Consider the following 114696-nt stretch of genomic DNA (forward strand, 5'->3'; position numbering starts at 1 on the left):
CCGGACCCGCCAGCCGTGCCGCGCGACGGCAGCCTCGTCTTCGCCGGTGTCCGCCTGCGCTACGCCGCCGACGCGCCGCCGGCGCTCGACGGCTTCGACCTCGCGATCGCGAGCGGCCGCCGCGTCGCGCTGCTGGGCCCGAGCGGCGCCGGCAAGAGCTCGATCGCCCGCCTGCTGGTGCGCTTCCGCGAGTACGAGGGCACGATCCGCCTGGGCGGCCACGACCTCAGGCGCTACGAGCCCGACGCGCTGCGCCGGCTGGTCGGCGTCGCGCCGCAGGAGGCGCATCTCTTCAACGCCACCCTGCGCGAGAACCTCCTGATCGCCGCGCCGGAGGCCGACGAGCCGGCGCTGCACCGCGCCCTCGACGTCGCCCGGCTCGGCCAATTCGTGCGCGACCTGCCCGACGGCCTCGACACCTGGGTGGGCGAGGGCGGCGCCCGGCTGTCGGCCGGCCAGGCCCCGCCGCCTGGTGATCGCCCGCACGCTGCTGCGCCAGCCGCTGGTCCTCGTCCTCGACGAGCCGACCGAGAACCTCGACGCCACCACCGCCCGCGCCCTGATGGCGGCGCTGGCGGAGGAGCGGGCGGGGCAGACGACGGTGCTGATCACCCACGATCCCGCGGCGGCGGCGGCGTTCGCGGACGAGGTCGTGCGGATGGAGGCGGGGCGGGTGGTGAGCGCTGATGCGCGATGACGGGTGAGGGTGCGTTGCGTTCGCGGCGGTGCCCGGGTCAAGAGACCGCCACGCTCTGACATACCTCGCCGAAGTCACAGGCTTGGTCATTCAAATCCAAGGTTAGTCGCGGTCCTTTCCGCTAGTATTGGTTGTGGCTCGAGCTCCCCCACGCGGCAAACGACCGCCACACCGCACGCCGAGAGATGTGCCAGCGACCCCGCTGCCGTTCCCTCGCCGGGGCCTGCTGGCCGTGCTGGCAGCCGACGTGGCGGGCTATACGCGACTGATGGAGAGCGCCGAGGAGGAGACCCACAAGCGCCCTGATGCAGATCAATCAGGAGATCGTTGTTGGCGACGCTCGCGCGGCATGAAGGGACGCTGGTCAAGCATACCGGCGATGGCTTCCTTGCCACCTTCCGGAGCGCGATCAGCGCTGCGAACTGCGGCCTGGCGATCCAGGAGCAGACGGCTGACGCCAACCGCAACCGGCCGGCCAGCGAGGCGATCCTGTTCCGGATGGGGCTCAACCTCGCCGACGTCATCATCGAGGAGCACGACGTTTTCGGCGACGGCGTGAATGTCGCGGCGCGGCTTCAGCAGTACGCCGAACCCGGAGGCATCGTGATTTCGGGGATGGTCGCCGAGGCGATCTCGGGCGAAGTCCCGGCGACGGTTGTCAGCGTCGGCGATTTCTATCCCAAGAATCTCAGCCGGCCCATCCAGGCATTCGTGATGCATCGGCAAGGCACGCTGCCGGCACCGACCGCGATGTCCACACCCGGCCGGGAGCGGCCATCGATTGCGGTTCTGCCGTTCTCCGTCGCCGCCGCCTGCAACGACAACGACAGTACGTATCTCGCGGGCGGCGTGATCGAGGGGATCATCCATACGCTGTCCGGGCTCGACGAGTTGCTGGTGATCTCCCAGGGCTCGACGGTCGCCTATGCCGGCCAGCGGCCCGACGTGCGGATCGTCGGTCGCGAGCTCGGGGTGCGCTATGTGTTGTCCGGCAGCGTACGGCGCTCGGGGAACCGGCTGCGGATCCATACGGAGTTGAGCGAGACCGAAAACGGCACGGTCACCCGCACCGACCGCTATGACGGCGAGCTTGCCGACCTCTTCGACATCCAGGATCGGATCTCGGCCCAGGCGGTCACCAGCATCGCCCCGAACATCCGCGAATGGGAGCTCCAGCGCGCGCGCCGCAAGCCGGCGGACAGTCTCACCGCCTACGACCTGCTCCTGCGCGGCAACGACCTCATGCTGCGGCTGAACGAAGGCGACTTCAACCGTGCGCGGGGCCTGCTCCAGCAGGCGATCGCCGAGGATCCCGGCTACGCGCCGGCCTGGGCCTATGCGGCCTACTGGCATATCCTGCGCATCGGGCAAGGCTGGTCCCCCGACATGGGGCGCGGACCACGCCGCCGCGGTGCGCTGCTCGGAAGCGGCGCTGGCGCGCGACGAGGGTCTGGCGCTTGCGCTGGCGATCCGCGGCCACATGAAGTCCTTCCTGGACCACGACTTCGAGGGCGCTTCGGCCCTGCTGGAGCGTGCGCTCGCCTCCGGTCCGAACTTGCCGCTCGCCTGGTCCTTCGCCAGCTGCACCAGCGGGTACAGGGGCGACGGGCCGGTGGCGGTGCTGCGGGCGGAGCGCGCGCTGCGCCTGTCGCCGCGCGATCCCTTTGCCTTCCGGCACGAGAGCATGCTGGCGCAGGCCCACTACATCAACGGCCATCACGAGCTCGCCGTCGAATGGGGCGAGCGGGCCCTGGCGAGCAACCCGCGCTTCTCGTCGAACCTGCGCGTGCTGATCGCGGCCTTGGTCGCGCTCGGCCGCAACGAGCGGGCCGCCGCGCATGCGAAGGCGCTGCTCGCGGCCGAACCCGGATTTCGGATCCTGTCGTGGGCGCGTCGAACGCCGTTTCGCGGCGCGCTGCTCGACGGGGTCGTCGCCCGCCTGCGGGAGGCCGGGCTGCCGGATTGAGAGTTGTGGTGGCGTACGCGTTCTCCGGAACCGAGGGGAGATCGACATGGCACCGAGCAACGAAGGCAACGAGGGCAACGAAGGCAACGAAGGGAATGTGGGCGCCATCGGGCGCGCCGGGGGCGGCGGCTTCGGCCTCTTGCCCGACCGCGTCGACCTGCCGTTCATCACCGAGCGCGGGGTCGCCCGGCAGCGCCTCTTTCCTCCGGTGCAGACCTGGAACGACAGGTTCTGGGCCGGCGACTGGTCGGCGTGGCGGATGCTGATCGATTTCGCGCAGGTGGCGACGCTGCCCTATGCGCGGCCGCCGCTGCGCCGGGTCGCTGCCCCGGTCGCCCAAAACGCCCCCGCCGGGTCGAGCTGCACGCTGGACGCTGCGACGCCGGCGCTGCCAGCCGCGTGTGTCGGGACCTACGAAGTGCGATGCGTGAAGGCGCCGACGGCAACGACCGACGGCGTGATGCGGCTCAGAGCGCCCAGCGGCCGGATAGTCGTGGACAGGAGCTTTCCGTCGGGTGCGGGCCACATCGACTTCGCGGACGAACTGCAATTCAAGGTCACCCAGGCCGGAACGGACTTTTCGGACCGCGGGGGCTTCGACATCAAGGTGACGGCATGGGGCGTCACGGTGCAGTCCATCGGCAATACCGGGAATGGCACTTGCGTCGTCGATCCCATACCGTTGCTGGCCGGCGCGCAGCTCGGCAGGTATCGGGTGCGTTGTACCGCCGTTGGGGCGAACACCACCTTCCAGCTGAGGCGACCCAACGGCAATCTGCTGCAAACCGCGACCATAGGCGGCGGCGGGTTCGCCCAGTTCAACACGCAGCTGCAGTTCAAGGTGAATCAGGGCGGCACCGCCTTCGTCGTGGGCGACAGCTTCGACCTCACTGTCGAGCGCCTGGTCTGGCTGGACGAGCCGGACAAGCTGCGGGCCGGTCCGGCGCTGACGGTCGACGTCGCAACGCAGGTTCTTGCAGCCAAGGGGCGGATCGTCATGGATCCGATCTCGCCCACCCGATCCGATACGGAGCCCGGTGTTTATTTGCTGGCCTGGAAGGACGCGACTGGCAATGGAAGGTTCGACTTCACGGGCCCGAATGGCTTCAACACCGTCGTTGCATTGAACGCCGGCCCGACCGTGGTGGCGCAGAAGCTCTATCTGACGATCGACACGGGCACCGGCTTCGGCCCCGGCGACAGCTTCACGATCACCGTCGAAGACGTGATGGCGACTTTCCCCGAGCGCGAATTGAAGGCTCTGATCCGCCTCGCGGAGGATGAGCGCCCCGATGCGCTGGGCGAGATCCTCGCGCAGGCCGACGGAATCTCCAGCTACTTCATGGCGGCCCTCAACATCTCGCCGCGCACCCATCCCAACACCTGCCAGTTGCTGCAGATCGGCAGCCTGATCGGCTGCTATGGCTCGATGCACTTCAAGAACCTGTACCAGCGCCGCCGGCCGTCGCAGCTTGCGCCCGGCCTGATGCCGCCGATCCCCGTCCCGGGCCATCCTGCCTATCCGAGCGGCCATTCGACCCAGGCCCATCTCATGGCGCTTTGCGTCAAGGAGGCGCTGCCGGCCGGCGCGCCGCCGCCCGACGTCGACATTCGCGAGGAGCTCGGTCTGGTGATCGACGAGTTGGCCGACCGGATCGCGCGGAACCGCGAAATCGCCGGCCTGCATTTTCAAAGCGATTCCAAGGGGGGCGCGAACCTGGCGCAGAGCCTGTTCGAGGTCCTGAAGTCGAACGCGCTGCCCGACACTGTGCCGCAACCGATTCCGCCGGCGGCTACTCCGGCGTCAATCGCCCGACGTTTCCAGGCCATTGTCGAGGCCGCGCAGATGGAGTGGCCGTGATGGCACAGGAAAAGGACCCCAAGGGCAGCGTGTCGGGGGACAAGCCGACACACAACGCGCTGTTCGATTCGCTTCGCATCGAGCTCGATGCGCGCATCGTCCGCCAGGCGCCGCTCCCCCTGCCGGCGGATCTCGACCTCCTCGACCCCAGCCTCACGGTCGGTGACTTCGTGCGGCTTGGGCTGCCGCCGCGGCCGACCGATCCGCAGGCGTTGCGGCTGTGGCAGGAGATGCTTCCGCCCAGGTTGAAGATCGTGCCGCCCTTCGACGACAGCAACGTCGGCACCTACGCGTTCCGCGCCGACATGGCGTTTGGCCTGTCGGCCCTGCCCGCCGACCAGGGGGACGATGACGTGACGCAGGCTCGGGTGGCGAAAATTCCGCGCGGTCGACTCGCCTCGAGCCGGAACTGGTCGGGAGCGGCGATCTTCGCCAACCGCGGCGACCGCTTCAACCAGGTGATCGCCAGCTGGACCGTTCCCGCGGTCAGCGCGGGCAGTGGCGATGGCCCCTGGGTCTGCTCGACCTGGATCGGCATCGACGGGCTCAGGCGGTGGATGAGGTCGATGCCCCAGATGGGCACGACCCAGGTCGCGGGCGACACCGGCGAACGGGATAGCGACGGCAACCCGATGGAGTACTTCGCGTGGTGGCAATGGTGGCTGCGCGGCCGCACCCTCCAGGTCCCGGTCGTCTTGGGGCCCACGCTGAAGCCGGACGACAAGGTCTACTGCTGCATGACGCTGCTGCCGCCGGGCCAGCCCGATCCGGGCGACCGGAATCACGTGCAGTTCTTCCTGCGTGTCAACGACAGCGGCCACTCGCTGCGACTCGGTCCGCCGCCGAGCAACGACCCATCGGACGACGACACGCCGCGGCCCGTGCCGGCCACCGGCGCCAGCGCCGAATGGATCCTGGAACGGCCCACTGCCCTGCGCGACAGTCCCAACGGCAACGTCAAGGAGGGCGATCTGTATCCGTTGCCGAGGTTCGATACGGCCGGCGCCGACGATTTCCAGGCGAGCCTGGCGACCGATCCCGATCCGCTGGTCGTGGCGACGATCGCCGCCGCGCCGATCACCCCGGCGGTGAACTTCCGGACGCCCTTGAAGCTGCGCATGATGGAGCACCGATGGGACCCCTCGCGGATGGCGGTGATCGCGAGGCCAGTCGAAGCCAGGGATGGCAGGGTGAGGATCGTTTACCGGGAGTGAGCACCGTCGTCGCTGACATCTGACGCCATCGTCACCCGTGCCCCCGCGCGTGGCCGACGCTCGATCCGGGCGTTCCTGTCCGCGCCGCCGCGATCGCTATTGGCTTCCCCGCCATTGTCCCGTATCGCTGACCAGAGCCCGCGACCCCTCCCGAGGAAAAGCCGTCCCATGCCAATGACCGTGCCAGTGACCCGCCGTGTCATGATCGCCCTCACCACCCTCGGCGCCGCCCGGGCGGCCGCCGCGCAAACGCAAGGAAAAGCCATGACGACCCCGACCGGCCTCAAGATCATCGACACGACCGTCGGCACGGGCCCGAGCCCCAAGACCGGCCAGACCTGCGTCATGCACTACACCGGCTGGCTCTCCGAAGGGGGCGAGAAGGGCAAGAAGTTCGATTCGTCCGTCGATCGCGGGTCGCCCTTCGAGTTCCCCATCGGCCAGAAGCGCGTCATCGCGGGCTGGGACGAGGGCGTCGCGACCATGAAGGTCGGCGGCAAGCGCACCCTGATCATTCCGCCCGAGCTCGGCTACGGCGCGCGCGGGGCGGGCGGCGTCATCCCGCCCAACGCCACGCTGATCTTCGACGTCGAGCTGCTGGCGATCAAGTAGCGTCCGGAGCGCGATGACTTCAGCTCCGTCGTCCCGACCGGAGCGCGAAGCGCGCAGCGGAGGGACCTTCTCTCCACCTTAAGCGGCTTGTCGTGGAGAGAAGGTCCCTCCGCTCCGCCTCGCTGCGCTCGGCTCCGGTCGGGACGACGGGACCGACTTGAACTCATCACGCTTCCAGGGCTGCGGCGGCGCTCACGTCTTCGGGTAGGCGATGCTCATCGTCTCGGCGACGCAGGCCGGCCGGTCCTTGCCCTCGATCTCGACGGTCCACTGGTAGGTCATGCGGATGCCGCCGTTCGGCATGTCGTCGGCGGCGAGCAGCTTCTGGCGGCCGCGGATGCGCGCGCCGACCTGCACGGGGCTGGTGTAGCGCACCTTGTTCGAGCCGTAGTTGATGCCGTTGCGCACATTGTCGATGCGGAGGATGTCGCGGCCGAAGGTGGAGATCACCGCGAAGGTGAGATTGCCGTGGGCGATGGTCTTGCCGTCCGGCATGTCGGTCTTGCAGCGCTCGACATCGACATGGATCCATTGATGGTCGCCGCTCGCCTCGGCGAACGTGTTGATGCGCTCCTGGGTCATGACCAGCCAGTCGCTGACCCCCAGCTCCTGCCCGACCAGCGCCTTCATCGCCTCCGGGCTTTCCACGATCCGTTTGGCCATCCCGTCCTCCCTTATCCGACCTGCATCTTCGCCCAGGTGTCGCGCAGCTCGATCGTGCGGTTGAACACCAGCGCGTCCGGGCGGCTCTCCGGGTCCGCGCAGAAATAGCCCTGCCGCTCGAACTGCACGGCCTCGCCCGCCGGCATCTCCGCCAGCGAGGGCTCCGCCAGCGCGCCCGTCAGGACCTCGAGCGAGCCGGGATTCAGATCCTTGTCCAGGTCGCCGTCGGCGCCCGGGTCGGGGCGGTTGAACAGCGGGCTGTACAGGCGGACCTCGGCGGGGCGGGCGTCGCGGCCCGACACCCAGTGCAGGGTCGCCTTCACCTTCCGCCCGTCCGGCGCATTGCCGCCGCGGCTGGCCGGATCGTAGGTGCAGCGCAGCTCCACCACGGTGCCGTCGGCGTCCTTCACGACCTCCCGGCAGGTGACGAGGAAGGCGTAGCGCAGCCGCACCTCCCGGCCGACGGCCAGCCGGAAGAACTTGTTCGGCGGGTTCTCCATGAAGTCGTCGCGCTCGATGTAGACCTCCCGGCCGAACCGAAGCGTGCGCGTGCCGGCGGCCGGGTCGGCCGGATGGTTGACGGCCTCCAGCTCCTCGACATGGTCCTCGGGAAAGTTCTCGATCACCAGCTTGAGCGGCCGCAGCACCGCCATGCGCCGCTCGGCCACCTGGTTGAGGCGGTCGCGGATCGCGTGATCGAACATGGCGATGTCGACGACGCTGTTGGCCTTGGACATGCCGATGCGCCGGACGAACTCGCGGATCGCCTCCGGCGGCACGCCGCGGCGGCGCAGGCCGGCCAGGGTCGGCATGCGCGGATCGTCCCAGCCGCTCACGATGCCGCGCCGCACCAGGTCCGTCAGGTAGCGCTTGGACAGGACCGTGTAGCCGATGTTGAGGCGGGCGAACTCGGTCTGGCGCGGCCGCGACGGCACCGGCAGGTGGTCGAGGAACCAGTCGTAGAGCGGACGGTGGTCCTCGAACTCGAGCGTGCAGAGCGAGTGGGTGACGTGCTCGATGGCGTCGGACTGGCCATGGGCGAAGTCGTAGGTCGGGTAGATGCACCACTGCGTGCCGGTGCGCGGGTGGGTCGCGTGCAGGATGCGGTACAGGACGGGGTCCCGCAGGTTCATGTTGCCGGACGCGAGGTCGATCTTCGCGCGCAGCACGCAGGCGCCGTTCGGGAACTTGCCCGCGCGCATGTCGCGGAACAGGCCGAGGTTGGTCTCCACCGACCGGTCGCGATCGGCCGAGGCCCGGCCCGGCTCGGTCAGCGTGCCGCGCATCGCCCGCATCTCGTCGGGCGGCGTGTCGTCGACATAGGCGAGGCCGGCGCGGATGAGGTGCTCGGCCCAGTCGTACAGCGTCTGGAAATAGTCCGACGCATGGTGCAGATGCTCGCCCCAGTCGAAGCCCAGCCAGCGGACGTCGCGCTGGATGGCGTCGATGTACTCCTGCTCCTCCTTCACGGGATTGGTGTCGTCGAAGCGCAGGTGGCAGCGCCCGCCGGTCTCGACGGCCAGCCCGAAGTTCAGGCAGATCGACTTGGCGTGGCCGAGATGCAGATAGCCGTTCGGCTCCGGCGGAAAGCGCGTGACGATGCCCGCCACCCGGCCGCTGGCGAGGTCGGCCTGGACCATGTCGCGAATGAAATCCCGGGGCTCTTCGCTGGCCGTGGCCTCGGGCGCCGGCTTCCTGTCGTTCATCTACCTGTCAAACCTCCACACGGGCCGTGCGCGGGTACTCTGCGGCCAAGCCGATTGTAGCACTGCCGGCGTGCCGAGCTATGTCTCGGCCATTCGCCGGTCCATCATCTTGCCGGCACTATATAGACTGATCGAGGAACGGCGCAGCCCTCAGGGGATAAGGCGCTCGCCAGCCGGGCCAACACCGGCGGGCCACGACCATCCGGGAGCGCAACGACGTCCAACGCCGGCCCCAATGCGCTCTACAGCGGGCCTCCGGCCGATGTACGAATACCGCGACGCCCGCGCGATCTTCGCGGAACGTGGCCCGTGTTGAGGTGGTGCCGGCGTGCTTGAAGGGCAACGGGTTGCGAGGCTAATCTTCCGGATCCGCCTATTGGACCGACGGGCTGAGAACACCAAATGGCAGACTTGGTCATTACGGACGCTGAAGTCCGGGGGGAGTATGAGCGATGGCTCGCCCTCTTGCCTAAAGAGGATGCCTACGCGACGAAGGATACTCTTGGTCTGAGAGACGTTATTGATGCGCATTTCGCGATCGCGGATTTCTTCTACGCGGAGGGAACAGGGATGGGTGGTATCGGGCCAAAGAGCCTGGCCCTTCTCCACTCGGCGATGTTTCGGCAACATGTAAGCTTTGGTGGTCGGCGCAAATGGACGGATCCACTCGACATTTGCGCAACTCTTATGTTTGGCCTGATCATGGATCACCCTTTCCATGATGCCAACAAGCGCACGGCATTCCTTTCGTCTCTCTATTACCTGAAGCGCAAGTCCCGCATTCCGGATGTTGATCAGCGTGTCTACGAAGACTTTACCGTGTCAATTGCCGATCATGCTCTGGCGCCATTGATGGACCAGTACGGCATTCCTCCAAGTGAGGATCGGGAAGTCGCTTGTATCTCGGAGTTTCTCAGGCGCAACACACGTCGAACCGATAAGAGATTCTACGTTATTACCTTTCGTGAGTTGGATCGTCTCCTGCGCAAGTATAACTGCCATCTCCAGGACCCGTATCGGAACTACATTGACCTTTACCAAACTGATCGATCAGGCCACTCGAGGCGCATTATGAATGTCGGCTTTCCCGGATGGACACGTCCGGTGGATGAAGCGGCAATCCGAGAAATACGCCGTCGCCTGAAACTGACCGACGAGTACGGAGTTGACTCGCAGTCGTTCTTCAAGGGCGTGGAAGACCTTGAGACGCTAATTGCCAGCTACCAAGAGCCTTTGCGACGCTTGGCGAACCGCTAGCCGATAAGGAGAAATAGGAGAGCAGTTGCATCGCGGTTCGCAAGCGGCGCAATCAGCCACCGCGGCACGGGCTTGAGCAGACATTTCGCTAAGCGCATTTCTTGTGGTTTTTCCGAGCCTTGAATTACCGGATGAGCTTTCGGGCCAACCTCACTGAGGGAGAACGGGCCACATCTTGGTTCGCTATGTCGGGAGCTGCGAGTTGTATCAATCGAACCGGCAGGCACGGCGAAGGTGCCCGAGTTCACTCGCATCATTGCAAAGATCGGCCATGCCTGCGTGGCTCGACTTGGCTTCAATTCGTTCTCACCATTCTTGCGTCGACCACCCTCGGTATGGACTTGTCGAATGTCCTCCAAAGCATGATCCAAATGGCCACCATCTGCACGAACTGAAGCACGGTCTGCTCCCCTAAAATCCAAGTCTTGTGGCCGTTAGCATCCGACTGCTTGTCGTACTAGGAACTCCAAAATACTTCGTGGCGGTGGGCAAAGGTGATGAAAGGAGGGATCGTGCCGGTGCCAAATGTTGACGCCAGCAGGTGCACATAATGAGCTGTGCAACCTGGAGGCGAACTCGGTTGACGATTCGGTGGGCGCCCGGCGAAGGAATACTGCCTGACGCGAGGCAACCCCATAGGGTCACGTCTTTGGCTTCTCCGACACAAGCCTGAGAAGCTCTGAAATCTCCACGGCCAGTTGTCTGTTCTGGTCGTACCCGCCACGTTGCGCCACGCCAACTACTTCATAGCGATTGTTTACAATTGGACCGCCGCTTATGCCGTCCGGGAGCGTGGCCGAGACTTCTATTAGCTTGACGCCATGTTTGGTCGGTCGAGCAACGATCTTGCCGTGGCGCTTGCTGAGCTCATCGCCGGGGCCATAGTCGGGAAACCCAAGCGCTACAATGTCATCATGTATGTTGTTGGGCGACGCCGAGGCGGGGAGATTGTGATACGCGTCTGCAGGTACATGGTGCGTTAGCACCACTAAGTCACGATGCTCACATTGTTGACCAGAGGCTGTCACCGAATACCTCGTAGATGTCTTCGGCTTGAAGAGTTCGGCACTTTTGCCAACCGGCAAGTCCTTTAGAACGTGATTGGCCGTAACTAAGCCTACGCCCTCAAGGAAGAAGGCCGTGCCTTGCCGACAAGTTGTGCCCTCTGCAAACTCTACGATCCAAACTGCACGATCAACAATGTCTTCATTTGTTGGTTCGATTGGCAGAGGAGGCGAATGCGGGAACAGCCTATTGAAGCGTTTCGCTAGGGTTCGATAGGCGCTGAACCTTCTCCCTCGAACCTGCCCAATCCATTCCAGCCGGCCACGAACTATCCACTCTAAAGCGGCACTTGTTTTATATCGGCTCTGATAGTCTTTCTCCGCAGCAGTAACGCCCACTTTTTCTAGCTTGTAGAGAGCTGCCCGTACGTCGCGCACAAACGTCCGCTTCACATTCGTAAACTCGTTTACGACGAGGCCTGTGACCTCTTTTCGCGCTCTTGGCCCCGCGAACCAAACCTTTCCAGGATTGATCTCGAACCCGTTAGAATGGATTGCTGCCCGCAGTGGTTCGGAAAGCTTCTCGATTTGCACTTTGCCAGAGGCCGGCAGCCCGCCCTCGAACAGCGCCAATGGCTGCGTGTAGCTTGAAAGAGAGATATCATCTGCATAGCGTGTGTACCTCAAGTGATGCTGCTTGGCGAAGCGCATAAGAACGCCGTCGAGGCGATAACTGATCATGTTAGCCAAAAGAGGCGAAGTAGGCGCACCCTGCGGAAGCTGGTTCCTCGTAACACAGACTACGGCAACAGCCTTCGCTGTCTCAGTATCAAGGCCAACCGCCTCCAACATTCCGATCAATCGCCGCCGTGAGATTGCGCCGAAATAGTCCTTCAGGTCTATATTTAGAAGATATGGCCGTCTCTGATGTTCATTTGCGTTCGAAACCGCACCTCGGCCCGTCACAAAGCCGTGGACAGGCGAACGCACCGAATACAGCTTCTCAAGCAAATGAAGCGTGCGGCGCTGCAGGAATTTCAGCCGCGGTTCTGGGACCAGCAACATCCTTGTCCCGCCGCTTCGCTTCGGAATCAATGCGGCGCTGTACCTATGGACTGAGTGCTTCTCAAGAAAGGCACGCTCTCCGCACTTCACTCCGAGGAATTCGTAGAACTTGGTCGCCGACTGCAACTCGTCCGGCAGTTCAGTCATGGAATTGAGCGCCCCTTCCTTCTCCCCCGAGCGTGGCGCACGGGGCGACCATCATTTCCAGTAACATTCGGTCAAACGTCGCAGTTACGACAACGCGGTATGCGAAGGGGCGCTTAACAATGATGAGGCCGAAAACTTGGACAGTCGTCAACTTGTAAAACCGTGAATGGAAGTTCGTACACGCGTCTGCGACCGCCATCCGGCCCGATCAGGCTGAACACGGTCCGGGGCGTGCCATCCCGGATCGCCGGACTCGCTCACGCCGCGACGGCCTGATCCGTTGCCCCCAGCATCATCCGCGCCGCCTTCTCGCCGATCATGATCGACGGCGCATTGGTGTTGCCCGAGGTCAGCGTCGGCATGATCGAGGCGTCGGCGACGCGCAGCCCGGCCAGGCCGCGGACGCGGAGCTGGTCGTCGACCACGGCCATCGGGTCGTGTCCCATCTTGCAGGTGCCGACCGGGTGGTAGGTGGTCTCGGCGGTGTTCCGGACCCAGTCGAGCAGCTCGTCGTCGGCGTCGATGTTGACGCCCGGCGCGATCTCGTCGGTGGCGATGGCCGCCATGGCCGGCGCCGTCATGATGCGCCGGGTGATACGCATCGCTCCCAGCGTCACCTCGCGGTCGAGCGCCGCGCTCAGGAAGTTGAAGCGGATCGCCGGCGGCGCGTCCGGCCGGCTCGACGTGACATGGATGCTGCCGGTGCTCTCCGAGCGCAGGATGTTGGTGATCGCGGTGATGCCGGAGGTGCTGGCGAGCTTGAAGTTCTCGCTCATCAGGAAGGGGACCCAGGAGATCGCGGCATCAGGCGCCTCCAGCCCGGCGCGGGTGCGGATATAGGCGCGGATCGGCGCCGCCGGCAGGCCGAGCAGCCCCTTGCGGGTGAGCGCATAGCGCAGCGCCTGCACGACGGTGCCGAGGCCGCGCATCTTGTCGTTGTAGGTGAGGCCGAGCGCCGGCGGCACCGTCCACTTCATCCGCGGCGAGTAGTGGTCGCGCAGGTTCTCGCCGACGCCCTTCAGCTCGTGGCGCACCTCGATGCCGGCCGCCCGGAGCCGCTCCGGCTGGCCGATGCCGGAGAGCTCGAGGAGCTGCGGAGAGTTGATCGAGCCCGCGCTCACCACCACCTCGCGGGTGGCGCGCGCCTCGCGCACCTGGCCGGCCACGGTGTAGCGCACGCCGACGCAGCGCTTGCCGTCGAACAGCAGGCCGCCGGTCAGCGCGTTGGCGACGATGGTGAGGTTCGGCCGGCGGCGCGCCGGATCGAGGTAGCAGACCGCGGTGCTCATCCGGCGGCCCCCGCGGATGGTCGCCTGGGTCATGCCGATCCCGTCCTGGCTGGCGCCGTTGTAATCCCGCGTGTAGGGGATGCCGACCTCGCCGGCGGCCTTGATCAGCGCGTCGTAGATCGCGCCGCTCTCGTTGCTCTCGCTCACCTTCAGCGGCCCGCCGCGGCCGCGATACTCCTCGTCGGCCTCGCCCTGGAAGCTCTCCATGTCGCGGAAGATCGGCAGCACCTCGCGATAGCTCCAGCCGCGATTGCCGAGCTGCGCCCAGGTGTCGTAGTCCTGGGCTTGCCCGCGCACGAACACCATGCCGTTGATCGACGACGAGCCGCCCAGCAGCTTGCCGCGCGGGATGGGGATGCGGCGCTGGCCGGTCGAGGCCTCGGGCTCCGAGGCGTAGAGCCAGTTGGCCGCGGGGTTGTCGATCAGCTTCGCGAAGCCGACCGGGATCCACGACCAGGGATGGCTCTCGCGTCCGGCCTCCAGCACCAGCACCCGGTTGCGCGGATCGGTGCTCAGTCGATTGGCCAGCACCGACCCGGCCGAGCCGGCGCCCACGACGATGAAGTCGAAGCTCGCCTGGTCCATCGTTCCCTCCGAGAGTCTTTTCGTTCGTCCGTTCGCACGGATCGTAAAGGGTGATGGCCGGGGTGTCTGCGCGTCAATGGCCGGTTGCCGCCGGGCGGGGAGGGGCACTTGCCAGAAACACCGGCCGGCCGCCCGCCGTTTGAGGACGGGCACCGCCCTTGCTATTGCCTTCCATCACCTCGCCACTTCCCGTCCGTGACGGCGGAACTTCCATGGCCCGCGTTTCTCGAATCGATCTGCCGCAAGGTTCGGTGCTCCGGCCGCTCTACGCCGGGGCGGGCTTCGCCGACGCCTTCGCGATCGATCTGCCGGGCCACGCGACGGACGACGCCGGGCGCCTCGCCACCCACATGCTGTCGGGCCAGGCGCGATGGGTGCGCTGGCTGCTGGCTCTCAGGGACACGCTCGTGGCGGGGTTCGGCCTCAAGACGTCGGCCGGGCTGCGGGACGACGGGGCGACCGACAGGATCGATTTCTTCCGGGTCTACGACCGGCGCCGGCACGAGATCGTCCTCGGCGAGGACGACCGCCATCTCGATTTCCGCCTGTCCGTCCTGGTCGAAGGCTCCACCCCGCGCCGCCGGCTGGTCGCCACGACGGTCGTGACCTTCAATCACTGGGGCGGGCGCGCCTACATCGCGGCCATCGCGCCCTTCCATCGCCTGATCGTGAAGTCGTCCCTGCGCCGGGCCGCGCGATCGGGCTGGCCCGCCGAGCGGTGAGGCCGCGCGCCGCCGATATCTCCGTCATCCCGAGCGAAGCCGCCCGAAGGGCGGCGAAGTCGAGGGACCTTTTTTCCGACTGCGGGATGACGGGGTTTGCGGTCATATGCGATAGCCCTGCCCTGGCACGGGGAGAGGTCGACAGTTCAATCCTCTCCGGCAGCACCGGCCGATCCTTCGAGATCGGCGGTTTTCTTGCTCACCGCCGCGGGTTGAGCACCTCGTCGCGTTCGAACAGGAAGAGGGCGGGGCAGGCGGCCGGCGCCGTCTCGAAGGGCTTGGTGAGGCCTGCCGGCGACACCAGCACGACGTCGTACCGGGCCGGGTCGCTGCGCGTGAAGCTGACATGGCATTCCATCGGCACGCCACCGACGCTGTAGCCCGTCACCTCGTAGTTGGCGCTCATCACCTCGGGCAGGGGCACACCCGCGCTCCGCAATCCCGCATAGACCGCGTCGACCAGCGCTTCGTCGCGCGACGCCAGCACGGCGGCCAGCTGGCTGGCCAGCGGACCCTTTGCCGAGCCCGCCTGGGCCGTGTCGTGCACCCGCGCGAGCAGATGACGGCGAGCGTCGCGTATCGGCAGCGAGCGGGCCTGCAGCGGCGAGGCGCGGCCCAGCCCGCCGGTCGCGTGGTTGCATATGCTGGCGGCGATCGCCGCCGGGTTCGACGGCAGGCGGCGCAGTCCGATCGGACAGACGCGCAAGGTGACGAACATCTCGTCCGTGTCGACATATTCCCAGCCGTCCGGCGGCAACCCCATCACGCGTCCGACGAAGCCTGGATCGATGCCCATCTGTGCGGCGTAGCGGACCATTGCCGCCGCGCCGCCGCGCGCCGCGTTGAAGCCGACGACGACGCCCTCGCGGCCATCCCTGGCGTTCGCAGACAGGTCGCTGGGCGAGGTCAGGTAGAAGTTGTGGAATCCGACCTGGCCGCCGATCTCGAGGCTGCGGCTGGGAATGGCCTTGGCGGCCTCGTGGCTTTGCGTGCCGCCGAGGAAGGCCAGCGCGCACGCCGACAGGCAGAGGTCATGGGCGCGGACCATGGTTGCCACGTCGAACTCGCGGATCAGATAGCCGAGCTTCAATCCCTCGTAGAGATCTCCGCCCTTGCTGCTGAGCTCGAGGGTTGCCAGCGGACTGCCGGGCGCCGGTTTCGTTGGGGAAGCACGCAGTTTTTCCAGGACCGTGCGCAACCGGCTGGCGTCGCCCCCCTCGATGAGACCGGTCAGGCGGATCGTGTGGGACGCCATCGCGGACTGCGGCGTGAGCCCCGGGATGGTCCTGGTCTCGACGGTCAGCGTCGCTCCCTGCCCGCTTGCCGCCAGCCAGGCGAACGAGCCGGCGGCGATGAGATGTACCAGTGGGCGCGGCATGGCGACTCCAGTGCGCCCTGCGGGAGCTCTGACCTGGCGACCGTGTGCAACTTTACTGTGAATTGGACTGGAAGGAAACCCTCGTGGAACTTAGTGTCGAGCGAGTTCACGTGTTTTCGTTGAACGCGGTCGGCACGCGTCTTTGGCCCTGTATCCAAGTGACATGAGATCGTTGCGGGACTGACGACAATGGATGAAACGAAGGCGACAGGGACCGGCAGGCTGCTCGACAGGAGCCGCTGGCTGTTCGCCGCGTTCGCCTTCGGCACCATCGTCTACACCCTTGTCGGTGCCTGGCTGGTTACCCGGGGACCAGCCGACCCGGTCGCGCATACCGCGGCCTTTCTCGCCCATCTCGTGTCGCCCTGGATGCTGGCGACCTACGTCGTGGCTGCCGCCTTCATGGCCTACGTTGCATGGTATCTGGGTCGCCCCCCGCGGCACGCCGTGAAGGAGCGCCCGATCGCCGCGACGATGCGCCGGACGGCGCTTCAGTTCGCGATGGTGCTGGCGCTGGCGGCTGTCACCCTCGCCGGCATCGCCTGGCTCTACGTCAGGGACCTCGACGCCACGTCGCAGTCCGAGCGCGCGACCCGGCAGGACGTGGTGGCCCGTCTCAAGGCCCAGCAGATCGACAAGTGGCTGGTCGAGGGCACTGTCGACACCGGGCTCCTGGCGCGTTCGCTGGCGCATATGCCGCTCGATCGGCTGCCCGGCGACCTCGATGTCCGGCGCGTGGTCGAGCTCGTGTTCGCCGACGCCCTGGCCGCCAACCCGGACCGCGTCGCCGCCACGCTGTTCGCGCCGGACGGCGCGGTTCTGGTCCATGTCGGCGCCGGCGCTGCGCCTGACCGGCCGATGGCCGAGGCGGCGCGCGGGCTGGCCGGCGCGCCGGCGACGGCGCCGCGCATCGTCGACGTCTACAAGGATGACGGAACGCCGTCCCGGGTGCACATGGGCTTCCTGGCGCCGGTCGCCGGAAGCGACGCCGCCAGGCCGCTCGCGGCCGTGCTGGCCATCACCGTCGATCCCTTCCGGGGCTTGCTCGAGCAGGTACAGGCCTGGCCAACACCGAGCCCCTCGTCCGAGGTCATGGTGGTGCGCCGCGACGGCGACCACCTGGTCTTCATCACACCGCCGCGCCTGACGCCGGTGCCGCCGCCCGACACGTACCGCGTGCCGCTGGCGACGAGCGAACGGTCCACGGCGCAAGCCATGCGCCAGGGGGGCGGCGTGCACAGCGGCCGCGATTATCGTGGCGTCGAGGTGCTGACGGCAAGCGTGCCCGTCAAGGGCCTGCCGTGGCTCGTCGTCGCCAAGACCGAAGAAGACGAGTTCTCCGCCCCCCTCAGGCGCCGAACGCTGACGCTCGCGCTGGTGATCGGCGGGGCCGTCCTGCTCGCCACGGTGATGCTGGTGGTGATGTGGGGCGAGGGACGCGCGGCCTTGCTGGCTTACCAGCAGCACGCCGAGGCCGAGCACGCGGCCCTGTCGGAACACTTCGCCCAGCTGACGCAGGTCGCCCGAAACATCGTTCTCATGATCGACAGCCAAGGCCATGTCATCGCAGCCGACCAGGCGGCGTTTGACGCCGGCGGCCGGGTCGCCGGCAAGCCCAATGGGCAAGTCTTCACCCACGACATCGGTGACCGCACGGCGCTGGAACGGGAGATCGCCCGTATGTCGCAGGTGCGCGCGGCACTCCAGGCCGCGACGAGGGTCGTGCTGCGGGCCGGCTCGGAGGAGGCGATTCTGAGGGGTGTCTGCGAGGCCCTTGTGCGTCTTGGCGGCTATGGCGGCGCCTTTGTCGGCGTCCCGAACGAGGATGCCGCGCGCTCGGTGCGGCTGGTCGCGAGGGTCGGCGTCGACGAAGGCTTCGCCGCAAGGGCGGGCCTGACCGGGAACGACGGTCCGCGCGGCGAAGGGACGACGGCAAGGGCGCTGCGCACCGGCGAGGTCCAGGTCGACCAGGACGCTGCTTCCAACCCGCGCATGAAACCCTGGCGCCAGGAAGCCCTGGAGCGTGGTTTCCTGTCCGCCATCGGCCTGCCCCTGAAGGTCGACGGCCGCGTCTTCGGCGCGCTGACCCTCTTCGCCGGAGCGCCCGATGCCTTCGAGCGAGACGAGACGATCCTGCTGTCGGTCCTGGCCGACGACATCGGCTTTGCCGTGGCCAGGCTGCGACCGCAATCCGTGCACCGCTCCGGTAGCGAGTAGGTCCGATCGATCCAGGGCAACGGCCACGGCTCTCGACGACATGTTGTGCATCCGAGAGGGCCGTTGACGATGCTCATGCAGCTTCCAGCGCTCCCTCATGAGGCGAAGGAATCGGGGCTAGCCGACCATGGCCGTCGGAGGCTGAGTGTCCGAGGCGTAGGGCCAGCTGGCGGCAGGGTTGTCGATCAGCTTGGCGAAGCCGACCGAGATTCACGACCGGGGATGGCTCTCTCGCCCGGCCTCCAGCAAGGCTCGCCGGGTCCATCGTTCCGTCCCCCCGCGGCCCGTATCGGCCCTGGTGCGGTCCTGGTTCGTCACAAAGGGGAGCGCGGCGCCGCTGCCGTCCTCACGCCGGCAGCAGATCGCCGACCTGCAGTTCGCGCACCGCGGCGTCGACGCGGCGGGCCACGGCGCGCGCCATCTCCAGGCCGCGCTGGTTGCCGAGGTCCATGCCGCCAGTCGTGAAGACCACGACGAACAGGCCGCACAGGACGGCGAGGCGGTAGGACTGCCAGCACTCGGCGAAGCTGAAGCCGTCGACGCCCATCCGGACCAGCGTGTCGTGATAGCGCTGCAGCAGGGCCTTCTCGGCCTGCTGCCGGTAGGCCGTCGGCAGGCTGTTGCAGATGAGATAGGCGACGTCGTAGAGCGGCCCGCCGCGCCCCGAGATCTGCCAGTCGACGGCGGCGACGCCGTCCTCGCCGAGCGCCGGCCCGAACATCAGGTTGTCGGCGCGATAGTCGCCGTGCACGAAGCTCCGGACGCCCGACGACAGGTCCTTGATGACGCGGGCGGCGACCGGGGCGAGGCCTTCGGCCGTCTTCTTCGTATAGTCGCTGTAGCAGTCGGCGAAGTTGCCGAGCGCCGGCGCCAGGAAGCCCTGGTAGCCGGCCTGGACGGCCATGCCGTACGGGTCGCTGGCGAAATCGAACAGCGCGGTCATGTCGCCGGCATCGACCTTGCCCCAGAAGCCGCCGTGCAGGCGCGCCAGGGCCGTGATCGCCGCCTCGGCCTGGGCCGGCGTCAGCCCGGCAATCTGGTCGCCCGGGGTGGCATCGCGCAAATCCTCGAGCAGCAGGGCGAAGCTGTGGTCGGCCAAGTCCAACTCGGCATGGAGCAACCGCGGCGTGCGGATCGGCGCGTGGGTGGCGAGCCTGGTGTAGAAGGCGATCTCGCGCGGGTAGAGGAAAAGCGCGCGAGCGACGCCGAGATTGACCGGATCGGCGGTCGGGAACTTGGCGATCACGCTCGCCGGCGCGCCGGGCTCGGGTCGGTCATAGTCGATCGTGAGGCGGGAGACCTCGCCCATGATGCCGATGCCCAGGCCGAGATTGGCGGCTGTGACTTTGCGGACCCTGGCCGTCGACAGCACGCCGCTGCGGTGCAGGACGGCGTCCATCCATGCCGCGTCGACGGCAGCCGCGTTTCCCGGCCAGTCGCCCATCTCGTTCCCCGTTCGTGTTGGCCGTAGTATGATTGTCCGCAGCCAGATTAGAAAGCCCGTCCCGGCGAGCGCGTCGTTCGCAAAACGCTCGCGATGGTGGCATGCTTGAGCAGCGTGTGCGTGCAACCGTCCTTCCACACCGTTCGCCGGGGACTGAAGGGGCATGGGCAACTCGTCGCCGATCTACGACGCTTCGACCCTGGCGGTTGTCTGTCAGGGCCTCGGCTTCTCCGAAGGGCCGATCGCGCTGCCCGACGGTTCGGTCCTGCTGGTCGACATCAGGAAGCAATGCCTCACCCGGGTGCTGCCCGACGGCTCGCAGGTGGTGGTGGCGAAGATCCCCGGCGGGCCCAATGGCGCCGCCTTCGGACCCGACGGCAGGCTCTACATCTGCAACAACGGCGGCTTCGAGTGGCAGCAGTTTCCGCTGCCCGGCGGCCAGGTGATCTCGCTGGGCGAGCGCCAGGCGAAGGACTATGCCGGCGGCTCGGTGCAGGTCCTCGACCTCTCCACCGGCAGGCTCGAGACGCTCTACACCGACTGTGCCATCGGCACCGAGATGGGCGGTCTCCGCGCGCGCGTGCCGAGGGAGGTGCCGTCGCCGTCGCGGCTGCGCGGCCCGGACGACCTGGTGTTCGACTCCTCGGGCGGCTTCTGGTTCGCTGATTTCGGCAAGTCCCGCGGGCGCGACAAGGACATCACCGGCATCTACTACGCCCACACCGACGGCTCCTACATCCGCGAGAAGATCTTCCCGCTCGACGGGCCGAACGGCATCGCGCTCTCGCCCGCCGGCGACCGCCTCTACGTGTCGCTCACCTTCCGGCGGCAGCTCCTCTACTGGGAGCTCGACAGGCCCGGCAGCATCCGTCCCAACCCGGCCACCGTCGACGGCGCGTACGTGCTGAACGCCGCCATGCCGGGCGACCTCGATTCCATCAAGGTCGACTCCGAGGGCAACGTGCACGCCGTGACCATCCTTCCGTCCAACACGCCCCTGTGCAACGGCGGGATCACCGTGGTGTCGCCGTCGGGCGAAATCGTCGAACGCTTCGAGCTCGCCGTGCCGGGCAAGGCCATGCCCATGCCGTCGAACCTGTGCTGGGGCGGCCCCGACGGCCGGACCGCCTGGATCACCGGCGGCGGCTCGGACGTGCTCCTGAGGGTGCGCACGTCGGTGGCGGGGCTGCCGCCGGCATACCCCGCCGTCGTGCCGCAGGCGACGGGCGGTGCCGGGAGCGAAGCGGTGCCGCAGGCCGGGCAGCCAGTCATGGAATCGCGGACCGATCCGCCGACCGCGCGCGCCGGCTTCAAGATCTGGCAGATCGTCCTCCTGCAGTTCGTGGCGATGGCGAAGTCGGGGCTCTCCCGCCGCGGCCAGCATCCCAAGCAGCATGGCGTCGTGCGGGCGACCTTCGAGGTGCGGGACGACATCCCGCCGGCGTACAAGGTCGGGCTGTTCGCGAGGCCCGGCCGCTACGACGCGCTGATCCGCTTCTCGAACGGTCCGCAGGTCGAGGACCGTGCGGAGGGCCCGCAGGGCATGGCGATCAAGCTGCTCGGCGTGACGGGCGAGAAGATCCTGCCCAACGAGAGGGATGCCCAGACGCACGACTTCATCCTGATCGACAGCACGGTCTTCTTCGTGCGCAACATCGAGTCGTACCTCCGCCTGTTCAGGGAGCTGGTGCTCAAGTTCGGCGGCAAGCCGACCGAATGGCTGGCGTGGCTCGGGGCGAAGCATCCCGAGGATCTCTCGGTCGTCTCGAACTATCACAACCATATCTCCGACAGCCCGCTGACCCGGGTGTTCTGGAGCCAGGTGCCGTATGCCTTCGGCGGCGGCCGCACGATCTGCCGCTACAGCGCCGTGCCCGGTCCCGGCAACGGCGGCCCGCCGATCCCGACGCAGGGCCGCGACGGCAACTACCTGCGGCGGGCCATGGTCGAGCAGCTCACCGTCGAGGCGCGGCCGGCGACCTTCGAGTTCCGCGTGCAACTGCTGCCCGACGCCACGCCGGACGACATCGACACGCCGACCGTCGAATGGAACACGCCCGAGCAGATCGTCGCCGACATCACCATCCCCGCACAGGTCTTCGACACGCGCGACCAGGATGCCTTCGGCGAAGGCCTGTCCTACACGCCATGGCATGCCCTGCCGGAGCACAAGCCGGTCGGCGAGATCAATCTCGTCCGCCGCTCGGTCTATGCCGCGACCTCGCGGCTCCGCCACATTGTGAGGCTGGCGCGGCGCCGCGAGCCGATGAGCGTGCTGCCGCCCCCCGCACCGTGGCGGCCGGTGTGGCGCTGGGCGACGCTGGTCGTCATCGCCGGCCTGCTGTCCTGGGGCACGGTCGCGGCCGTCAAGCTCTCGACGGGCCTGGCCATCCCGCTGCCGACCTATCCGTCGGTCGCGAAGTCGGTATGGATGGAGCAGAACTGGAAGCCGGGCGACCGCGAGTGGTACCACCACGCCAACCAGGGCGGGCAGTTCCCGCCGATGATGAACGTGCCGTACGAGTGGTTCGTCGCGCTGGAGCAGCCGAGGCCTTCGCTCGGCGATGCCGGCGCGTTCTCCGATCCGGCGTATCTCGACCGGTTCGGGCTCATTCCCTCCAGCACCGAGGCCGGTGCCTACGACTGGCGGCACTGCCGCGAACCCGATTCGACGGCCGGCTACCAGACCGGCCAGCAGCTGCTGACCTGGCGGCATCGCCTGCCGGTGGGACTGGCGTGCAGCGACCCGGCCGCCCAACCGATGCTGCTGCCGGACGGACGGCCGTGGCGCAATCCGGGGACGGGCGGAACCATGGGCATGCTCGGCCTGACGTGCGCCGCCTGCCACACCGGCCGGTTGACCTACCGCGGCACCGAACTGCTGATCGACGGCGGCTCGGCGATGATCGACCTCAAGAGCCTGAACGAGGCGATCGCCGTGTCGCTGTTCCTGACCGATATCGATCCATGGCGCTTCAGGCGCTTTGCCCTGCGGCTGCTGGGGGCGGATGCGAACGACGAGTCGCGCGCCGCGCTGCGCGACCAGCTGGCTGCCGCGGTCGTGCGGGCCAAGGCGCTGAAGGCGCTCGACGACGCCGTCGAGCCGCTCGGCACCAGGGAAGGCTTCGGACGGCTCGATGCCCTCTCCCGCATCGGCAACCAGGTCTTCGCGATCGATCTCGAGCGGCCCGGGAACTACGCCGCCACCGCCGCACCGGTGCACTTCCCCCGCATCTGGGACACGCATTGGTTCCCGTGGGCCCAGTACAGCGCCTCGATCGGCCAGCCCATGGTGCGCAATGCCGGCGAAGCGCTCGGCACCGGGGGATCCGTCGCGCTCGCCGGCACGCTCGTGCCCGGCGGCAGCCTGACGGCGCCGCTCTACGCGTCGACCGTGCAGATCGGCAAGCTCGGCGACATGGAGACGATGCTTGCCGGAGGACAGCCGACCGAGGAGCGCGGCTTCACCGGCCTGCATCCGCCGAAGTGGCCGGAGGAAACGCTGGGACCGATCGACGTCGAGCTCGCCCGGCGCGGCGCCGGGCTCTATGTCGAGATCTGCCAGCATTGCCACCTGCCGTCGAAGCGCAATCCCGCGTTCTGGGAGTCCGAGCACTGGACCGCGCCGAACAAGGCCGGGCAGCGCTATCTCAAGCTGGTCGAGGTTCCGGTGGAGGAGGTCGGCACGGACGCGACGTACCTCGAGACCGTCGCCAGCCGCCGGGTCAAGGTGCCGCCGGAGCTGGGCCTCACGGACGACAGGTTCCTGTTCGCGCTTCGCGACGTCGTCGGCAGGACGACGAAGGCCTGGTACGACAGCCGGAAGATGGATCAGGACGAGCGCGACAGGATGGACGGCAACCGCGACAACGATGTCCGGCTGGAGGCGATCTACAAGGCCCGTCCGCTGGACGGCGTGTGGGCGACGCCGCCCTACCTGCACAACGGTTCCGTGCCGACGATCGCCGACCTGCTGTCGCCGGTGAAGGATCGACCGGCCAGGTTCTGGCTCGGCCATCGCGAGTACGATCCGGCGAAACTGGGATATCGTCACGACGAGCTGGCGGGCGGGTTCCTGCTCGACACCTCGCGGGCCGGCAATCGCAACACCGGCCACGCCTTCGACGATTCCTATGGCAAGCCCGGGCAGGGCAGGGGCGTCGTCGGCCGCGGGCTCGCGCCCGACGAGCGGCTGGCCCTGATCGAGTTCCTCAAGTCCATGGGAAGCGACAGGGAGCCGATGCCCTGATCAGCCCTCCGGCACGCCCGCCTTGCGCAGTCCCTCGACGACGCGCTGGCGCTGCGCGAGGAAGGTCGGGTTGTCGCTCGACGCACCGGCGCGGTAGCGGCGCATGGTGAACGCCGGATGGAGGGCGAGGCCGGCGCGCACGGCCTCGTGTGCCTCGTCGAGCCGGCCGAGATGCGCCAGCGCCGCCGCGAGCAGGAAGTTGGTGTAGGGGTTGTTGCGGTTGAGCGAGAGGGCGCTGCGCAGCAGCTCGACCGCCTCCTCGTCGTTGCCGAGGAAGAGCTTGGCGTCGCCTGCGATGCTGAGCCATGCCGCAACGAACGGATCGCGCGGGCTGAGGCGCAGGGCCTCCTTGATGTGGGCCTCGGTCTCCTCGCTGCGGCCGATGCGGTACTTCGCGAGCCCGATCATCGCGTGGGCGGGGGCGAGGTTGCAGTCCAGCTCCAGCGCCTGCGTGCAGGCCGCGATGCCCTGGACCGCGCGGTTGGTCTGGATCAGCGTCAGCCCGAGGAACAGGTGGGCCGCCGCATGCTCCGGGGCGAGCAGCAGGGCCTTGGTGAGCGCCGCCTCGGCCGCCGCCAGCCGGGCGCTGCGGTCGTCGCCGGCGTAGAGCGACACGCTGAGCGTGTCGACATAGGCTGCCCAGACCATCGCATCGATATTGTCGGGGTCGAGCGCCAGGGCGCGCTCGAAATGGTCGCGCGCCTGGGCCAGGCTGTCGGGCGTGTTGCCCCGGTTCAGGATGGCCATGCCCTGGAAGTAGAGGTCGAGCGAATCGGGCGTGGGCGTCCGTTCGGCGCGTCGTGCCTCGGCGCCGATCAGCTGTATCCCGAGCTGCCGCGCAAGGCGGGCCACGATCTCGTCCTGCATGTCGAACAGGTCGCCCGTGGGCTTGTCGAAGCGCTCCGCCCACAGGTGGTTGCCGGTGGCCGTCTCGATCAGCTGGACGTTGAGCCGCAGGCGTCGGGCGCCTTTCTGCACCGAGCCTTCCAGGGCATAGCGCGTGTTCAGCTCGCGGCCGACCTGCTGCACGTCGACCGACTTTCCCTTGTAGGTGAACGCCGTGTTGCGCGCGATGACCAGCATGCCGCTCATCCGCGACAGGTCGGTGGTGAGGCTCTCGGTGATGCCGTCGACGAAGTATTCGTCGTCGGGGGCGCCGCCGATGTTGCCGAACGGCAGGACCACGATGGAAAGCCGCGGCGCTTCCCGGTTGGCCGCCGGGCCGGGCCGCGATGCCGGCGCGACGTTCGTACGGGCCGGCACGGCCGCCGGGGCCGGCCAGTCCTCCGCCTTCCAGTCGACGCGGTAGGCCAGGATCGGCCGCTCGATATTGTGCAGCGAAAGCTCGCCCATCGCGTGCAGCGTGGCCTTGAGCCGGCCGGTGACGGCGTCGTGGATGGAGCGCGAGACGACGATCCCGCCCGGCGGCGCCTCGGCCTCGAGCCGCGCTGCCACGTTCACGTCGTCGCCGTAGATATCGTCGCCGTGGACGATGACGTCGCCCAGGTTCAGACCGACCCGGAACGGGATGGCCTCGTCGCCGACCAACCCGCGATTGACCTCGGCCATGGACTGCTGGAACTCGATGGCCGCGGCCAGCGCGTCGACGGCGCTGGCGAACTCGACCAGGGCGCCGTCGCCCTTCAGCCGGATGATCCGCCCGCCGTGCCGCGTGACGACCGTGCCCAGCCGGCTGTCCATGTGGTGCAGGAGCCGCGCGACGGTGCCGCTCTCGTCGCGGCCCATGAGGCGCGACGAGCCCACGGCGTCGGCAAACAGAATCGCTGCCAGTCTCCGCTGCTCGCCAGCCAATTGACCCGCGCTCCCCTGCTTCCCGCGGCAATGGTAGGAGGGCGCGCCGGTGCCGGCAATCGGCTCGGCGACCGGGCGGCACCGCGCATCGGCAACATTTGAATTCGGCCACGCCTTTCGCGCGCCCCGGCGGAATGTTAACCTTTGACGACCTTTCGCGACGTGCCGCGGAGCATTCGGCGGAACGTCGGACCATAACTTTCAGGACCCATTCATGCCCGATGGCGCGGCTCTCCCGGTTCTCGACCACGACCTGGCCGACGACGAGCTTCAGTGGATGAAGTCCGCCTACGCGGATTTCAGCAAGGCGCGCGACGCGGCCGGTCCCGGCTTCGACCCGAAGGAAGCGCTGCGCGCCATCCTGGCCCGTCCCGAGTATCGCCTGTCGGCCGACGCGCCGGATCTCAGCGGGCCCGGCCCGTGGCGTCTCGGCCAGAACCGGCACGGCCGCGGCGTCGCGGCGGTGTTCCTGCCCAGGGTCGAGCTGCACACGCACATCGCGAGCCGCACCGACCAGTTCCCGATGTACGTCGTGGGCGAGGCCGAAGGCTTCTCGCTCGACGCAAACGGCAAGCCGGTGCTGGAGCCGGTGGTCGGCGGCAGCCATTTCCACAACGCGCCCGGCGCGCCGCATGCCTTCGTGCCGAAGGTCGGGGTCGCGAAGCCCGACAACTGGGAGATCGCCTTCATCGCGATCACGCCGCGCAACCTCAAGGAGGATACCCACCGCGTGTCCGACGAGGTGCGCGCGCTCTACAAGCAGGCCGTCGGCCAGGACGCCCCGCTGGGCGTCTGACGCCGGGCTCCTGCAGACAGTGCAGGCACGCGCGGCCATCGACACAAGGAATGGCGTGATCGCCTGCCAGGGCGGCCAGAGGTGGGGCGCCCCGGAGCCCAAAAAGTCGCAAGAAAAGAACCCGCCGAGGCAAGCACGACAGTCATTGACGGATAAATACGTAAGTTATAGTCTGGCGCCGTCGCGCTGCTTACTCGCGTCCCGCTCTATACATCGTCCACGGAGACCTGCGGCTGCGGCCGGCGAGCCCGCAAGGGTATCGCATGTGGTCAATCTCTTCGTCATCCCGAAGCCGCCTGAAAGGCGGCGCAGCGAAAGCCCAACGGCCCCGCGCCTCCATCATCTTAACTATCTAAACCATCCGAATTCCGGCGCCGGACTGCCCGTGCCTACTGCACCGTCGAGCGCGGCGTCGGCACGATCCGCTGGATGTGCATCTTCTCGCGGTCGAGGTAATCCGGCACGCGCGGCGCGATCTTCGTCTTCCAGTGATCGGTCTCGTACACCGCCTTGTACAGCGCCTCGCGTTCGGCCTCGCTGTCGAAGCGGCGGATCCAGACATAGGCGGACTCGTCCGTCTCGCCGCGGAAGCTGCCGCAGATCACCATGCCCTTGGACACCTGGAAGGGGATGATCTCCTCCTCCATGAACTTCACCCAGGCGTCCATCTTGCCGGGCCGCACGAAGTACTGGCGAAGTTCATAGAAGGCCATGCTGTCGTCTCCCCCTCGGGTATTGCCGTCGCCGCCTGCAAGGCGGCCCGCGGCGCATCATGGCCGCCGGCCGGGGCAGGGGGTAGCGGAAAGGACAGGTCGCTCACGCCTTCGCGCCGACCTTCGCCTCGACGTTGGCCTTGATGTTGGCGAGGCCCTGCCTCGCTTCCTCGTCCAGGCGCCGGACCTGGTCGTCGGTCGGCGCCTTCGGCCGCTGCGGGTTGCGCAGGATGCGCGTGAAGCGCGTGCCGCCCGGGGCCGGCTCGAACGTGTACTGCGCCACGATCGGGCCGATGAAGCTCGTGTCGGTGAGCCCGATCCACAGCGTCGGCGCCTCGCAGGCGATCACCACCCAGTCGAGGTCGACGCGGCCCGAACGCGTGCTCCAGTGCTCGTGGAACGTGTCGCCGAACCCCATCGGCCGGTCCTCGCAGTCGATCTGGTGCGAGGAGGGCAGCCATTCCGGCCACGATTTCGGGTTGGTCACATAGTCGAAGATCGCCTGCGCCGGCGCGGCGATCACGATGCTGTTGCTGTGCTTGAAGGGAACGGTCTTCATGGGGCCACCGTCGCGGGTTGAGGCGGACGCATCATAGGCGCCGGAGGAGGGGACGCCACCGGGACGAGCCGCGAGATGTCGATCAGCGGACTCTTGTCGCGCGCGGCAGGACTCCTACACTTCGTCCCATGATCTCGCGCAGGACCATCCTCTCCGGCCTTTCCGGCCTCGCCGGTTCCGCCGTTGCCGGCTGCAGCAGCTCGCGGCAGACCGCCTCGGTGCCCTACAAGATGCCGATCGCCCCGCCGCCGCCCGATCGCGCGTCGCAGGGGATCGACGCCGTGATCGACATCAGCAAGTTCGTGACCGTCACGGACTTCCGCCAGGTGCGCCGGAGCGGCATCCAGGGCGTCATCCACAAGGCCACCGAGGGCGGCGACTATGCCGACCCGATGTGCGCCGCGCGGCGGCCCCAGGCCGAGGCGGCGGGCCTGATGTGGGGCACCTATCACTACGGCACCGGGCAGATGCCGGGCGAGCGGCAGGCGGCCTACTACCTGTCGGTGTCGCGGCCCGGGCCGCGCACGCTGCTGGCGCTCGACCTCGAGGCCAACGAGAACAACCCGTCGAATTCCATGCGGCTCGACCAGGCCGAGGCCTTCGTGCGCGCGGTGGCCGACGCGACCGGTCGGCTGCCGGTCGTCTACGTGCATCCGACCTGGGCCAACGGCGAGCCGCTGCCGAACTCCGGCCTCAGCCTCGGCGCCCGCATCACGCCGGCCTCGATCCTGGCGCGTTGCAGCCTGTGGATCGCCGACTATCACGATTCGCCCGAGGTGCCGTTCGCCTGGGAGAGCACGGGCTGGCGGCTCTGGCAGTATGCCGGCGACGAGAGCGCCGCCCGCCCGGCCTACGGCCAGACGACGATCGTGGAGGGCGTCAGCCACTGCGACCGCAACCTGTTCAACGGCGACGCCGATTCCCTGCGCGCGTTCTGGGGAGCCCGCTGACCTGAACCGCGCGCGCGGCACGCCGCGCTCGCAACTCCGTCCGCCGCCGGACGTTGGCATCGACCGCGCAGCTCCGAACCTGCAGGCCAACCCCGTGCAAGTCGCCCCCTCCGATCGCTCCTTCTACTGGCGGCTGCTCGCGACCGCGGCGTTCGTGTGCGGCCTCTACCTGGTCTGGCGGCTCTATTTCCTGCTGCTCCTCCTGTTCGCCGCCATCCTGGTGGCGACCCTGCTCACCGGCTTTGCCGGCTTCGTGGCGCGGCACACGCGCCTGTCGGAGCGCTGGGCGCTGGTGGTTGTGACGCTCGGCCTGGCCGTGCTGCTGGCCGGCGCCACCTATCTGTTCGGCGCGCGGCTGCAGGTGCAGTTCGCGCACGCGATGGAGCGCATCCCCGGAGCGATCGACGCCGCGGGCGAGTGGATCGACGTCTCGAATGCCGCGGAGAAGCTCTCGCAGGCGCTGTCCGACAGCGGCATCCGCTACGTCCCGCAGGCCGCGTCGGTGGGCTATGGCGTGCTCAGCACGGTGAGCGCCGCCATCCTGGTGGTGGCTGGCGCGCTCTACCTGGCCGCCGATCCCGGCGTCTACCGCAGGGGCCTGTCGAAGCTGTTCCCGCGCCCCATGCGGCCCGAGATCCTGCGCCTCATGGATACGCTCGGGACCACCTTCCGGCTGTGGTTCCTGGGCCAGCTCGTCTCCATGGTCCTGGTCGGTGTCCTGTCGGCCGGCGCCTACTGGCTGATCGGCCTGCCGATCCCCTTCGCGCTGGGCGCGCTCGCGGGGATCACCAACTTCGTGCCCATCGCCGGGCCGTTCCTGGGCGGCGCGCCGGCCGTGCTCTTCGCCTTCACCCAGGATCTCTCCGCCGTGGCCTGGACCGTGGGCGCGATCTTCGTCATCCAGCAGGTCGACGGCAACGTGGTGAGCCCGCTGATCCAGCGCCAGGTGATCCGCCTGCCGCCCGCCGTCCTCCTGTTCGCCCTGGTGGCGATGGGCATCCTGTTCGGCTGGCTGGGCATCATCCTGGCGGCGCCGCTCACCGTGGCGGCCATGGTGACCGTCCAGAAGCTGTGGGTGCGCGAGGTGATCGGCGACGAGGTCGAGGTCGCCGGCGAGGACGCGAAGGCCGACGGTGCTCCATCCTCCCTGGTCACGCGCCCCCGTGCGGACTCCTGCTAGTAGGAGGATGTAAGGGAGATGTTCCCCTGCATGACGCTCAGGATGGAGAACGTGCGGTAGATCGACGTCAGGATCTTGTCGTACTCGTACAGCGGCGCGTTCGTGACATAGATAACATCGCGAGCCTGCAAGCCGAACTGCTGTGCGACAAAGATAGACACCGGCTGGAAGAGGTCCAACCGGAAAACGCGCGCACGCGCCGTGGGATTTGTGTCCAGGTCGCCCATTCTGAACACATAAACGCCGGTTTTGTTGGCGCGCTGGTCCGACAGGCCGCCGACCGTGCCCAGCGCCTCGAGCAGGCTGAGATTGTGCTTGGACATCTCGACGTTGCCCGATTTCTGCACGGCGCCCAGCACGGTGAACACGCGCGGGTTGGGCCGCACCACGATCTCGTCGCCTTTCTGGACCGGGATGTCGCCGCCGGCGAGAAGGTCCGAGAACTGCGCCGTCAGGATCATCTGCCCGTCGCGCCGCACGACCACCTGGATCTGGTTCGCCGCCGAGCCCGTGGCGCCGCCGGCGCCGCTGCTGCCCATCGGGCCACCCGCCTTGTTGATGGCGTCGACGACCGTGCGGACGTCCTCGAGGATCGAGACGCGGCCGGGATTCTTGACGTCGCCGGCGACCATCACCGTGAGGTTGCGCGGCGCGTCGAACTCGACGATGACCTCGGGCTCCTGCACCTTGTTGCCGAGCTGCTGGATGATCCTGCGCTCGATCTGGTTGAGGTCGAGGCCGGCCACCCGGACGACCCCCACCACCGGAACCTTGATGGTGCCGTCGGGCTCGACGCGCTGGATGCCGAGGTCGGCGCTCTGTCCCTGGATGGTCGGAAAGATGTTGCCGCCGTAGCGCTCGAAGATCCGGACCTTCAGCGAGTCGCCCGGAGCAACCGTCAGCTTCTGGGCCGGCGAGAGATGGCTGGTCGACGAGGGCCGGTCCGGCGTGACCGGTTGCCGGTAGGCCGCGACCGTGGTCGGCGTCAGGTCGATGACGTCGAACGGCAGCGCCTCGGTGCTGGTCGTCTGCGCGCCCCCCATCCAGGGTCCGTCGCCCGGCAAGGCCGTACAGGCTCCGATGCCCAGGGACAGGCCAAGCAGGATGCCGGCGATTCGCGCGAAGGTCAGCAACGGCGTGTGCCGTGCCTGGGTTTCGACAGGGGAGAGGAGATGCCGAAGGCCCCCGGTTCGATGGCGAGGAGCCTCGGCTCTCGCGACGTCGACATTCCTCGACGCGCAAGCCCGGCGAGCCAATGCCTACTCACGCGTCCATACCCTTCCAGTCGTCGCGATCGGCGGCAGGGGTTGCCCCCCGGATGCCGATGCCGTCGCTCCCTCGCGGGTCCGCGCGTGGGGCAGGATCAGCACGCGCACGCAATAGAGCGCGGACAGAAGCAGGGCGATCAGGATCAGGGTTCGGCGGCCGCTCATGAGCCCCGATATCGTTGTCCGTTCCTCCCGTTTCCAGAGAACGGCGGCGCTTGGTTATTGCCGGTGGTTTCCATCGGGCGTCACGAAACATCCGGAAACGCGAATCAGCGGGAGGCCTCGTGTGTTTCCAGTTGTTTCCAGTTGTTTCCAGGAGGGCGACAGACAATCACCGTTGCAATCGGAGGCTTGGCGATCGGCATTGCCGGACGGCAGGTTCTCCCGGCGCGCCTCTGCTTGTTGCCCGACTTTTCTGGCCGCCCGACCGAAACGTCCCGAAGCGATTCGTCGGTGCGGCGCAATGGCTGGAGCGGGTTGTCCTTCCGTACAGAAGAAATCCCGCTCCACCTCGGACGCGGAGGCAGGAAAGGTATTGTGGATATGAACCTCGTCGAAGTCTGGGGACAGCCCGCCGGTATCCTCGTTGAGGAGGGATGGGGTTTTCGCTTCCTGGCAATACCGCCGTCCTTCGCCTCGTTGAGCGGGCGATGGTACGCGACGCGCGGCCACGCCCGGCTGGCCGCGATCAGGCTGCAACAGGAAGCACGGACTTGATCGCCGCCGTGCGGCTGGCCGGCCGACTGGGCCTGCTGGCCGTTGCCTGGTGCGGCGGCGCGCGCGCCCAGGATGCCGGACCCGAAGGGGTCGTTCGCTTCGTCTGCCCGGCGACACAGATCAAGGCGACCGCGTTCGCGCATCGCAGTGGACGCCTCGTGACCACCGACAGCGCGCTGGGAATTTGCCAGAACGTCTTCGTGACCCTGGAGACGGATGGGCCGGTGAGAGCGCGCGTCGTGGCGCGCGACCCATATTCGGATCTCGCGCTGCTCCTCCCGGCTCAGCCGCTTTCGGTGCGGCCGCTGGCTCTGGCCGCCCGGCCAGATCTGGTGGCCGGCACGACGGTGCGGAGCTGGGGGTTTCCCGTGGCTTATAGCGGCGCCGCTCCCCTGCTCAATCGGGGATACATTTCGGGTTCCGAGAGTCTGGCCGTCACGAAGGACAGGGAGGTGACCAAAGTGATCGTCGGCGGCCTGGCCCTGCCGGGCCTGACCGGCAGTCCGCTCGTCGACGCGTCAGGCGCCGTCGTCGGCGTCATCTCGGGCCGACTGTCGCCGCTGTCGGACGGCGCCCGGTCGGCGCTTCTCGCCCTCAAGCGGGACGCGTCGATGACCTTCGTCCTGGAGCGTCCCGACGGACTGAAGGAGACCCTGTCGGTCGGGCAGATCGTGGCGTTGGTCCTCGACGAGATGCAGCTGCGGGCCCAGGTGCTGATCGGCGTCGCAACGCCGCTCGACGAGCTGGAGCGCTTCCTGAAGAACAACGGCATCGATCCCTGACTCGGGATCCTACCAGCCGCCCCCCAGTGACTTGAACAGCACGATGATGTCCTTCAATCGCTGACCCTCCGCGCTCGCGCGCTCGTCTTCGGTCGAGAACAGCGAGCGCTCGGCATCGAGGACGTCGAGATAGGTGCTGAGGCCCTTGGCGTACAGGTCCTTCGACAGGCGGACGGCGTCTCCGTAGTTCCGCTCCGCCCGCCTGAGCCGGACGACCTTCTCCTCGTCGGCGCGGTAGCTCGAGAGGGCGTTCTCGACGTCCTGCAGGGCGGTCAGGATGGCGCTGCGGTAGGCTGTGCGGGCCTGGTCGGTCTGCGCGACGGCAACCTCCACCTCGGCCTGGAGCTTTCCGGCGTTGAAGATGGGCAGCGACAGCGATGGGCCGATCGACCAGGTGCCGGGAATGCCGAGCGAGATGCCGCCGATGTTGCTTTGGCTGGCGCCGAGGCTGCCCGTGATGCTGAGAGCGGGATACCTGGCCGCTTCCTTGACGCCGATCGTGGCGGTCGCGGCCGCAAGCTTCCTCTCGGACTTGACGAGGTCCGGACGCCGGCGCAGGAGGTCGGCCGGAATGCCGGCGTCGATCAGGCCCGAGAAGCGGGGCATCGGGCGTGCGGCGGAGAGCAGGCCGTCGAGGTCGCGCGGGGCCTTTCCCATCAGTAGCGCGATCTTGTGGCGGGCCTCCTCGGCGCTACTGCGCAGCGGCGGAAGCGTCGCCTCCGCGGCGGCCAGGGCGCCTTCCGCCTTGGCGACGTCGCTCCTGGCGCCGAGGCCCGCATCGGATCGAAGCCTCGTGAGATGAAGCGTGTCGCGATAGCGGGCCACTGCGCTCTCCGCGACCGCCGTGCGCGTCTGCGCGGTGCGCAGGTCGATGTAGGCCTTGGCGATGTCGCCGATCACGGCGAGCCTTGCCGAGGCGATGTCGGCGATTGCGGCGTCCCGGTCGGCGGCCGAGGCTTCTGTGCTGCGGCGGACCTTGCCCCACAGGTCGATCTCCCAGCTGACGTCGAAGCTCTCGTTTCCAACCACGGATGTCGTGACGGTCTCGCCGGAGGAGGTGGCAACGGTGGTCGAGTTGGAGGCCTGTCCCGCCCCGCTGTAGTTGAGACCCCGGGAGACCGTGCCCGAGGCCTGCGCGCTCACGCTGGGAAAGGCCCCAGAACGGGTGACGCGGAGCTGGGCTCGCGCTTCCGTCAGCCGGTCGACCGCCTGGGCGACGTCGAGATTCTGCGCACTGGCCCCCGACACGAGCTGTACGAGGGTTTCGTCGGCGAAGCCCTGCCACCACTGCTCGGTGACGGCCGAGGACTGGCTCGAATTGCCGCTCCACGCCGGCGGCACGTCGATGGCGGGCGCCTCATAGTCGGGGCCAACGGTGCAACCCGCTATGCCGGTTGCCAGCGCGAGGCAAGACAGGACGCGCCTCACGGTCCGCTGCCCGGCGATGTCGGCGCGCTGTGCGACGGCGCTTCGATGAACACGTCGACCTGCTGGCCGATATAGGCCGGCAGGGCGGTCCGATCGAACGTGTAGAGGACCTGAAGGACGCGGGTATCGACCCGCTCCGTGCTTGCGCCGGTGAGCGACGTCTTGGGCCGGACATAGGGCTCGACGTAGGCGAAGGCGAGATCGGTCGACAGGTCGCGGTTGCCACGCAGGGAGACGCGGGCCCGGGCGCCGGCCTTGAAGCGCCAGGCGTCGTTCTCGTCGATATCGACGCGGACCGCCAGCTTCTCGGTGTTGCCGACGAGCACGGGCGGATCGGAAGCGGCCGCGGCGGAAAGGTATTCACCCTTGCGGATATGGAGCTGGAGCACCTGGCCGCTGATCGGCGACCGTACGATGCGGCGTTCGACGGCCACCTTCGCGGCCTCGAGCTGGGCTCTCGCGTTGTCCAGGTCGGCGCGGGCCTGTTTCAGCTTCGACGCGTAGATGGCGACGTTGGCCTGTCGCTTGCCGATCTCCTCGGCGCTGACGGCCCGCCGGTCGGTGATGCGCTCGATGTTCTGCAGCTGCTGGCGGTAGTCCTGCAGGGCCGCCTCCGCCTCGGGAATCTTCGCTTCGTACACGGCGACGGCCGTCTCCTTCACGCGAACCTCGGCCGCCGCATCGTCGCCCTCGATCCGGAACAGCGGCGTGCCTTCGGCGACCTGCTGCCCGACCTTGACGTAGACCTCGGCCACGACGCCGGAGACGGCGGTTGCCACCTCGATGTTGCGATCCGCCGCCTCGATCAGGCCCGCGCCGGCGATGTAGGCCGCGAACGGGGCGGACGGCGGCAGGAAAGCCGGCTCGCGGACCGGCGGCGCCTTGGCGCCCTGGCTGGCCACGACCGCGGCGAAGGCGACTCCGGCGATCGCGAGGGCGGGCAGGCCGAAGCGGAGGAGGAGGGGGACCAGTTTCATGCTCGTGCACCGTGCGATGGGGAAGGCGCTAACCTGTGCCGGAAAAGTGCGTGATCCGGCCGTCGTCCATCTCGGCGATCCGGTCCGCGTACTTCAGGATTCGGTTGTCGTGGGTCACGATGATGATCGCCCGGCTCGCCTCGAGGGCGATGTCGCGCAGCAGCCGCATCAGATCGTCGCCGGTGCGGGCGTCCAGCGCGCTGGTCGGCTCGTCGCAAACCAGCAGCGACGGCTGATGGATGAGGGCGCGGGCCACCGCGACGCGCTGCTGCTGGCCTCCGGAGAGCTCGCGCGGGCGGGCTCCGCCGCGGCCTTCGAGGCCGAGTCTCTTCAGCATGGCCTCGGCCTCCGTGAGGGCGGTCTTGCGGTCCGACCGGTTCAGGAACAGCGGGATCGCGACGTTCTCGGCAACGGAGAGGCTGGGAATGAGATTGTAGGACTGGAAGACGAAGCCGATGCGCGTGCGCCGTAGCGCGGCCTTCTGCGACGCGCTCAATCTCTCGAGGTCGGCTCCCAGCACACGACAATGCCCGCCGTCCTGGTCGAGGACGGACGCCATGATCGAGATCAGGGTGGTCTTGCCGCAGCCGGACGGGCCCACGAGCATGACCACCTCGCCGAGACCGACCTCGACGTCGATTCCCCGGAGGGCCTGCACGGCGTTGGGGCCCTCTCCGAACGACTTCACCAGCCCCTTGCAGCGAACGGCGACCTTGTCTTCGTCGGGTGCCATTCTCCTAGCCTCGGAACACGGCGGCGGGTTCGAGGCGCACCACCGGCCGGGCGCTGAAGGCGGCAGCCCCGAGGATGACCAGCATCACGACGGCGAAGCTCCCTCCCAGCACCCAGGGATTGATGCTCATGGCGATCGGTGAACCGGTGCTGGCTTGCGTGAAGAGGGCGACGGCGCCGGCACCGAGGCCGAAGCCGATCGTGCCGACGGTGGCCGCCTGCAGCAGGATCATGCCGACGAGCAGGGCCCGTTGGGCACCCATCGCCTTCAGGACACCGAAGTACCGAATGTTGTCGAGCGTGAAATTGTAGAACGTCTGGCCAGCGATGCCGCCGCCGATCACGAAAGCGATGATGGCCGACACGGCGAAATTGAGGAACACGCCCGAGCGGAAGAGGAAATAGTCGATCGAGATCTGGCGGAACTGGGCACTCGTGTAGGCCGCGAGCCCGGTGAACCTGGTGATATCGCTGGCAACCTGTGTCGCCTGGGCCGGGTCCTTCACCTTCACGAGGATGTAGGACAGGAGCTTGCGTTCGGAGGGCAGGAACGCCTTGGCCCGCGTGTAGGTCGTGTAGATGACGGGCTGGGACTGGAACGAGGGCGTTCCCCGGTGGAAGCCCACGACGGAGGCGCGCTTGTCGTTCAGCTCGAGCGTGGCGCCGACAGAGATCTCCCGTCCCGACCCGGGGCCGCCCGCCAGACGGCCGTGCGCGCTCGTCTCGTCGACGAGAACGGCATCGCTGCTCCGCAGATCCGTCAGCGATCCGACGGACACCTCGTTTGGACCGCCGATCAGCGTCACGTCGTCGATGGCAATGAGCTGGCAGACGAGAAAGTTGCCGTCGTCGAGGCGCGCCTTGATGGTGCCGCGATAGAAGGGCACCGCCCATTCCACGCCGGCAATACCCTTGACGCGATAGAGCTGCGCATCGGCCAGCGGCTTCGCGTCGTCGACATTCTCGACCTTGGGGTCCATCACCCAGAGGTCGACGATCGGCAGGTCGGTCACGACCGCCGTGCTTCGGGCGAGGATCCCGAGAAAGATGGCCGGCTGCTGCACCATCATGAAGGCGGTGAAGGACAAGGCCGCGACAATCCCGAAATACTTCCCGCGCTCGTTGACGAGCATGGTGAGAGCCACACGCAACATCGACGGCGACCAGGTTTCCTACCCGCCGATTCGGCAGAAGGCGCCCGCGGACGGGCAGCGCGCGCACGGCGGCATCCTCCCGCGGTCCGACGTGAGGGGGTAGGGGATGTCTGTACTCCGAACACCAAGCGACATGAGGCAGCAACTCGTTGTTGCACCAATGTCGACACCGGAGACCGACAATCCAGTGGATGTGGGGCGGACGTTTGTAGCGCTTCGTGTCTCGGGCCGGCCGGGAAACACTCGGCTACAATAATCCGGTGCTCGGCGGGCGGCAGGGCGCGATCTTCAATTCCAGACGGGCACGAAGTCCATGAGGCCGGCCATCCAGCAGGGTGAGTGCACCCTTGTGGCTGCGCGCCACGTCGTCCGCGATGGCGAGGCCGAGGCCGAATCCGCCTCCATCCATCCTTGCTGGATCCATGCGGTAGAAGGGTTTGAGGACGGCTTCTCTCTCATGTGCGGGGATGCCGGGCCCGTCGTCCTCCACCTCGATCCTTGCAATGTCCGGTCGCGGCCTGTCGATTCGAACGGCGACTCTCGCGCCGTACTTCGTGGCGTTCTGGACGAGGTTCGACACCGCGCGCGCGACCGCCTGGGGGCGCACCCAGCCGGCGACGCGCTCCGCCGTCTCGAATTCGACGTTGAAGCCGGCGTCCGTGAACTCGTCGCAGATCGTGCCGACGACGGAGGTAAGATCGGTGCGCTCGAAGCCTTCGGCCACGCTGGCATGGCGGAGGCTCGCGACGGCGTCGGAGATCGAACTCTCCATGGCGTCCATGTCCTTCCGCATGCGGCCGCGCAGCTCTTCATCGCGGATATCCTCGGTCCGCAGGCGCAGGCGCGTGAGCGGGGTGCGCAGGTCGTGGCTGATCGCCATCATCATCTGTGTCCGGTCGGCGATCAGTCGCAGGATGCGTTCCCTCATCCTGTTGAAGGCGCCAGTCGCCTTGCGGATCTCGGCGGGACCCTCTTCGGGCAGGGGGGCGTCGCGACCGTCGAGGCCGAACCTTTCGACGGCGGCGGCAAACCGCGTGAGCGGTGCCACGATGCGCAGTCCAGCCCAAAGCGACAGTGCGGTGCTCAGCGCCACGAACAGCAGCAGTGGCGGCAGGAGCGGGAACATCGGAGGGAGCGGCGCCGGCGGCGTCAGGCGCACGACGACGCCTTGGCCGTCCATCAGGCGCGCCTCGAACGACAACCGGCCGGACGGATCCTCGACGGCGAGCGGAACTGTGATGCGTCCGCCGAGGACCGCCGCCAGCGCCTCGGACACCTTGGGGAGGGGGCGGCCGTCGGGAGCCTGGGAATCGCCCGCCAGCCCTCCGAGGTCGATCTGGAGCGTCCGATTCCTCAGGTTCTCCATGACAACGGGTCTCGCATCCGGTGCCAGCGCGTCCAACGTCCTGAGCAGCGGTGCAACTTGATCGATGGCTCCCTGGGACTGGCGATCGTCCCCGGTCGCCGATTGCAGGACGATGAGCAGCAGCGCGACGAGGCCGGACGAGATCATGCCGGTGAGAAACACCAGGACCGTGATCTGCGTTCGTATGCGGGTTCCCACGCCGGCCTCGATGAGTTTCATGCGCTAATCGATGCCGACGTCCGGCGTGAAGATATAGCCGCCGCTCCGCACGGTCTTGATGAGTTCCGGGTTGCGCGGGTCGCTCTCGATCTTGCGGCGGATGCGGCTGACCAGAATGTCGACGCTGCGGTCGAGCGGCGCACCGCTGCGTCCCTGCGTAAGGTCGAGCAACTGGTCTCGGGTCAGGGTTCGCTGTGGATGCCTGCAGAAGGCGAGCAGCAGATCGAACTCCGCGCTTGTCAGGATGACGCGGCTGCCCTCCGGGTTGTGCAGGTTTCGCGTCACGGCGTTGACGTGCCAGCCGGCGAACCGCATCGACGTCGGTTGGTTCTCGGGAATCTGGCCCAGTCCGTTGGAGCGGCGCAGCACAGCCCTGATCCGTGCGAGAAGTTCGTTCGGTTCGAAGGGCTTCGGCACATAGTCGTCCGCACCCATCTCGAGTCCGACGACCCGCGCCACCGGATCTCCGCTCGCGGTCAGCATGATGATCGGCACCGAGGAGTTCGCTCGCAGGCGGCGGCAGATGCTGAGCCCGTCCTCGCCGGGAAGCATCAGGTCCAGGACGATGAGATCGATCCTCGATGCCTGCATCAGCCGATCCATGCCCTTTGCGTCGCCGGCTGCGGAGACACGCAGGCCGCGCTTTTCGAGGAAGCGCGCGACCATGGTCCGAATCTCGCGATCGTCTTCGACCAGCATGATGTGAGGGGAGCGAGCCATCTCAACAGTCTAGGCTGCCTGCCGCATCGGCGGCACCGAAAATGGACCGCGTGAGGCGGCGGGTCGAACACGAGGCGCCGCTCCTAGAAAGGAAGGGGCATGGGCAACGCGTCGACCACCGCGCGTTGTTCCGCCGAGAGGGTTGCATAGAGCTTTCTCAATGGCACGTTGAGGGCCTTCAAGGCGGCAAGCCGTCGATCAAGACGGATCTCGGCCCTCTCCGATCGCGCGACGAGGGACCGGCCCTCCGGATTGGCCGGCCGGTCGGTGCAGAGTTCCAGCATCGCGGTGTCGTTTTCCGCAGCGATGGCTTCCAGTTCGTTCCATAGGGGGGCCTGCTGCTTATCGAGGTCGAGACGGAGCTTCAGGTAGGTCCGCGCAGCTGCCTTGTGGGCGGACATCTCCAAGCAGGCATCGGCAGAAGGCTGCGCCGCCATGGGCGCCCTCGGCGGGACCATCGGTGGTCCGCCGCCCCACGAAAGCGGGGTGTCGGGCGCGCCCATGCCGGGATAAGGCGGGCCCGGCATGGGCAGTGGCGGCAAGGGCGGCAGCGGGAAGGCGGGCCCTTGGGCCAAGGCCAGCGGGGCTGCAAAAGCGCTGACCAGGGCCACGGCGACCAAGCGCAAGAACAGTCTGCACATATCCACGTTCTCCGACGAAAGATGCAGCGAGCGTGTGCCAGCGCGCGTCTTCCGTCAGGTGCCGAGTTGTTGCCGGTGGTTTCTGTCGGACAGAGGGAAACTTGTGGAAACAAATCTCGGCGACCCGCCGCTTTACCGCGACCACGGCGAGCGGGAGCATCCTCCGGCAGTAGCGACCCCGAGAACGTGGCGAAGAGGTCAAGTCGTGGACGAGCGCAATATTCCCGTGCTGGCCACCATCCCCCGATCCGGGACGTGGTTCCTTCGATATGCCATCTCGTTCCTTGCGCATCTCCAGCGCGGTGGTCGCATAACCGATCAACTGACCGGGACGGTCTTCGGGCGACGCTGGGGTGCGGAATTCAACTTCAGGGACTTCGAGGGCGGCCCGCTCTTCGAGCAGGCCGGCCTGCGGGGCGTCGACTACATGTTCATCGGCCATTGCGTCTGCCCCGGCTTCCGCTCGAGCGAGCCGGTTACGACCCCATGGAACAGTCTCGGATTCCACGTTCGAGGCTACGACTATTTCGGCGAGGGTTGGGACTACGCCAACATCGGTGTGGAGCCGATAGGATCGCGCGGCCGCAGGCACCATGTTTTCGTTGACCATCGGGAAATGGAAGTCGGTGCTTTGCTGGGCCGATTCCGGGCGGCCCTCGTCTACCGGGAACCCATCGAGCAGGCGGCTTCGTACAAGTGGTACAGCGCGCAACATCGTGATCCGGCCTTCCGGTATTTCCGCGGTGAACCCGTGGCTGGAATGTCGTTCGAAAAGTATCTCCTCGAATGTGCCTTGCCGTCCTACGCCAAGCAGTTCCTGTCGTTTCAGAGAATGGCGCAGGATTTCCCTGCCGCGGTTAGGCTGATTCGATACGCGGATCTCATGGCGGATTCGCGGAAGGTCGTCGCCGGTCTGCTCGATCACCTGCTGGGCGAGGGGCATCGCCGGGATTTCCTGGAGGATGCAATCCATCTCGCCCGCCGCGATCATCTGCGGGCGATCGAGGAAGGGATGGGGAAGTCGCTGGACGGTACCGGCGCGCTGCAACGAGGGCACATTCGCGGTGCACGCGACGACGCCCGGTCCGGCGATCGCGCATTGCGGCGGCAAGCGATGGATTTTCTTTCGGAACTTGGCGTCGATACGTCGCTTTTCGAGGACAGTACTGCGTCGTCCCCGCCGAGCGACACGGCGCCGGCTTCTGCTCGGGATGCGCGTTCCGTCAGCTCGATCCTATCGTGACCGTCGACCGTGGGCCCATCGTGACAGTCGGCATTGTTGATCCGCGGACCTGTTCGGTCTTCGCCGGCCTCCTGCGATGCTTGGCGCGCGCTGCGTCGATCCTGGCGATCGGTGCGGCGGCCACCCCCGTTTCCGGCCAACCCAAAGCGGGGCCGGACGCAGCCCGCCGCCAAGCCATCGATCCCTCCGTGGGCGCGGTCTCGCGATGGGACCTGGATCGCGACGGCGTCCTCACCTGTGAGGAGTGGAAGAGGTATGCGGAGACGCTCTTCCGGAGAGCCGACCGCAACGGCGACGGTGCCCTGACCGAAGCGGAATTCGGCACGCTGAGGAAGCTCGACCCCGTGCTGGCCGATGCCGACCTGGCCTACTTCGACGACGATCAGAACAAGCGCATCGAGTTGCGTGAGTTCGTCGACAAGCCCAATCCCATCGTTGTCCGGTACGATCGAAACAGTGACTGTCGGGTGACCGCCGACGAGGTCGAGCGCAAGGCATCCGGCGGAAAGCCGAGCCTGCCACCGGGGAGCCAGGGCATGCCCGGCGCTTTCCTGCCCGACAAGCGGAATTAGGGACGCCGGGAATCAGGGCATAGCCCGGCACCCACCGGCTGGATCGTGCCGGCGATCTGGCCTACTCCAGAGCGGTGGTCCGGGCGTCACGAACCTTCCGCCTCGCCCCTCTGGTCCTCGCCGCGCTGATCGCGATGAGCGGCGGCGCGCGGGCGCAGAACTCGCGGGCCGAGCTGCCGATTCCCTCGTCGGTCGACGATGACCTGACGGCGATCCAGCGCCTGTTCACGCCGCCCGCGCCGCCGCGGCTCACCCTGTTCCCGAAGCTGCGCGACGAGTTGCACGACCTGCCGCCCTTCCTGCGCGATTCGAGCTTCGACATCCAGGCGCGCAGCTACTACCGCGACGTCGTCACCCGCGCGCCGGGCGGCGTCACCGTCAACGAGGCCTGGGCCGGCGGCGGCTGGCTGTCGTTCCAGACCGGCCGCCTGTTCGACGTCGTGTCGGGCGGCATCGTGCTCTACACCTCGCTGCCGCTCTATGCGCCGCCGGGCTACGACGGCACGCAGCTCCTGCTGCCGGGGCAGCTCGGCTACGACGTGGTGGGCCAGCTCTACGGCAAGCTGCACCTCACCGACGATCTCGCCTTCACGGCCGGACGCTACGGCTACGACACGCCCTATCTCGGGCCCAACGACACCCGCATGACGCCCAACACCTTCTACGGCTACTCGCTGATCGGCTCGGCCGGCGACGACTCGCCGGACGGGCCGAAATTCGTCTACGGCGCGGGCTACATCGCCTCGATCAAGCCGCGCAACGCCAACACCTTCCAGTCGATGTCGCGCGCCGCCGGCGCCCCCGTCGACAACGGCGTCGCCGTGGTCGGCGGCAACCTCAAATGGGCCCATCTCTACATCGGCGCCGTCGAGTATTTCTGCCAGGACACGCTCAACATCGCCTATGCCGAGGCGCGCTACGCCGCCTCGCTGCCGTTCGACATCAAGGCGCTGCTGTCGGTGCAGTATGCCGACCAGCGCAGCACCGGCGCGAGCCTCGCCAACGGCGGCGTGCAGTTCGCCACCAACCAGCTCGGCGCCAAGGTCGACCTCGGCACCCAGACCGGCATCCTGACGCTCGGCTACTCGACGGTGGCGCCCGGCTTCATGATGCAGAACCCGTGGAGCGCCAATCCCGGCTACACCGACGCCATGATCCTGAGCTTCCAGCGGGCCGGCGAGCAGGCGGTGATGGCCGGCGCGTCCTACGTCTTCACGCCGCTGGGCCTGGACGGCATCGCCGCCTCCGTCTTCTTCTACCAGGGCTGGACCGCGGCGGCCGCCGGACCGCCGACCGTCGAGCACGAATGGGACTTCGAGATCGACTGGGTGCCCAAGATCGGGCGGCTGTCGGGCCTGTCGCTGCGCGCCCGCTACGGCACCGCCGTCACCAGCCAGGGGGGCGCGATGACGACCATCAACGAGGCGCGGCTGATCCTGAACTACCGCGTCCACCTCTACTGACGCTGGGGACGAGGCAAGCGATGACCGATCTGCGCGAGGACTGGGCCAACCTGGCGTCCCGGCTGACGCTCCTGGAGCCGCTGCCGTTCTCGCCCGGCGACTGGTCGGTGCTCGAGCGGCTCCACGCCGGCTTCGACGATCGCGCGGCGCAGGTGCGCCTGCCGCTGCCGATCGCACGCTTTCGCAAGCGTGCCTGCCGGGAGATCCTGGCGCTGGCGGCGCGGCTCGACGACGTCCGGACGGAATCGATCGACGACCGCGGATCGGCGGGGACGTCCTCCGACGACCCGATGGCGGTCCATGCGCGCCGCTACAGCGAGGAGGTGGATGCGCTGATGGGCGTGCTGGTGCCGAAGGCGCGCTACCGCAAGGGACACTATGCCTACGGCCGCTTCACCGTGCCCTCGCCGCACGGCCTGCACACCGATCACAGTGCCGAGGATCCGGCGAGCGCGGGCGAGCCGATCTGCATCGCCCGCATCGGCACCTTGGGCACGCACTACCTCGCCGGCGATCCCGCCACCTGCGACGCCGCCACGCAGAGCATGCTCAGGGCATTGCGGCACTGGGTGTCCGTCCCCGAGGGCGAGCCGGAGGACATCCTCGCCACCCTGCTGGCGGGCGGGACGCTGCGGACCATTCCCGTCGATCACGTCGTGCTGATGGTCGCCGGCAACGGCGGCGCCAACGCCCAGCCCACCCAGCACATCGCCGCCCGCCCGCCCGAAGGCGGCCTGCACTCGGCGTTCTTCCAGCGCCAGTACCGGCTCACCTGACGCGGCGCGTCGGGTCCGGACGGATCAGCGGCGGGCGCCGTCCAGGAGAGCGGCTGCGGCGGCTTCGTCGGTGATCAGGATGTGGCAGAGCCCGGCGCGGATGGCGCTTCGGATGATCGGCACCTTGTGGGCGCCTCCGGCGGCCAGGACCAGCTCCTTGACCGCCTGCAGGTCGGCCAGCGCCGGATTGATGGTGCGGCGCGCCAGGGCATGGTCGACGGACGCCCCCGCGGCGTCGAGGTAGTGGCCGCAGATGTCGCCGATCGCGCCGGCGGCACGCAGCGACGTCCAGGTCTCGCGCGAGATCACGCCGTACTCCAGCGCCCGCGAGTCGCGCGTGAGGTCGACGGCGCTCAGCAAGGCCATGTCGAGCTTGCGCGTCATCTGCAGCACCTCGCGCACCGGCGCGCTGGCCATCAGGTGGCGCCGCAGCTCGACCGTGTCGGCGTACATCGGCGCCGTCACGTAGTAGCAGGTCGCGCCCAGCGCGCGCGCGAACATGGCGGCGTTGTCGTAGGGATTGATCGCCGTGCTGCGCGCCAGCCCGCCGCACAGCAGCACCACGGTGTTGCCCTGGTCGCGTCGGCTGCGCACGTTCTGGGCGGCGGCGTTGATCGTGCCGCCCCAGGCGATGCCGAGGCTGGCGCCGGGTGCGAGATGGCGGGAGACGTACTGGCCGGCGGCGGCGCCGACGACGGTACGCACGTCGAGGCCCGGCGGCGGCGCCGGCACGACCAGGGCGCGGCGCAGGCCGAAGGCCGCCTGCAGGCCCGCCTCGAGCTCGGCGCAGGCGCCGATCGGGTCGTTGATGGTGATCTGCACGAAGCCGCTGGCGCGGGCGTCGTTCAGGATGCGGATGACGCGCTTGCGGGTCAGGCCCAGCCGCTGGGCGATCGCCTCCTGGGTCTGGCCTTCCTTGAAATAGGACCAGCAGACCCGCGCCACGATGGCGCTGTCCTCACGCTGGCCATCGGGATCGCCGTCGGACTTCATCTTCCACAGGACCTAGCACAAAGGCCCCGTCGGCGTCACAAATGCGCAACGACACAAATGTACCGTCACAGGTACATATGGTTCACAAGCGATCTTCCGGCCGGCGAGCGGTCTTCGTCTGTTTCGACGGGCTGGGCGCGTCCTGGCTGTCGGCGGGGCGGACGCCGGCGCTGCGGGCGCTGGCGATGGGCAGCCTCGTCGGTACCGATCACCGCGCCGTCTTCCCGTCGGTGACGCGCGTCTCGGCGGCCTCGATCGCGACCGGCTGTCACCCCGCCCGGCACGGGCTCCACGGCAATCGCATGGCGCTGGCCGAGGGCAAGGGATTCACCGTGCGCGACGTCGGCCCGCCCGATTTCCGCGACCACATGCGGCGGGCCACCGGCGGCACGCTGCGCGTGCCGACCCTGGCCGAGCGCACGGCGGCGGCGGGCGGCTTTGTCGCCTTCTCGAACGTCTCGCCGGGAGTGGCCTACTTCCTCGACCCGGAGCATTTCGGCCACGTCTATCATCGGGCGGGCTCGTTCGCGCCGGGCGGCGACCCGATCGCGGGGGCGAAGGCGCTCACCGTGAGCCACGATCTCGCTGGCGACCGGGCGATGACGGAACGCTTCTGCGAGGAGGTCCTGCGTCAGCGGTCGCCGGCCGTCACCGTCCTGTGGCTCGCCAATCCCGATCTCACGCTGCACGGCGCACCGCTCGGCTCGCCGCAGCATCTCGAGGCCCTCGAGGGCGCCGATGCCTGCGTCGCCAGGGTCGCCACGACGATCGAGGCGCTGCGGCGCGACGGAGAGGACGTGCTGCTCGCGGTCGGCTCGGACCACGGGCAGGAGACGATCGGCGCCTGCGTCGATATCGACGACTGGCTCGGCCGTCACGGCCTCGCCGCCGAGATCGCCGCCGGGGAGATCGCGGTCGCGGGCCAGGGCACCGCCGCGCTGCTCTACGCCACGACGGCGGCGCGGCCGCGCCTCGAGGGTGTGCTCGAGCGGTTGCGCGACGAGCCCTGGGTCGACGAACTCGTGGCGGCCCACGACCTCGCCCGTCTCGGCCATGCCGCCTCGGGCGGCATCGTCGCCGCGGTCAACATGGCCCGCAGCGAGGAGGCCAATCCCTACGGTGTGCGCGGCCGCCGCTGGACGGTGGCCGAACCGGGCAAGCCCGCCTCCATCGGCTGGGGCCAGCACGGCGGCTGGGGTGCCGACGAGACGCGGCCCTTCCTGATGCTGAACGCGGCGGGCCTGGCGCCCGGCGTGCTCGGCGGCGCGACCTCCCTGGTGGACGTCGCGCCGACGCTTCTCGACTTCGTGGGCCTGCCGTCCGACGGCATGGACGGCCGGTCGTTGCTGCAAAGGAGGACTTCATGCGGATGATTTCCCGGCGAGTGGCCATGGGTTCGGGGCTTGCCCTGACGGCACTGGCGGGTCGCGCGGCGGCGCAGACCGGCGACAAGTACGTGATCGGCGTGATGGGCGACCAGAGCGGCGTCGTGTCCGACGTCGGCGGCAAGGGCTCGGTGCTCGCGGCGCGCATGGCCGTGGCCGCGTTCGGCGGCCAGGTGCTGGGCCGCCCGATCGAGATCCTGGTCGCCGACCATCAGAACAAGCCCGACGTCGCCTCGCCGATCGCCCGCCGCTGGTTCGACAACGAGAAGGTCGAGGCGATCTTCGACCTGCCGCATACCGGCGTCGTCCTGGCGCTGCAGCAGATCGCCCGCGAGAAGCGGAAGTCGCTGCTCGTGTCGGGCGCCGCCAGCGTCGAGATCACCGGCAAGTCCTGCTCGCCCTACACGACGCACTGGACGGACGACACCTATGCGCTGGCCAACGCCACGGCCCGCGCGGTCACCAAGGGCGCCGGCGAGACCTGGTACTTCCTGACGGCGGACTACAGCTTCGGCCACGACCTGGAGCGCGACGCCAGCAACACCATCCGCGCGCTGGGCGGCAAGGTGCTGGGCAGCGCGCGCCATCCGCTGTCGACCCAGGACTTCTCCGCCTACCTGCTGCAGGCGCAGACCTCGAAGGCGAAGATCATCGGCCTCGCCAGCGCCGGCGCCGACACGGTCAACGCCATCAAGCAGGCCAGGGAGTACCAGGTCGACGCGCACGGCCAGCGCCTCGCCGCCCTCCATGCCTTCGTCACCGACGTCAACAGCCTGGGCCTCGCGACCGCGCAGGGCCTGATCATTACGACCGGCTTCTACTGGGACTCGACCGACGGCACGCGCGCCTGGGCACGCAGCTTCATGGCCGACCACGGTCGCATGCCGACGCGCGAGCAGGCGGGCGTCTACGCCGCCGTCCTGCACTACCTCAAGGCCGTGCAGGCGGTCGGCAAGCCGGATGCCGCCGCCATCAATGCGGCAATGCGCAAGATGCCGGTCGATCGCTTCGGGCAGGCGGCGAGCGTCCGCGCCGACGGCCGCGTCATCTACGACATCGGCGTCTACCAGGTGAAGACGCCGTCCGAGAGCACCGGCCCGTGGGACTACTATCGCCGGCTGGCGAACGTGCCGGGCGCCGAGGCGTTCCGGCCGGTCGCCGACGGCGGCTGCGCCTCGGCCCAGCAGGCCAGCCAGTAGGGACCGGGCGCATGGGCGGACCCATCCGCGCCACGATCGTCGGCAGCCTGCCCAGGCCGGGCTGGCTGGCCGTACCCGGCATCCTGCAGGCGCCGTGGAAGGTCCCGGCGGACGACCTTCCCGAGGCGCTCGACGACGCGACGCGGCTCGCGGTCGAGAGCGAGCTGGCCGCCGGCCTCGACGTCGTCACCGACGGCGAGCAGCGGCGGCGCCACTATGTCTGGGGCTTCCTCGACGGCATCGCGGCGGTCGACACTGCGCACCTGGCGATGAAGCCGACGCGGGGCCAGCGCTTCCGCACCGAAGCGCCGGTGGCGCGGCTGATCGGTGAGCCCGAATGGCCGGGGCCGATGCAGGTCGACGCCTTGCAGCACGTGCGTGCGCTGACCGACCGGCCCGTCAAGGTGACCCTGCCGGGACCCATGACCCTGGTCGACAGCCTGCAGGACGAGGTCGGCCGCCATTCGACCGCCGACCTCGCGATGGTCTTCGCCGACCTGCTGAACCGCGAGGCCCGGGCGCTGGCGGAGGCCGGCGCCGCTGTGGTCCAGTTCGACGAGCCCTGCTTCAACATCTATCTCGAGCAGGCGCGCGACTGGGGCGTGGCGGCGCTGGAGCGCGCCAGCGCGGGCGTCGGCGCGACCACCGGCGTCCACATCTGCTACGGCTATGGCGGCTCGGAGGTCACCGACTGGAAGGCGATCAACCGCGACTGGAGCCACTACGAGCAGAGCCTCGCGCTGGTCGCCCGCACCGCCATCGACCAGGTCTCGATCGAGACGGCGGCGGTCGGCGTCGACATCGGCGTGATCGAGCTGCTGCGCGGCAAGGACGTGCTGCTCGGCCTGGTCGATGTCGGCCGCGAGACGGCCGAGACGCCGCAGCAGGTCGCCGACGGCTTGCGGCGGGCGCTCGATCACGTGGCGCCCGACCGGCTGTTCGCCTGCACCGACTGCGGGCTGGTGCTGCGCAGCCGCGCGGCCGCGGCGGCGAAGATGTCCGCCCTCGTGGCGGGCGCAGCCATCGTCAACCGAGAGCTTGCCTGCAGCGCCTGCTGAACACCGTCGCCTCCTGCCGCCCGCACGAACAGGCCGTCTCGCCTGCGCAAAGTCGTGACATACTGGCGGCGAGACGTGCCCGTTCAGCGGGGCAGGTGCAGGGGGGAGAGCAGGGGGATGATCGACACCGCCAGGAACGCCGGCGAAATCGTCGAGGCGTTGCGGGAGACGGAAGCGGAGTCCGAAGCCGCGCGCGTGCTGAGCGACCGCGCGGTCGCGCTGCTGCACCAGGCCGGCCTGACGCGCATCGTCAGTCCGGCGGCGTATGGCGGTGACGAGATGCCGGTGCGCGCGCTGGTCGAGGCGGAGCGGGTGGTCGCCCACGGCAGCACCGCGGCCTCCTGGGTGCTGATGGTGTGCGCCGCCCACACGTTCATCGCCGGGCGCCTGCCGCGCGCCGGGCAGGACGAGATCTTCGGCGGCCATCCCGGCATGCTGATCCCCGGCGTGCCGTCGCTGCGCGGCACCTGCCGCCGCGCGCCCGGCGGCTACGTGCTGGAGGGGCGCTGGCCCTATGCCAGCGGCGCCGACCACGGCGACTGGGTGCTGGTCGGCTGCCGCGGCGTGCGCGACGAGGCGGGCGAGGCCTGTCCCTCGCTGATCGTCGTGATGCCCAAGGAACAGGCGGTGCTCGACGACACCTGGTACACGCTCGGCATGCGCGGCACCGGCTCCAAGGATGTGGTGCTCGATCATGTCTTCGTCCCGGAGCGCTACACGGTGCCGATGGCCGAGGCGCAGCTCGGCACCTTGCCCGGGGTCGAGAGCCCGCTCTACCGGCTGCCCATCCGGCCGGCGCTGGCCACCATGCTGCTGGGCACGATCGTGGGCATGGCCGAGCGCGGCCTGCAGATCTTCGTCGAGCAGACCCGCGGCCGGCGCGACGTCTACAGCGGCGCCATGAAGGTCGACAATCCCGGCATGCAGCGCCGCGTCGCCGAGGCCGGCGCCGAGATCGCCTGCGCCTGGGCGCTGACGCAGCAGAATTGCGACCTGCTCGAGCAGGCGATGCGCCAGGCGCCGCCGATGCCGATCGCCCAGCGCGCCCAGGTGCGCTGGAACGCGGCCTATGCCACCGAGCTCTGCCGGCGGGCCACCAACCGCATCTTCGAGGGCGCGGGCGCCGGCGCGGCGCACGACAGCCACGCGCTGCAGGTCTTCTTCCGCGACATGAACACCGCCTCGCATCACGCCATGCTCGACTACGACGTCAACGTCGAGATCCAGGGCAAGAGCCTGCTGGGCGTGGAACTGAGCGACGCGATGGTGTGACGGCTTCAGCCCTTGTCGGCCTGGACGGCGTCGGGGGCGGCACCGGGCCGTCGCCGCCCGGCGACTTCCTTGGGGCCGAGGCAGGTCGCCACCGCCGCGCGGTCGAGCGTCTCGCGGTCCTCCAGGGCGCCGATCAGTCGCTCGAGCTGGGGACGGTGGCTCTCGAGCACCTCGCGTGCCCGCTGCTCGGCTTCGGTGAGGTGGCGCCGGACGGCCCGGTCGGCGGCGGCGGCCGTTTCCTCGGAGAAATGGCGCGGCAGCGCCATCTCGCGACCGAGAAACGGATGGGCATCGCTCTCGCGCACGTCGACCGGCCCGATCTCCTCGGACATGCCCCAGCGCCCGACCATGCCACGCGCGAGCTGGGTGGCCACGCGGATATCCTCGTCGGCGCCGGAGCTGACGGTGCCGAGGAAGACGCGCTCCGAGGCGCGCCCTGCCAGCATCACGGCCAGCCGGTCGCGCAGATAGTCCTCGGGCAGCGTGTGACGCTCGATCTCCGGCAGCTGGTGCGTGCCGCCGAGCGAGCGCCCGCGCGGGATGATCGTCACCTTGTGGATCGGGTCGGCCGTCGGAAGATAGTAGGCGAGCGCGGCGTGGCCGGCCTCGTGCACGGCCAGGCGGTGCCGCTCGTCCTCGTGGATCGCCATCGTGTGCAGCGAGCCCATCAGGATGCGGTCCCGCATCTCGTCGAAATGGCGGGCGCTCACGCGGTCGAGCTCCTCGCGGGCGGCGGCCATGGCGGCCTCGTTGACCAGGTTCTTGAGGTCGGCGCCGGAGAAGCCCGGCGTGCCGGCGGCGATGTGCTCGAGGTCGACGTCGCCGGCCAGCGGCACCGTCCGCGTGTGCACCTGGAGGATCGCCACCCGCGCCTTGAGGTCGGGCAGCTCGAGCGTGACGTGCCGATCGAAGCGGCCGGGACGCAGCAGGGCCGGGTCGAGCACATCCGGCCGGTTGGTCGCGGCGAGCACGACGACGGGCTCGTGCCCGCCGAACCCGTCCATCTCGGCCAGGATCTGGTTCAGCGTCTGCTCGCGCTCGTCGTGGCCGCCGCCGAGACCGGCGCCGCGCACGCGGCCGACGCTGTCGAGCTCGTCGATGAAGATGATGCTGGGGGCGTTCTTCTTGGCGTCGTCGAAGAGCTGCCGGACGCGCGAGGCGCCGACGCCGACGAAGAGCTCGATGAACTCCGACGCCGAGATCTGGAAGAAGGGCACCTCGGCTTCCCCTGCCAGCGCGCGGGCGAGCAGGGTCTTGCCGGTCCCGGGCGGTCCCTGCAGCAGGATCCCGTGCGGGACCTCGGCGCCCAGCCGCTTGTAGCGGTCGGCATGGCGCAGGAACTCGAGGAGCTCGGCGACCTCGGCCTTGGCATTGTCCTGGCCGGCGATGTCGGCGAAGCGGATCTTCGGTGTCGATGCGGCCTCGACCTTGTGCTTGCGCCCGCCGAGAGCACTGCCGAGACCGCCGGCGAAGCCGCCCGACGTGCGTTGTCCGATGAGGCTCCAGAAGCCGATCAGCAGCAGCCACGGCAGCAGCGCCACCAGCCAGGTCGGCCAGCCCCCCGGCTCCTCCGCCGCGACCTCGACTCCGTGCCGGGCGAGCGACTTCAGCAGCGCCGGATCGGCGACCGCCGGCAGGCGCGTCGTGAAGCGCGTCGTGGTCTCGCCGGGCTTCGCCTCGACCGGGCCCTGGAACGTGCCCGTGATCCGCTCGCCCTGGAACAGGACCGACTTGACCTCGCCCTGCTCCAGCAGGGCCTCGAAGCGGGAATAGGGCACTTCGACCGGACGCGCCTCGGCGGAAGGCTTTTGCGTGTCGAACGCGCGCAGCAGCACCACGGCCAGCATCATGGCGGCGGCCCCGAGGGTGATCCACGTCAGCAGGGTGAGGGCGGGCGGTCTCGGCGGACGCATGGCTTCCGGTCGGGCAGGAGGGCGCGGCCCGATCTTCCGGCGGCAACCGCGCGCCCGGATTGATCGAGATCAAGGGCGCCGTCGAAAGCCGCCCGAGACCGACAGGGGCGCCGACAGGGGCGCCGGCTGGGCGCCGGCTTCACCCGGTCGCCGCCAGCGCCTGGGCGAGGTCGGCGATCAGGTCGTCGGGATGCTCGATGCCGACCGACAGGCGGATGGTCGTGTCGAGCACGCCGATGCGGGCACGCACCTCGGCCGGCACGCCGGAATGGGTCATGGCGGCGGGATGGCTGGCGAGCGATTCGGTGCCGCCCAGGCTGACCGCGAGCTTGAAGACCTGCAGCGCGTTCAGGAAGGCGAAGGCCTCGGCCTGGCCGCCCTTGATGTCGAAGGAGAAGGTCGAGCCGGCGCTGGTGCACTGCCGCGCGAAGACCTGCTGGGCGGGCGAGCCCGGCGGCAGGAAGTCGAGATGGTGGACGTTCGCCACCTTGGCGTGGTCGCGCAGGAAGAGCGCGACCTGCCGGGCATTGGCATCGGCCCGCTCCATGCGCAGCGCCAGCGTCTCCAGCGACCGGCCGAGCATCCAGCAGGAATGCGGGTCGAGCTGCGAGCCGACGCTGCCGCGCAGCGCCTTGATCGGCCCGATCACCGCGCGGTCGCCCAGGGTCGCGCCGGCGATCAGGTCGGAATGGCCGCCGACATACTTGGTCAGCGAATAGACCGAGACGTCGGCGCCGTGGCGCAGCGGGTGCTGGAACACCGGGCCCAGCAGGGTGTTGTCGCACACCAGGAGCGGGCGCTTGCCGCCCTGGCGGCCGGCGATCTCCTCGGCGAGGCGGCGCAGGAGCGCGATGTCGACCAGGCCGTTGGTCGGGTTGGCCGGCGTCTCGATCAGGATCATCGAGATCCGGCCCTTCGCCGCGCCGGCCTCGACGGCGGCGCGGATCGCCGTCTCGTCGACGCCGTCGGTGAAGGGGACGGCGGCGATGCCGAAGTTGGCCATCATGCCGGTGAGCAGCGTCTCGGTGCCGCCATAGAGCGGCTGGCTGTGCAGGATCACGTCGCCGGGCCGGACATAGGCCAGCACGGTGGTGGTGATCGCCGCCATGCCGGAGGCGAAGACCACGCCCTGCTCAGCGCCCTCGAACACCGCCAGCCGGTCCTCGACGATCTCGCTGTTGGGATGGTTGAAGCGCGAATAGACCAGTCCCGCGGCGCCGCCTTCGGGCGGCTTCTTGCGGCCCGAGACATAATCGAAGAAGTCGCGGCCCTCCTCGGCCGTGCCGAACACGAAGGTGGAGGTCAGGAACACCGGCGGCTTCACCGCGCCTTCCGAGAGCATCGGGTCGTAGCCGTAGGACAGCATCAGCGTCTCGGGCCGCAGCGCGTGGTTGCCGATATGGGTCTTGGACGGACGCGGGGCGGCCATGGTCGGTCTCCAATTGCGGGGGAGGGGGCGTTCGGATCGCGGCATCATCCTCCCGCGCCATGACAAAAGCACGGCGCATGAAGCCACCGGCGTCGCGCGGGAGCATCGCTGGCGAATTGCCAATCCGGCGCGTTTGGTCATACTGCCGCCATCTCGCGACGGCGAAGCTCAAGCGACAATGGAACACTCTCTGCGACCGGGCGATCTGACCCTCGTGACGGGCGGCTCGGGCTTTCTCGGCTCGGCCGTGGTGCGCGCTCTCCGCGCGCGCGGGCTCGCCGTGCGCGCCCTGGTGCGGCCGACCAGCCCGCCCGACAATCTTGCCGACCTCGGCTGCGAGGTCGTGACCGGTGACCTCACCGACGCCGCGTCGCTGCGCCGTGCCGTCTCGGGCGTGCGCTGGCTGTTCCACGTCGCCGCCGACTATCGCCTGTGGGCGCGCGACCCCTCGGAGATCCTGCGCGCCAACGTCGAGGGCACGCGCACTCTGGCACGCGAGGCGCTGGCCGCCGGCGTCGAGCGCATGGTCTACACCAGCAGCGTCGCCGCCCTGCGCGTCGCCGGCGCCACCGCCCCCGTCGACGAGACCGCGGCGCTGGCCCCCAGCGAGGCGATCGGTGCCTACAAGCGCAGCAAGACCCTGGCCGAGCGCGCCATCGAGGACATGATCCGGCGCGATGGGCTGCCCGCCGTGATCGTCAGCCCGACGACGCCGATCGGCCCGCGCGACATCAGGCCGACGCCGACCGGGCGCATCCTGCTCGACGCGGCGCGCGGCCGCATCCCGGCCTTCGTCGATACCGGCCTCAACTTCGTCCATGTCGACGACGTGGCCGAGGGCCACCTGCTGGCCTTCGAGCGCGGCCGCGTCGGCGAACGATATATCCTGGGCGGCGAGAACCTGGCGCTGCGCGACCTGCTGGGCGAAGTGGCGGGCCTCGCCGGACGGCGCAAGCCCACGCTGCGCCTGCCGCGCGCGCCGCTCTTTCCGCTGGCGTTCGGCGCCGAGGCGGTGGCGCGCTTCACCGGCCGCGAGCCGCTGCTCACCCTCGATGGCCTGCGCATGTCGCGCTACCGGATGTTCTTCACCTCGGCCAAGGCCGAGCGCGAGCTGGGCTACCGCAGCCGTCCCTACCAGGAGGGCGTGCGCGACGCGCTCGACTGGTTCCGCGGCGCCGGCTACCTGGCATGACCGGCTGGACGCTCCTCGGCCTCGCGGGGCTGGCCGTGTGGCTGCACCTGCTGACCGGTCGCGGCGGCTACTGGCTGGCGCGCGACCGCGACGAGCCGGTGCCGGCGGCGCCGTCGCGCTGGCCCGACGTGGTGGCCGTCGTGCCGGCACGCAACGAGGCCGACGTGATCGGCCGCGCGATCTCGAGCCTGCTCGCCCAGGACTATCGCGGCCGCCTCGCCGTCGTCGTGGTCGACGACGGCAGCAGCGATGGCACGGGCGACGTCGTGCGCGGCCTCGCCGTGCCGCCGGGCCGCACGCTCGACGTGATCGACGGCGCCGAGCCGCCGACCGGCTGGACCGGCAAGCTGTGGGCGCTGGAGCAGGGGCTGCGCTTCGCCGAGGGTCCCGCCGCCGGCGGCGAGGGCCCGCGCCACGTGCTGCTGACCGACGCCGACATCGGCCATGCGCCGGACAATCTCTCGAGCCTCGTGGCGCGCGCCGAGGCCGAGGATCGCGTGCTGGTCTCGCTGATGGCCGAGCTCACCTGTGCGACGCCGGCCGAGCGCTTCCTGATCCCGGCCTTCGTCTACTTCTTCCAGATGCTCTATCCCTTCGCGTGGGTGCGCCGCCGCGATCGCGCGACCGCCGCCGCGGCCGGCGGCTGCGTGCTGGTGCGCCGCGACGCGCTGGCGGCGGCCGGCGGCATCGCCTCGGTGCGCGCCGAGATCATCGACGACTGCGCGCTCGCCCGGCGCCTGAAGCAGCAAGGCGCGATCTGGCTCGGGCTGACCCGCCGTGCCGCGAGCCTGCGGCCCTATGGCGGCTTCGCCGAGATCGGCGCCATGGTCTCGCGCTCGGCCTATGCCCAGCTGCGCTACTCGCCGCTGCTGCTGGCCGGCACGGTCCTGGCAATGACGGTGATCTTCGTTGCGCCGGCGCTGCTCGCGATCTTCGCCGAAGGCGCGGCGCGCTGGGCCGGGCTCGCGGCCTGGCTGCTGATGGCCCTGTCGTTCCAGCCCATGCTGCGCTTCTACCGCCGCTCGCCGCTCTGGGGGCCGGCGCTGCCGGCGATCGCCGCCGCCTACACTCTGTTCACGCTGCAGTCGGCGCTGGCGGTGTGGCGCGGCCGCGGCGGCCTGTGGAAGGGCCGGGCCCAGGCCATGACGAGTTCGCCATGACGGGCGCCTCATGAGCGACGCTGCTGCCTTCGCCTCGGGCAAGGACCATCGCGACGAGAATTTCCCGGTCGCCTCGCGGCTGGTGCGGCGCGAGCTGCGTCCGGCCATCCTCGCCTTCTACCGTTTCGCGCGCGCCGCCGACGATGTCGCGGACCACGAGACGGCCGAGCCGTCGGCCAAGCTCGCGGCGCTCGACCGGCTGGAGGCGGGGCTGGCCGGCCACGCCGGCGCCGCCGAGGGCGCCGCGTTGCGCGAGGCGCTGCAGGCGCGCGGCCTCAGCGACCGCCATGCACTCGACCTGCTGGTGGCCTTCCGCCGCGACGTCACCCAGCGCCGCTATGGCGACTGGTCGGAGCTGATGGACTATTGCCGGTACTCGGCGGCGCCGGTTGGTCGCTTCGTGCTCGACCTGCACGGGGAGCCGCGCTCGCTGTGGCCGGTCAACGACGCCCTCTGTGCCGCGCTGCAGGTCATCAACCACGTCCAGGATTGCGCCAAGGACTGGCGTGCGCTCGATCGCGTCTATCTCCCGCAGGACATGCTGGCCGGGCAGGGCGTCACGGTGGAGGCGCTGGGCGCGTCGCATGCCGCACCCGGACTGCGCAGCGTCATCGTGGCGCTGGCGCGGCGCACCGGGGGCCTGCTCGCCGAGGCGCGGCCTTTCGCCGGCGGCATCGCCGACCGCCGGCTGGCGCTCGAGGTCGGCGTGATCCAGTCGCTGGCCGAGAGCCTGGCGCTCCGCCTGACGCGCCGCGACCCGCTTTCGGAGCGCGTCCATCATCGCGGGATCGAGGCGGCGGGACTGGCGCTGCGCGGCGTGCTGCGCGTCGCCGGGCAGCGCACGCGCCGTCTCCTGGCGCCGGGACGCGCCGGCCTCCAGGGCGGGCGCGGATGAGCATGGCGGCTCCCGACACCGCGGCGCTGGCCCAGCAGGTTTCCGGCAGCTCGTTCTACACGGCCATGCGGCTGATGCCGAAGGCCGAGCGCGAAGCCATGTTCGCGATCTACGTGTTCTGCCGCCTGGTCGACGACATCGCCGACGACGGCACGCGGCCGCGGCCCGAGCGCGCCACCGCGCTGGCGGGCTGGCGCCGGGATCTCGCCGCGCTCTACGACGGCGGCGCGGCGGGACAGGCGGCCTTCCTGGCCGGTCCCGTGAAGCGCTTCGGCCTGGCGCTCGCCGACTTCCTGGCGGTGGTCGACGGCATGGAGATGGATGTCGCGGCCGACATCAGGGCGCCCGACCTCGCCACCCTCGACCTCTATTGCAGCCGCGTCGCGGGCGCGGTCGGGCGCCTGTCGGTGCGCGTGTTCGGCATGGACGAGGCGCCGGGGCACGCGCTCGCGGCAAGCCTCGGCCACGCGCTGCAGCTCACGAACATCCTGCGCGATCTCGACGAGGATGCCGCCATGGGGCGCCTCTACCTGCCGCGCGAGCGGCTGCGCGAGGCTGGCATCGAGAGCGACGATCCCGCCACGGTGGTCGCAGATCGCCGCGTCGACGCCGCCTGCCGCCGCCTCGCCGACGATGCCGCCCGCCATTTCGCCGAAGCCGAAGCGCTGCTGCGCTCGCGGCCCCGGGGCCGCCTGCTGGCGCCGCGGCTGATGGCGGCCGTTTATCGCGCGCTCCTCGACGACATGCGGACGATGGGCTGGGCGCCGCCGCGCCGGCGCGCGCGTATCGGCAAGCCGCGCCTGCTGGCCATCGTCGCGCGCTGCTGCCTGCTGCCATGAGCGGAAGCGTTCATGTGATCGGCGCCGGCCTGGCCGGCCTGTCGGCTTCCGTCGCGCTGGCGCGGCGCGGCGTGCGCTTGGTCCTGTCCGAAGCCGCGCGCCAGGCCGGCGGCCGCTGCCGCTCGTATCATGACGAGCGGCTCGGGATGGCGATCGACAACGGCAACCATCTCGTCCTGTCGGGCAACGGCGCGGTCGAGCGCTATGTCGAGGCGATCGGTGCGCGGTCGTCGCTGACCGGACCGGATCGCGCCGAGTTTCCCTTCCTCGATCTCGCGCGTGGCCGGCGCTGGACGCTGCGGCCCAGCGAGGGGCGCCTGCCCTGGTGGCTGCTCGACGCGCGCCGGCGCGTGCCGGACACGCGGCTGGGCGACTACCTGTCCCTGGCGGTGCTGATGCGCCGCCATCCCGGCCGACGGCTCGACGAGGTGATTCGTTGCGAGGGCGTGCTGTGGGAGTCGTTCCTGCGCCCGCTCTTCGTCTCGGCGCTCAACACCGCGCCCGAGGAGGCGGCCGCCGACCTCGCCGGTGCCGTGGTGCGCGAGACGCTGGGGCGCGGCGGACGCTATACGCGGCCGCTGCTGGCGACGCCGACCCTGGCCGCCGCCTTCGTCGATCCCGCCCTCGGGCTGTTGGCCCGGCACGGCGCCGGGATCCGCTTCGGCCGCACGCTGCGCGGCATCGGCCTCGAGGCGGGCAGGGTGCGCTCGCTCGCCTTCGACGACGGCGAGGAGACGCTGGGGCCCGACGACCGCGTCATCCTGGCCGTGCCGCCCTGGGTGGCGCCGAAGCTGCTGCCCGGCCTCGTCGCGCCCGACTCCTTCCGCGCCATCGTGAACGCCCACTACCGCCGCAGCGCGCCGCCCGGCGCGCCGGCGATGATCGGCCTCGTGGGCGCCACCGCCGACTGGGTCTTCGCCTTCGGCGACCGGCTGTCGGTCACGGTGAGCGCCGCCGACCACCTCGTCGACCGCGACGCCGAGGAATTGGCGCCGCTCCTGTGGCGCGACGTGACGGCCGCCCTCGACCTCCCGCCCGAGGAGCCGCCGGCCTGGCGCATCGTCAAGGAGAAGCGCGCGACCTTCGCGCCGACCCCGGACCAGGAGGTGCGGCGGCCGGCGGCGCGCACGGCGTGGGCCAACCTTTTCCTGGCCGGCGACTGGACCGCCACCGGCCTGCCGGCGACCATCGAGGGCGCGCTACGCTCCGGCGAGGCCGCTGCCGCACAGGTCCTGGCGCCGCCGCTCGCGAGGGCGGCATGAGCGACACGGCCACCGTGCCGCCGCCGATCGAAGGCCTCGACGCCGCGATCGGCCGCGCCACCGAGGCGCTGCTCGGCCAGCAGCGCGCCGACGGCCACTGGGTGTTCGAGCTCGAGGCGGATGCCACGATCCCGTCCGAGTACGTGCTGCTGCGCCACCATCTCGGCGAGCCCGACGATCCCGCGCTCGAGCGCCGGATCGGCGCCTATCTGCGCCGTATCCAGGGCGAGCATGGCGGCTGGCCGCTGTTCCATGATGGCGCTTTCGACATCAGCGCGTCGGTGAAGGCCTATTTCTGCCTCAGGATGATCGGCGACCCGGCCGACGCGCCGCACATGGCGCGGGCGCGGTCGGCGATCCTGGCCCATGGCGGCGCTGGCCAAGCCAACGTCTTCACCCGGCTGCTGCTCGCCATGTACGGCCAGCTTTCCTGGGCGCACGTGCCGACCCTGCCGGTCGAGCTGATCCTGCTGCCGCGCTGGTTCCCCATCCACCTGTCGCGCATGTCCTACTGGGCGCGCACCGTCATCGTGCCGCTGCTGGTCCTGGCGGCCCTGCGCGTGCGGGCGCGCAACCCGCGCGGCATCGGTATCGCCGAGCTGTTCGTGGCCGGCGCGCCGATCGGCCAGAAGCTCGCGCCGCATCAGCATCGCGGCTGGGGAATCTTCTTCAACGGCCTCGACCGGGTGCTGAAGGCGGTCGAGCCGCTGTGGCCGCGCGGCCTGCGGCGGCGCGCCATCGACCGTTGCGTCGCCTTCGTCGGCGAGCGGCTGAACGGCGAGGACGGGCTCGGCGCCATATATCCCGCCATGGCCAACGCCGTGATGATGTACGACGCGCTGGGCTATGCGCCGGAGCATCCGCAGCGCGCGCTCGCCCGCCGCTCGGTCGAGCTGCTGCTGGTGCAGCGCGAGGACGAGGCCTACTGCCAGCCCTGCGTGTCGCCGGTCTGGGACACCGCGCTCGCCAGCCACGCGCTGATGGAGGCGCAGGGTCCGGCCGCCGTCGCCGCCGTGCGGCGCGGGCTCGACTGGCTGCTGCCGCGCCAGGAGCTCGAGGTGAAGGGCGACTGGGCCGAGCGTCGTCCCGACGTGCGGCCGGGCGGCTGGGCCTTCCAGTATGCCAACCCGCACTATCCCGACCTCGACGACACCGCCGTCGTGGTGATGGCCATGGACCGCCTGCGGCGCGAGGCGCCGGCCGGCACAGCGTACGAGCAGCCGATCGCGCGCGGCGTCGAATGGATCCGCGGCCTGCAGAGCGGCAACGGCGGCTGGGCCGCCTTCGATGCCGACAATGTCGACCACTACCTGAACAACATTCCCTTCGCCGACCACGGCGCGCTGCTCGACCCGCCGACCGCCGACGTGACGGCGCGCTGCATCGGCATGCTGGCCCAGCTCGGCGCGCAGCCGGCCAACGACCGCGCACTCGCGGCGTCGATCGAGTACCTGGCGCGCGAGCAGATGCCGGACGGGAGCTGGTTCGGCCGCTGGGGCGTCAACTACATCTACGGCACCTGGTCGGTCCTGTGCGCGCTCAACGCCGTCGGCCTCGATGCCGACGCGCCGATGGTGCGCAAGGCGGCCGACTGGCTGGTCTCGATCCAGAACGGGGACGGCGGCTGGGGCGAGGACTGCACCAGCTATCGCCTCGACTATCGCGGCCACGAGCCTGCGCCCTCGAATGCCTCGCAGACCGCCTGGGCCCTGCTTGGCCTGATGGCGGCAGGGCAGGCCGATCATCCTGCGGTCGCCGCCGGCATCGCCTGGCTGCAGCGAGCCCAGGGCGCCGACGGGCTGTGGCACCAGGACGCCTATACCGGCGGCGGCTTCCCGCGCGTCTTCTATCTCCGCTATCACGGCTACGCGAAGTACTTCCCGCTCTGGGCGCTGGCGCGCTACCGCAACCTCCGGCGCGCCAACAGCCGGCACGTGGGCCACGGCCTGTGAAGGTGCTGGTGGTCGCCGGCCTGCAGCGCGAATGCCGCCTGCTGGCCGGCCCCGGCATCGAGACCCTGGCCGGCGGCGGCGACAGCGCGCGGCTGGAAGAAGAGGCCGCGCGTCTTGCCGCGGGCGTCGACGGCATCGTCAGCCTGGGCATCGCGGGCGGGCTGGCGCCCGGCCTCAGCGCCGGCGACTGGGTGGTCGCCGACGCCGTGGTCGATCGCGGAACGACGGTCGCGACCGATGCCGGCTGGACCGCGCGGCTTGCCGCGGCGCTGCCCGAGGCGCGGCGCGGCCCGGTGCTGGGCCAGGACGGCGTGGCCGCCACCGCGGCGGAGAAGGCGGCGCTGCACCGCGCCACCGGGGCGCTCGCCGTCGACATGGAATCGCACGTCGCCGCCCGCGTGGCCCGGCGTCACGGACGGCCTTTCGCGGTGGCGCGCGTGCTCTCCGACGGCGCCGACCGCACCCTGCCGCCGGCCGCCCGCGTCGGGCTCGGCGCCGACGGTGCCGTCGATCTTGCCGCCGTGCTGCGGTCGCTCGCGGCGGCGCCGTGGCAGTTGCCGGCCCTGCTGCGCACCGGCTTGGAGGCCGGTCGCGCCTTCAGGGCGCTGGAGTGGTTTGCGTCGACCTCGAAGCGCTCGTGCTTCTATTTCGGGAGCGCGGACCTCCAGGTCCGCTCGTCATCATGATGCGGACCTGGAGGTCCGCGCTCCAAAGACGCGCCACGGATTGGCGCGACCCTGGCAGGGTCATATCATCGCGCTAGCGGGCGCCGGCGGCCGCGCGGGGGCGGGGCCTGGCCTGTTCCTTGTCGGCACGAATCTCGGTCAGCTTCCGTTCGACGTGGCGCGAGAAGACGAACTCGGCCGGCCGCTGCCGGTCGAGCGGCAGGTCGGGGGCCATCGGCCCGTCGGTGCGCACGCCGCGCAGCGCGACCGCCGCGGCCTTCAGCGGATGCTTCATCATGTCCCGCACGGACGAGGCTTCGAAGCCGCTGTGGACCATGCAGTCGGCACACTTCTCGTACTTGCCGACGCCGTAATTGTCCCACGCCGTGTCGTCCATCAGCTCGCGGAAGGTGCGGGCATAGCCCTCGCCCAGCAGGTAGCAGGGCTTCTGCCAGCCGAACACGGTGCGCGTCGGGTTGCCCCACGGGGTGCACTCGTAGGCGGTGTTGCCGGCGAGGAAGTTCAGGAAGTTGATCGACTGGCTGAACGGCCACTTCTTGCCGCCGCGGCCGCGCGCGAGGATGCCGCGGAACAGCTCCTTGGTGCGCGTGCGATTCAGGAAGTGCTGCTGGTCCGGCGCCCGCTCGTAGGCATAGCCCGGCGAGACCGTGATCCCGTCCAGCCCTTCGGCCAGCATGTCGTCGAAGAAACGGGCGACCGCCTCGGGATCGGCGTCGTTGAACAGCGTGCAGTTGATGCTGACGCGGAAGCCCTTGGCCTTGGCCAGCCGGATCGCCTCGACCGCCTTGTCGTAGGTGCCGGCCTGGCAGACCGACTTGTCGTGCATCGCCTTGTTGCCGTCGAGATGGATCGACCAGGTGAAAGAGGGATGCGGCGCGTAGTCGTCGATCTTCTTGGCCAGCAGCAGCGCGTTGGTGCAGAGGATGACGAACTTCTTGCGGGCCAGGGCGCCCTTCACGATCGCCGGCATCTCGCGATGGAGCAGGGGCTCGCCGCCGGCGATCGACATGACCGGCGCGCCGCATTCGTCGATCGCCTCCATGCACTCGTCGTAGGACAGGCGCTGGTCGAGGATCTCGGCGGGATAGTCGATCTTGCCGCAGCCGGCGCAGGCGAGGTTGCAGCGGAACAGCGGCTCCAGCATCAGCACCAGCGGGTAGCGCTTGCGGCCCGTCAGGTGCTGGCGAACGACATAAGCGCCGATGCGCGCGGCCTGCATCAGGGGAATACCCAACGTCCTGCTCCTATCGTACCGGCTCTTTGGTCCGCTCACGCAGCTCCGCCGGAAGACGGAACTCGACATCCTCGCGCACCCCGTCCATCGGCTCGACCTCGAGCGCGCCGTGATGACGCAGCGCCTCGATCACGTCGAGCACCAGCTCCTCCGGCGCCGAGGCACCGGCCGTCAATCCGACCGTGCCGACGCCCGCGAGCCAGGCGGGGTCGAGCTCGCTGCCGTCGGCGATCAGGTGGCTGGGCAGCCCCTGCTCGATGCCGATCTCGCGCAGCCGGTTGGAGTTGGAGCTGTTGCGGCTGCCCACCACCAGCAGCAGGTCGACGACGCGGCAGAGGTCCCGCACCGCCGACTGGCGATGCTGGGTGGCGTAGCAGATGTCGGCGACGTCAGGTCCCTCGATGTTCGGGAAACGCCGCTGAAGAGCCGCGATGATCTCGCGCGTGTCGTCGACGCTGAGCGTGGTCTGGGTCACGTAGGCGATCGGCGCGTCGGCCGGCAGGTCGAGCCGGTCCACGTCCTGGGTGGAGGAGACCAGGTGGACGGGGCCGCCGACCTGGCCGATCGTGCCCTCGACCTCGGGATGGCCTTCGTGGCCGATGAGGATCAGGGCCCGGCCGCGCGCGACGTAGCGCTTGCCCTGCAGGTGAACCTTGGTGACCAGCGGGCAGGTCGCGTCGAGCACCGGAAGGCCGCGCGACTTCGCCTCGTCGATGACCGTCTGGGCAACGCCGTGCGCGCTGAAGATGGTCACCGCGCCGTCGGGGATCTCGTGGAGCTCGTCGACGAAGATGGCGCCCTTGCGCTCGAGCGTCTCGACGACGTGGCGGTTGTGGACGATCTCGTGCCGCACATAGACCGGCGCGCCGAACTTCTCGAGCGAGCGTTCGACGATCTCGATGGCCCGCACGACACCGGCACAAAACCCCCGGGGCTGAGCCAGGATAACCCGCATCCGGATGGACTCCTTGAACGACGCATGCCGTGGCTCGGCGGCGGCACGCTAGCGGCGGAGAATGGCGGGCGGATGGTCCTGCGCACTCTCACTGAAGATTGCCAGTAGCGAAGATTTGCCGGCACGAAAGATTGTCCGCTAGTGTGGCGCCCGACGCAAGCCTCCGCGACCGCGCAGGCGTGGACCCGCGATTCGACGACGACGGATGGTTCCCCACAACTGAATGGGTGTTTAGGAACGCAGGCGGCAGGGGTCGCTCCCGGAGCGGCCGCTTGCCGCACGACCGGTGAAGTCGCGAGCGCGTTTCAGGAAGTTCGATGGCAGCAGACTCAAGACCCTCTCCGCGCGGCCGGATCGGCGCGCCGCCGGGCCCGTACGACCGGGGGGCCGGCCCCCCGTGCTCCGGCGCGGCGGCCCGCCGCCCGCGACGGTCGGGGGCGAGTTCCCCCGTCACGGCAGGGCAGCCATGATCGGCTGGTTTATCGGACGCCTGGTCGCCGCCTGCGTGCGGCATCGGCTGGTCGTCCTCCTGCTGGGATTGCTCGCGACGGCGGGCAGCGCGGTCTACGCCGCCGGTCACTTCGCCATGACCACGGACGTGACCGAGCTGATCACGGAGGACCAGGACTGGCGGCAGCGCGAGCTCGCCTACGAGAAGGCCTTCCCGACGCTGCAGCTGGTCTCGATCGTCGTGGTCGACGGCGCGACGCCGGAAGTCGCCGAGGCCGCGGCCACGCGGCTCGCCGCGGCGCTGGCCGCCCAGCCGCAGCGCTTCAGCTCGGTGCAGCGGCCGGACGGCGGCACGTTCTTCGAGAAGAACGGCCTGCTGTTCCTTCCCGTCGACCAGGTGCGATCGACCGTGGAAGGGTTGATGCGGGCGCAGTTCTTCCTGGGCGCGCTGGCGGCCGACCCGTCTCTGCGCGGCCTGCTGACCGGCTTGCAGGCCGGTCTCGAAGGCGTGCGCCGCGGCCAGGCGAGCCTGGCCGACATGGTGCCGGTGATGTCGGCGCTCGACGGCACGGTGGACGCCGCGCTGGCCGGCCGGATGGCGACCTTCTCCCTGCAGCCCCTGATCGGCGGCGGCCCGACCCTTTCGCAGCCGACCCGGCGCGTGATCGTGGTGAAGCCGGTCCTGGACTATACCGAGCTGCAGCCGGGCGCGAAGGCGAGCGAGGCGGTGCGCGCGACCGCCCGCGAGCTGGGGCTCGACGCCGACCATGGTGTCACGGTCCGGCTGACCGGTCCGGTGCCGCTGGGCGACGAGGAGTTCGCGTCGCTGGCCAAGGACGGGCACTTGCTGGCGCTCGCGATGGTCGCGGCGCTGGTCGGCATCCTGTGGCTGGCCGTGCGCTCCGTCCGCGTCGAGGCGGCCATCCTGGTCACCACCATCATCGGGCTGGTCATCACGACCGCGTTCGGCCTCTATGCCACCGGCCGGCTGAACGTGATCTCTGTCGCGTTCATCCCGCTGTTCGTGGGCCTCGGCATCGACTTCAGCATCCAGTACAGCGTCCGCTTCCTGGCCGAGCGCCGCTTCCACGACGAGCTGCGCGACGCGCTCACCGCAGCGGGGGCGGGGGTCGGCCGGCCGCTTGCCCTGGCCGCGGCCTCCATCGGCGTCGGCTTCCTCGCCTTCCTGCCGACCAGCTATCTCGGCGTGGCCGAGCTGGGGGTGATCGCCGGGATCGGCATGGGCATCGCCTTCGTGCTCAGCGTCACCTTCCTGCCGGCGCTGCTGGCGGTGGTGCGCCCGCGCAGCCGGGGCATGGCCGAGATGGGCTACCCCTGGCTGGCGCCGGTCGAGGCCTCGCTGGCGCACCATCGCCGCATCGTGCTGGGCATCGGTCTCCTCCTCGCCGTGGGCTCGGCCGCGTTGCTGCCGTTCGTCCGGTTCGACTTCGACCCGCTGCACCTCAAGAGCCCGGAGGTCGAGTCGATGTCGACGCTGCAGGCGCTGACCACCGATCCCGACTGGACGCCCAACACGATCGCCGTGCTCGCGCCCTCGCTCGGGGCCGCGCCGGCCCTGGCGGAGAAGCTCGCCGCCCTCCCGGAAGTCGCGCGCGCGGTGACGCTGCAGAGCTTCGTGCCGGCCGACCAGGCGCCCAAGCTCGCCCTGATCGGCGCGGCGGCCGCCCGGCTGGGGCCAATGCTCGATCGGCCGCCGGCGCCGGCGCCCGGCGACGCCGAGCTCGGGGCGGCGATCACCGCGACGGCGCAGGCCCTGCGTTCGGTGGCGCCGGCCGAGACGGCGACGGAACCGGCCGTGATGGCGCGACGGCTGGCCGACGACCTCGAGAAGCTGGCCCTGGCCGCTCCCGAGGTGCGCGCCGCGGTGGCGGCGGCGGTGGCGACGCCGATCGCGGTGACGCTGCGCCGCGTGCGGGCATTGCTGCAGGCCGGACCGGTGGCGATCGACACGCTGCCGCCGGACATCGTCCATGCCTGGCTGGCCGCCGACGGCCGTGCCCGCATCCAGCTCTTCCCGCATCCGGGCAAGGAGGACGAGGGCTCGCTGCTGCGCTTCTCGCGCGCCGTCCAGAGCGTCTATCCGGACGCGACCGGCGTTCCGATCTCGATCCGCGCCGCCGGCGGCACCATCCTCACCTCCTTCCTGCAGGCCGGCGCCTACGCGGCGCTGGCGATCATCGTCATCCTCGCCGTGACCCTGCGCCGGGTACGCGACGTGGTGCTGACCATGCTGCCGGTGGTGCTGAGCGGGCTCCTGACCTTCGCGACCTGCGCCCTGCTCGATCTGCCGCTGAACTTCGCCAACATCATCGCGCTGCCACTGCTGTTCGGCGTCGGCGTCGCTTTCAACATCTACTTCGTGATGGCCTGGCGGGCGGGCGAAACGGCGCCGCTGCAGTCGAGCCTGATGCGCGCCGTCGTGTTCAGCGCGCTGACCACGGCGACGGCCTTCGGCGCGCTGTGGCTGTCGAGCCATCCCGGCACCGCCAGCATGGGCCGCCTGCTGATGATCTCGCTGGGCTGGGAGCTGCTGGTCACCCTCCTGTTCCGGCCGGCGCTGCTGGCCCGGCCGCCGGCGGAGCTCGCCCGGTGAAGCTGGAGGTGAAGCGTGCCGGAAGGCGCGCGCTGCTGGCGCTCGCCGCCGGCGCCTGGCTCGCACTTGCCGGCGCAAACGCGGCGCAGGCCGAGCTGCGTCCCTACCGCGCCGAGTATTCCCTGCGGCTCGGCACCGCGGCCAATGCGACGCGGGTCGGCAAGGCGGTGCAGGACGTGACCCTGGAGTGCGACGGCTGGCATTTCCGCCGCGACGTGCGGGCCGAGGTGGCGCTGACGCCGTCGCTGCAGATCAAGGTCCTGCTGAGGACGAGCGGCGAGGAGGACCGCGCCGGCGACATGCTCAGCTATCGCTCGCTTCTCTCGGTGAACGGCGCCGAGCGCAAGACGGAAGGCGAGGTGCGGCGCGACGGCGAGGCGCTGCGCGCGACGGTCGAGACGCCCGAGGGCATCGACCGGTCGGTGCTGCCGGGCGGGACGCTGCTGCCGGTCGCCGCCATCGCCAGCCTGGTCGACCGGCTCGCCGCCGGCGACACGTCGTTCCCGCTGTCCATGTTCACGCCGGACGGCGCCGGCAAGGCCATCGAGTTCGAGGTCAGGAAGGCCGAGGCCGACACGCTGCAGGCGACGCCGCCGGCCGAGAAGCGCATTGCCGTGCCGGCGGAGCGCTCGTGGCCGGTTGCCGTGACGATCCTGCGGGTCGGCGGACAGGAGCAGAAGCCGCCGATCTCGGTGCGCGCCCAGGTCTTCGACAACGGCGTCATCGACCGTCTGGCCATCGACGCCGGCGTCGTGACCGTCACCGCCTATCTCCGCGCGCTGGAGATGCACGACGTGCCGGCCTGCGCGAAGCCCTGAGACGGGGAGGCGGCGCGAGCGGTTCCGCTGCCTCGACAGCAGGCAAAGGCCTGCCCAGATCGCCGGCAGGCTGACGATTATCCATCCACAATTCGTCAGCATACTGACGAATATCGCAGGTGGCCTTGCCCGCCCCGCGGCGCGGCCGCAAGATGATCGCAGGCTTGCCCCAAAGGAGCGCGTGCGAACCATGGTCTACGATCTCATCCTGCGCGGTGGCCGGGTCGTCGACCCGGCCCAGGGTCTCGACGGTCTGCTCGACGTCGCGGTGAGCGACGGCCGCATCGCGGCGGTGGGCAGGGACCTGCCGGGCGAGGCGCGCACGATCACCGACGTTCGCGGCAAGCTGGTGCTGCCCGGCATGATCGACACCCACGCCCATGTCTACCGCTTCGTCAGCGGCCGCTTCGGGCTGGAGGCCGACATGGTGGGCGTCCACTCCGGCGTGACCACGCTGGTCGACCAGGGCGGTCCGTCGGTGCTCACCTTCCCGGGTTTCCGCGAGTACGTGGTGAAGCCCTCGGCGACGCGGGTGCTGGCCTTCATCTCGGCCTACATGGTGGGCGGCCTCGAAGGCCACTATTACCCCGAACTCTATCGGCCGGACTGCATCGCCGTCGACGACACGATCCGCGCCGGCCGCGAGAATGCCGACCTCGTGCGCGGCGTGAAGGGCCATGCCGAGATCGGCGGCTTCACGCGCTGGGGCGACGAGGCGATGCGCCAGGCGGCGAAGATCTCCCGCGGCCTCGACCTGCCGCTCTACATCCACTTCGGCCAGCTCTGGGCGCTTCCGGAGGGCAAGGAATCCTACGATCCCGATTCCGTCCTGCCCGACATGCTGGAGATCCTGCGGCCGGGCGACATCCTCGCCCATCCCTTCACGCGGCATCCCGGCGGCTTCGTCGATCGCAACGGCCGGCTGCACCCGGCGGTGCGCGAGGCGCTGGCGCGCGGGCTCAAGGTCGATGTCGGGCACGGCTCGCACTTCTCCTTCGCGATGGCGAGGCTGGCGCTCGATGCCGGCGTCGTGCCCGACACGCTGGGCGCCGACATGCACGGCTACAACACCAAGGTGCCCAAGCCGCGCGGCACGCCGGAGATCCATCCCGACACGGAGGAGATGCATCTCTTCGCCGGCAACCAGAACTTCTCGCTGGCCTCGGCGATGACCAGCATGCTGGCGCTCGGCCTGTCGCTCGAGCAGGTCGTGCCCATGGTCACCTCCAACTGCGCGGCGATGCTGGGCATGGCGGACACGCTCGGCACGCTCAGGCCCGGCGTCGAGGCCGACGTGTCGGTGCTCGACGACCTCACCGGGCGCTTTCCGCTCGAGGCCAACGACGGCAGCAAGGTCGTGGCCGAGCGCCTTTTCCGCCCGGCCTTCTGCCTGCGCGCCGGCCGCCGCTTCGACGCCGACGCCGCGATTCTGCCGCGCACCGCGATGGCCGCGGCCGCCTGAACCCCGTTCCGGCGCGGGCGCCATGAGCCGGCGGGCTTCGTTCCCCCTGGCGTCGCGGCCGGGATTCCTGATCCGGCGGCTTCACCAGATCCACCTGTCGCTGTTCGCCGAGGAATGCGCGGCGTTCGACGTGACGCCGGTGCAGTTCAGCATCCTCAGCGCCGTCGCCGCCCAGCCGGGGCTGGAGCAGGCGGCGCTCGGCCGCGAGGTCGGCGTCGACCGGGCCACGCTGGCCAATGTCGTCGCCCGCCTCGCGCGGCGGGGCCTGCTGCGGCGCGTGCCCGGCCGCGCGGACCGGCGCCTGAAGCATGTCCATCCGACCGCGTCCGGCCGGCGGCTCCTCGCGCGCATGGAGACGGCGGCGCGTCGCGCCCACGACCGCACCGTCGCCGCGCTGCCGCCGCGCGAGCGCGCCCGCTTCGTCGCGGCGCTGCGCCGGCTGGTCGCCGAGACCAACGACCACGGCCGCGCCCCGCTGCGCATTTCGGGCGTCTAGCGCGTCCTCATGGAGCGCGGACCTCCAGGTCCGCTCTTCATTATGATGCGGACCTGGAGGTCCGCGCTCCGATCTAAACGAAGGGCGAGTCGCCCGGCAGCGGATTTCACCACATTTAACCGGCCCTCCGCCCGGCCGTCGCCTATGTCTCGGTCGCGCGTTTCCACGATGAGGAGGCCCAGCGATGTCGAGCACACCCGAATCCGAGCCGGTCCCTCTCGGACGGCGCACCGTCATGCGTTCCGCCGGCATGATCCTGGCCGGCGGCGGTGCCGTGGCCACGCCGGCCCTGGCGCAGGCGAGCCGCGACGACGGCCCGCTCGGCGCCCGCCTGCAGGGCGTCCAGCATTTCGGCGTCACCGTCCAGAACATGGATCGCGCGTTCGCCTTCTACACCGAGGTTCTGGGCGGCACCGAGGTGATGCGCGACGGCGACTTCCAGGGCGCACCGATCCACTACACGCTGCTGGCCGACCAGGAGATCCTGGCGCGCGACCGCAAGGTCGATCCGCGCACCATCGGCGTGCCCGACCTCAAGGGCGGCACGCAGCGGCTCGATGTCCGCTTCGTGCAGTTCGACAATGTCGTGATCGAGCTGCTGCAGTACCGCGATGCCGGCCAGCCGATGGGCAGCGGCGACAGCTGGGCCGAGCCGCGCGACCATATGAGCCCGGCCTATCCGCGCTCGATGCACATCTGCTTCTACATCCGCGACGATGTCGACTTCGACAAGTTCATCCACGACCTCGAGACCGAATGCGCGCGACGCGGCATGACCCAGGTGAAGGCCAACCGGACCGTGGCGGTGACGACCGAGGCCGAGCGCACGGCCGCGCCGCAGAGCGCCAACACCATCAAGATCACCGAGGGCCAGTCCAACGGCTGGTCGCTGATCTACTGCAAGGGTCCGGAGGGCGAACAGCTCGAGTTCGTGCAGGTCCGCGGACCGGTGAAGCGGACCTTCGCCGCGGCTTTCGACCGGCATCGCAGCCGGCAGGCTGCCCGCTAGGGGCTTCCGGTCCGGAAGAACGAGGCGGTCCTTGCACGAAGGTGCAGGGCTGCCCTGACGGGGCCGACGAAGGTCCAAGGGAACTGGAGCGGCGGCGCCGGGTTGAGACAGGGATGCGCCGGCAAACGCCCGTCTGGCGAGGGGTTTGCGCGCCGCCAGAACATTCTCCCGGCCTGCAGGAGTTCCCATGCGCAACCCGTTTCATCCAGACTTCGGCCGACGCGAGGTGCTGACGGGGGTGGGCGCCACCGCCGCCGCGGCTGCGGCCGCCCGTTCCTCGACCGCGCGGGCACAGGGCAGTCCCGCAGGCGCGCCATCCGGCGGCCCGGCCCGGGCAGCGGAGAACGCGGCGGTTTCCTTCCGCGTGAACGGGGAGGACCGCCGGCTCGAGCTCGACATGCGCACGACGCTGCTCGACGCGTTGCGCGAGCACCTCCGCCTCACCGGTTCCAAGAAGGGCTGCGACCACGGTCAGTGCGGCGCCTGCACGGTGATCGTGGACGGCCGGCGCATCAACTCCTGCCTGTCGCTGGCCGTCATGCACGACGGCGAAGAGATCACGACGATCGAGGGTCTGGGCCAGCCCGGCAGTCTTCATCCCATGCAGGCCGCGTTCGTGAAGCACGACGGCTACCAGTGCGGCTACTGCACGTCCGGCCAGATCTGCTCCGGCGTTGCTGTGCTGGAGGAGATAAAGGCCGGCATCCCGAGCCACGTCACGGCCGACCTCACGGCGCCGATGCAACTCACCGACAGCGAGTTGCGCGAGCGCATGAGCGGCAACATCTGCCGCTGCGGCGCCTATTCCAACATCGTCGAGGCCATCGTCGAGGTCTCCGGGAGGAAGGCATGAAGTCCTTCACCTACGAACGCGCGGCCAGCCCAGCCGAGGCGGCGAAGGCCGTCGCGGAGAAGCAAGGCGCCCGGTTCATTGCCGGCGGCACCAATCTCCTCGACCTGATGAAGCTCGAGATCGAGACGCCCGAGCATCTGGTCGACGTGAACCGGCTGAAGCTCGATACGATCGAGCCGACGGAGGAGGGCGGCCTGCGGGTCGGGGCGCTGGTGCGCAATACCGATCTCGCCGCCGACGCGCGCGTGCGGCGCGACTACGGCGTCCTGTCCCGCGCCCTGGTCGCGGGCGCCTCCGGTCAGTTGCGCAACAAGGCGACGACTGCGGGCAACCTGCTGCAGCGGACCCGATGCCCGTACTTCTATGACACGGCCCAGCCGTGCAACAAGCGCAGCCCCGGCTCGGGCTGCTCGGCGCTGGGCGGCGTCAGCCGCTCGCTCGCCGTGATCGGCTCGAGCGAGGCCTGCATCGCCACCCATTCGTCCGACATGGCGGTGGCGATGCGGGTCCTCGACGCGACCGTCGAGACGGTGAACCCGGACGGTGCCACGCGCCGGATCGCCATCGCCGACTTCCATCGCCTGCCCGGCGAGACGCCGGAGATCGAGACCGACCTGCGGCCCGGCGAGCTGGTCACCGCCGTTACCTTGCCCAAGCCGCTCGGCGGCCGGCAGCTCTATCGCAAGGTGCGCGATCGGGCCTCCTACGCCTTCGCGCTGGTCTCGGTGGCGGCGGTCGTCCAGCCCGACGGAACGGGCCGGGTGGCGCTGGGCGGCGTGGCGCCCAAGCCATGGCGGGTCGACGCCGCCGATGAGGCTCTGTCTCGCGGGGCCAAGGCGACTGCCGCGGAACTGCTGGCCGGCGCGAAGCCCACGAAGGACAACGCATTCAAGGTGCCGCTCGCCGAGCGGACTCTGGCGTCCGTACTCGCCGAAGCGAGGAATTAGTCATGAAGTTCGACACTCCCGCCACCACCAATCCCATCGACCGCCTGCGCGTGGTCGGCCACGCGACCGATCGAATCGACGGCCGCTTCAAGACGACCGGCACCGCGCCCTATGCCTACGAGCAGCATGGCGTGGTCGCGAACCAGGCCTGCGGCTATCCGCTGGTTGCCACCATCGCCAAGGGACGGATCGCTTCCATCGACCTCGCGGCCGCGCGCGCCGCGCCCGGCGTGCTGGCGATCGTCACGGCGGAGACTGCCGGGAAGCTCGGCAAGGGCAAGAACAACACCGCGAAGCTGCTCGGTGGCCCCGAGATCGAGCACTATCACCAGGCGATCGGTGTCGTCGTCGCGGAGACCTTCGAGCAGGCACGCGCCGCGGCGTCCCTGGTGAAGGTAACCTACGCCGAGACCAAGGGCCGGTTCGACCTCGCGGCGGCCAAGGACACCGCCGCCAAGCCCAAGGCCGACGACGGACAGGGGCCGCCCGATACCGCAGCGGGCGATTTCGCGGCGGCTTTTGCGCAAGCGCCGGTGACCCTCGACCAGACCTATACGACGCCCGACCAGTCGCACGTCGCCATGGAGCCGCATGCGACCCTGGCGGCGTGGAAGGACGATGCGCTGACGCTGTGGACCTCCAACCAGATGATCGAATGGGGGCGCGGCGACGTCGCCCTCACCCTGGGCCTTCCGGCCGACAAGGTCCGGCTGATCTCGCCGTTCATCGGCGGCGGCTTCGGCTCGAAGCTGTTCGTGCGCGCCGACGCCGTGCTGGCGGCGCTCGGAGCGAAGGCGGCCGGGCGACCGGTGAAGGTGGCGCTGCCGCGGCCCTACGCGATCAACAACACGACCCATCGGCCGGCGACGATCCAGCGGATCCGCATCGGTGCCGAAAAGGACGGCAGGATAACCGCCATCGCCCACGAGACCTGGTCGGGCGACCTGCCCGGCGGCGGGCCCGAGACGGCCGCGAACCAGACGCGGCTCCTCTATGCCGGCGCCAATCGCATGACCGCGACGCGGCTTGCCGAACTCGACCTGCCGGAGGGCAATGCGATGCGGGCGCCGGGGGAAGCGCCCGGCATGATGGCGCTCGAGATCGCCATGGACGAGATGGCCGAGACGCTGGGGCTCGATCCGGCGCGGTTCCGGGCGATCAACGACACGCAGGTCGATCCCGAGCACCCGTCGCGCCCCTTCTCGAAGCGACAGCTCGTCGAGTGCTATCGCATCGGTGCCGAGCGCTTCGGCTGGGACCGTCGCAAGGCCGAGCCCGGCCGGCAGCGCGACGGCCGCTGGCGCGTCGGCTTCGGCATGGCGGCCGGCTTCCGCAACAACCTGCTGACCAAGTCCGCCGCCCGAGCCCGGCTCGACGCCCAGGGCGTCGTCACGGTCGAGACCGACATGACCGACATCGGCACCGGCTCCTACACGATCCTCGCCCAGACGGCGGCGGAGATGATGGGCCTGCCGCTCGACAGGGTCGTGGTGCGGCTGGGCGATTCGGCTTTCCCGGTCTCGGCGGGGTCGGGCGGGCAGTGGGGCGCCAACAATTCGACTTCTGGCGTCTATGCCGCCTGCGTGAAGCTGCGCGAGGCGGTCGCCGCCAAGCTCGGCCTGAACCACGCCGATGCGGTATTCGACGGCGGGATGGTGCAAAGCGGCGATCGCCGCGTTTCGCTGGCCCAGGCGGCCGCCGACGGGCCGCTGACGGGAGAGGATGCGATCGAGTACGGAGACCTCGGCAAGACCCACCAGCAGTCGACCTTCGCCGCCCATTTCGTCGAGGTCGGCGTCGATGCCTTCACCGCCGAGATCCGCGTGCGCCGCATGCTGGCGGTCTGCGCGGCGGGCCGCATCCTGAATCCCAAGACGGCGCGCAGCCAGGTGATCGGCGCCATGACCATGGGGGTCGGCGCGGCCTTCATGGAGGAGCTGGCCGTCGACAAGCGGCGCGGCTTCTTCGTGAACCACGATCTCGCCGGCTACGAGGTCCCCGTCCATGCCGACATCCCGCACCAGGACGTGGTCTTCCTCGACGAGACCGATCCGATGTCCTCGCCCATGAAGGCCAAGGGGGTGGGCGAGCTCGGCCTGTGCGGCGTCGCGGCGGCGCTGGCCAACGCCGTCTACAACGCTACCGGCGTTCGCGTGCGCGACTATCCCGTCACGCTCGACAAGCTGCTGGAGCGGATGCCCGACGTGGGTTGAGGCAAGAAGGGTTAGACGCCGGCGTCAGCGTGTCGCCGGCGCCGGGAGCAGGGGACGCAGGGCGGCGGCAATCGCCGCGCCCGCCAACCGGTTTCCCCGGGCATCGAGATGGTCGGTGCCCTGCCCGAACACCGCGCCGAACCCCTGCTCGCGGATGGCTTTGTCCAGCGTGTCGTGGAGATCGACGGTCGGGAGCCCCGCGGCACGTGCGCAGGCCACGACGACCGCGCTCACGCGGCGCAGCTCGGTGGATTCGGCGGGCGGCCCGGTCCAGACCCGCGGCTCGTACAGCGCGACCACCAGCGTCGGGGTGCCGAGCGCCGCGAGGCGGCGCATGAGGGGGCAGGCGAGCGCCTCGCCGGCGCCGCGCGGCAGGGCGCGGACGCGGCGGCCGACCGGCTCCGTCTCGATGCCGTCGAGCCTGGTGACGACCTTGCCGTAGAGGACCGACCAGCCCAGCAGCCGCTGCACGAGCGTCAGACGGTTGGCGACCGCGGGCTCGGGCGGTGGGGCGTTGCGCAGGACCAGGCGGTCGCCCTCGCGCTCGAAGTAGGGCTTCTCGACGTCCCAGATCCGGCTCATCTCGCTGCGCAGGATGTCGTCGGCGATGAAGGCCACCACCGTGGCCGCCGGCCGGACCTGGCGGACCAGCAGCTCGGTGCGCAGGACGATCTGGTCCAGCCCGTAGCCCATGACGCCGCCGTTGACGGTCCGCCAGCGCAGGTCCTGCTGCAGGTAGGCGGGCCAGGTCTCGCCGTCGGCGACCTCCCAGCCGAAGGTGAAGGAATCGCCGGTCGTCAGGATCGGCGGCTCCGCCACCGCACCGGCCGGCAGCGCCGGCATCGGTCGAACCGTCCGCTGCTCCCGGCCCGGTGCCGTCGACACGAAGGCGGGCGAGCCGCCGAACCCGGTGACGGGATCGTAGATGTCGGTACTCACGTCGTGGCGCCGATGGGCCTCGATCCGGTTCGTCCAGTCGAAGAACGTATGCGGCGCGTACCAAAGCCGCGTCGCCACTTCGAGGGCGAGCAGGGTGAGGATCACGGAGGCGAGGCACAGGCTCCCGTTTGCCAACGCGTTCTTCCATCCGCGCACGCTATGCACCGTCAGGGCGGCGAGCGGCGGTCCGCGGACGATCGGGGAAGCGATGGAGAGTCAGGGCGGCCGACATTCAGGACGAATCACGAAGACTTGGGGACCAAGCAGCCGCTCGTCGGACCACACAGGGGCGTGATCATCGCCGCCATGCTGCCGCAAGCGAGGCATAGAAGATAGTGGGCCGACAAAGCCGATGGATGGTGCCCTCTCATGCCTCCCGATCTGCCTCCCCCCGTCCTGGAAGTCTTCTACTCCCCGACCTGCACGCCGTGCCGCCTGGAGCTGCCGGCGGTGGCCGAGATCGCGGGCCAGGCCGGGACAGTGGTGCGCATCGTGATCCTCGACCAGGAGGAGCGCGCGCGGGCGGAGCTGCGCGCCGTGTCGCCGCGCCTCGAGGCGCTGGCCATGGTTTCGCCGGAGACTGTGCCCGGCCGGGCGCTGCGGGCGGCGGGAGACGACAACGGCATCCTTCCCTATGCCCGCGCCGTCGCGGGGTCGGGCGAGGTCTGCGCCCGCTGGCGCGGTGGGCTCACGATCGAGCGGGCTCGCGAGATGCTGGCCGCCTGTGCGGCGCGGCTCACTTCGCCTCGGCGTTCTCCATCCTGAAGAACAGCGCCTTCTCCCGATCGTCGATCAGGCTGAACGTGCCGGTCACGCTCACAATCTTGTCGCTCCAGGCGAGCGCATGCCGGGCGTGCACTTCGACGACCTCGTTCGGACCGCCCGGCGGGCAGTAGAGGCAGACCGGCGTGTTGCGGGTGATCAGGAAGTGCTTCGTCTGGTCCGACCCGTCCATCGGCAGCACGAAGCCGCGCACCGTCAGGGTCTTGCCGGCCAGGGCCCTGACTTCCGGCGTCAACCGGATCCCGTAGGTGCCCTTCTTCTCGTCGTAGTCCACGCCGCACTTGGCGAGCTGGGTCCACAGCGCGTCGCGCACCTTGGGCAGCATCTTCTGGGCGGCGAGCTCGTCGGCCGGCTGTCCGGCGGCCTTGGGATCGAGCGACCAGGCGGGGGACGCCACGGCAACGAGGGCGGCCAGGGCGCCCGCGATCAGTCCCGCCTTCATGATTGCAGCAACTCCTCGATGTCGGCGTGCAGGGCGCGCAACGCCGGAACGGCAGCGGCCAGCAGGGTAACCAGGACCGTGCCGCCGATCACCATGCCTGCGTCGAAGAGCCCGACCTCGGGCTGAAGCAGCAGCCCCGTTCGTTCGGCCAGCGCATCGCGCGCCAGCGCCAGCAGGGCCACTGCAAGCAGGCCGCCCAGCACCAGGGCGGCGGCGCCGATGACGGCGGCCTCGCTCAGCGCGACGGTCGCGAGGTCGAAGCGCCGGGCGCCAAGCACGCGCAGCAGCGCGAGGTCCTTCGTGCGCGCGGTCATGGTGGCGAGCAGGCCGACCGCGGCACCGGCGGCGGCGATCGCCGCCAGCAACAGCCCGAAGGCCGCGACCGCGACCGTCACCGGCCGCGCATAACCCAGCAGGCGGGCGATCTCGAGGCTGGGATTGGCGGCGCTCAGCCCGTCGCTGGCGTCGATCCGGCGCTGCATCAGGAGCGCCGCGGTGGGCACGCGATAGGCCGCGACGATGGCGGTCGCGGCATCGGGGAAGCGCGCGGGGCCTTCGTCCTCGTCGGTCGAGCCGCGCTCCTCTTTCTCGATGCGCGCCTGCTCGACATGCACGTAGCGCACCGTGTCGATATCGGTCAGGACCAGGCGGTCGAGCACCGAGCCGGTGGGCTGGAGGATGCCGACCACCGTGTAGGGGAAGTGCTCGTGCAGCTCGCCATCGCCTGCCAGACCATGGGCGCCCACGAACGTGTCGCCGGGCTTCAGCCCGAGCGTGCGCGCCGCGATCGCGCCGGCCACCGCCTGCAGCTTGCCCGTCCAGGGTCCGCCCTGCGCGAAGCGCGCGTGGTAGATCTGCAGCAGCGCCGGCGTCGTGCCGACGATGCGCCAGCCGCGCACATTGTCGCCCAGCGCGATCGGCGCGGCGGCGCGCACCATCGGGCTGTGCACCGCCGCCATCGCCGTCTTCGTCGAGACCAGGCCGCGCGGATCGGCGACATGCAGGGCGCAGCACAGGACTAGATCGAGCGCCGAGCCCTTGGATCCGACGACGAGGTCGACGCCGCCCCAGGCCTGCCGTGCCGCGCGGGGCAGGGCGTCGAAGCCCACCATGGCCGTGGCCACGGCGGCGATCCCGAGCGCGCCGACCACGACCGACAGGAGCGCCTGGCCCCAGCGCCGGCGCAGGTAGGCGAGGGCGAGGCCGACGAAGCTCATGAGGGCGCCTGCATCTCGACGGCGCCGTCGACCGCGTCGATCACGCGCCGGTCGTGGGTGGCGATCACCAGCGCCGCGCCGTCGACCGCCGCGCTTTCCTTCAGCAGGACCAGCAGGGCGCGCGCGTTGCCGTCGTCGAGCGCCGAGGTCGGCTCGTCGGCCAGCACGACGGCCGGGCGGTTGTACAAGGCGCGCGCCACGGCCAGCCGTTGCGCCTGGCCGTGGCTGAGACGATCGGCGCGCCGGGCGCCGAGCTCGCCGAGGCCGACCCGGCGCAGCAGCTCTGCGGCGCGCCCTGCCGGAGGACGCACGCCGGCGCAGCGGGCGGCGATCGTGAGGTTGGCCGCGGCGCTCACGGCGTCGATCAGGTGGAAGGACTGGAACACCAGCCCGATGCGGCGTCCGCGGAAACGGTCACGCCGCGGGCCGGCGAGCTGCCAGAGCGCCGTCCCGTCGATCGTGACGGCACCGTCGGCCGGCGGCCGCAGGCCGGCCAGCGCGAGCAGGGCCGTGCTCTTTCCGGAGCCGGACGCCCCCAGGATCGCCACCGACGCCCGCGCGCGACATCGAGGTCGGGCAGGCGCGCGACCGGCCGGCCGGCGCGCGCCAGCACCAGGCCGCGAGTCGCGAGCTCCGCAGCTTGCTCCGCACCGCTCATGCCGCCTCCCTTGCCAGGATCAGAGAATGTTATCTTATAACATCAAAAGTCCTGTGGCAGCGGCGCGGAGGCGGGCGAGATGATGCGTCGCAGGCCGGTAGGCGGCGGTCCCGCTCGCGCGGGACCGCCGGAACCGGTCGTCAGGTGGCGCGGCGCTTCAGGGCGAGGCCGATCGACAGCCAGGCCGAGCCGATGAAGATCAGGTCGATGCCGAGGAAGATGCCCAGCGTGTAGATGCTGGAGTAGGGCCACTTGGCCACGATCATCAGACCCAGCAGCAGCGTGATCAGCGCCGAGATGGCGGCCCAGCCCCACGGGTTGCCGGCCTCGCGGACGTTCCAGGCCAGGATGCCGCGGACCACGCCGCCGATGATCAGGGCGATGCCCAGCATCAGGGTGATGATGGTCGCCGCCTCGAACGGGTGGAAGAAGCAGATGATGCCGGCCGCCACGTAGAGCAGGCCGAGCAGCATCCAGAGCGCGAACTTGCCCCAGTCCTTGACGCTGAAGGCGGTGGCGATCTCGGTCACGCCGGCCACGATCATCATGATGCCGACGATGAACACGGTGGTGACGGTCGACATGACGATGCTGCCCAGCGCGATCACGCCGGCGATCATGAAGATGATGCCGAGCGCGACGATCCATCCCCACTTGGCGTGCAGCGCCCGGATGCCCTCGCCGAGATTGTGCGGTGTCGGGCTGTTGCTCGTGACGGACATGGCTGCCTCCTTCTCCCTGCGGAATGGCCGAGGCGCACAATACACGCCGTCGATGGCACTGTCGCGAAGGCTATGGAACACTGGCGGATCATGACCGAACCCCAGAAGCAACCGCCTGCCGCTCGCCCCGCCACCACCGTCCTGCTGCTCCGGCCCTCGACGCCGGGCGACATGGCCTCTTCCCTCGAGGTCTTCATGGTGGTGCGCCATCACCAGATCGATGCCTTCTCCGGCGCGCTGGTCTTCCCCGGCGGCAAGCTCGAGGACGCCGATGGCGATCCCCGGCTGCGCCTGCGCTGCGGCGGTGCCGACAAGATCGCCGACGAGGAGCTGAAGTTCCGCGTCGCCGGCGTGCGCGAGGCCTTCGAGGAGTGCGGCATCCTGCTGGCCCGTCATCGCGGCCAGCGCGCGATCGTCGCCGCGGCCGAGCTGAAGGGCATCGAGGAGCGCTGGCGGGCCAAGCTCGCCAAGGACGAGGCCAGCATCGTCGACCTGGTCGAGGCCGAGGATCTCGAGATCGCCACCGACCTCATGGTGCCCTACGCCCACTGGATCACGCCGACCTTCGCGCCCCGGCGCTTCGACACCTGGTTCTTCGTCGCCGAGGCGCCGGAAGACCAGATGGCGCTGCACGACGGGTCGGAATCGGTCGATTCGGTCTGGATCGGCGCCCAGGCGGCGATCGACGAGGCCGCGGCCGGCAAGCGCACGCTGGTCCATGCCACGCTTAAGAACCTCGAGCTGCTGGCCGAGGGCGGCACCGTCACCGGCGCCATCGCCGCCGCCCGCGCCCGCAAGGTCGTCACCGTCCAGCCCTGGGTCGAGACCCGCGACGGCAAGCGGTTCCTGCACATCCCGCCCGATGCCGGCTATCGGGGCCTGTTCCGCGAGCTGCCGCCGGCGGCGGGGCGGTAATGTCTTCGCTGGGGGCGCGCCACTCTGTGGCGCGTCTTCCTTCGCGGATGCAAAGCTCGTGACGCGTCACGGAGTGACGCGCCCCCAGCAGTGAATTTTGCTGTCCGAAATCCCATTCCACGTTCTCGGCAGCCATGATCAAATGCGCCTCGCGCCGGCCGGAAAGAGGCGCTAAGAGCGGGGCATAAACGCCCGTTCATTTCTGGGAGGAGAGTCGGATGGTCGGAATCGTGGCCTATGGCGCCTACGTGCCGCGCCTGCGCCTGCAGCGACAGGCCGTCTATGACGCCAACAAGTGGTTCGCCGCCGGCCTGCGCGGCCTCGCCAAGGGCGAGCGCTCGATGGCCAACTGGGACGAGGATTCGATCACCATGGCGGTCGAGGCCTCGCGCGACTGCCTGACCAGCCACAAGCCCGAGGACGTGCGCAGCCTGTACTTCGCCTCGACCACGCATCCGTTCAAGGACCGCCAGAATGCCGGCGTCATCGGCACGGCGCTGTCGATCGAGCAGGACCTGTTCGCCTCCGATGTCGGCGGCTCGCAGAAGGCCGGGACCTCGGCGCTGATCGCCGGCCTCAACGCGTCGAAGAACGGCGGCGGCCCGGCCCTGGTCGCGGCGGCCGACAAGCGCATGGCGCGCGTCGCCTCCTCGGCCGAGCTCAACTACGGCGACGGTGCGGCGGCGCTGCTCTGCGGCACCGAGAACGTCATCGCCAAGCTCGTCGGCCATCACTCGGTGTCGATGGACTTCGTCGACCATTTCCGCGGCGAGGATGCCGAGTTCGACTATGGCTGGGAGGAGCGCTGGATCCGCGACGAGGGCTACTCGAAGATCGTGCCGCCGGCCATCAAGGCCGCGCTCGCTGCCTGCAAGCTGAAGGGCAGCGACGTCACGCACTTCATCATGCCGAGCCTGATGCCCGCCGTGCCGAAGCAGATGGCCAAGATCTGCGGCGTCGGCGAGGGTGCGGTGCGCGACCTGCTGGGCGCCAACCTCGGCGACACGGGGGCGGCGCACGCGCTGGTCATGCTGGTGGATGCGCTCGAGACCGCCAAGGAAGGCGACAAGGTCATGGTCGTGGCCTTCGGCCAGGGCGTCGACGTGCTGGTGTTCGAGGTCACGGCCGAGAACGCCAAGCTGCCCAAGCGCCGCGGCGTGTCGGGCTGGCTGGCGCGTCGGAAGGAAGAGACGAACTACATGAAGTTCCTCGCCTTCAACGAGATGCTGCCGATCGAGAAGGGCATGCGCGCGGAGTTCGACAAGAAGACCGCGCTCTCGGTCCTGTGGCGCAAGCGCGACATGATCTACGGGCTGGTCGGCGGCAAGTGCAAGGTGTGCGGCACCGTGCAGTTCCCGCGCAGCCAGGTCTGCGTCAACCCGAACTGCCACGCGGTCGACAGCCAGGAGCCCTACCGGATGGCCGGGCTGGAGGCGAACGTGATGTCGTTCACGGCCGATTCGCTCACCTACTCGCCGGATCCGCCGGCCTACTACGGCATGATCACTTTCCCGGAGGGCGGCCGCTTCATGGCCGACTTCACGGACAGCGACAAGGAACAGGTGAAGGTTGGCGTCAAGATGCGCATGACCTTCCGCATCCGCGACAACGACACGATGCGCGGCGGCTTCAAGCGTTACTTCTGGAAGGCGGCGCCGGCGTAGGGGCGCCGCCTCCAGGAAAGAGTTGATGTGATAGTCTGAACCCCAACGAAGGAGACCAACCATGGCACGGGGTATCAAGGACAAGGTCGCTATTCTCGGTATGGGCTGCTCCAAGTTCGGCGAGCGCTGGGACTCGGGCGCCGAGGAGCTGATGCTCGAAGCCTACAAGGAGTGCATCGCCGACGCCGGCATCGACGCCAAGCAGCTCAACGCCGCCTGGTTCTCGACCGCGATCGACGAGGTCCATGTCGGCAAGTCCGGCATTCCGCTGTCGACCACGCTGCGCCTGCCCAACATCCCGGTGACGCATGTCGAGAACATGTGCGCGTCGGGCACCGAGGCCTTCCGCGGCGCCTGCTACGCCGTCGCCTCCGGCGCGGCCGACTTCGCGCTCGCGCTCGGCGTCGAGAAGCTGAAGGACACGGGCTACGGCGGCCTGCCGGGCGGCCGCGGCGGCCCGCTCCAGGCGCTGTGGCATGCCAACGGCACGGCGCCGGGCAACTTCGCCCAGCTCGCCACCGCCTACATGACCGCGCACGGCGTCTCGGCCGAGGACCTCAAGAAGGCGATCGGCCACGTCTCGTGGAAGAGCCACCAGAACGGCGCCAAGAACCCCAAGGCCCATCTCCAGAAGGCCGTCGAGATGGACACGATCCTGAAGGCGCCGATGATCGCCTCGCCGCTCGGCCTGTTCGACTGCTGCGGCGTGTCGGACGGTGCCGCGGCCGCCATCGTGACGACGCCGGAGATCGCCAAGTCGCTCGGCAAGCACAACATCGTCTCGGTCAAGGCGCTGCAGCTCTCGGTGTCGAACGGCTCGGAGTCGGGTCACAATTCGTGGGACGGAAGCTACTTCCACACGACCCGCATCGCCTCGAAGAAGGCCTATGAAGAGGCCGGCATCAAGAACCCGCGCGACGAGGTCTCGATGTTCGAGGTGCACGACTGCTTCTCGGTCACCGAGCTGGTCACCATGGAGGATTTGCACATCTCCGAGACCGGCAAGGGCTGGAAGGACGTGCTCGACGGCTTCTACGACGCCGACGGCAAGATCCCCTGCCAGATCGACGGCGGCCTGAAGTGCTTCGGCCATCCGATCGGCGCCTCGGGCCTGCGCATGCTCTACGAGATGTACCTGCAGCTCCAGGGCCGGGCCGGCGCCCGCCAGCTCAAGGACCCGAAGATCGGCATGACGCACAATCTCGGCGGCGCGCCGCGCGAGAACGTCTCCAGCGTCGCCATCGTCGGCCGCTTCGAGTAAGGCGCCGCCGTCGACGAGAGAATAGTTGTCATCCCGAGGCCGCAGGCCGAGGGACCTTTCAGGCCACGAGAAAGGTCCCTCGCTCCGTTCGGGATGACAGCGAGGCGTTTGCGCCCTCTCCTGTAACGGGTGAGGGCGTTTCTTTCACGGGAGGAACACGAGCGATGCAGCTCGACAAGAAGCTCATTGGCCATTCGTTCAAGCCGTTCACCACGGTGGTCGAGGCCGGCAAGATCCGCCTGTTCTGCAAGGCCATCGGCGAGGACAATCCGATCTACGTCGACGAGGAAGCGGCCAAGGCGGCCGGCTACCGCGCCATCCCGGCGCCGCCGACCTATCTCACCGCGGTGACCAACGACGATCCCGACAAGGGCGGGCTGCTGCGGCTCCTGAACGTCGATATCGGCCTGATCCTGCACGGCGAGCAGCACTACGAGTACCTGGCGCCGGTCCATGTCGGCGACAAGGTCACCTGCCAGCAGAAGGTGGTCGACATCTACGACAAGAAGGGCGGCGCGCTCTGGTTTGTCGTGTCGGAGACCGAGATGAAGGATCAGTCCGGCAAGCCTGTGGCCAAGGCCAAGGGCATCACCGTCGTGCGCAATCCCGACGCGGGCAAGAAGTAGGAGGCAGGCACCATGGCAACCGTTACCGCGCCCAAGTTCGACGACGTCAAGGTCGGCGACACGCTGAAGCCGCTCGTCCTTCCGCCGATCAGCCGCCACCAGCTCGCGCTCTACTGCGGCGGCTCGGGCGACCACAACCCGATCCACGTCGACATCGACTTCGCCAAGAAGTTCGGCTTCAAGGACGTGTTCGCGCACGGCATGCTGTCGATGGCCTTCCTCGGCCGCCTGGTCACGAGCTACGTGCCGCAGGCCCAGGTCCGCAAGCTCGGAACCCGCTTCACCTCGATCACCTGGGTCGGCGACGTCATCACCGTCAGCGGCAAGGTCACGGGCAAGCGCGAGGAGGGCGGCCAGAAGCTGGTCGACCTCGAGGTCAAGTGCACCAACCAGAACGGCCAGGACACGCTGCAGGGCGACGCGACGGTGGCGCTGAACTAGCCGCTCAAGTTCCTCTCCCCCGCCAGGGGGAGAGGAGAGCGAATAAGAGGAGAGAAGAATGGGTCAGATGGACGGCAAGGTGGCGATCGTCACCGGATCGGGGCGCGGCATCGGCAAGGAGATCGCGCTGCGCCTGGTGCGCGACGGCGCCAAGGTGGTGATCAACGACATCGACGAGACGCCGGCCAAGGAGACCATCGCCGAGATCGAGAAGATGGGCGGCAAGGCGGTGGCCTGCAACGGCGACGTCGCCAAGCCCGACTTCGGCGACCGCATCGTCAAGACGGCGGTCGATGCCTTCGGCGGCTGCCATGTCATCGTGAACAACGCCGGCTATACGTGGGACTCGGTCATCCAGAAGATGACCGACGAGCAGTGGTACGCCATCCTCGACGTCCATCTCACCGCGCCGTTCCGCATCCTGCGGGCCTTCCAGCAGCATTTCCGCCAGGAAGTCGAGAAGGAACGCGCCGCCGGCAAGCGCATCGTGCGCAAGGTCGTGAACATCTCCTCGACCTCGGGCGTCAACGGCAATGCCGGCCAGTCGAACTACTCGGCCGGCAAGGCGGGCATCGTCGGCCTGACCAAGACGCTGGCCAAGGAGTTCGGCCGCTACGACGTCACGGTGAACGCCGTCGCCTTCGGCTACATCCAGACCCGCCTCACCAAGCCGCTCAACCAGGGCGAGGAGGGCGAGATCGAGGTCCAGGGCCGCAAGGTCAAGATCGGCGTGCAGGGCGGCCGCATCGCCGCCATGAACCAGATGATCCCGCTCGGCCGCGGCGGCCTGCCCGAGGAAGCGGCAGGCTCGGTCTACCTCTTCTGCAGCCCCGACAGCGACTACGTGTCGGGCCAGTGCCTGGTGGTGAACGGCGGGCTTTGACCCGTCCGCTCGAGGTCGGCGTCGTCGGCTGCGGCGTCGCCGGCCAGGCCCTTTCGGTCCTGCTGGCCGAAGCCGGCCATCGAGTCACCCTGTTCGAACGTTTCGCGGAGCCCCGCCCGGTTGGTGCGGGGCTTCTGCTTCAGCCAACCGGCCTCGCGGTGCTCGAAGCGCTCGGCCTCGGCGCGGAGGCCCGGGCGCGCGGTGCCCGGGTCGTCGGCCTCGAGGCGCGCACGTCGGGCGGCCGCCGGGTGCTCGACCTGCGCTATGCCGACCTGCATCCCGAGGCCTTCGGCCTCGGCCTGCGCCGCACCGACCTGTTCGACCTCCTGTTCGCCCGCCTGAGGCGGTCGCGCGCGCAGGTCATCACCGGCCGCGAGATGGCCGGCGTCGAGCGCATGCAGCTCGTGGAGCCCGACGGCAAGCGCCATGGGCCCTTCGAGCTGATCGTCGCGGCCGACGGCACCAACTCCGTCCTGCGCGGCGCGCTGATGCCGAGCCTGAAGATCCCGCTCTACCGCTGGGGCTGCCTGTGGGCCACGGTGCCCGATCCCGAGGGGCTGGGCGCGTCGGGCCTGCTGCAGCAGCGCGTGCGCGGCACGACGCATATGCTGGGGCTGCTGCCGGTGGCGCCGGACCGGCTCACGCTCTTCTGGAGCCTGCCGGTGCAGGCGCTGGCCCGCGAACGGGCGATCGACCTCGCTTCCTTCCGCCGCGAGGCCACGGCGCTGTGGCCGCAGGCTGCTCCTGCGATCGAGCGCGCGACGCAGTCCGAGCTCGCGCGCGCCACCTACCGGCACGTCTCGCTGCCGCGCTGGAACGCCGGTCCGGTGATCTTCCTGGGCGACGCCGCGCACGGCACCAGCCCGCAGCTCGGGCAGGGCGCCAACCTGGCGCTGATGGACGCCTGGGCGCTCGCCCGCTCGATCGAGGAGAGCGGCAACCTGCTGACCGCGCTGATCGCCTACGAGCGGCGCCGCGCCTCGACCATCCGCTACTACCAGCGCGTCAGCCACCTGCTGACGCCGTTCTTCCAGTCGCGCAAGGCGCCGCTCGGCTGGCTGCGCGATGCCTTCCTGGGGGCGGCGCACGAGGTGCCGGGCGTGCGCGGGCTCATGACCTCGACGCTGGCCGGCACGCGCCGCGGCTGGTTCGCCTCGGTGCCGCTCGACGCGGCGGGCCGCTATCCGTTGTCCTGACTTTTCCCGGCGAGCTTCGCGAAGCGTCCCGGCGTCAGGCCGAAGCGGGCGGCGAAGTGGCGGGTGAGATGGCTCTGGTCGGCGAAGCCGGTCGCCGCCGCCGCTTCCGACAGCGGCACGCCCTCGGCGATCAGCCGCTGCGCGCGCAGCAGGCGACGGCCGATCTGCCAGCGGTGCGGCGAGGTGCCGGTGGCGGCACGGAAGTGGCGCGCGAGCGCGAAGCGGTCGAGGCCGGTGACGGCTTCGAGCTCCTCCGAGGCCACGGTTCGATGCGCGGCGGCGGCGAGGAAATCGCGGGCCCGCGCGACGGCGCGATGGGCGGTCGCCCTGCGGTGGCGCCGCGGCGGCCTGTCGCCGCGGGCGGCCAGCCGGCTCGCCAGCCGTTCGACCAGCGCATCGGCGGCCAGCGGCTCGAGCGGCCGCGGGAAGTCGGCGAAGGCGGCGCGCAGGAGGCCGGCCAGTACCGCATCGTCGGCGACGACCTCCGGAACGAAGGGCGGCGCGGCGCCCCCCAGCGCCTCCGACACGGTGGCGGGCTCGACGTAGAGCATGCGGTAGGCGAAGCCGGCGTCGACCGAGGCATGGCCGTCGTGCGCCTCGTCGGGATGGATCACCATGACCTGGCCGCCGCCGCTGGTGCGCAGCGCGCCGCGATAGTGGAAGGACTGGGCGCCCCACAGGGTCAGGCCGACCGCGTAGGTCTCGTGGCGGTGCAGGTCGAAGGCGTGGCCGCCGAAGCGCGCGCTCAGCCGCTGCAGGCTGGCCTGCGGCTGGTCGAAGCGGATCCGGTCGGCGGCGGGCGACATGCACAAACCTTCAAGACGGGTATCGGAGCATGGCCGATACTGCCGCCATGATCTACGACACCAAGACCGCGCTCGTCCTGCGGCGCGACCTCGCGGCCTGGCAGATGGCCAACGTCGCGGCCTTCCTGGCCGGCGGCCTGGCCGGCACGCATGGCCACATCATGGGCGAGCCCTACCGCGACGGCGCCGGCCGCGACTACACCGCCCTGATCCGCGAACCGGTGTTCATCTTCGGCGCGACGCTGGAGGAGCTGCGGCGCACACACCAGCGGGCCCTGTCGCGCGAGATCGTGCCGGCGATCTACATCGAGCCGATGTTCACCACGACCAACGATGCCGACAACCGTGCCGCCGTCGCCAACCAGCCGGCCGACGCGCTGGACTTCGTCGGCATCGGCGTGCACGGGCCGCGCAAGGCGATCGACAAGGTCGTGAACGGCCTCAAGTTCCTGAGCTGACGCCGGCCGCGATCGGCCGGCGCGGCCGCATCAGGATCACGGCTGCGGCGGCGAGGTTCAGGCCGAGGCAGACGGCCAGCGGCACGAGGTAGCTGCCTGAGGCATCGCGCAGCAGGCCGAGCAGGCCGGGGCCGAAGGCGTAGACGATCTGCACCACCGCCGTCGACAGCGCGACGATGGCGGGGAAGTCGGCTGCCGGATACTCGCGCTGCACGATCAGCGGCGAGAGCGTGATGTTGTTGCCGACCGAGAAGCCGTACACGGCGCAGGCGGCATAGATCGCGAACGGCGACACCGCGCGCGCCAGGACGGCGATGGCCAAGACCTGCACGAGGAAGCAGAGCGCCGAGGCGCGGCGCGGCTCCAGGCGATCGATCACGAAGCCCAGCACGACGCGGCCGACCAGCGCCATGACGGCGTTGATCGCCACCGCGAGGCCGGGATCGGCCTGCGGCCGGTCGCTGATCAGCGGCACCAGGTGCGTCAGGAAGCCGACCTGGCTCGCCAGCACGAAGGCGAAGGGCGCCGAGATGCTCCAGAAGCGCCAGTGCCGCATCGGCGCCAGCGTGCCGGGCCGGCGGCCCGCGGCACCGCGCGCCGTCGCGGGCGACAGGGGGCCGCGGCGCACGAACAGCGCCACCGCCGTGCCGGCGATCACGATGCCGATGCCCACAAGCAGGCGCTCGGCATCGGCGAAGCCCAGCCGCGGGATGGCAGCGAGCAGGGCCGGGGAGACGATGAGGCCGGCGGCGGTGGCGCCGCTCAGCGCGAGGTTGAGCGCCAGGCCGCGCTTGCGGTCGAACCACTGGCCGACCGTGGCGGCGATCGGCGCCACGCTTGTGGCGTTCCAGCCCGGCGCCATCAGCGCGTAGAGGAGCGCGAGCTGCCAGGGTGAGGTCACCGACGGCATCAGGAGGAGGGCGACCGTGGTGACGCCGAGGCCGGCCAGGAACACGGTGCGCGGGCCGAACCGGCCGATGGCGCGGGCGATGTGCGGCAGCAGCAGCGCGCCCAGCACGTAGTGGCCGGTGACGATCGAGGAAATCAGGCCGGTCGACCAGCCATGCTCGCGGCGCAGCTCCACGAGGTAGATGCCGTGGGCATAGAAGCCGAAGCCCCAAGCGAAGATCGCCGACAGGAAGCAGGCGAGCACCACCCGCCAGGCGGCGGGCGACGTGTCGACGCCAGGGGACGCGGTCACGGTCGGCGTCAGGACCGGCTAACGTGGGCCGAGACGCAGCGCCAGCCCTCCGGCCGGAGCTGCCAGTCGTCGGTGTACCATCCCGCGCCTTGCGTCCCGTCGGGGCGGGCATAGGCGGTGCGGGCGTGGATGATCGCGAAGTCGCCGAGCAGCCGGACCTGCACGTCGTGTTCCCTGATGTCCTTCACCGTCGAGCCGCGGCCGATCTGTGCCAGGAAGGCGGCGCGGTCGAGCCGCGTGCCGTCAGGATTGATGTTGACGAAATCGTCGGCGAGATGACGGTCGAACCAGGCGACGTCCGCTCGGTCGACCGAGCGGACATAGTGGTGGTTCAGCTCCTGCAGCGTCGCGAGATGCGGCGACTGGGTCATGGTCTCACTTTCCGAAAGCCGGTCATCCTGTCGTGGGCGACTGACAACCGATGGCAGCTGCTGTCAAGCCAGGAGCAGCCGGGCGCCGATCGGGGCGGCATGCGCCTTGTCGATCGCCTCCATGGTCGTGCGGTAGCCGATCTCGATGGCCGCATCGAAGCTCGTCCAGTCGAGCAGGTCGATGTGGGTCATCGGCGGCACGATCAGCAGGTCGGCGGCCTCGCGGTCGACGGCGGCGCGGGCCGTGCTCGAGACCAGGGCCGAGCGCAGCAGGATGGCGACGATCGAGGGGATCGGCAGCGTCTCGTTGCGCTTCCATACCAGGCGCCGGAAGAACTCCCAGGCCGACCAGGGTTCGGTGGCGTCGGCGCCGGCCGACAGCGCGCCGGCGGTGTCGATGTCGACGCCGATGGTGACGCCGCGGCCGGTGCGCCGCATGGCGCGGACGGGGAAGTTGTCGATCACCCCGCCGTCGACATGGACCTCGCCCGCCTCGTTGAACGGCGGGATGACGCCGGGGATCGCCACCGAGGCGCGCAGCCAGCGCCACAGCGAGCCCACGGTGTGGACGTCGGCGGTCGAGGTCGTGAGGTTGGCGGTGACGCAGTAGTAGGGCAGGACGAGATCCTCGATCTCCTTGTCGCCGAAGGCGAGGCGCAGCAGGCGGGTGACGCGCCGGCCGGCGAACAGCGACACGAGCGGCACGGTGTAGTCGCTCAGCGGGTTCCTCGCGACGAAGGCGGTGCGAAAGCGCTCGGCGATCTCCGCGTCGGTCCAGCGTGCGGCGACGGCGGCGGCGACGATCGCGCCCATGCTCGTCCCGCCGACCTGGTCGATCGGCACGCCGGCTTGGCGCAGCGCCTTGACGACGCCGATATGGGTGAAGGCGCGGGCCCCGCCGCCCGCCATCACGACGCCCACCGCGTGGCCGGTGAGCAGGCGGGCGAGGCGGTCGATGTCGGCCGGGACGTCGAGCCGGACATGATGGTGCTGGCCGTAGAGGCCGCCGGCCAGCAGGGGCGCGGTCGAGCCGTCGGGCGGATCGTGGCCCTCGTGCAGCAGCACCAGCTCGCGGCGGCGATGGAAGACCGCGCCGCTCTCGGCCGGCTCGATCTCGAACGGCACCCGGGTCGGCGCATCGTCGTCGGCGCTGCGCACCACGACCAGGCAGTCGGCCTGGCGCAGGCAGAGCTCGGTCCATTCGGTGGCGGTGGGATCGGCGCGATAGAGCACGAACGAGGACTCGGTCTCGCAGCGCGCGAACCAGTCCGGCTCCTCGCCGAGCGAATCGGAGCCCAGCATCTGCACCTGGTTGCCGATGCGGCCGAGCGCGGCCGAGAGCAGCACCGCGAAGCGCGCCGCCGGCGTGCCGCGGCCGGCGGGCAGGATGGCGAAGGTTCGCGGCTGGCGCCGCCGCTTGGCCGATCCGGTGGCATTGCGCTGGACGACGGTGCGCATCAGCGCCGGCAGCACCTCGGGATGGCCGCTGGTGAGCCGGTCGAAGCTGGGGCGCGCCAGCCGCCAGACCTCGCTGTCGCGCAGCGCCGCCACGCTGCGCGTGCGCTTCCCCTGCGACAGGAGCGACATCTCGCCGGCGATGTTGCCGGGCGGGATCTCCGCCACGAGCTGCGGCTCCTCCGGACTGTCGGCATCGACGTGCCGGAAGACGCCGAGGCAGCCGCTCGCCACGACGTAGACCGCGTCGGCCGGCTCGCCCTGCCGGAACAGCGGGGCGCCGCCCGGCAGGACGGTGAGGGTCAGCTCGCGCTCGACGGCCGCCAGGCTCGCGGCGTCCAGGCCGCCGAACAGCGGCGCGTGGTGCAACGCCTTGCGCAGCCTGTCGCGGGCGGGACTCTCGCTCGGCGCGACGAGGCTCATGGGCTCATCCGGCGGCGAGGCCCTTCACGGCCCAGCCGATCGTCTGCTCGGCGCGCGCCCATACCATCTCGCGCCACTTGTCGCCGGCCGGGAAGAAGCGCTCCTTCATGTCGGCCTTCAGCGCGCGTCCCAGCGCCGAGCCGAGGTCGCCGCGCTGGTGCAGCCAGTTGTCGGCGCGCACCGCGTTGAGCACCTCGGGCACCGAGTAGGTGCCGTACTCGATCGCGATCGGCGTCACCTCGGCATCCGGCAGCTCCTGGGAGAAGGCGTCGGTCATGATCCCGACCACGATGGCCGAGGTCGAGGTGCCGCCTTCGGGCGAGGTCATCTCGTCGCCGTACCAGGCGCGGGCGCGATCGAACGAGCGGGCGCCGGGCGGGACGGCGCAGATCAACTCGCCATGACCGAAGGGTCCGAGGCCGGTATGGAAGTCGATGACCGCGACGTGCCGCGCCCGCGACAGGTCCTGGCGGGCGATGGCGCGCACCGTGCGGTTGCTCCAGGTCGGCTTGCGGCCGCCGAAGAAGATTCCGTCGGGGTGGCTGTACTGGCCGCCGCTGATGGCGCCCTGCAGCCCGAAGGCGCCGTGCTTCTGGGTGAAGGCCTGGAACACGCGCTCGGTCTCGGTGCGCGACGCCTCGTCCCAGGCGGCCGGCAGGATGGCGTCGGCCAGGGCGCGGTAGCCGTCGTTGGCCGGATAGGCCTTGTCGTGGTCGACGAAGTTGCGGTTGAGATCGACATTGTCCTCGGTGACGCGGCGGGTCCAGGCGAAGCCGTGGGGGTTCAGCGCATGGATCAGCAGGGCGCCGGTGTCGGCCGGCAGCTTGGCCGGCCCGCCGTCGCGCAGCCAGGCGATCTCGGCGCCCGAGCCGCAATGGCCCTCGACGCCATGGGTGCCGGCGATCAGGACCAGCATCTTCTCGGCATCCATCGGCCCGAAGCGCGCGGTGTCGAGGAACAGCCGTTCGCCGCCCGGCCCGCGCCCGTTGGGATTGAACCACGAGCCGAGGACGCCGCCCGCGGCTGCCGCAGCCTCGCAGAACTTGGGACGCGCCTCTGCATAGCTTTCCGAAAAACACGCTGGAACCATGACCATCGAACACCTCCGCCATCATGCTAGCATGGACGCGGCATGGGCTTCTTCACCTTGGAGACCGCGCAGGCGCAACTCGCGCCGGGCGGCAATTTCGGGCCGTGGATCTGGGCGTTGAACCTCAGGGCGGAACTGGTCTCGCCCGAGGCGGTGCGGCTGCGCCTGCCCTACGGCGAGCACGTGGCGCGGCCGGGCGGCGTCGTGATCGGCCAGGCGATGATGGCCATGGCCGACACGATCATGGTGCTGGCGATCTGCGAGAAGCTCGGACGCTTCGCGACGCTGGCGACGACGTCTCTCACCACCAATTTCCTGCGCGCCGCGGTGCGGCAGGACGTCATCGCCGTGGGACGCGTGGTCAAGCTCGGCCGCACCACGGCGTTCGGCCAGGTCGACCTGTTCGTCGACGGCTCCGACGAGCCGATCGCGCAGGCGCTGGCGACCTTCGCCGTGCTGCCCGACGGGGCCGGCGCGTTCAACCGCGCCGACCAGCGCTGACGCGCGCCCTGCGGAGAGGTAGCCGTTGGAGCGCGGACCTGGAGGTCCGCGCTCCAAGGACGGGGATGCCTTAGCTGTCGTACGCGAGCAGCGTCTCGACCGGCACCTTCAGCCGGTTCCGTCCTTCCAGGAAGGTGAGCTCGATCACGCAGGCGGCCGCGGGCACGACGCCGCCGACGTTCTCCAGCAGGGTGACGGCGGCGGCCATCGTGCCGCCCGTCGCCAGCAGATCGTCGACCAGCGCCACGCGGGCGCCCTTCCTGATGGCGTCCTGCTGGATCTCGATCGTGTCGGTGCCGTATTCCAGCGCATAGGTGTGGCGAACGGTCGTGCCGGGCAGCTTGCCCTGCTTGCGCAGCATCACGAAGCCGGTGCCCAGCGCCAGGGCGAGCGGGGCGGCGAGCAGGAAGCCGCGCGATTCGATGCCGGCCAGCACGTCGGGCTTGTAGGGCCGCAGCCGGTCGGCCATCCGCTCGATGGTCGCGTGCCAGGCCTTGGGATGCGCGAGCAGGGTCGAGATGTCGTAGAAGAGGATGCCGGGCTTCGGGAAGTCCGGGATCGAGCGGATGTGCTTCTTGAGATCGATGTCGCTGGACATGTCGGCTCCGGTCAGGCGTAGGCGGGCGGCGGCTGGAAGGCGCGATACTCCTTCTCGAGGAGCTTGGCGAAGGCGATGGTCGAGTAGTCTCCGTACTGCGGCCCGATGATCTGGACCCCGATCGGAAGGCCGTCGTCCGACTCGCCGATCGGCGCCGCGGTGGCGGGCAGCAGGGTGATGCTGGCATAGCCGGCCCAGAAGATCTGGTCGACCACCGGCACCTTCCTGTTGTTGACCACGATGGCGCGCAGGTGGCGCAGGCCCTGCTGGTCGTGCGGGAAGGCCGCGGTCTGGGCCACCGGCGCGATCATCAGGTCGTACTCCTCGAAGAACGCGTCCCAGGCCAGGCGCATCTGGTGGCGCTTCTCGTTGAGCTGCGTCCAGGTCCGGTGCGACAGCGAGTTGCCGCGCTGCATCTGGGCGAAGTAGCTCATGTCGTCGTCGGGCAGCGCGGCGGCGTCGCGTTGCGCCGCCTGGAACTCGGCATCGGTCTGGCGTCCCGACGTCGTCGCCCGCAACAGGCGGACATAGACGTCGTTCATCTCGGCGGTGTCGATGGCCGGCCGCGCCGTGTCGCTCACCTTGACCTTCTGCTTGCCGAGGAAGTCGGCGAGCTTCTGGATCTCGGCCTGCACCGAGTGGTCGACCTCGGCGTTGCGGTCGGTGAGGATCACCCCGACCTTGAAGTCGCGCAGCTTCTTCTTCTTCGAGCGCGGCAGGGTGAGCGTCCAGCCGCGGCCGTCGATGTCGTCGGGCCCCGCCATCACGTCCATGGCGATCTCGAGATCCTGGGCGCCGCGGGCCAGCGGCCCGCAGACGCTGATGTCGGCCTGGGCGATCCGTCCGTTGAGCGCATGGCCGCGCGTCGAGACCACGCCCCAGGTCGGCTTGTGCCCCCACACGCCGTTGTAGCTGGCCGGATTGCGGATCGAGCCGCCGATGTCGCTGCCGGCCTCGATCGCGGTGAGGCCGGCGGCCAGCGCGGCACCCGACCCGCCCGACGAGCCGCCCGGCGTGCGCGACAGGTCCCATGGATTGCTGGTCGAGCCGTAGACCTCGTTGTAGCTCTGCCAGTCGGCGAGGTTCAGCGGCACGTTGGTCTTGCCGAAGAGGGTGACGCCGGCGTCGATCATGCGCTGGGCGACCGCCGAGTTCTTCGTGACGATCTTGTCCTTGAACGCGGGGTGGCCCCAGGTCGTGGGGAAGCCCGCGACATCGTAGGATTCCTTGATCGTCATGGGCACGCCGTGCAGCGGGCCGAGCTTCTTGCCGTCCTTCACCGCCCGGTCGGCCGCCTTGGCCCGCTTGCGGGCGCCCTCGATGTCGGTGGCGATGATGGCGTTGAGCTGCGGGTTATGGGTCTCGACACGCTTCAGGTAGAGATCGAGCAGCTCCAGGCAGCCGACCTTCTTCTTCCGGACCGCGGCGGCGAGTTGCTTGGCCGTCTGGAAGGGCAGGGCAAGGGACATGGGGAGTGAATCCGACGCAATGGACGAGGGCTGAGGCCGTACCATATTGTCCCTGCCGACGTGAAGAAACTCCCCGCCCGCTTCCATCGCTATGCCCTGCCGGTGGGCACGACCTTTTTCATGACCTTCCTGGTGACGGGCGTCGCGACCTGGCGGGTGCTGGGCTGGGACCTCGCGATGTTCGAAATGTGGGCGTCCTCCTGGATGATCGCCTGGGCGATCGCTGCTCCCACCATGTACTTCGTCATGCCGGTGGTGCGACGGGCGCTCGGTCGGCTGATCGAGGAGCCCTGAGCCCGTGGCATCGCTGCGCACCGGCACCCTCTTCGGAGACTTTCCACGCGACGGCGCGGAGGAATTCGTCGAGCCCCTGGTGGCGCGAGGCGGCGTGCGCATCGAACGCATCGTCTCGACCGGCCAGGCGAGCCCGCCCGGCTTCTGGTACGACCAGGACGAGGACGAGTTCGTGGTGCTGCTGGCGGGCGCGGCGCGGCTGCGCTTCGCCGACGACCGCATCCTCGACCTGAAGCCCGGCGACTGGGTCGAGATCCCCGCCCACGTGCGTCACCGGGTCGAGGAAACACAGGCCGAGCCGCCGACCGTCTGGCTTGCCGTCCATCGACCGGCCGCCCGCGACTGAGGTCAGCGCGGTCGAGGTCACCGCGGTCGAGTTCAGCGCGGCCTGGGCCGCACGCGCGCCGTGGGCTCGGCGACCAGCGGATCGTCGGGCCAGTAGTGCCGGGGATACCGGCCTTTCAGCTCGGCCTTCACCGCCCGATAGCCATTGGCCCAGAAGCTCGCGAGGTCGCGCGTCACCTGGACCGGGCGGCGGGCCGGCGACAGGAGATGGATGGTGAGCGGCACCGCACCGCCGGCGATGCGCGGCGTGTCGGTGAGGCCGAACATCTCCTGCAGGCGCACCGACAGGGTCGGCTCTGCGGGGTTGGCATAGTCGATGCCGACCCGCGAGCCGCTCGGCACCTCGACGTGCGTCGGCGCCAGCCGGTCGAGCTCGCGCTGCCGGTCCCAGGGAACGCGCGCGCGCAGGGCGTTGCCGAGGTCGAGACGGGCGAGATGGCCGCGGCGCGAGACGCCGTCGAGGAAGGGCGCCAGCCAGTCCTCGAGCGACGCGAGCAGCGCCTCGTCCGAGAGATCGGGCCAGGCATCGTCCTCAGTCCGCAGGAAGGCGATCCGGTCGCGCCATTTCTGCAGCTCGTCGGTCCAGGGCAGCGACGCGAGGCCCATCTGCCGGATCCCCGCGATCATCGCGGTGCGGACGGCATCGCCGGCGGGTTGCGCCAGCGGCTTGTCCTCCAGCACGAGCGCGCCGAGGCGCCGCCGGCGCCGCGCCAGCACCGCGCCGTCGCGCTCGTTCCACTGCACGATCTCCTCGTCGACGATGCGCGCGGCGAAGTGCTCCTCGATCTCCGTCAGCGTGACGGGCGCGGCGAGGAAGATGCGCGCATCCTGGGCCGAGCCGTCGAGATCGGCGACGACGATGAACTCCTCGCTGGCCATGGCGTCGCCCTCGGGGAGCACCGCGCCGCGGCCACCCGACAGGAGATAGCGGCCGGCCGCTCCCGCGCGGCGGCGGCCGATCCGGTCGGGATAGGCGAGGGCGGCGAGCACGCCCGTCAGGGCCGGGTCGGGCCGTTCGCTGTCGGTGCCTCGCGGCATCAACCGGCGGGCCTGCTCCAGGATCAGGCGCAGCGCGCCGTCGCGCTTGCCCGCCCTGTCGTTCCCGAGGGCGATGTCGACGCGATGGCGCAGGTCGACGTCGCGCTGGCCGGGGGGCAGGCGCAGGAAGTCGCGCTCGCCCAGGATCGCGGCCAGCAGCGCAGCGACCCGGCCCTGGCCCAGCGCCCGGCCCTGCAGGACGAGATGCGCCAGCCGCGGATGCTGGCCGAGCCGGGCCATCGCCTTGCCGTGCGCGGTGATTGCGCCGAGTGGGTCGATGGCGCCAAGATCGCCGAGGAGCGTGCGCGCCGTGGCGAGCGCGGCGGCGGGCGGTGGCGTCAGCCACGGCAGCGTCGCGGCATCGGCCCCCCACAAAGCGAGCTCGAGTGCCAGAGGCGCCAGATCGGCGTCGAGAATCTCCGGCGGCGTGAAGGGCAGCAGGCCGCGCTGCGCCTCCTCCGGCCACAGCCGGTAGCAGATTCCGGGCTCGAGGCGGCCGGCGCGGCCGCGCCGCTGGTCGGCCGAGGCCTGGCTGACGCGCACCGTCTCGAGGCGCGTCATGCCCGAGCGCGGCGAGAAGCGCGGCACGCGCATCAGGCCCGAGTCGATGACGATGCGCACACCCTCGATGGTGAGGCTGGTCTCGGCGATCGAGGTCGCGAGCACGACCTTGCGGCGGCCGGGCGGCGCGGGGGCGATCGCGTGGTCCTGCTCGGCCGGCGACAGGTCGCCGTAGAGCGGCGCCACGTCGACGTCTCGGCCGAGGTCGAGACGTTCCTCGACGCGGCGGATCTCGCCGACGCCGGGCAGGAAGACCAGCGCGCTGCCCGACTGCTCGCCAAGCGCGCGGCGGACGGCGCTCGCGACCGTGTCCTCGATCCGGCCCGCCGGCTCGCGATCGAGGTAGCGCGTCTCCACGGGGAACATGCGGCCGGCGGATTCGACCACGGGAGCGCCGCCCAGCCGCTCGGCGACCGGCCCTGGATCCAGCGTGGCCGACATGGCCACGATGCGCAGATCCTCGCGCAGTGCCGTCTGGGACTCGCGCACCAGGGCGAAGGACAGATCGGTCTCGAGACCGCGCTCGTGCAACTCGTCGAAGATGACGCAGCCGATTCCGTCGAGGGTCGGGTCGTCCTGCAGCATCCGCAGGAACAGGCCGTCGGTCACGACTTCGATGCGGGTTCGCGGACCGACCTTCGTGTCGAGCCGCACACGATAGCCCACCGTCTCGCCGACGCTCTCGCCCAGCGTCGCCGCCATGCGCCGTGCGGCGGCGCGGGCGGCCAGCCGTCGGGGCTCCTGCATGACGATCTTGGCCCCGGCGAGCCACGGCGCGTCGAGCAGGGCCAGCGGCACACGTGTGGTCTTGCCGGCGCCGGGCGGCGCCACGAGCACCGCGGCGGTGCGGACCGCCAGCGCGTCGCGCAGCCGCGGCAGGGCCTCGTCGACGGGCAGCGGTTCCATCGTGGCGGCTTATAGCGGAGCCGGGGCCGGCCCGCCTATGCTCCCGCGACACCAGGGGGAACGCATGCTCAAGCTGACTTTCTGCCTGCGCCGTCTTCCGGCGCTGAGCCTGGACGCGTTCCAGGACTACTGGCTGCACCAGCACGGCCCCCTGGTGCGACGCCTGCAGCCCGCCCTCGGCATGGTGCGCTACGTGCAGGTCCATCGCCTGGCCGGCGACATGGCCGACGGGATGCGGCGGGCGCGCGGCGCGCCGGAGCCTTACGACGGCATCGCCGAGCTGTGGTGGGAGAGCGAAGCGGCGTGGCGTGCTGCCGGCCGTCATCCCGAAGCCCGCGAGGCGAACCGGCTGCTGCTCGAGGACGAGGCGAAGTTCATCGACCTCGCCCGGTCGCCGCTGTGGCTGAACCAGGAGCACGTGATCCACGGCAAGCTCGAATAGTCGATGGTGCGGCGGAGGCATGAACGCGGGAGCCCGGCGTCGGCGCGATGACGCTGTCCCGAGGGCGGGCTATCATTCGTCCATGCCGATCAAGCTCAGCGATCTCAGCCGCGCGGTCAGCCACGCGCTGCGCCACGAGCCGTGGCTCTACGAGCTGGAGCTCGACGGCGAAGGCTGGGTCGGTACGGATCAGCTGGTCGCGGCCCTGCGCGCCGAACGGCCGGACTGGCGCGACCTGTCGGGGGACCTGCTGTCGGAGATGGTCCGCACGGCCTCGAAGCAGCGGCACGAGATTGCCGGCGACCGTATCCGGGCACTTTATGGTCACTCGCTTCCAGACCGGCTGGTGAAATCGCCCGCGCAGCCGCCCGAGCTGCTGTTCCACGGAACGGCACCGCAGATCGTCGCCGACATCCGGGCGCAGGGTCTTCGCCCCATGGGCCGCCAGTATGTCCATCTGTCGACGGACCGGGAGATGGCCGGCGCCGTCGGACGGCGGAAGAGCGCCACGCCCGTGATCCTGGTCGTTCGGGCGGGCGAAGCGGCGGCTGCCGGAATCCAGTTCTACACCGGCAACGATCGCGTCTGGCTGGCCGACCACGTGCCGGCGGCGCATATCGCGGGGAAGCCGTAGGCTGGCCGGGCGCCAGGGCGTCGCACTGACGCCTTGATCTTGGTCAAGGAACCCGGTCGACTGCGTCAGACACTGGGATCCCCGACGATCCCGCTCGAACAGGGCCACCCCGAGGAAGGCCCCTCCCAAGGAAGGAACCAGATCCGATGCCCGATACCGCCGTCGCCTTTGCGCCGTCGCCCCAGCAGGCCACCGACCATTTCGACGTGCTGATCGTCGGCGCGGGCATTTCGGGCATCGGCGGCGCCTACCACCTCAAGGACCAGTGTCCCGGCACCAGCTACGTGATCCTGGAAAGCCAGGAAAGCTTCGGCGGCACCTGGCTGACCCACAAGTATCCCGGCATCCGCTCCGACAGCGACCTCTACACGTTCGGCTACCGCTTCAAGCCGTGGACCGGCAAGCCGATCGCCACGGCGCAGGAAATCCGCGACTACATGGAAGAGGTGATCGAGGAGAACGACATCGGCCGCCATATCCGCTACCACCATCGTATCGAGCGCGCGACCTGGTCGAGCGCGGACAATCGCTGGACGGTCGAGGGCGTGCGCACCGATACCGGCGAGGCCTTCGCGATCTCGGCCGGCTTCCTGTGGATGTGCCAGGGCTACTACCGCCATGCCGAGGGCTACACGCCGGAATGGCCGGGCATGGCGGATTTCAAGGGGCGCATCGTCCATCCCCAGACCTGGCCCGAAGACCTCGACGTCACCGGCAAGAAGGTGGTCGTGATCGGCTCGGGAGCCACCGCGGCGACCCTGGTGCCGGCGATCGCCGACAAGGTCGAGCACGTCACCATGCTGCAGCGCTCGCCGACCTACTTCATCCCGGCGCGCAACGCCAACGACCTCGCCGACCAGCTCCGCCAGCTCGAAGTCGACGAGAGCTGGATCCACGAGATCGTGCGCCGCCGCATCCTTCGCGACCAGTCGGAATTCACCCGCCGCTCGTTCGAGGAGCCGGAGAAGGTGCGTGACGAGCTTCTGTCCGGCGTGCGGGCCTATCTCGGCCCCGACTACGATGTCGACAAGCACTTCACGCCGTCCTACCGGCCGTGGCGGCAGCGCATCGCCTTCGTGCCGGACGGCGACCTGTTCCGCGGCATCCGCAAGGGCAAGGCGTCGGTGGTCACCGACGAGATCGACCGCTTCACCGGGAAGGGCATCCGGCTCAAGTCGGGAGAGGAGCTCGAGGCCGACATCGTCGTCACGGCGACCGGCTTCCATCTCAACGTGCTGGGCGACATCGCCTTCGCGATCGACGGCGAGCCGCTCGACTTCTCGCGGACTGTCACCTACCGCGGCATGATGTTCACCGGCGTGCCCAACATGGTGTGGGTGTTCGGCTATTTCCGCGCGTCCTGGACCCTGCGCGCCGACCTGGTGGGCGACTTCGTCTGCCGCCTGCTCGGCCACATGAAGGACAAGCAGGCGCGGCGGGTCGAGGTGGCGCTGCGTCCCGAGGACAAGGACATGGCGCTGAAGCCCTGGATCGATCCCGAGAACTTCAATCCCGGCTACCTGATGCGCGGCATGCATCTGCTGCCCCAGCGCGGCGACAAGCGCGAATGGCAGCACACCCAGGATTACTGGCGGGAGAAGAACGAGTTCCCGGCCATCGACCTCGACGACAAGGCGTTCGTCTACAAGTAGACCAAGGTCGCCCGCGCGGACGATGACCGCCGCCGCCAAACCCGGTTAAGCTGCCCGGCAAGGAAGCGGGGAGACGGCGGTGGCGGGTGTGACGGAGCGGACGCAGGTCGGCATCATCGGTGCGGGGCCGGGAGGGCTCCTGCTGGCGCGTCTGCTCAAGGTCCACGGCGTCGAGAGCGTGATCCTGGAAGCGCGCACCCGGGACTATGTCGAGGGCCGCATCCGCGCCGGCGTGCTGGAGCAGGGCACCGTCGACCTGCTGGAGGAGGCGGGCGTCGCCGAGCGCCTGCACCGCGAAGGGCTGGTGCACGACGGCGTCGAGATCGCCGCCGGCGGCCGGCGCTTCCGCATCGACTTCCGCGAGCTGACGGGCAAGACCGTGACGGTCTACGGACAGACGGAGGTCACCAAGGACCTGATCGCGGCCCGGCTTGCGGGCGACGGGCCGATCGTCTGGGAGGCGGCCGACGTGGTGCCGCAGGACATCGAGGGCGACCGGCCGTCGCTGCGCTACACGGTGGGCGGTGAGGAGCGCACACTCGCCTGCGACTTCGTCGCCGGCTGCGACGGCTTCCACGGCGTCAGCCGCACCTGCCTGCCGGCGGCGGCGAGCCGTACCTACGAACGCGTCTATCCGTTCGGCTGGCTCGGCATCCTGGCAGACGTGCCGCCCTGCTCGGAGGAGCTGATCTATGCCCGCCACGAGGACGGCTTCGCGCTGGCCTCGATGCGGTCGCGAACGCGCAGCCGCTACTATCTCCAGTGCAGCCTCGACGACGACGTCTCCAACTGGAGCGACGATCGGATCTGGGCCGAGCTCAAGCGTCGCTTCGGGCCGCAGGTGGCGCCGCACATCGTGACCGGGCCGTCGATCGAGAAGAGCATCGCGCCGTTGCGCAGCTTCGTTTCGACCCCGATGCAGCATGGCCGGCTGTTCCTGGCCGGCGACGCCGCGCACATCGTCCCGCCGACCGGCGCCAAGGGCCTGAACCTCGCCGCATCCGACGTCCACTATCTCTGCCGGGCGCTGGTGGCGCACTACCGGAAGGCTGATCCCTCGCTGCTCGCCGCCTATGGCGAGACGGCGCTGGCCCGGGTGTGGAAGGCCGAGCGCTTCTCGTGGTGGATGACGGGCATGCTTCACAGGTTCCACGACGAGGCGAGCTTCGAGGCCCAGATGCAGCGCGCCGAGATCGACTATCTTGCCGGCTCCCGCGCCGCCCAGCTCTCGCTCGCCGAGAACTATGTCGGCCTGCCGTTCTGAGTGCGCCGCGACTGTCATCCCGAGCGGAAGCGAGGGACCTTTCCTGTGGCCCAAAGGCCCCTCGCTGACGCTCGGGGTGACAACTGCCGGATTGCACAGGACGCCAGTGGCGGTCGCGTTCATGAACCTCCCCATCGCGGCGCGATGGGGAGGTGCCCGCGCCGCGGGCGGAGCTTCGCTGGGGTGGAGGCGAGTCGCTTCTAGAACGGGATCGCCACCAGCGTGTCGAAGCGGCCACCGTCGCAGACGGCGATACGCTCGGCGAAGCGCGGCGCGCCGGTCGCGTCCGGCCGCACCTTGTCGCGGTAGCAGCCGGTCGCGAACACGTCCATCTGGCCGTCGCGCATGATGCGCACGATCAGGAACGGCGTCTCGACCTCGGCCGTGCCGTCGGCCATGCCCAGCACCACCGGCAGCCCGACGATGTGGCGGTAGCGCTGGCGCTCGTAGATGTTGGCCTTGCGCAGGGCCGACACGCGGTCCTCCAGCATGCCGCGCGAATCGGCGTAGATGATGCCGGCCTCGTAGCCGCGGGCGACGTTGTCGGCGGTGGTCACCTTGTAGAAGCACGGGTCGTGGAACAGCTCGGGCCAGCGCTCGTACTGCTCGTTGTCGATCGCGCGGGCATAGGCCGCGTTCAACGCGACGAGTTGGGCGGTGTCCATGGGGCGAGCATCCTCGTCTGCGGATTGATCGTGAAGGAGCTGAATTGGGAGGCTGTCGTCCTGAGCGCAGCGAAGGACCTCATGGCGCTTCGACCGGTGTGCGGGTCGCGACTTCCATGAGATCCTTCGCTGCGCTCAGATTCTATGGGGCGACGAGAGGTCGAGAGGTAGGCTTGGAGCGTGACCCACCGAACCTACAGAGGAGCCAATGAAGTCCCCATACATCTTCGACACCCTCGCCGCTGGGGTGGAGCATCGCACAGTGTTCGTGGCGTTTGAACTGGGCAAGGCGAAGTGGAAGCTGGGCATCGTGGTCCCGGGCCTCGGCAAGCTGAGCCAGTACACGGTGGCCGGGGGTGATGTGGCTGCGGTGTCGGAGTTGATCGGCAAGGCCCGTGCCAGAGCCGCCAAGAAGCTCGGCGAGGCCGCGCGGGTCGTGAGCTGCTACGAGGCCGGCTACGATGGCTTTTGGCTGCATCGCTGGCTCGAGGCGCAGGGGATCGAGAGCCGGGTCCTCGATGCGGCGAGCGTGGAGGTCGACCGCCGGGCGCGGCGCGCCAAGACCGACCGGCTGGACCTGGAGAAACTGATGCGTGCCCTGCTGCGGCTGGAGGGTGGCGATCGCCTCGCCTGCAGGGCGGTGCACGTTCCGACGGCGGCGCAGGAAGATGAGCGGCGGCCGTCACGCGAGCGACAGCGGCTGGTCAAGGAGCGAACCAGCCACGTCAATCGGCTGAAGGGCCTGCTGCACGGCCAGGGCGTTCGCCAGACCTGGGGCCGGGCCAAGGACTTCGCGGCGTGGCTGGCGACGCTGTGCACCGGCGACGGTCGGCCCCTGCCGGATCATCTGGTGGCTGAACTGAGGCGCGAACATAGCCGGCTGCTGCTGGTGGAGGAACAACTCGACGAGATCGAGGCGCAAGCCCGGGCGGTGCGCAAGGTCGCTCCCGTCAGCAGCATGGCGGCCAGGGTCAACCAGCTCCTCGAACTCAGGAGCCTGGGCCCCGTCGGCAGCCAGATCCTGGTCGGCGAGGCCTTCTTCCGCGACTTCCAGAACCGCCGCCAGGTCGGCAGCTACTTCGGGCTGACCGGCACGCCCTACAACAGTGGCGACAGTCGTCATGAGCAGGGCATCAGCAAGGCCGGCAATGCGCGCGCCCGCACCATCGCGGTGCAGCTCGCCTGGCTGTGGCTGCGCAATCAGCCCGCCAGCGCGCTCAGCCGCTGGTTCCGTGAACGCGTCGGCCAGCAGAAGGGGGCCGGCAAGCGCATCGCCATCGTCGCCCTGGCACGCAAGCTGATGGTCGCGCTGTGGCGCTTCCTCCACCATGGCGTGGTGCCCGACGGCGCCCAGCTGCGCGCCGTCTAGCAGAGGAGCAGAGGGTGCCTTGAAGAGGGACGGATGATGACCGTTGTCATCCAAGGACCGTACGGCGCCGCCGTCTCAGAGGGGTCTCATCGTCTCTTGGGCAAAGCCTCACGCGTGCATGAGGAACCAGGGTACCGGCTCAACTGTCGCCGGACCGTATGTAAGGTGATGCCGTCCAGCGACGAGCGCCCCAGCAATGCCCAACGTCCCAACGCAAGCACCCAAGACGTCATCCTGTCACCGGCAAAAAAACCAGACGGCAGAACCGTGACTACCTCTTGACTTCTCAAGCCCCATGTAAGGATGACAGGAGGGGCGCTTGCTCTTGGTGCCCCCTAGTATCCCATGTAGCGCCGATAGGCCTGCCAGAAGCCGCGGACCGAGGCTTCGGTGGCGCGGGTCGGCTGGCTCTCGGCGGTGCGGCCGCCCATCTCGACCACCGACACCTCGCCGCCGGCGGCGCCGATGCCGCGCTGGACGAAGCCGCCGATGCAGCCGTCCTCCATGGAGACGAAGCCGGCCGGCCCGACGAGGTTCTGCTGCCGCAGCCGGCGGCGGTTCATCTCGGGCGGATCGTCGGCATAGCCGAAGTAGGTCCAGTGCAGCTCCATGCGGCCCGGCCCCTTGGGCACGATCTGGCGCACGGCGAGGCAGTTGTGGACCTGCTGCAGGATGCAGGCGGGGAAGACCGACAGCATCTGGAGCTGGATGCGGTCGCCGAACTCGTCGACCGCGTCGAGCATGCTGGGATCGGCCAGCCGGTAGTCCCGGTCCTCCGAGCGGATGCCCTGGTCGCGATAGGCCGATTCGTTGGCGCCCTCGGGCATGCCGATCGTGTAGCTGGCGTGGTGGCCGCCATCGGGGCTGACCAGCACGCCGCCGCCCTGGGTCAGGCGCGAGATGCGGAAGGTCGTGAAGAAGAGGTGCAGCAGGCTCGCGTGGTAGGTGTCCTTGACGTTCTCGACATAGAGCTTCCAGTTGTTCGGCAGCGGCTGCACGAAGCGGCCCATGACTCGGATCGGACGGTTGAGCACGCGCCGCGCGCGCCCGAGGATCTCCGGACCGAGATAGTCCTCGATCGGCGGCGTGTCGGGCGAGAGGGTGGCGAAGACCAGCCCGCCGAGGTTCGTCGTCCGGAGCTTGCGCGGGTTGAAGCTCTCGCGGCAGAAATCCTTGGGCAGGCCGCCCTGGCCGTTGATGCCGCGCTCGAAGGCGATGCCGCGCAGGTTGCCGGCGAGGTCGTAGCTCCAGGCGTGATAGACGCACTTGAACTGGTGGCCGACATTGCCGCCCTCGTCGAAGGCGATCAGCGCCCCGCGATGGGCGCAGCGGTTCTCGAAGCAGTTGATCGCGCCGTCGGCCGCCCGCACGACGATCACCGGCATCGCCCCCACCGTGTTGGTGCGGTAGTCGCCCTTGTCCGGGATGTCGGCCTCGAGGCAGACGAAGTGCCAGGTCGGACCCTCGAACAGGCGCTCGAGCTCGCGCCGGTAGTTGGCCTCGTCCTGGTAGACCCAGTAGGGCACGCGGGCGATCGAATCCTCGGGCCAGCGCAGGTCGGCGGCGGCGGCAGGTCGGGCTGCGGCCTCGTCGTGGCGGACGTCCATGCTTTCCTCCCGGTGGCCGGGCGACATCGTCGCCGTCCCGACAACCTGTTTTGCCGGTTATGGTAGCGCCATCTCCGGACGAGGAACATGCCGCCCTTCGACGATTTCGTGCGTTCGATCCAGCCTCAGAGCCCCCTGCGGGCCGCCATCACGGCGGCCTGGCGGCGGCCCGAGACCGAGTGCCTGCCGCCCCTCATCGAGGCGGCGCGATTGCTGCCGGCCCGCCGCGAGGCCGCCCGGACACTGGCGCGGCGGCTGGTCGGGGCGCTGCGCGAGAAGACGCCGTCCGGCGGCGTCGAGGGGCTGATCCACGAATATGCGCTGTCGAGCCAGGAAGGCGTGGCGCTGATGTGCCTGGCCGAGGCGCTGCTGCGCATCCCCGACGATGACACGCGCGACGCGCTGATCCGCGACAAGATCGGCGGCGGCGACTGGCGGGCCCATCTCGGCCACAGCCCCTCGCTGTTCGTCAACGCCGCGACCTGGGGCCTGGTGGTGACCGGCCGGCTGACCGCGACCAGCAGCGAGCGCGGCCTGTCGGCGGCCCTGACGCGCCTGATCGGCAAGGGCGGCGAGCCGCTGATCCGCACCGGGGTCAACATCGCCATGCGCCTGATGGGCGAGCGCTTCGTCGCCGGCCAGACGATCGAGGAAGCGCTGCGCAACGACCGGTCGAAGGAAGCCGAGGGCTTCCGCCATTCCTACGACATGCTGGGCGAGGCGGCAGTCACGGCAGCGCAGGCCGAGGCCTACATGCAGGCCTATCGCCACGCCATCCACGCGATCGGCAGGGCCGCCGGCGGCCGCGGAATCTACGAAGGCTCGGGCATCTCGATCAAGCTCTCGGCGCTGCACCCGCGCTACAGCCGCGCCCAGATCGAGCGCGTGCAGGCCGAGCTCTACCCCCGGCTGCTCGAGCTGGCGCTGCTGGCCCGCCGGTATGACATCGGCCTCAACATCGATGCCGAGGAGGCCGACCGGCTGGAGATCTCGCTCGACCTGCTGGAGCGGCTCTGCCTCGATCCGGCGCTGGAGGACTGGAACGGGATCGGCTTCGTCGTGCAGGCCTACCAGAAGCGGGCGATCTTCACGATCGACTGGCTGATCGAGCTGGGCCGCCGCAGTCGTCGGCGGCTGATGGTACGCCTGGTCAAGGGCGCCTACTGGGACGGCGAGATCAAGCGCGCCCAGGTCGACGGCATGGCCGACTATCCGGTGTTCACGCGGCGCATCCACACCGACGTCTCCTATCTCGCCTGCGCCCGCCGCCTGCTCGCCGCGCCCGATGCGGCCTATCCGCAGTTCGGCACGCACAACGCGCTCACCCTGGCCACGGTCCATGCCATGGCCGGCGAGAACTTCTATGCCGGCCAGTACGAGTTCCAGTGCCTGCATGGCATGGGCGAGCCGCTGTACGAGGAGGTGGTCGGCACCGGAAAGCTCAACCGGCCGTGCCGCATCTACACACCGGTCGGCACCCACGAGACGCTGCTCGCCTACCTCGTGCGCCGCCTGCTGGAGAACGGCGCCAATACCTCGTTCGTGAACCAGGTCGCCGATCCCGAGGTCACGGACGAGATGCTTCTGGCCGATCCGGTCGAGCGGGCGCTGGCGATCTCGCCGGTCGGCGCGCCGCATCCGCGCATCGTGCTGCCGCGCGCCCTGTTCGGCGCCAGCCGGCGCAATTCGCGCGGCCTCGATCTCGCCAGCGAGCAGGTGCTGGCCGGGCTGGCCGAGACGCTCGCGGCGCCGCCGCCCCTGGAGGCGGTGCCGATGCTGGCCGGCGGGCGCGCCGAGGAAGGGAAGGGCAGTGCCGCGCGGGAGGTGACGAACCCGGCCGACCGGCGCGAGACCGTGGGCCGCGTCGTCGACGCCACGCCGGCCGAGGTCGATGCCGCCTGCGCGCGGGCCGAGGCGTGGGCGGCGGCGCCCGCCGACCGCGCAGCAATCCTGCGCGCGGCGGCCGATCTCCTGGAGGCGCGGCTCGAGCCGCTGCTCGGCCCGATCGTGCGCGAGGCCGGCAAGACGCTGGCCAATGCCGTCGGCGAGGTGCGCGAGGCGGTCGACTTCCTGCGCTACTACGCTGGCTGCGTCGAGGGCCTGGCCGACGGCGCGCAGCGGCCGCTCGGCCTGGTCGCCTGCATCAGCCCGTGGAACTTCCCGCTGTCGATCTTCACCGGCCAAGTGGCGGGGGCGCTGGCGGCCGGCAACGCGGTGATCGCCAAGCCGGCCGAGGAAACGCCGCTCGTCGCCGCGCTGGCGGTGGGCGTGCTGCACGAGGCCGGCGTGCCGCGCACGGCGCTGCAGTTCCTGACCGGCGACGGCGCGACGGGCGCACGGCTGGTCGGCAATCAAGCGGTGGCCGGCGTCGTGTTCACCGGCTCGACCGCCGTCGCGCGGTCGATCAACCGCACGCTCGCGAAGCGCCTGACGCCCGCCGGGCGGCCGCCGGTGCTGATCGCCGAGACCGGCGGCCAGAACGCGCTGGTGGCCGATTCCTCGGCCCTGCCCGAGCAGCTCGTGCTCGACGCCGTCACCTCGGCCTTCGATTCGGCGGGCCAGCGCTGCTCGGCGCTGCGCGTGCTCTGCCTGCAGGACGATATCGCCGGCCGGGTCGTGGAGATGCTGAAGGGCGCCATGGCCGAGCTCGTCGTCGGCAATCCCGAGCGGCTGGCGGTCGATGTCGGGCCGGTGATCACGGCCGAGGCGCGCGATGCGCTGGAGGCCCATGTCGCCCGACTGGCCGCCGCGGGCCACCCGGTGCACCGTGTCGATCTTCCGGAAGAGACCCGGCACGGCACCTACGTGGCGCCGACGCTGATCGAGATCGGCGCCGTCTCCGACTTGCCGGGCGAGGTGTTCGGCCCCGTCCTGCACGTGCTGCGCTACCGCCGCGAGGACATGGAGGCGGTGGTGCGGGCGGTGAACGAGACGGGCTTCGCGCTGACCTTCGGGGTGCACAGCCGGATCGACGAGATGATCGAGCGGGCGATTGCCGCCAGCGCCGCCGGCAACCAGTACGTCAACCGCAACATGATCGGGGCGGTGGTCGGCGTGCAGCCGTTCGGCGGCCATGGCCTCTCGGGCACCGGGCCGAAGGCGGGCGGGCCGCTCTACGTGCGCCGCCTGATGGCCGAGCGGCCTGCCGCCGGCCTGCCGCCGGGCGAGCAGGAGCTCGCGGGCCCGGTCGGCGAGCGCAACAGCTATGCCCGCCGGTCGAAGGGCACGATCCTGTGCGTCGCCGACGACCCGGCGGAGCGGGCCGGGCAGATCGCCCTGGCCGTCGCCTCCGGCAACCGCGCCACCGGCGATGCCGATCGTCCCGACATCGCCGCCGCGCTGTTCGCCGGCGGACCCGAGGCCCTGCTGGCGCTGCAGCAGCGTCTGGCGGCGCGCGAGGGACCGATCGTGCCGGTCCATGTCGCGCCCTACCCGGCGGACCTGCTGGTCGACGAGGTGTCGGTCAGCGTCAACACGGCGGCGGCCGGCGGCAATGCCAGCCTGATGGCGATCGGGTAGGCTCCCTCCCATGAAAGAGGAAACGTACGAGATATTCGCTATCCGCTACGCCACGCGCGACGCGCGACGCGGCTCGCATTTCATCGGTGGCGACCCGCACGATGCGCCGATGCCTATGGACTATTTCGTCTGGCTGGTGCGCAACGCCAACCGGACCGTCGTGGTCGATACCGGCTTCACCGCCGAGATGGCCGCCAAGCGCAAGCGCACCTTCCTGCGCACGCCAGTCGAGGGGCTGGCGCTGCTGGGCGTCGACGCGACGACCGTGAAGGACGTCGTCATCACCCACATGCACTACGACCATGTCGGGACCTTCTTCGATTTCCCGGCGGCGCGCTTCCATCTCCAGGACCTGGAGATGAACTTCGCCACCGGCCGCTACATGCGGCACGACCGCTTCAACCACGGCTACGAGGTCGAGGAGGTCGTCGGCATGGTGCGGCTGGTGTTCAAGGACCGGGTCCAGTTCCATGCCGGCGCGGCCGAGCTGGCGCCGGGGCTGAGCGTCCACCACATCGGCGGCCACACGATGGGCCTGCAATGCGTGCGGGTGGCGACGCAGCGCGGCTGGGTCGTGCTGGCGTCCGACTGCAGCCACTACTACGAGCACATGGAGAAGGGGCGCGTCTTCCCGACGACCTTCCATGTCGGCGACACGATCGAGGGCTACGACCGGCTGCGGGCGCTGGCGGAATCGCCGCAGCACATCATCCCGGGCCACGATCCGCTGGTGATGAAGCGCTACCCGGCGCCGTCGAAGGAACTCGAGGGGGTCGCCGTCCGGCTGGACGTGGCGCCTGTGGGTTGAAGATCGGCCGTCAGCCCGCGGCCCGCCATGCCACAGAAAGGTCCCTCCCTTCGGCGACGCTCAGGGCAGGCGCTGCGCTCGGGTGACAGCTAGGACCGCGCGAAGCGGTCGGGCTTGCGGTTCTCGCGCGTGCACAGCATCTGGCTCGCCGTCTCGGGCGGCTGCTTGGCGCGCTCCTCCTCGCACTTGGCGTAGGTGTAGGGGCCGCCGAAATAGACCGGGCCGGCCGGGGCGATGATGTAGGATTTCTGCAGGTACCAGCCGGGACCGGTCCACGACTGGCCGACGCTGGGGGCGGGCGTGCAGCCGGCCGCCGCGAGGGCGGACAGAATCAGGCCGGTGAGGCAGGCCGCCGGACGGCCGGGCGACGGAAAAGACATCTCTGTTGCAGCTCCCCCGGGGCAAGCGGTCCCAAACTACAGGGCCTTTCGCGCCGCAACAATTGCTTTCGTCGGGCGTGGCGACCGGGCTAATAATGCCCGATAACGGCCGGCCCCGGCGAGGGCCATCGCCGGGGGGAACCAGGACAGAGCGTGATGGATTTGCCTGAGAAACAGGGGCTGTACGACCCGCGCAATGAGCACGACGCCTGCGGCGTCGGGTTCGTGGCCGATATCAAGGGCCGCAAGAGCCACGCCATCGTGCGCGACGGGCTGAGCATCCTCGTCAACCTCGACCATCGCGGCGCCGTGGGCGCCGACCCGCTGATGGGCGACGGCGCCGGCTGCCTGATCCAGATCCCCGACGCCCTGCTGCGCAACTGGGCGGCCGGGCAGGGCATCGACCTGCCGGCGCCGGGCCACTATGCCGTCGCCATGTGCTTCCTGCCGCAGGAGGAGAAGGCGCGCGCCTTCGCCGTCAAGCGCCTGGAGCATTTCATCAAGGTCGAGAAGCAGAGGCTGGTGGGCTGGCGCGACGTCCCGACCGACCTCACGGGACTGGGCCAGGCGGTCATCGACTCGATGCCGGTGATCCGCATGGCGATCGTCGGCCGCGGCCCGAAGGTCGCCGACCAGGACGCCTTCGAGCGCAAGATCCTGGCGATCCGCAAGCAGACCCAGAACCCGCTGACCGACCTCGCCAGGAAGCACGGGCTGCCGGGCCTCTCGCAACTCTACATGCCGTCCTTCTCGTCGCGCACGGTGGTCTACAAGGGCCTGCTGCTGGCCCACCAGGTCGAGAGCTTCTACGACGACCTGCGCAACCCGCTGACCCAGTCGGCGCTCTGCCTCGTTCATCAGCGCTTCTCGACCAACACCTTCCCGTCATGGCGGCTGGCGCATCCCTACCGCTTCATCGCCCACAACGGCGAGATCAACACCGTCCGCGGCAACGTCAACTGGATGTACGCCCGCCGGCGCACCATGGAATCCGATCTGATCGGCGCCGACCTCGACAAGATGTGGCCGATCATCCCGCACGGCCAGTCGGACACGGCCTGCGTCGACAATGCGCTCGAGCTGCTGCTGGCCGGCGGCTACTCCCTGTCGCATGCGATGATGATGCTGATCCCGGAGGCCTGGGCCGGCAATCCGCTGATGGATGCCAAGCGCAAGGCCTTCTACGAGTACCACGCCGCCCTGATGGAGCCGTGGGACGGGCCGGCCTGCATCGCCTTCACCGACGGCCGCCAGATCGGGGCCACGCTCGACCGCAACGGGCTGCGGCCGGCGCGCTTCCTGGTGACCGACGACGACAAGGTCGTCATGGCCTCCGAGGCCGGCGTGCTGCCGATTCCCGACGACAGCATCGTGCGCAAGTGGCGCCTGCAGCCCGGCAAGATGCTGCTGATCGACCTCGAGCAGGGCCGCATTGTCGAGGACGAGGAGCTGAAGCGGACGCTGGCCGAGGCCGAGCCCTACGACGAATGGCTGCGCGAGACGCAGCACAAGCTCGAGGAACTGTCCGACATCCCCGACGCGCCGCCGCCGGCCCCATCGAACGACCCGGCGACGCTGCTCGATCGCCAGCAGGCCTTCGGCTACACGCAGGAGGACATACAGTTCTTCCTCGAGCCGATGAGCCGCGAGCCCGACGATCCCGTCGGCTCGATGGGCACCGACACGCCGATCGCGGTGCTCTCGAAGAAGCCCAAGCTGCTCTACAACTACTTCAAGCAGAACTTCGCGCAGGTCACCAACCCGCCGATCGATCCGATCCGCGAGGAGCTGGTGATGTCGCTTGTGTCGATGATCGGCCCCCGGCCCAACCTGCTCGGCCGCCACGCCGGCACGCACAAGCGGCTCGAAGTCTCGCAGCCGGTGCTGACAAATGCCGAGCTGGAGAAGATCCGCTCGATCGAGGACCTGCTCGACGGCTCCTTCCGCACCGCCACGATCGACACGACCTGGCCGGCGGACGAGGGCGCCGAGGGGCTGGAGGAGGCGCTCGACCGCATCTGCGCCGAGGCCACCGACCATGTGCTGGCCGACCGCAACATCCTGATCCTGTCGGACCGCGCGGTTTCGGCCGAGCGCGTGCCGATCCCGGCGCTGCTGGCCACGGCGGCGGTGCATCACCACCTGATCCGCCGCGGCCTGCGCACCCAGACCGGCCTGGTCGTCGAATCGGGCGAGGTGCGCGAGGTCCATCACTTCTGCTGCCTGGCGGGCTACGGCGCCGAGGCGGTCAATCCCTATCTCGCCTTCGAGACGCTGGAGGCGCTGCGCGTGCAGAACGGGCTGCCGCTCAAGCCCTACGAGGTGCAGAAGAACTTCATCAAGGCGGTCGGCAAGGGCCTCCTGAAGGTCATGTCCAAGATGGGCATCTCGACCTACCAGTCCTACTGCGGCGCGCAGATCTTCGACGCCGTCGGCCTGCATTCGGGCTTCGTCGAGAAGTACTTCACCGGCACGGCGACGACCATCGAGGGCGCCGGCTGGAAGGAGATCGCGGCGGAGACGGTGCGGCGCCATTCCGACGCCTATGGCGAGAAGGCGATCTACCGCCGCATGCTCGATCCGGGCGGCGATTATGCCTTCCGCCTGCGCGGCGAGGACCATGCCTGGACGCCCGAGAGCGTCGCCCGCCTGCAGCACGCCGTGCGCGGCAACCTGCCGGACGAGTACAAGGGCTTCGCGCGGACGATCAACGAGCAGAACGAGCGGCTTCTGACGATCCGCGGCCTGATGCAGTTCAAGTGGGCGGCCGAGCCGGTGCCCCTCGAGGAGGTCGAGCCCGCCGCCAGCATCGTGCGCCGCTTCGCCACCGGCGCCATGAGCTTCGGCTCGATCAGCCGCGAGGCACATACGACGCTGGCCGTCGCCATGAACCGCATCGGCGGCAAGTCGAACACCGGCGAGGGCGGCGAGGAAGCCGACCGCTTCAAGCCGCTCGCCAACGGCGATTCCATGCGCTCGGCCATCAAGCAGGTGGCATCGGGCCGCTTCGGCGTCTCGGCCGAGTACCTGGTCAACGCCGACGACATCCAGATCAAGATGGCGCAGGGCGCCAAGCCCGGCGAGGGCGGCCAGCTTCCCGGCCACAAGGTCGACGAGAACATCGCCCGCGTCCGCCGCTCGACCCCGGGCGTCGGCCTGATCTCGCCGCCGCCGCACCACGACATCTACTCGATCGAGGACCTGGCGCAGCTCATTCACGACCTGAAGAACGTAAACCCGGGCGCCCGCGTGTCGGTGAAGCTGGTCTCGGAGGTCGGCGTCGGCACGGTCGCGGCCGGCGTCAGCAAGGCGCGCGCCGACCATGTGACGATCTCGGGCTACGAGGGCGGCACCGGTGCCTCGCCGCTGACCTCGCTCACCCATGCCGGCTCGCCGTGGGAGATCGGGCTGGCCGAGACCCAGCAGACGCTGGTGCTGAACGGGCTGCGCGGCCGCATCGCCGTGCAGGTCGACGGCGGCCTGCGCACCGGCCGCGACGTCGCGATCGGCGCGCTGCTGGGCGCCGACGAGTTCGGCTTCGCCACCGCGCCGCTGATCGCGGCGGGCTGCATCATGATGCGCAAGTGCCATCTCAACACCTGCCCGGTCGGCGTGGCGACGCAGGACCCGGTGCTGCGCAAGCGCTTCACCGGCCAGCCCGAGCACGTCATCAACTACTTCTTCTTCGTCGCCGAGGAGCTGCGCGAGATCATGGCGCGCCTGGGCTTCCGGACGCTGAACGAGATGATCGGCCGCGTCGATCTCCTCGACATGCGCCGCGCGGTCGACCACTGGAAGGCGGGCGGGGTCGACCTGTCGAAGCTGCTCTACGCCGCGCCGGCGCGCGAGGGCGTGGCGATCTGGAACGGCGAGCGTCAGGATCACGGGCTCGACAAGGCGCTCGATCACCGGCTGATCGAGGCGGCGCAGCCGGCGCTGGAGAAGGGCGACCCGGTCCTGGTCGAGGTGCCGATCACCAACGTGAACCGCACGGTCGGCGCCATGCTGTCGGGCGAGGTCGCCCGCCGGCACGGCCATGCCGGGCTGCCGGAGGACACGATCACCGTGAAGCTCACCGGCACGGCCGGCCAGAGCTTCGGCGCTTTCCTGGCGCACGGCGTGTCGCTCGAACTGTCGGGCGACGGGAACGACTATGTCGGCAAGGGCCTGTCGGGCGGCCGCGTCGTCGTGCGCCAGCCCGAAGGCGCGCGGCGGGATCCACTGCACAACATCATCGTCGGCAACACGGTCCTCTACGGCGCGATCGCCGGCGAGGCCTACTTCGAGGGCGTGGCCGGCGAGCGCTTCGCGGTGCGCAACTCGGGCGCGGTCTGCGTCGTCGAGGGCACCGGCGACCATGGCTGCGAGTACATGACCGGCGGCGTCGTGGTCGTGCTGGGCGACACCGGGCGCAACTTCGCGGCCGGCATGTCGGGCGGTATCGCCTATGTCTACGATCCCAGGGCGCGCTTCGGCGAGCTCTGCAACATGGCGATGGTCGAGCTCGAGCCGGTCGGCGTGGCGTCCGCGGACCGGGACGCGCCGGGCCGGCCGCACCAGCGCGCGCTCGGGGCCGACGACAACGGCATGGGCGACGTGCTGGGCTTCGACGCCGAGCGCCTGCGCATCCTGGTCGAGCGGCATCTGCTGCACACCGGCAGCG

Annotated in this window: 95 protein-coding genes and 2 pseudogenes (1 of these 97 only partly in view); 58 read left to right on the plus strand and 39 right to left on the minus strand. The window is 69.7% G+C overall.

Features of this window, described 5'->3' with window-relative positions; translation table 11 throughout:
- Positions 1 to 15 precede the first annotated feature (15 nt).
- From ACO073_RS30280 to ACO073_RS30310, 7 genes and pseudogenes are all read left to right on the plus strand, one after another.
- Positions 16 to 399: pseudogene (locus ACO073_RS30280) on the plus strand (ATP-binding cassette domain-containing protein); the annotation flags it as partial.
- A 73-nt stretch (positions 400 to 472) separates the two neighbouring features.
- Positions 473 to 697, plus strand: coding sequence for a hypothetical protein (locus ACO073_RS30285; protein WP_422003489.1), 225 nt, complete (start codon positions 473 to 475; stop codon positions 695 to 697).
- A gap of 330 nt (positions 698 to 1027) precedes the next feature.
- A pseudogene (locus ACO073_RS30290) lies at positions 1028 to 1273 on the plus strand (adenylate/guanylate cyclase domain-containing protein); the annotation flags it as partial.
- Positions 1274 to 2108: 835 nt separating this feature from the next.
- On the plus strand, positions 2109 to 2663 hold the full coding sequence (locus ACO073_RS30295) for a tetratricopeptide repeat protein (protein ID WP_422003490.1): 555 nt from the start codon (positions 2109 to 2111) through the stop codon (positions 2661 to 2663).
- A 46-nt stretch (positions 2664 to 2709) separates the two neighbouring features.
- The gene (locus ACO073_RS30300) at positions 2710 to 4524 is read left to right on the plus strand and encodes a hypothetical protein (RefSeq protein WP_422003492.1); all 1815 of its coding nucleotides are present in this window, start codon (positions 2710 to 2712) and stop codon (positions 4522 to 4524) included.
- Positions 4524 to 5738, plus strand: coding sequence for a G1 family glutamic endopeptidase (locus tag ACO073_RS30305; RefSeq protein WP_422003189.1), 1215 nt, complete (start codon positions 4524 to 4526; stop codon positions 5736 to 5738). The genes ACO073_RS30300 and ACO073_RS30305 overlap by 1 nt, the downstream gene beginning before the upstream one ends.
- 201 nt (positions 5739 to 5939) lie before the next feature.
- Positions 5940 to 6350, plus strand: a complete 411-nt coding sequence (locus ACO073_RS30310; RefSeq protein WP_422003484.1) for an FKBP-type peptidyl-prolyl cis-trans isomerase — start codon at positions 5940 to 5942, stop codon at positions 6348 to 6350.
- 192 nt (positions 6351 to 6542) lie between these two features.
- Here the strand turns inward: ACO073_RS30310 and ACO073_RS30315 are convergent, their stop codons facing one another.
- Positions 6543 to 7013 (minus strand): MaoC family dehydratase, encoded by a 471-nt coding sequence (locus ACO073_RS30315; protein WP_422003190.1) that lies wholly within the window; start codon positions 7011 to 7013, stop codon positions 6543 to 6545.
- Positions 7014 to 7024: 11 nt separating this feature from the next.
- A complete protein-coding gene (locus ACO073_RS30320) occupies positions 7025 to 8719 on the minus strand; it encodes a glutamine--tRNA ligase/YqeY domain fusion protein (protein WP_422003191.1) in 1695 nt (564 codons plus the stop codon).
- 402 nt (positions 8720 to 9121) lie between these two features.
- On the opposite strand from ACO073_RS30320, the gene ACO073_RS30325 reads away from it, so the two are divergent.
- Positions 9122 to 9976, plus strand: coding sequence for a Fic family protein (locus tag ACO073_RS30325; RefSeq protein WP_422003192.1), 855 nt, complete (start codon positions 9122 to 9124; stop codon positions 9974 to 9976).
- Between the two features lie 641 nt (positions 9977 to 10617).
- Here the strand turns inward: ACO073_RS30325 and ACO073_RS30330 are convergent.
- A complete protein-coding gene (locus ACO073_RS30330; RefSeq protein ID WP_422003193.1) occupies positions 10618 to 12192 on the minus strand; it encodes a reverse transcriptase domain-containing protein in 1575 nt (524 codons plus the stop codon).
- A 257-nt stretch (positions 12193 to 12449) separates the two neighbouring features.
- Positions 12450 to 14066, minus strand: a complete 1617-nt coding sequence (locus ACO073_RS30335; RefSeq protein ID WP_422003194.1) for a GMC family oxidoreductase — start codon at positions 14064 to 14066, stop codon at positions 12450 to 12452.
- Positions 14067 to 14278: 212 nt separating this feature from the next.
- Between ACO073_RS30335 and ACO073_RS30340 the strand changes: the two genes are divergently transcribed.
- Positions 14279 to 14788 carry a DUF2867 domain-containing protein gene (locus ACO073_RS30340; RefSeq protein WP_422003196.1) on the plus strand — a complete coding sequence of 170 codons (510 nt, stop codon included), beginning with the start codon at positions 14279 to 14281 and terminating at the stop codon, positions 14786 to 14788.
- A 199-nt stretch (positions 14789 to 14987) separates the two neighbouring features.
- Here ACO073_RS30340 and ACO073_RS30345 read toward each other — a convergent pair whose 3' ends face one another.
- On the minus strand, positions 14988 to 16166 hold the full coding sequence (locus ACO073_RS30345; protein ID WP_422003198.1) for a hypothetical protein: 1179 nt from the start codon (positions 16164 to 16166) through the stop codon (positions 14988 to 14990).
- A 189-nt stretch (positions 16167 to 16355) separates the two neighbouring features.
- On the opposite strand from ACO073_RS30345, the gene ACO073_RS30350 reads away from it, so the two are divergent.
- On the plus strand, positions 16356 to 18383 hold the full coding sequence (locus tag ACO073_RS30350; RefSeq protein WP_422003200.1) for a GAF domain-containing protein: 2028 nt from the start codon (positions 16356 to 16358) through the stop codon (positions 18381 to 18383).
- A gap of 346 nt (positions 18384 to 18729) precedes the next feature.
- On the opposite strand, the gene ACO073_RS30355 is transcribed toward ACO073_RS30350, so the two are convergent.
- A complete protein-coding gene (locus tag ACO073_RS30355; RefSeq protein ID WP_422003202.1) occupies positions 18730 to 19827 on the minus strand; it encodes a phosphotransferase in 1098 nt (365 codons plus the stop codon).
- A gap of 163 nt (positions 19828 to 19990) precedes the next feature.
- Between ACO073_RS30355 and ACO073_RS30360 the strand changes: the two genes are divergently transcribed.
- Complete coding sequence (locus tag ACO073_RS30360) at positions 19991 to 24076, plus strand: di-heme-cytochrome C peroxidase (protein WP_422003204.1); 4086 nt, start codon at positions 19991 to 19993, stop codon at positions 24074 to 24076.
- Here ACO073_RS30360 and ACO073_RS30365 read toward each other — a convergent pair whose 3' ends face one another.
- Positions 24077 to 25888, minus strand: a complete 1812-nt coding sequence (locus tag ACO073_RS30365; RefSeq protein ID WP_422003206.1) for an adenylate/guanylate cyclase domain-containing protein — start codon at positions 25886 to 25888, stop codon at positions 24077 to 24079.
- 214 nt (positions 25889 to 26102) lie between these two features.
- Here ACO073_RS30365 and ACO073_RS30370 point away from each other — a divergent pair, with 214 nt between their 5' ends.
- Positions 26103 to 26684, plus strand: coding sequence for a hypothetical protein (locus ACO073_RS30370; RefSeq protein ID WP_422003208.1), 582 nt, complete (start codon positions 26103 to 26105; stop codon positions 26682 to 26684).
- 389 nt (positions 26685 to 27073) lie between these two features.
- Here ACO073_RS30370 and ACO073_RS30375 read toward each other — a convergent pair whose 3' ends face one another.
- Both ACO073_RS30375 and ACO073_RS30380 read right to left on the minus strand, forming a co-directional pair.
- Positions 27074 to 27397: an NIPSNAP family protein gene (locus ACO073_RS30375; RefSeq protein WP_422003210.1), complete on the minus strand. Its 324-nt coding sequence runs from the start codon at positions 27395 to 27397 to the stop codon at positions 27074 to 27076.
- A gap of 103 nt (positions 27398 to 27500) precedes the next feature.
- Positions 27501 to 27956 (minus strand): SRPBCC family protein, encoded by a 456-nt coding sequence (locus ACO073_RS30380; RefSeq protein WP_422003211.1) that lies wholly within the window; start codon positions 27954 to 27956, stop codon positions 27501 to 27503.
- Positions 27957 to 28084: 128 nt separating this feature from the next.
- Here ACO073_RS30380 and ACO073_RS30385 point away from each other — a divergent pair, with 128 nt between their 5' ends.
- Positions 28085 to 28906 carry a glycoside hydrolase family 25 protein gene (locus tag ACO073_RS30385; protein WP_422003213.1) on the plus strand — a complete coding sequence of 274 codons (822 nt, stop codon included), beginning with the start codon at positions 28085 to 28087 and terminating at the stop codon, positions 28904 to 28906.
- 94 nt (positions 28907 to 29000) lie between these two features.
- Positions 29001 to 30086, plus strand: a complete 1086-nt coding sequence (locus ACO073_RS30390) for an AI-2E family transporter (protein WP_422003215.1) — start codon at positions 29001 to 29003, stop codon at positions 30084 to 30086.
- Here ACO073_RS30390 and ACO073_RS30395 read toward each other — a convergent pair.
- Together ACO073_RS30395 and ACO073_RS30400 are read right to left on the minus strand one after the other, a co-directional pair.
- Positions 30083 to 31219: a polysaccharide biosynthesis/export family protein gene (locus tag ACO073_RS30395; protein WP_422003216.1), complete on the minus strand. Its 1137-nt coding sequence runs from the start codon at positions 31217 to 31219 to the stop codon at positions 30083 to 30085. The genes ACO073_RS30390 and ACO073_RS30395 overlap by 4 nt on opposite strands.
- A gap of 126 nt (positions 31220 to 31345) precedes the next feature.
- Positions 31346 to 31519 (minus strand): hypothetical protein, encoded by a 174-nt coding sequence (locus tag ACO073_RS30400; RefSeq protein ID WP_422003218.1) that lies wholly within the window; start codon positions 31517 to 31519, stop codon positions 31346 to 31348.
- Positions 31520 to 32004: 485 nt separating this feature from the next.
- Between ACO073_RS30400 and ACO073_RS30405 the strand changes: the two genes are divergently transcribed.
- Positions 32005 to 32853 (plus strand): trypsin-like peptidase domain-containing protein, encoded by an 849-nt coding sequence (locus tag ACO073_RS30405; protein WP_422003220.1) that lies wholly within the window; start codon positions 32005 to 32007, stop codon positions 32851 to 32853.
- A gap of 9 nt (positions 32854 to 32862) precedes the next feature.
- Here the strand turns inward: ACO073_RS30405 and ACO073_RS30410 are convergent, their stop codons facing one another.
- From ACO073_RS30410 to ACO073_RS30440, 7 genes are all read right to left on the minus strand, one after another.
- Entirely contained in the window at positions 32863 to 34281 is a 1419-nt protein-coding gene (locus ACO073_RS30410) for an efflux transporter outer membrane subunit (RefSeq protein WP_422003222.1), read from the minus strand.
- Positions 34278 to 35258 carry an efflux RND transporter periplasmic adaptor subunit gene (locus ACO073_RS30415; protein WP_422003223.1) on the minus strand — a complete coding sequence of 327 codons (981 nt, stop codon included), beginning with the start codon at positions 35256 to 35258 and terminating at the stop codon, positions 34278 to 34280. Before ACO073_RS30415 ends, ACO073_RS30410 begins: the two co-directional genes overlap by 4 nt.
- Before the next feature lie 28 nt (positions 35259 to 35286).
- Entirely contained in the window at positions 35287 to 35991 is a 705-nt protein-coding gene (locus tag ACO073_RS30420) for an ABC transporter ATP-binding protein (protein WP_422003225.1), read from the minus strand.
- A gap of 4 nt (positions 35992 to 35995) precedes the next feature.
- Positions 35996 to 37144 (minus strand): ABC transporter permease, encoded by a 1149-nt coding sequence (locus ACO073_RS30425; RefSeq protein WP_422003227.1) that lies wholly within the window; start codon positions 37142 to 37144, stop codon positions 35996 to 35998.
- A gap of 247 nt (positions 37145 to 37391) precedes the next feature.
- Positions 37392 to 38729 carry an ATP-binding protein gene (locus ACO073_RS30430; RefSeq protein ID WP_422003229.1) on the minus strand — a complete coding sequence of 446 codons (1338 nt, stop codon included), beginning with the start codon at positions 38727 to 38729 and terminating at the stop codon, positions 37392 to 37394.
- Positions 38730 to 38732: 3 nt separating this feature from the next.
- Positions 38733 to 39428 (minus strand): response regulator, encoded by a 696-nt coding sequence (locus ACO073_RS30435; RefSeq protein ID WP_422003231.1) that lies wholly within the window; start codon positions 39426 to 39428, stop codon positions 38733 to 38735.
- A 104-nt stretch (positions 39429 to 39532) separates the two neighbouring features.
- The gene (locus tag ACO073_RS30440) at positions 39533 to 39886 is read right to left on the minus strand and encodes a Spy/CpxP family protein refolding chaperone (protein WP_422003232.1); all 354 of its coding nucleotides are present in this window, start codon (positions 39884 to 39886) and stop codon (positions 39533 to 39535) included.
- Between the two features lie 409 nt (positions 39887 to 40295).
- Between ACO073_RS30440 and ACO073_RS30445 the strand changes: the two genes are divergently transcribed.
- The 4 genes from ACO073_RS30445 to ACO073_RS30460 all read left to right on the plus strand — a co-directional run bounded on the left by ACO073_RS30445 (position 40296) and on the right by ACO073_RS30460 (position 44144).
- Positions 40296 to 41333 (plus strand): hypothetical protein, encoded by a 1038-nt coding sequence (locus ACO073_RS30445; protein WP_422003234.1) that lies wholly within the window; start codon positions 40296 to 40298, stop codon positions 41331 to 41333.
- Complete coding sequence (locus ACO073_RS30450; protein WP_422003236.1) at positions 41330 to 41905, plus strand: hypothetical protein; 576 nt, start codon at positions 41330 to 41332, stop codon at positions 41903 to 41905. Before ACO073_RS30445 ends, ACO073_RS30450 begins: the two co-directional genes overlap by 4 nt.
- Positions 41906 to 41979: 74 nt before the next feature.
- Positions 41980 to 43368, plus strand: a complete 1389-nt coding sequence (locus ACO073_RS30455) for an OprD family outer membrane porin (RefSeq protein ID WP_422003238.1) — start codon at positions 41980 to 41982, stop codon at positions 43366 to 43368.
- A 20-nt stretch (positions 43369 to 43388) separates the two neighbouring features.
- Positions 43389 to 44144, plus strand: a complete 756-nt coding sequence (locus tag ACO073_RS30460; protein ID WP_422003239.1) for a hypothetical protein — start codon at positions 43389 to 43391, stop codon at positions 44142 to 44144.
- Between the two features lie 24 nt (positions 44145 to 44168).
- Here ACO073_RS30460 and ACO073_RS30465 read toward each other — a convergent pair whose 3' ends face one another.
- On the minus strand, positions 44169 to 45137 hold the full coding sequence (locus ACO073_RS30465; protein WP_422003241.1) for a sugar-binding transcriptional regulator: 969 nt from the start codon (positions 45135 to 45137) through the stop codon (positions 44169 to 44171).
- Positions 45138 to 45214: 77 nt separating this feature from the next.
- On the opposite strand from ACO073_RS30465, the gene ACO073_RS30470 reads away from it, so the two are divergent.
- The 4 genes from ACO073_RS30470 to ACO073_RS30485 all read left to right on the plus strand — a co-directional run bounded on the left by ACO073_RS30470 (position 45215) and on the right by ACO073_RS30485 (position 50051).
- Entirely contained in the window at positions 45215 to 46510 is a 1296-nt protein-coding gene (locus tag ACO073_RS30470) for an alkaline phosphatase family protein (RefSeq protein WP_422003242.1), read from the plus strand.
- Positions 46501 to 47721 carry an ABC transporter substrate-binding protein gene (locus tag ACO073_RS30475; RefSeq protein WP_422003243.1) on the plus strand — a complete coding sequence of 407 codons (1221 nt, stop codon included), beginning with the start codon at positions 46501 to 46503 and terminating at the stop codon, positions 47719 to 47721. Before ACO073_RS30470 ends, ACO073_RS30475 begins: the two co-directional genes overlap by 10 nt.
- 11 nt (positions 47722 to 47732) lie before the next feature.
- Positions 47733 to 48779 carry a methionine synthase gene (locus tag ACO073_RS30480; RefSeq protein WP_422003245.1) on the plus strand — a complete coding sequence of 349 codons (1047 nt, stop codon included), beginning with the start codon at positions 47733 to 47735 and terminating at the stop codon, positions 48777 to 48779.
- Positions 48780 to 48896: 117 nt separating this feature from the next.
- Positions 48897 to 50051 carry a hypothetical protein gene (locus ACO073_RS30485; RefSeq protein WP_422003247.1) on the plus strand — a complete coding sequence of 385 codons (1155 nt, stop codon included), beginning with the start codon at positions 48897 to 48899 and terminating at the stop codon, positions 50049 to 50051.
- Positions 50052 to 50056: 5 nt separating this feature from the next.
- On the opposite strand, the gene ftsH is transcribed toward ACO073_RS30485, so the two are convergent.
- Entirely contained in the window at positions 50057 to 51964 is a 1908-nt protein-coding gene (gene ftsH, locus ACO073_RS30490; protein WP_422003248.1) for an ATP-dependent zinc metalloprotease FtsH, read from the minus strand.
- A gap of 139 nt (positions 51965 to 52103) precedes the next feature.
- Positions 52104 to 53393, minus strand: coding sequence for a cystathionine gamma-synthase family protein (locus tag ACO073_RS30495; protein ID WP_422003250.1), 1290 nt, complete (start codon positions 53391 to 53393; stop codon positions 52104 to 52106).
- A 178-nt stretch (positions 53394 to 53571) separates the two neighbouring features.
- Here ACO073_RS30495 and hpnA point away from each other — a divergent pair, with 178 nt between their 5' ends.
- The 7 genes from hpnA to ACO073_RS30530 are packed head-to-tail and all read left to right on the plus strand — an operon-like array spanning position 53572 to position 61379.
- Positions 53572 to 54585, plus strand: coding sequence for a hopanoid-associated sugar epimerase (gene hpnA, locus ACO073_RS30500; protein WP_422003251.1), 1014 nt, complete (start codon positions 53572 to 53574; stop codon positions 54583 to 54585).
- Positions 54582 to 55745 carry a glycosyltransferase gene (locus tag ACO073_RS30505; RefSeq protein ID WP_422003253.1) on the plus strand — a complete coding sequence of 388 codons (1164 nt, stop codon included), beginning with the start codon at positions 54582 to 54584 and terminating at the stop codon, positions 55743 to 55745. Before hpnA ends, ACO073_RS30505 begins: the two co-directional genes overlap by 4 nt.
- Before the next feature lie 10 nt (positions 55746 to 55755).
- Complete coding sequence (gene hpnC, locus ACO073_RS30510) at positions 55756 to 56640, plus strand: squalene synthase HpnC (RefSeq protein WP_422003255.1); 885 nt, start codon at positions 55756 to 55758, stop codon at positions 56638 to 56640.
- Positions 56637 to 57479 carry a presqualene diphosphate synthase HpnD gene (gene hpnD / locus ACO073_RS30515; protein ID WP_422003257.1) on the plus strand — a complete coding sequence of 281 codons (843 nt, stop codon included), beginning with the start codon at positions 56637 to 56639 and terminating at the stop codon, positions 57477 to 57479. The genes hpnC and hpnD overlap by 4 nt, the downstream gene beginning before the upstream one ends.
- The gene (gene hpnE, locus ACO073_RS30520) at positions 57476 to 58741 is read left to right on the plus strand and encodes a hydroxysqualene dehydroxylase HpnE (protein WP_422003259.1); all 1266 of its coding nucleotides are present in this window, start codon (positions 57476 to 57478) and stop codon (positions 58739 to 58741) included. Before hpnD ends, hpnE begins: the two co-directional genes overlap by 4 nt.
- Positions 58738 to 60693, plus strand: coding sequence for a squalene--hopene cyclase (shc, locus tag ACO073_RS30525; RefSeq protein ID WP_422003261.1), 1956 nt, complete (start codon positions 58738 to 58740; stop codon positions 60691 to 60693). The genes hpnE and shc overlap by 4 nt, the downstream gene beginning before the upstream one ends.
- Complete coding sequence (locus ACO073_RS30530) at positions 60690 to 61379, plus strand: phosphorylase (RefSeq protein ID WP_422003262.1); 690 nt, start codon at positions 60690 to 60692, stop codon at positions 61377 to 61379. Before shc ends, ACO073_RS30530 begins: the two co-directional genes overlap by 4 nt.
- A 73-nt stretch (positions 61380 to 61452) precedes the next feature.
- Here ACO073_RS30530 and hpnH read toward each other — a convergent pair whose 3' ends face one another.
- Entirely contained in the window at positions 61453 to 62613 is a 1161-nt protein-coding gene (gene hpnH, locus ACO073_RS30535; protein ID WP_422003264.1) for an adenosyl-hopene transferase HpnH, read from the minus strand.
- A gap of 10 nt (positions 62614 to 62623) precedes the next feature.
- Positions 62624 to 63568, minus strand: coding sequence for a 4-hydroxy-3-methylbut-2-enyl diphosphate reductase (gene ispH, locus ACO073_RS30540; protein ID WP_422003266.1), 945 nt, complete (start codon positions 63566 to 63568; stop codon positions 62624 to 62626).
- A 466-nt stretch (positions 63569 to 64034) separates the two neighbouring features.
- Between ispH and ACO073_RS30545 the strand changes: the two genes are divergently transcribed.
- From ACO073_RS30545 to paoC, 8 genes are all read left to right on the plus strand, one after another.
- On the plus strand, positions 64035 to 66632 hold the full coding sequence (locus tag ACO073_RS30545; RefSeq protein ID WP_422003268.1) for an MMPL family transporter: 2598 nt from the start codon (positions 64035 to 64037) through the stop codon (positions 66630 to 66632).
- On the plus strand, positions 66629 to 67450 hold the full coding sequence (locus ACO073_RS30550) for an EipB family protein (protein WP_422003270.1): 822 nt from the start codon (positions 66629 to 66631) through the stop codon (positions 67448 to 67450). The genes ACO073_RS30545 and ACO073_RS30550 overlap by 4 nt, the downstream gene beginning before the upstream one ends.
- A 190-nt stretch (positions 67451 to 67640) precedes the next feature.
- The gene (locus tag ACO073_RS30555) at positions 67641 to 68912 is read left to right on the plus strand and encodes an amidohydrolase/deacetylase family metallohydrolase (protein ID WP_422003271.1); all 1272 of its coding nucleotides are present in this window, start codon (positions 67641 to 67643) and stop codon (positions 68910 to 68912) included.
- Between the two features lie 22 nt (positions 68913 to 68934).
- Entirely contained in the window at positions 68935 to 69408 is a 474-nt protein-coding gene (locus tag ACO073_RS30560) for a MarR family winged helix-turn-helix transcriptional regulator (RefSeq protein WP_422003273.1), read from the plus strand.
- A gap of 184 nt (positions 69409 to 69592) precedes the next feature.
- Positions 69593 to 70417, plus strand: coding sequence for a VOC family protein (locus ACO073_RS30565; RefSeq protein WP_422003275.1), 825 nt, complete (start codon positions 69593 to 69595; stop codon positions 70415 to 70417).
- A gap of 187 nt (positions 70418 to 70604) precedes the next feature.
- On the plus strand, positions 70605 to 71270 hold the full coding sequence (gene paoA, locus ACO073_RS30570) for an aldehyde dehydrogenase iron-sulfur subunit PaoA (RefSeq protein ID WP_422003276.1): 666 nt from the start codon (positions 70605 to 70607) through the stop codon (positions 71268 to 71270).
- Positions 71267 to 72217: an FAD binding domain-containing protein gene (locus tag ACO073_RS30575; RefSeq protein WP_422003277.1), complete on the plus strand. Its 951-nt coding sequence runs from the start codon at positions 71267 to 71269 to the stop codon at positions 72215 to 72217. The genes paoA and ACO073_RS30575 overlap by 4 nt, the downstream gene beginning before the upstream one ends.
- A gap of 2 nt (positions 72218 to 72219) precedes the next feature.
- Positions 72220 to 74430, plus strand: a complete 2211-nt coding sequence (gene paoC / locus ACO073_RS30580) for an aldehyde oxidoreductase molybdenum-binding subunit PaoC (RefSeq protein WP_422003278.1) — start codon at positions 72220 to 72222, stop codon at positions 74428 to 74430.
- Between the two features lie 24 nt (positions 74431 to 74454).
- Here paoC and ACO073_RS30585 read toward each other — a convergent pair whose 3' ends face one another.
- Positions 74455 to 75504, minus strand: coding sequence for a hypothetical protein (locus ACO073_RS30585; protein ID WP_422003280.1), 1050 nt, complete (start codon positions 75502 to 75504; stop codon positions 74455 to 74457).
- A gap of 234 nt (positions 75505 to 75738) precedes the next feature.
- Between ACO073_RS30585 and ACO073_RS30590 the strand changes: the two genes are divergently transcribed.
- Entirely contained in the window at positions 75739 to 76134 is a 396-nt protein-coding gene (locus ACO073_RS30590; protein ID WP_422003282.1) for a hypothetical protein, read from the plus strand.
- On the opposite strand, the gene ACO073_RS30595 is transcribed toward ACO073_RS30590, so the two are convergent.
- From ACO073_RS30595 to ACO073_RS30610, 4 genes are all read right to left on the minus strand, one after another.
- Positions 76106 to 76594: a DUF3299 domain-containing protein gene (locus ACO073_RS30595; RefSeq protein WP_422003284.1), complete on the minus strand. Its 489-nt coding sequence runs from the start codon at positions 76592 to 76594 to the stop codon at positions 76106 to 76108. The genes ACO073_RS30590 and ACO073_RS30595 overlap by 29 nt on opposite strands.
- A complete protein-coding gene (locus ACO073_RS30600; RefSeq protein WP_422003286.1) occupies positions 76591 to 77811 on the minus strand; it encodes an FtsX-like permease family protein in 1221 nt (406 codons plus the stop codon). Before ACO073_RS30600 ends, ACO073_RS30595 begins: the two co-directional genes overlap by 4 nt.
- Entirely contained in the window at positions 77808 to 78359 is a 552-nt protein-coding gene (locus ACO073_RS30605) for an ABC transporter ATP-binding protein (protein WP_422003288.1), read from the minus strand. The genes ACO073_RS30600 and ACO073_RS30605 overlap by 4 nt, the downstream gene beginning before the upstream one ends.
- Positions 78360 to 78609: 250 nt before the next feature.
- Positions 78610 to 79191, minus strand: coding sequence for an HdeD family acid-resistance protein (locus ACO073_RS30610; protein WP_422003289.1), 582 nt, complete (start codon positions 79189 to 79191; stop codon positions 78610 to 78612).
- Between the two features lie 90 nt (positions 79192 to 79281).
- On the opposite strand from ACO073_RS30610, the gene ACO073_RS30615 reads away from it, so the two are divergent.
- The 7 genes from ACO073_RS30615 (at position 79282) to ACO073_RS30645 (ending at position 86177) form a co-directional block, all read left to right on the plus strand.
- The gene (locus tag ACO073_RS30615) at positions 79282 to 80106 is read left to right on the plus strand and encodes an NUDIX hydrolase (RefSeq protein WP_422003291.1); all 825 of its coding nucleotides are present in this window, start codon (positions 79282 to 79284) and stop codon (positions 80104 to 80106) included.
- Positions 80107 to 80324: 218 nt separating this feature from the next.
- The gene (locus ACO073_RS30620; RefSeq protein WP_422003292.1) at positions 80325 to 81770 is read left to right on the plus strand and encodes a hydroxymethylglutaryl-CoA synthase family protein; all 1446 of its coding nucleotides are present in this window, start codon (positions 80325 to 80327) and stop codon (positions 81768 to 81770) included.
- A gap of 61 nt (positions 81771 to 81831) precedes the next feature.
- On the plus strand, positions 81832 to 83031 hold the full coding sequence (locus ACO073_RS30625) for an acetyl-CoA acetyltransferase (RefSeq protein WP_422003294.1): 1200 nt from the start codon (positions 81832 to 81834) through the stop codon (positions 83029 to 83031).
- Positions 83032 to 83195: 164 nt separating this feature from the next.
- Positions 83196 to 83657: a MaoC family dehydratase N-terminal domain-containing protein gene (locus ACO073_RS30630; protein ID WP_422003296.1), complete on the plus strand. Its 462-nt coding sequence runs from the start codon at positions 83196 to 83198 to the stop codon at positions 83655 to 83657.
- 12 nt (positions 83658 to 83669) lie between these two features.
- Positions 83670 to 84098 (plus strand): MaoC family dehydratase, encoded by a 429-nt coding sequence (locus ACO073_RS30635; protein ID WP_422003297.1) that lies wholly within the window; start codon positions 83670 to 83672, stop codon positions 84096 to 84098.
- A gap of 58 nt (positions 84099 to 84156) precedes the next feature.
- Complete coding sequence (locus ACO073_RS30640; protein WP_422003299.1) at positions 84157 to 84981, plus strand: SDR family NAD(P)-dependent oxidoreductase; 825 nt, start codon at positions 84157 to 84159, stop codon at positions 84979 to 84981.
- A complete protein-coding gene (locus ACO073_RS30645) occupies positions 84978 to 86177 on the plus strand; it encodes an FAD-dependent oxidoreductase (RefSeq protein WP_422003301.1) in 1200 nt (399 codons plus the stop codon). Before ACO073_RS30640 ends, ACO073_RS30645 begins: the two co-directional genes overlap by 4 nt.
- On the opposite strand, the gene ACO073_RS30650 is transcribed toward ACO073_RS30645, so the two are convergent.
- Positions 86162 to 86983 (minus strand): AraC family transcriptional regulator, encoded by an 822-nt coding sequence (locus ACO073_RS30650; protein ID WP_422003303.1) that lies wholly within the window; start codon positions 86981 to 86983, stop codon positions 86162 to 86164. The genes ACO073_RS30645 and ACO073_RS30650 overlap by 16 nt on opposite strands.
- A 29-nt stretch (positions 86984 to 87012) precedes the next feature.
- Between ACO073_RS30650 and ACO073_RS30655 the strand changes: the two genes are divergently transcribed.
- Complete coding sequence (locus ACO073_RS30655; RefSeq protein ID WP_422003305.1) at positions 87013 to 87441, plus strand: DUF2000 family protein; 429 nt, start codon at positions 87013 to 87015, stop codon at positions 87439 to 87441.
- On the opposite strand, the gene ACO073_RS30660 is transcribed toward ACO073_RS30655, so the two are convergent.
- The 4 genes from ACO073_RS30660 to ACO073_RS30675 form a co-directional block, all read right to left on the minus strand.
- On the minus strand, positions 87425 to 88642 hold the full coding sequence (locus ACO073_RS30660; RefSeq protein WP_422003307.1) for an MFS transporter: 1218 nt from the start codon (positions 88640 to 88642) through the stop codon (positions 87425 to 87427). The genes ACO073_RS30655 and ACO073_RS30660 overlap by 17 nt on opposite strands.
- Positions 88643 to 88650: 8 nt before the next feature.
- The gene (locus ACO073_RS30665; RefSeq protein WP_422003309.1) at positions 88651 to 89013 is read right to left on the minus strand and encodes a nuclear transport factor 2 family protein; all 363 of its coding nucleotides are present in this window, start codon (positions 89011 to 89013) and stop codon (positions 88651 to 88653) included.
- 63 nt (positions 89014 to 89076) lie between these two features.
- Positions 89077 to 90891 carry a cyclic nucleotide-binding and patatin-like phospholipase domain-containing protein gene (locus ACO073_RS30670; protein WP_422003311.1) on the minus strand — a complete coding sequence of 605 codons (1815 nt, stop codon included), beginning with the start codon at positions 90889 to 90891 and terminating at the stop codon, positions 89077 to 89079.
- A gap of 4 nt (positions 90892 to 90895) precedes the next feature.
- The gene (locus tag ACO073_RS30675) at positions 90896 to 91987 is read right to left on the minus strand and encodes a M14 family metallopeptidase (protein WP_422003313.1); all 1092 of its coding nucleotides are present in this window, start codon (positions 91985 to 91987) and stop codon (positions 90896 to 90898) included.
- A gap of 36 nt (positions 91988 to 92023) precedes the next feature.
- Between ACO073_RS30675 and ACO073_RS30680 the strand changes: the two genes are divergently transcribed.
- Positions 92024 to 92482 carry a PaaI family thioesterase gene (locus ACO073_RS30680; protein ID WP_422003315.1) on the plus strand — a complete coding sequence of 153 codons (459 nt, stop codon included), beginning with the start codon at positions 92024 to 92026 and terminating at the stop codon, positions 92480 to 92482.
- Between the two features lie 70 nt (positions 92483 to 92552).
- Here ACO073_RS30680 and ACO073_RS30685 read toward each other — a convergent pair whose 3' ends face one another.
- A complete protein-coding gene (locus tag ACO073_RS30685) occupies positions 92553 to 93080 on the minus strand; it encodes an adenine phosphoribosyltransferase (RefSeq protein ID WP_422003317.1) in 528 nt (175 codons plus the stop codon).
- A gap of 11 nt (positions 93081 to 93091) precedes the next feature.
- On the minus strand, positions 93092 to 94549 hold the full coding sequence (locus ACO073_RS30690; protein WP_422003319.1) for an amidase: 1458 nt from the start codon (positions 94547 to 94549) through the stop codon (positions 93092 to 93094).
- A gap of 60 nt (positions 94550 to 94609) precedes the next feature.
- On the opposite strand from ACO073_RS30690, the gene ACO073_RS30695 reads away from it, so the two are divergent.
- Entirely contained in the window at positions 94610 to 94843 is a 234-nt protein-coding gene (locus ACO073_RS30695) for a DUF2798 domain-containing protein (protein WP_422003321.1), read from the plus strand.
- 13 nt (positions 94844 to 94856) lie between these two features.
- Positions 94857 to 95189, plus strand: coding sequence for a cupin domain-containing protein (locus ACO073_RS30700; protein WP_422003486.1), 333 nt, complete (start codon positions 94857 to 94859; stop codon positions 95187 to 95189).
- Between the two features lie 32 nt (positions 95190 to 95221).
- Here ACO073_RS30700 and hrpB read toward each other — a convergent pair whose 3' ends face one another.
- Positions 95222 to 97693, minus strand: a complete 2472-nt coding sequence (gene hrpB, locus ACO073_RS30705) for an ATP-dependent helicase HrpB (protein ID WP_422003323.1) — start codon at positions 97691 to 97693, stop codon at positions 95222 to 95224.
- A 64-nt stretch (positions 97694 to 97757) separates the two neighbouring features.
- Between hrpB and ACO073_RS30710 the strand changes: the two genes are divergently transcribed.
- The 4 genes from ACO073_RS30710 (at position 97758) to pobA (ending at position 101685) form a co-directional block, all read left to right on the plus strand.
- A complete protein-coding gene (locus ACO073_RS30710; RefSeq protein WP_422003325.1) occupies positions 97758 to 98135 on the plus strand; it encodes an EthD domain-containing protein in 378 nt (125 codons plus the stop codon).
- A gap of 82 nt (positions 98136 to 98217) precedes the next feature.
- Positions 98218 to 98769: an RNA 2'-phosphotransferase gene (locus tag ACO073_RS30715; RefSeq protein ID WP_422003327.1), complete on the plus strand. Its 552-nt coding sequence runs from the start codon at positions 98218 to 98220 to the stop codon at positions 98767 to 98769.
- 146 nt (positions 98770 to 98915) lie between these two features.
- Positions 98916 to 100421: a flavin-containing monooxygenase gene (locus ACO073_RS30720; protein WP_422003329.1), complete on the plus strand. Its 1506-nt coding sequence runs from the start codon at positions 98916 to 98918 to the stop codon at positions 100419 to 100421.
- Positions 100422 to 100500: 79 nt separating this feature from the next.
- A complete protein-coding gene (gene pobA, locus ACO073_RS30725) occupies positions 100501 to 101685 on the plus strand; it encodes a 4-hydroxybenzoate 3-monooxygenase (RefSeq protein WP_422003331.1) in 1185 nt (394 codons plus the stop codon).
- 200 nt (positions 101686 to 101885) lie between these two features.
- Here the strand turns inward: pobA and ACO073_RS30730 are convergent, their stop codons facing one another.
- Positions 101886 to 102350 carry an aromatic-ring-hydroxylating dioxygenase subunit beta gene (locus tag ACO073_RS30730; protein ID WP_422003332.1) on the minus strand — a complete coding sequence of 155 codons (465 nt, stop codon included), beginning with the start codon at positions 102348 to 102350 and terminating at the stop codon, positions 101886 to 101888.
- A gap of 208 nt (positions 102351 to 102558) precedes the next feature.
- Here ACO073_RS30730 and ACO073_RS30735 point away from each other — a divergent pair, with 208 nt between their 5' ends.
- Complete coding sequence (locus ACO073_RS30735; protein ID WP_421997200.1) at positions 102559 to 103719, plus strand: IS110 family transposase; 1161 nt, start codon at positions 102559 to 102561, stop codon at positions 103717 to 103719.
- A gap of 335 nt (positions 103720 to 104054) precedes the next feature.
- Here the strand turns inward: ACO073_RS30735 and ACO073_RS30740 are convergent, their stop codons facing one another.
- The gene (locus tag ACO073_RS30740; protein ID WP_422003334.1) at positions 104055 to 105326 is read right to left on the minus strand and encodes an aromatic ring-hydroxylating dioxygenase subunit alpha; all 1272 of its coding nucleotides are present in this window, start codon (positions 105324 to 105326) and stop codon (positions 104055 to 104057) included.
- An 87-nt stretch (positions 105327 to 105413) separates the two neighbouring features.
- Between ACO073_RS30740 and putA the strand changes: the two genes are divergently transcribed.
- On the plus strand, positions 105414 to 108845 hold the full coding sequence (gene putA / locus ACO073_RS30745) for a bifunctional proline dehydrogenase/L-glutamate gamma-semialdehyde dehydrogenase PutA (protein WP_422003336.1): 3432 nt from the start codon (positions 105414 to 105416) through the stop codon (positions 108843 to 108845).
- Positions 108846 to 108855: 10 nt separating this feature from the next.
- Positions 108856 to 109653: an N-acyl homoserine lactonase family protein gene (locus tag ACO073_RS30750; protein ID WP_422003338.1), complete on the plus strand. Its 798-nt coding sequence runs from the start codon at positions 108856 to 108858 to the stop codon at positions 109651 to 109653.
- 89 nt (positions 109654 to 109742) lie between these two features.
- Here the strand turns inward: ACO073_RS30750 and ACO073_RS30755 are convergent, their stop codons facing one another.
- Positions 109743 to 110033 carry a hypothetical protein gene (locus ACO073_RS30755; protein WP_422003339.1) on the minus strand — a complete coding sequence of 97 codons (291 nt, stop codon included), beginning with the start codon at positions 110031 to 110033 and terminating at the stop codon, positions 109743 to 109745.
- Between the two features lie 156 nt (positions 110034 to 110189).
- On the opposite strand from ACO073_RS30755, the gene gltB reads away from it, so the two are divergent.
- A protein-coding gene (gene gltB, locus ACO073_RS30760; protein ID WP_422003341.1) for a glutamate synthase large subunit crosses the window boundary here: on the plus strand, positions 110190 to 114696 show its 5' portion. Its footprint extends 134 nt past the window's final position; the window shows 4507 of its 4641 coding nt (coding positions 1-4507); it begins with the start codon at positions 110190 to 110192; its stop codon lies off the right edge, out of view.

The sequence above is a fragment of the Reyranella sp. genome (assembly GCF_965229815.1).
In the GTDB taxonomy this organism is placed as follows: Bacteria; Pseudomonadota; Alphaproteobacteria; order Reyranellales; family Reyranellaceae; genus Reyranella.

What these genes read in the sequence shown, in the direction of transcription:
- ACO073_RS30300 (WP_422003492.1), top strand. Translation starts at nt 2,710, where the DNA reads ATGGCACCGAGCAACGAAGGCAACGAGGGCAACGAAGGCAACGAAGGG.
- ACO073_RS30305 (WP_422003189.1), top strand. Translation starts at nt 4,524, where the DNA reads ATGGCACAGGAAAAGGACCCCAAGGGCAGCGTGTCGGGGGACAAGCCG.
- ACO073_RS30310 (WP_422003484.1), top strand. Translation starts at nt 5,940, where the DNA reads ATGATCGCCCTCACCACCCTCGGCGCCGCCCGGGCGGCCGCCGCGCAA.
- ACO073_RS30315 (WP_422003190.1), bottom strand. Translation starts at nt 7,013, where the DNA reads ATGGCCAAACGGATCGTGGAAAGCCCGGAGGCGATGAAGGCGCTGGTC.
- ACO073_RS30320 (WP_422003191.1), bottom strand. Translation starts at nt 8,719, where the DNA reads ATGAACGACAGGAAGCCGGCGCCCGAGGCCACGGCCAGCGAAGAGCCC.
- ACO073_RS30325 (WP_422003192.1), top strand. Translation starts at nt 9,122, where the DNA reads ATGGCAGACTTGGTCATTACGGACGCTGAAGTCCGGGGGGAGTATGAG.
- ACO073_RS30330 (WP_422003193.1), bottom strand. Translation starts at nt 12,192, where the DNA reads ATGACTGAACTGCCGGACGAGTTGCAGTCGGCGACCAAGTTCTACGAA.
- ACO073_RS30335 (WP_422003194.1), bottom strand. Translation starts at nt 14,066, where the DNA reads ATGGACCAGGCGAGCTTCGACTTCATCGTCGTGGGCGCCGGCTCGGCC.
- ACO073_RS30340 (WP_422003196.1), top strand. Translation starts at nt 14,279, where the DNA reads ATGGCCCGCGTTTCTCGAATCGATCTGCCGCAAGGTTCGGTGCTCCGG.
- ACO073_RS30345 (WP_422003198.1), bottom strand. Translation starts at nt 16,166, where the DNA reads ATGCCGCGCCCACTGGTACATCTCATCGCCGCCGGCTCGTTCGCCTGG.
- ACO073_RS30350 (WP_422003200.1), top strand. Translation starts at nt 16,356, where the DNA reads ATGGATGAAACGAAGGCGACAGGGACCGGCAGGCTGCTCGACAGGAGC.
- ACO073_RS30355 (WP_422003202.1), bottom strand. Translation starts at nt 19,827, where the DNA reads ATGGGCGACTGGCCGGGAAACGCGGCTGCCGTCGACGCGGCATGGATG.
- ACO073_RS30360 (WP_422003204.1), top strand. Translation starts at nt 19,991, where the DNA reads ATGGGCAACTCGTCGCCGATCTACGACGCTTCGACCCTGGCGGTTGTC.
- ACO073_RS30370 (WP_422003208.1), top strand. Translation starts at nt 26,103, where the DNA reads ATGCCCGATGGCGCGGCTCTCCCGGTTCTCGACCACGACCTGGCCGAC.
- ACO073_RS30375 (WP_422003210.1), bottom strand. Translation starts at nt 27,397, where the DNA reads ATGGCCTTCTATGAACTTCGCCAGTACTTCGTGCGGCCCGGCAAGATG.
- ACO073_RS30380 (WP_422003211.1), bottom strand. Translation starts at nt 27,956, where the DNA reads ATGAAGACCGTTCCCTTCAAGCACAGCAACAGCATCGTGATCGCCGCG.
- ACO073_RS30385 (WP_422003213.1), top strand. Translation starts at nt 28,085, where the DNA reads ATGATCTCGCGCAGGACCATCCTCTCCGGCCTTTCCGGCCTCGCCGGT.
- ACO073_RS30400 (WP_422003218.1), bottom strand. Translation starts at nt 31,519, where the DNA reads ATGAGCGGCCGCCGAACCCTGATCCTGATCGCCCTGCTTCTGTCCGCG.
- ACO073_RS30405 (WP_422003220.1), top strand. Translation starts at nt 32,005, where the DNA reads ATGGTACGCGACGCGCGGCCACGCCCGGCTGGCCGCGATCAGGCTGCA.
- ACO073_RS30415 (WP_422003223.1), bottom strand. Translation starts at nt 35,258, where the DNA reads ATGAAACTGGTCCCCCTCCTCCTCCGCTTCGGCCTGCCCGCCCTCGCG.
- ACO073_RS30420 (WP_422003225.1), bottom strand. Translation starts at nt 35,991, where the DNA reads ATGGCACCCGACGAAGACAAGGTCGCCGTTCGCTGCAAGGGGCTGGTG.
- ACO073_RS30425 (WP_422003227.1), bottom strand. Translation starts at nt 37,144, where the DNA reads ATGTTGCGTGTGGCTCTCACCATGCTCGTCAACGAGCGCGGGAAGTAT.
- ACO073_RS30430 (WP_422003229.1), bottom strand. Translation starts at nt 38,729, where the DNA reads ATGAAACTCATCGAGGCCGGCGTGGGAACCCGCATACGAACGCAGATC.
- ACO073_RS30435 (WP_422003231.1), bottom strand. Translation starts at nt 39,428, where the DNA reads ATGCTGGTCGAAGACGATCGCGAGATTCGGACCATGGTCGCGCGCTTC.
- ACO073_RS30440 (WP_422003232.1), bottom strand. Translation starts at nt 39,886, where the DNA reads ATGGCGGCGCAGCCTTCTGCCGATGCCTGCTTGGAGATGTCCGCCCAC.
- ACO073_RS30460 (WP_422003239.1), top strand. Translation starts at nt 43,389, where the DNA reads ATGACCGATCTGCGCGAGGACTGGGCCAACCTGGCGTCCCGGCTGACG.
- ACO073_RS30465 (WP_422003241.1), bottom strand. Translation starts at nt 45,137, where the DNA reads ATGAAGTCCGACGGCGATCCCGATGGCCAGCGTGAGGACAGCGCCATC.
- ACO073_RS30470 (WP_422003242.1), top strand. Translation starts at nt 45,215, where the DNA reads ATGGTTCACAAGCGATCTTCCGGCCGGCGAGCGGTCTTCGTCTGTTTC.
- ACO073_RS30475 (WP_422003243.1), top strand. Translation starts at nt 46,501, where the DNA reads ATGCGGATGATTTCCCGGCGAGTGGCCATGGGTTCGGGGCTTGCCCTG.
- ACO073_RS30480 (WP_422003245.1), top strand. Translation starts at nt 47,733, where the DNA reads ATGGGCGGACCCATCCGCGCCACGATCGTCGGCAGCCTGCCCAGGCCG.
- ACO073_RS30485 (WP_422003247.1), top strand. Translation starts at nt 48,897, where the DNA reads ATGATCGACACCGCCAGGAACGCCGGCGAAATCGTCGAGGCGTTGCGG.
- ftsH (WP_422003248.1), bottom strand. Translation starts at nt 51,964, where the DNA reads ATGCGTCCGCCGAGACCGCCCGCCCTCACCCTGCTGACGTGGATCACC.
- ACO073_RS30495 (WP_422003250.1), bottom strand. Translation starts at nt 53,393, where the DNA reads ATGGCCGCCCCGCGTCCGTCCAAGACCCATATCGGCAACCACGCGCTG.
- hpnA (WP_422003251.1), top strand. Translation starts at nt 53,572, where the DNA reads ATGGAACACTCTCTGCGACCGGGCGATCTGACCCTCGTGACGGGCGGC.
- ACO073_RS30505 (WP_422003253.1), top strand. Translation starts at nt 54,582, where the DNA reads ATGACCGGCTGGACGCTCCTCGGCCTCGCGGGGCTGGCCGTGTGGCTG.
- hpnC (WP_422003255.1), top strand. Translation starts at nt 55,756, where the DNA reads ATGAGCGACGCTGCTGCCTTCGCCTCGGGCAAGGACCATCGCGACGAG.
- hpnD (WP_422003257.1), top strand. Translation starts at nt 56,637, where the DNA reads ATGAGCATGGCGGCTCCCGACACCGCGGCGCTGGCCCAGCAGGTTTCC.
- hpnE (WP_422003259.1), top strand. Translation starts at nt 57,476, where the DNA reads ATGAGCGGAAGCGTTCATGTGATCGGCGCCGGCCTGGCCGGCCTGTCG.
- shc (WP_422003261.1), top strand. Translation starts at nt 58,738, where the DNA reads ATGAGCGACACGGCCACCGTGCCGCCGCCGATCGAAGGCCTCGACGCC.
- ispH (WP_422003266.1), bottom strand. Translation starts at nt 63,568, where the DNA reads ATGCGGGTTATCCTGGCTCAGCCCCGGGGGTTTTGTGCCGGTGTCGTG.
- ACO073_RS30545 (WP_422003268.1), top strand. Translation starts at nt 64,035, where the DNA reads ATGATCGGCTGGTTTATCGGACGCCTGGTCGCCGCCTGCGTGCGGCAT.
- ACO073_RS30555 (WP_422003271.1), top strand. Translation starts at nt 67,641, where the DNA reads ATGGTCTACGATCTCATCCTGCGCGGTGGCCGGGTCGTCGACCCGGCC.
- ACO073_RS30560 (WP_422003273.1), top strand. Translation starts at nt 68,935, where the DNA reads ATGAGCCGGCGGGCTTCGTTCCCCCTGGCGTCGCGGCCGGGATTCCTG.
- ACO073_RS30565 (WP_422003275.1), top strand. Translation starts at nt 69,593, where the DNA reads ATGTCGAGCACACCCGAATCCGAGCCGGTCCCTCTCGGACGGCGCACC.
- paoA (WP_422003276.1), top strand. Translation starts at nt 70,605, where the DNA reads ATGCGCAACCCGTTTCATCCAGACTTCGGCCGACGCGAGGTGCTGACG.
- ACO073_RS30575 (WP_422003277.1), top strand. Translation starts at nt 71,267, where the DNA reads ATGAAGTCCTTCACCTACGAACGCGCGGCCAGCCCAGCCGAGGCGGCG.
- paoC (WP_422003278.1), top strand. Translation starts at nt 72,220, where the DNA reads ATGAAGTTCGACACTCCCGCCACCACCAATCCCATCGACCGCCTGCGC.
- ACO073_RS30590 (WP_422003282.1), top strand. Translation starts at nt 75,739, where the DNA reads ATGCCTCCCGATCTGCCTCCCCCCGTCCTGGAAGTCTTCTACTCCCCG.
- ACO073_RS30595 (WP_422003284.1), bottom strand. Translation starts at nt 76,594, where the DNA reads ATGAAGGCGGGACTGATCGCGGGCGCCCTGGCCGCCCTCGTTGCCGTG.
- ACO073_RS30600 (WP_422003286.1), bottom strand. Translation starts at nt 77,811, where the DNA reads ATGAGCTTCGTCGGCCTCGCCCTCGCCTACCTGCGCCGGCGCTGGGGC.
- ACO073_RS30610 (WP_422003289.1), bottom strand. Translation starts at nt 79,191, where the DNA reads ATGTCCGTCACGAGCAACAGCCCGACACCGCACAATCTCGGCGAGGGC.
- ACO073_RS30615 (WP_422003291.1), top strand. Translation starts at nt 79,282, where the DNA reads ATGACCGAACCCCAGAAGCAACCGCCTGCCGCTCGCCCCGCCACCACC.
- ACO073_RS30620 (WP_422003292.1), top strand. Translation starts at nt 80,325, where the DNA reads ATGGTCGGAATCGTGGCCTATGGCGCCTACGTGCCGCGCCTGCGCCTG.
- ACO073_RS30625 (WP_422003294.1), top strand. Translation starts at nt 81,832, where the DNA reads ATGGCACGGGGTATCAAGGACAAGGTCGCTATTCTCGGTATGGGCTGC.
- ACO073_RS30630 (WP_422003296.1), top strand. Translation starts at nt 83,196, where the DNA reads ATGCAGCTCGACAAGAAGCTCATTGGCCATTCGTTCAAGCCGTTCACC.
- ACO073_RS30635 (WP_422003297.1), top strand. Translation starts at nt 83,670, where the DNA reads ATGGCAACCGTTACCGCGCCCAAGTTCGACGACGTCAAGGTCGGCGAC.
- ACO073_RS30640 (WP_422003299.1), top strand. Translation starts at nt 84,157, where the DNA reads ATGGGTCAGATGGACGGCAAGGTGGCGATCGTCACCGGATCGGGGCGC.
- ACO073_RS30650 (WP_422003303.1), bottom strand. Translation starts at nt 86,983, where the DNA reads ATGTCGCCCGCCGCCGACCGGATCCGCTTCGACCAGCCGCAGGCCAGC.
- ACO073_RS30655 (WP_422003305.1), top strand. Translation starts at nt 87,013, where the DNA reads ATGGCCGATACTGCCGCCATGATCTACGACACCAAGACCGCGCTCGTC.
- ACO073_RS30665 (WP_422003309.1), bottom strand. Translation starts at nt 89,013, where the DNA reads ATGACCCAGTCGCCGCATCTCGCGACGCTGCAGGAGCTGAACCACCAC.
- ACO073_RS30670 (WP_422003311.1), bottom strand. Translation starts at nt 90,891, where the DNA reads ATGAGCCTCGTCGCGCCGAGCGAGAGTCCCGCCCGCGACAGGCTGCGC.
- ACO073_RS30675 (WP_422003313.1), bottom strand. Translation starts at nt 91,987, where the DNA reads ATGGTCATGGTTCCAGCGTGTTTTTCGGAAAGCTATGCAGAGGCGCGT.
- ACO073_RS30680 (WP_422003315.1), top strand. Translation starts at nt 92,024, where the DNA reads ATGGGCTTCTTCACCTTGGAGACCGCGCAGGCGCAACTCGCGCCGGGC.
- ACO073_RS30685 (WP_422003317.1), bottom strand. Translation starts at nt 93,080, where the DNA reads ATGTCCAGCGACATCGATCTCAAGAAGCACATCCGCTCGATCCCGGAC.
- ACO073_RS30690 (WP_422003319.1), bottom strand. Translation starts at nt 94,549, where the DNA reads ATGTCCCTTGCCCTGCCCTTCCAGACGGCCAAGCAACTCGCCGCCGCG.
- hrpB (WP_422003323.1), bottom strand. Translation starts at nt 97,693, where the DNA reads ATGGAACCGCTGCCCGTCGACGAGGCCCTGCCGCGGCTGCGCGACGCG.
- ACO073_RS30710 (WP_422003325.1), top strand. Translation starts at nt 97,758, where the DNA reads ATGCTCAAGCTGACTTTCTGCCTGCGCCGTCTTCCGGCGCTGAGCCTG.
- ACO073_RS30715 (WP_422003327.1), top strand. Translation starts at nt 98,218, where the DNA reads ATGCCGATCAAGCTCAGCGATCTCAGCCGCGCGGTCAGCCACGCGCTG.
- ACO073_RS30720 (WP_422003329.1), top strand. Translation starts at nt 98,916, where the DNA reads ATGCCCGATACCGCCGTCGCCTTTGCGCCGTCGCCCCAGCAGGCCACC.
- ACO073_RS30730 (WP_422003332.1), bottom strand. Translation starts at nt 102,350, where the DNA reads ATGGACACCGCCCAACTCGTCGCGTTGAACGCGGCCTATGCCCGCGCG.
- ACO073_RS30735 (WP_421997200.1), top strand. Translation starts at nt 102,559, where the DNA reads ATGAAGTCCCCATACATCTTCGACACCCTCGCCGCTGGGGTGGAGCAT.
- ACO073_RS30740 (WP_422003334.1), bottom strand. Translation starts at nt 105,326, where the DNA reads ATGGACGTCCGCCACGACGAGGCCGCAGCCCGACCTGCCGCCGCCGCC.
- putA (WP_422003336.1), top strand. Translation starts at nt 105,414, where the DNA reads ATGCCGCCCTTCGACGATTTCGTGCGTTCGATCCAGCCTCAGAGCCCC.
- ACO073_RS30750 (WP_422003338.1), top strand. Translation starts at nt 108,856, where the DNA reads ATGAAAGAGGAAACGTACGAGATATTCGCTATCCGCTACGCCACGCGC.
- ACO073_RS30755 (WP_422003339.1), bottom strand. Translation starts at nt 110,033, where the DNA reads ATGTCTTTTCCGTCGCCCGGCCGTCCGGCGGCCTGCCTCACCGGCCTG.